The organism is Methylomonas sp. AM2-LC (assembly GCF_039904985.1).
Lineage (GTDB): Bacteria > Pseudomonadota > Gammaproteobacteria > Methylococcales > Methylomonadaceae > Methylomonas.
In genome coordinates this window covers 3,345,857-3,461,199 of the sequence record NZ_CP157005.1, presented here as the reverse complement: position 1 = coordinate 3,461,199, position 115,343 = coordinate 3,345,857, and the positions used below count along the sequence as shown (strand labels likewise).

General features: G+C 44.6%; 103 protein-coding genes and 1 tRNA gene (2 of these 104 running past the window's edge). 63 read left to right on the top strand and 41 right to left on the bottom strand.

What is annotated here, in order from left to right; translation table 11 throughout:
• The 13 genes from shc to smbP all read left to right on the top strand — a co-directional run.
• Window positions 1-463, top strand: the final stretch of a protein-coding gene (shc, locus tag ABH008_RS15485) for a squalene--hopene cyclase (RefSeq protein WP_347986516.1). 1,520 nt of this gene lie to the left of the window's left edge; 463 of the gene's 1,983 nt are visible here — the last part of the coding sequence; its start codon lies beyond the left edge, outside the window; the stop codon is at window positions 461-463.
• Between the two features lie 113 nt (window positions 464-576).
• Window positions 577-969 carry a DUF4398 domain-containing protein gene (locus ABH008_RS15480; RefSeq protein WP_347986515.1) on the top strand — a complete coding sequence of 131 codons (393 nt, stop codon included), beginning with the start codon at window positions 577-579 and terminating at the stop codon, window positions 967-969.
• A gap of 17 nt (window positions 970-986) precedes the next feature.
• The gene (locus ABH008_RS15475; RefSeq protein ID WP_347986514.1) at window positions 987-1,790 is read left to right on the top strand and encodes an OmpA family protein; all 804 of its coding nucleotides are present in this window, start codon (window positions 987-989) and stop codon (window positions 1,788-1,790) included.
• A 101-nt stretch (window positions 1,791-1,891) separates the two neighbouring features.
• Window positions 1,892-2,206, top strand: coding sequence for a coiled coil domain-containing protein (locus ABH008_RS15470; protein WP_347986513.1), 315 nt, complete (start codon window positions 1,892-1,894; stop codon window positions 2,204-2,206).
• A gap of 135 nt (window positions 2,207-2,341) precedes the next feature.
• Entirely contained in the window at window positions 2,342-2,497 is a 156-nt protein-coding gene (locus tag ABH008_RS15465) for a DUF3096 domain-containing protein (protein WP_347986512.1), read from the top strand.
• Between the two features lie 105 nt (window positions 2,498-2,602).
• Window positions 2,603-2,761: a DUF3309 family protein gene (locus ABH008_RS15460; RefSeq protein ID WP_347986511.1), complete on the top strand. Its 159-nt coding sequence runs from the start codon at window positions 2,603-2,605 to the stop codon at window positions 2,759-2,761.
• Window positions 2,762-2,933: 172 nt separating this feature from the next.
• Window positions 2,934-11,648, top strand: a complete 8,715-nt coding sequence (locus ABH008_RS15455; protein ID WP_347986510.1) for a glucoamylase family protein — start codon at window positions 2,934-2,936, stop codon at window positions 11,646-11,648.
• Between the two features lie 138 nt (window positions 11,649-11,786).
• Entirely contained in the window at window positions 11,787-11,972 is a 186-nt protein-coding gene (locus ABH008_RS15450) for a hypothetical protein (RefSeq protein ID WP_347986509.1), read from the top strand.
• 112 nt (window positions 11,973-12,084) lie between these two features.
• Entirely contained in the window at window positions 12,085-12,234 is a 150-nt protein-coding gene (locus ABH008_RS15445) for a lmo0937 family membrane protein (protein ID WP_347986508.1), read from the top strand.
• A gap of 131 nt (window positions 12,235-12,365) precedes the next feature.
• The gene (locus ABH008_RS15440; protein ID WP_347986507.1) at window positions 12,366-13,508 is read left to right on the top strand and encodes an ABC transporter permease; all 1,143 of its coding nucleotides are present in this window, start codon (window positions 12,366-12,368) and stop codon (window positions 13,506-13,508) included.
• A 2-nt stretch (window positions 13,509-13,510) separates the two neighbouring features.
• Window positions 13,511-14,299, top strand: a complete 789-nt coding sequence (locus ABH008_RS15435; RefSeq protein WP_347986506.1) for an ATP-binding cassette domain-containing protein — start codon at window positions 13,511-13,513, stop codon at window positions 14,297-14,299.
• A 3-nt stretch (window positions 14,300-14,302) separates the two neighbouring features.
• The gene (locus ABH008_RS15430; RefSeq protein ID WP_347986505.1) at window positions 14,303-15,268 is read left to right on the top strand and encodes an MlaD family protein; all 966 of its coding nucleotides are present in this window, start codon (window positions 14,303-14,305) and stop codon (window positions 15,266-15,268) included.
• 203 nt (window positions 15,269-15,471) lie between these two features.
• The gene (smbP, locus tag ABH008_RS15425; protein ID WP_347986504.1) at window positions 15,472-15,789 is read left to right on the top strand and encodes a small metal-binding protein SmbP; all 318 of its coding nucleotides are present in this window, start codon (window positions 15,472-15,474) and stop codon (window positions 15,787-15,789) included.
• A 99-nt stretch (window positions 15,790-15,888) separates the two neighbouring features.
• On the opposite strand, the gene hflC is transcribed toward smbP, so the two are convergent.
• The 10 genes from hflC to ABH008_RS15375 all read right to left on the bottom strand — a co-directional run bounded on the left by hflC (window position 15,889) and on the right by ABH008_RS15375 (window position 23,249).
• Complete coding sequence (gene hflC, locus ABH008_RS15420; protein WP_347986503.1) at window positions 15,889-16,857, bottom strand: protease modulator HflC; 969 nt, start codon at window positions 16,855-16,857, stop codon at window positions 15,889-15,891.
• Window positions 16,854-17,840, bottom strand: a complete 987-nt coding sequence (hflK, locus tag ABH008_RS15415) for an FtsH protease activity modulator HflK (protein WP_347986502.1) — start codon at window positions 17,838-17,840, stop codon at window positions 16,854-16,856. The genes hflC and hflK overlap by 4 nt, the downstream gene beginning before the upstream one ends.
• Window positions 17,841-18,113: 273 nt before the next feature.
• Window positions 18,114-18,521, bottom strand: a complete 408-nt coding sequence (locus tag ABH008_RS15410; RefSeq protein ID WP_347986501.1) for a J domain-containing protein — start codon at window positions 18,519-18,521, stop codon at window positions 18,114-18,116.
• A gap of 545 nt (window positions 18,522-19,066) precedes the next feature.
• A complete protein-coding gene (locus ABH008_RS15405; RefSeq protein WP_347986500.1) occupies window positions 19,067-19,297 on the bottom strand; it encodes a hypothetical protein in 231 nt (76 codons plus the stop codon).
• Window positions 19,298-19,761: 464 nt separating this feature from the next.
• Window positions 19,762-20,013: a DUF2171 domain-containing protein gene (locus tag ABH008_RS15400; RefSeq protein WP_347986499.1), complete on the bottom strand. Its 252-nt coding sequence runs from the start codon at window positions 20,011-20,013 to the stop codon at window positions 19,762-19,764.
• A 238-nt stretch (window positions 20,014-20,251) separates the two neighbouring features.
• Window positions 20,252-20,860, bottom strand: a complete 609-nt coding sequence (locus ABH008_RS15395) for a DUF502 domain-containing protein (RefSeq protein WP_347986498.1) — start codon at window positions 20,858-20,860, stop codon at window positions 20,252-20,254.
• A gap of 59 nt (window positions 20,861-20,919) precedes the next feature.
• Entirely contained in the window at window positions 20,920-21,966 is a 1,047-nt protein-coding gene (locus ABH008_RS15390; protein WP_347986497.1) for a catalase family protein, read from the bottom strand.
• Window positions 21,967-22,327: 361 nt separating this feature from the next.
• Window positions 22,328-22,480: a DUF3309 family protein gene (locus ABH008_RS15385; RefSeq protein WP_347989986.1), complete on the bottom strand. Its 153-nt coding sequence runs from the start codon at window positions 22,478-22,480 to the stop codon at window positions 22,328-22,330.
• A 129-nt stretch (window positions 22,481-22,609) separates the two neighbouring features.
• Window positions 22,610-22,876, bottom strand: a complete 267-nt coding sequence (locus ABH008_RS15380) for a CsbD family protein (protein ID WP_347986496.1) — start codon at window positions 22,874-22,876, stop codon at window positions 22,610-22,612.
• A 199-nt stretch (window positions 22,877-23,075) separates the two neighbouring features.
• On the bottom strand, window positions 23,076-23,249 hold the full coding sequence (locus ABH008_RS15375; RefSeq protein WP_347986495.1) for a CsbD family protein: 174 nt from the start codon (window positions 23,247-23,249) through the stop codon (window positions 23,076-23,078).
• Window positions 23,250-23,554: 305 nt separating this feature from the next.
• Here ABH008_RS15375 and ABH008_RS15370 point away from each other — a divergent pair, with 305 nt between their 5' ends.
• From ABH008_RS15370 to ABH008_RS15355, 4 genes are read left to right on the top strand one after another with little or no spacing between them, the layout of a single operon-like run.
• Window positions 23,555-23,716 (top strand): hypothetical protein, encoded by a 162-nt coding sequence (locus tag ABH008_RS15370; RefSeq protein ID WP_347986494.1) that lies wholly within the window; start codon window positions 23,555-23,557, stop codon window positions 23,714-23,716.
• Window positions 23,717-23,749: 33 nt separating this feature from the next.
• Entirely contained in the window at window positions 23,750-23,962 is a 213-nt protein-coding gene (locus ABH008_RS15365) for a BON domain-containing protein (protein WP_347989985.1), read from the top strand.
• A 17-nt stretch (window positions 23,963-23,979) separates the two neighbouring features.
• Window positions 23,980-24,501, top strand: a complete 522-nt coding sequence (locus tag ABH008_RS15360; protein ID WP_347986493.1) for a hypothetical protein — start codon at window positions 23,980-23,982, stop codon at window positions 24,499-24,501.
• Window positions 24,502-24,552: 51 nt separating this feature from the next.
• Window positions 24,553-24,996 (top strand): DUF2383 domain-containing protein, encoded by a 444-nt coding sequence (locus ABH008_RS15355; RefSeq protein ID WP_347986492.1) that lies wholly within the window; start codon window positions 24,553-24,555, stop codon window positions 24,994-24,996.
• A 286-nt stretch (window positions 24,997-25,282) separates the two neighbouring features.
• Here ABH008_RS15355 and ABH008_RS15350 read toward each other — a convergent pair whose 3' ends face one another.
• From ABH008_RS15350 to ABH008_RS15335, 4 genes are all read right to left on the bottom strand, one after another.
• Window positions 25,283-25,876: a chemotaxis protein CheB gene (locus ABH008_RS15350; RefSeq protein WP_347986491.1), complete on the bottom strand. Its 594-nt coding sequence runs from the start codon at window positions 25,874-25,876 to the stop codon at window positions 25,283-25,285.
• A 132-nt stretch (window positions 25,877-26,008) separates the two neighbouring features.
• Window positions 26,009-26,980, bottom strand: coding sequence for a hypothetical protein (locus ABH008_RS15345; RefSeq protein ID WP_347986490.1), 972 nt, complete (start codon window positions 26,978-26,980; stop codon window positions 26,009-26,011).
• 33 nt (window positions 26,981-27,013) lie between these two features.
• Window positions 27,014-27,382 carry a PRC-barrel domain-containing protein gene (locus ABH008_RS15340; protein ID WP_347986489.1) on the bottom strand — a complete coding sequence of 123 codons (369 nt, stop codon included), beginning with the start codon at window positions 27,380-27,382 and terminating at the stop codon, window positions 27,014-27,016.
• Between the two features lie 134 nt (window positions 27,383-27,516).
• The gene (locus tag ABH008_RS15335) at window positions 27,517-27,837 is read right to left on the bottom strand and encodes a hypothetical protein (RefSeq protein WP_347986488.1); all 321 of its coding nucleotides are present in this window, start codon (window positions 27,835-27,837) and stop codon (window positions 27,517-27,519) included.
• A 365-nt stretch (window positions 27,838-28,202) separates the two neighbouring features.
• On the opposite strand from ABH008_RS15335, the gene ABH008_RS15330 reads away from it, so the two are divergent.
• Window positions 28,203-28,646: a septal ring lytic transglycosylase RlpA family protein gene (locus ABH008_RS15330; RefSeq protein ID WP_347986487.1), complete on the top strand. Its 444-nt coding sequence runs from the start codon at window positions 28,203-28,205 to the stop codon at window positions 28,644-28,646.
• 251 nt (window positions 28,647-28,897) lie between these two features.
• On the opposite strand, the gene ABH008_RS15325 is transcribed toward ABH008_RS15330, so the two are convergent.
• From ABH008_RS15325 to ABH008_RS15300, 6 genes are all read right to left on the bottom strand, one after another.
• Window positions 28,898-29,647, bottom strand: coding sequence for an endonuclease/exonuclease/phosphatase family protein (locus tag ABH008_RS15325; protein WP_347986486.1), 750 nt, complete (start codon window positions 29,645-29,647; stop codon window positions 28,898-28,900).
• A 20-nt stretch (window positions 29,648-29,667) separates the two neighbouring features.
• Entirely contained in the window at window positions 29,668-31,029 is a 1,362-nt protein-coding gene (locus tag ABH008_RS15320) for a phospholipase D-like domain-containing protein (RefSeq protein ID WP_347986485.1), read from the bottom strand.
• A 459-nt stretch (window positions 31,030-31,488) separates the two neighbouring features.
• On the bottom strand, window positions 31,489-31,923 hold the full coding sequence (locus ABH008_RS15315) for a hypothetical protein (protein ID WP_347986484.1): 435 nt from the start codon (window positions 31,921-31,923) through the stop codon (window positions 31,489-31,491).
• A 2-nt stretch (window positions 31,924-31,925) separates the two neighbouring features.
• The gene (locus ABH008_RS15310; protein WP_347986483.1) at window positions 31,926-32,345 is read right to left on the bottom strand and encodes a phage holin family protein; all 420 of its coding nucleotides are present in this window, start codon (window positions 32,343-32,345) and stop codon (window positions 31,926-31,928) included.
• A gap of 12 nt (window positions 32,346-32,357) precedes the next feature.
• On the bottom strand, window positions 32,358-32,588 hold the full coding sequence (locus ABH008_RS15305; RefSeq protein ID WP_347986482.1) for a DUF883 domain-containing protein: 231 nt from the start codon (window positions 32,586-32,588) through the stop codon (window positions 32,358-32,360).
• Between the two features lie 14 nt (window positions 32,589-32,602).
• The gene (locus ABH008_RS15300) at window positions 32,603-33,061 is read right to left on the bottom strand and encodes a BON domain-containing protein (RefSeq protein ID WP_347986481.1); all 459 of its coding nucleotides are present in this window, start codon (window positions 33,059-33,061) and stop codon (window positions 32,603-32,605) included.
• Window positions 33,062-33,304: 243 nt separating this feature from the next.
• On the opposite strand from ABH008_RS15300, the gene ABH008_RS15295 reads away from it, so the two are divergent.
• Complete coding sequence (locus tag ABH008_RS15295) at window positions 33,305-34,324, top strand: class I fructose-bisphosphate aldolase (protein ID WP_347986480.1); 1,020 nt, start codon at window positions 33,305-33,307, stop codon at window positions 34,322-34,324.
• A gap of 60 nt (window positions 34,325-34,384) precedes the next feature.
• On the opposite strand, the gene ABH008_RS15290 is transcribed toward ABH008_RS15295, so the two are convergent.
• Window positions 34,385-34,624, bottom strand: coding sequence for a DUF2171 domain-containing protein (locus ABH008_RS15290; RefSeq protein ID WP_347986479.1), 240 nt, complete (start codon window positions 34,622-34,624; stop codon window positions 34,385-34,387).
• A gap of 422 nt (window positions 34,625-35,046) precedes the next feature.
• On the opposite strand from ABH008_RS15290, the gene ABH008_RS15285 reads away from it, so the two are divergent.
• The 6 genes from ABH008_RS15285 (at window position 35,047) to ABH008_RS15260 (ending at window position 42,180) form a co-directional block, all read left to right on the top strand.
• Entirely contained in the window at window positions 35,047-35,586 is a 540-nt protein-coding gene (locus tag ABH008_RS15285) for a general stress protein (RefSeq protein ID WP_347986478.1), read from the top strand.
• Window positions 35,587-35,691: 105 nt separating this feature from the next.
• A complete protein-coding gene (locus ABH008_RS15280) occupies window positions 35,692-38,064 on the top strand; it encodes a phosphoketolase family protein (protein ID WP_347986477.1) in 2,373 nt (790 codons plus the stop codon).
• Window positions 38,061-38,708, top strand: coding sequence for a histidine phosphatase family protein (locus tag ABH008_RS15275; protein WP_347986476.1), 648 nt, complete (start codon window positions 38,061-38,063; stop codon window positions 38,706-38,708). The genes ABH008_RS15280 and ABH008_RS15275 overlap by 4 nt, the downstream gene beginning before the upstream one ends.
• A gap of 30 nt (window positions 38,709-38,738) precedes the next feature.
• A complete protein-coding gene (gene pgi / locus ABH008_RS15270; protein WP_347986475.1) occupies window positions 38,739-40,448 on the top strand; it encodes a glucose-6-phosphate isomerase in 1,710 nt (569 codons plus the stop codon).
• Between the two features lie 88 nt (window positions 40,449-40,536).
• Window positions 40,537-41,463 carry a YfdX family protein gene (locus ABH008_RS15265; RefSeq protein WP_347986474.1) on the top strand — a complete coding sequence of 309 codons (927 nt, stop codon included), beginning with the start codon at window positions 40,537-40,539 and terminating at the stop codon, window positions 41,461-41,463.
• 279 nt (window positions 41,464-41,742) lie between these two features.
• The gene (locus ABH008_RS15260) at window positions 41,743-42,180 is read left to right on the top strand and encodes a hypothetical protein (protein WP_347986473.1); all 438 of its coding nucleotides are present in this window, start codon (window positions 41,743-41,745) and stop codon (window positions 42,178-42,180) included.
• 118 nt (window positions 42,181-42,298) lie between these two features.
• Here ABH008_RS15260 and ABH008_RS15255 read toward each other — a convergent pair whose 3' ends face one another.
• Entirely contained in the window at window positions 42,299-42,511 is a 213-nt protein-coding gene (locus ABH008_RS15255; RefSeq protein WP_347986472.1) for a hypothetical protein, read from the bottom strand.
• Window positions 42,512-42,739: 228 nt separating this feature from the next.
• On the opposite strand from ABH008_RS15255, the gene ABH008_RS15250 reads away from it, so the two are divergent.
• The 3 genes from ABH008_RS15250 to ABH008_RS15240 all read left to right on the top strand — a co-directional run bounded on the left by ABH008_RS15250 (window position 42,740) and on the right by ABH008_RS15240 (window position 45,897).
• The gene (locus tag ABH008_RS15250; protein WP_347986471.1) at window positions 42,740-42,931 is read left to right on the top strand and encodes a DUF2934 domain-containing protein; all 192 of its coding nucleotides are present in this window, start codon (window positions 42,740-42,742) and stop codon (window positions 42,929-42,931) included.
• 123 nt (window positions 42,932-43,054) lie between these two features.
• On the top strand, window positions 43,055-43,453 hold the full coding sequence (locus ABH008_RS15245) for a hypothetical protein (protein WP_347986470.1): 399 nt from the start codon (window positions 43,055-43,057) through the stop codon (window positions 43,451-43,453).
• 59 nt (window positions 43,454-43,512) lie between these two features.
• Window positions 43,513-45,897, top strand: a complete 2,385-nt coding sequence (locus ABH008_RS15240) for an EAL domain-containing protein (RefSeq protein WP_347986469.1) — start codon at window positions 43,513-43,515, stop codon at window positions 45,895-45,897.
• Between the two features lie 975 nt (window positions 45,898-46,872).
• Here the strand turns inward: ABH008_RS15240 and ABH008_RS15235 are convergent.
• Entirely contained in the window at window positions 46,873-47,115 is a 243-nt protein-coding gene (locus ABH008_RS15235) for a hypothetical protein (RefSeq protein ID WP_347986468.1), read from the bottom strand.
• Between the two features lie 318 nt (window positions 47,116-47,433).
• Here ABH008_RS15235 and ABH008_RS15230 point away from each other — a divergent pair, with 318 nt between their 5' ends.
• The 8 genes from ABH008_RS15230 (at window position 47,434) to ABH008_RS15195 (ending at window position 56,160) form a co-directional block, all read left to right on the top strand.
• Window positions 47,434-48,453 carry an OmpA family protein gene (locus ABH008_RS15230; protein ID WP_347986467.1) on the top strand — a complete coding sequence of 340 codons (1,020 nt, stop codon included), beginning with the start codon at window positions 47,434-47,436 and terminating at the stop codon, window positions 48,451-48,453.
• A gap of 369 nt (window positions 48,454-48,822) precedes the next feature.
• Window positions 48,823-49,254 carry a BON domain-containing protein gene (locus ABH008_RS15225; RefSeq protein ID WP_347986466.1) on the top strand — a complete coding sequence of 144 codons (432 nt, stop codon included), beginning with the start codon at window positions 48,823-48,825 and terminating at the stop codon, window positions 49,252-49,254.
• Window positions 49,255-49,256: 2 nt separating this feature from the next.
• Entirely contained in the window at window positions 49,257-50,393 is a 1,137-nt protein-coding gene (locus tag ABH008_RS15220) for a DUF1207 domain-containing protein (RefSeq protein WP_347986465.1), read from the top strand.
• A gap of 117 nt (window positions 50,394-50,510) precedes the next feature.
• Window positions 50,511-50,990 (top strand): Spy/CpxP family protein refolding chaperone, encoded by a 480-nt coding sequence (locus ABH008_RS15215; protein ID WP_347986464.1) that lies wholly within the window; start codon window positions 50,511-50,513, stop codon window positions 50,988-50,990.
• Window positions 50,987-51,385, top strand: a complete 399-nt coding sequence (locus ABH008_RS15210) for a hypothetical protein (protein ID WP_347986463.1) — start codon at window positions 50,987-50,989, stop codon at window positions 51,383-51,385. Before ABH008_RS15215 ends, ABH008_RS15210 begins: the two co-directional genes overlap by 4 nt.
• A 452-nt stretch (window positions 51,386-51,837) precedes the next feature.
• The gene (locus ABH008_RS15205) at window positions 51,838-52,209 is read left to right on the top strand and encodes a hypothetical protein (RefSeq protein WP_347986462.1); all 372 of its coding nucleotides are present in this window, start codon (window positions 51,838-51,840) and stop codon (window positions 52,207-52,209) included.
• 209 nt (window positions 52,210-52,418) lie between these two features.
• Entirely contained in the window at window positions 52,419-54,965 is a 2,547-nt protein-coding gene (glgP, locus tag ABH008_RS15200; RefSeq protein ID WP_347986461.1) for an alpha-glucan family phosphorylase, read from the top strand.
• Window positions 54,966-54,975: 10 nt separating this feature from the next.
• Window positions 54,976-56,160, top strand: a complete 1,185-nt coding sequence (locus ABH008_RS15195; RefSeq protein WP_347986460.1) for an acetate/propionate family kinase — start codon at window positions 54,976-54,978, stop codon at window positions 56,158-56,160.
• A 464-nt stretch (window positions 56,161-56,624) separates the two neighbouring features.
• Here ABH008_RS15195 and ABH008_RS15190 read toward each other — a convergent pair whose 3' ends face one another.
• A complete protein-coding gene (locus ABH008_RS15190) occupies window positions 56,625-57,071 on the bottom strand; it encodes a hypothetical protein (RefSeq protein ID WP_347986459.1) in 447 nt (148 codons plus the stop codon).
• A 353-nt stretch (window positions 57,072-57,424) separates the two neighbouring features.
• On the opposite strand from ABH008_RS15190, the gene ABH008_RS15185 reads away from it, so the two are divergent.
• Genes ABH008_RS15185 through ABH008_RS15160 form a run of 6 tightly spaced genes read left to right on the top strand, consistent with a single transcriptional unit; the run spans window position 57,425 to window position 65,690 of the window.
• Entirely contained in the window at window positions 57,425-58,168 is a 744-nt protein-coding gene (locus tag ABH008_RS15185; RefSeq protein WP_347986458.1) for a PRC-barrel domain-containing protein, read from the top strand.
• Window positions 58,169-58,207: 39 nt separating this feature from the next.
• The gene (locus ABH008_RS15180) at window positions 58,208-58,504 is read left to right on the top strand and encodes a DUF1840 domain-containing protein (protein ID WP_347986457.1); all 297 of its coding nucleotides are present in this window, start codon (window positions 58,208-58,210) and stop codon (window positions 58,502-58,504) included.
• Window positions 58,505-58,523: 19 nt separating this feature from the next.
• Window positions 58,524-60,452: a BamA/TamA family outer membrane protein gene (locus tag ABH008_RS15175; protein ID WP_347986456.1), complete on the top strand. Its 1,929-nt coding sequence runs from the start codon at window positions 58,524-58,526 to the stop codon at window positions 60,450-60,452.
• Window positions 60,452-62,734, top strand: a complete 2,283-nt coding sequence (locus tag ABH008_RS15170; protein ID WP_347986455.1) for a hypothetical protein — start codon at window positions 60,452-60,454, stop codon at window positions 62,732-62,734. Before ABH008_RS15175 ends, ABH008_RS15170 begins: the two co-directional genes overlap by 1 nt.
• 22 nt (window positions 62,735-62,756) lie before the next feature.
• Window positions 62,757-63,917, top strand: coding sequence for an IS30 family transposase (locus ABH008_RS15165; protein ID WP_347985983.1), 1,161 nt, complete (start codon window positions 62,757-62,759; stop codon window positions 63,915-63,917).
• 54 nt (window positions 63,918-63,971) lie between these two features.
• Window positions 63,972-65,690 carry a translocation/assembly module TamB domain-containing protein gene (locus tag ABH008_RS15160; protein ID WP_347986454.1) on the top strand — a complete coding sequence of 573 codons (1,719 nt, stop codon included), beginning with the start codon at window positions 63,972-63,974 and terminating at the stop codon, window positions 65,688-65,690.
• A gap of 121 nt (window positions 65,691-65,811) precedes the next feature.
• Here the strand turns inward: ABH008_RS15160 and ABH008_RS15155 are convergent, their stop codons facing one another.
• The 7 genes from ABH008_RS15155 to ABH008_RS15125 form a co-directional block, all read right to left on the bottom strand.
• Window positions 65,812-66,612, bottom strand: a complete 801-nt coding sequence (locus ABH008_RS15155) for a Crp/Fnr family transcriptional regulator (RefSeq protein ID WP_347986453.1) — start codon at window positions 66,610-66,612, stop codon at window positions 65,812-65,814.
• 313 nt (window positions 66,613-66,925) lie between these two features.
• Window positions 66,926-67,621 (bottom strand): VIT family protein, encoded by a 696-nt coding sequence (locus ABH008_RS15150; protein ID WP_347986452.1) that lies wholly within the window; start codon window positions 67,619-67,621, stop codon window positions 66,926-66,928.
• A complete protein-coding gene (locus tag ABH008_RS15145; RefSeq protein WP_347986451.1) occupies window positions 67,602-69,158 on the bottom strand; it encodes an efflux transporter outer membrane subunit in 1,557 nt (518 codons plus the stop codon). Before ABH008_RS15145 ends, ABH008_RS15150 begins: the two co-directional genes overlap by 20 nt.
• Before the next feature lie 17 nt (window positions 69,159-69,175).
• A complete protein-coding gene (locus ABH008_RS15140) occupies window positions 69,176-70,261 on the bottom strand; it encodes a biotin/lipoyl-binding protein (RefSeq protein WP_347986450.1) in 1,086 nt (361 codons plus the stop codon).
• On the bottom strand, window positions 70,258-70,959 hold the full coding sequence (locus ABH008_RS15135) for an ABC transporter ATP-binding protein (protein ID WP_347986449.1): 702 nt from the start codon (window positions 70,957-70,959) through the stop codon (window positions 70,258-70,260). The genes ABH008_RS15140 and ABH008_RS15135 overlap by 4 nt, the downstream gene beginning before the upstream one ends.
• 1 nt (window position 70,960) lies before the next feature.
• Window positions 70,961-72,097, bottom strand: coding sequence for an ABC transporter permease (locus ABH008_RS15130; RefSeq protein ID WP_347986448.1), 1,137 nt, complete (start codon window positions 72,095-72,097; stop codon window positions 70,961-70,963).
• A 213-nt stretch (window positions 72,098-72,310) separates the two neighbouring features.
• Complete coding sequence (locus tag ABH008_RS15125) at window positions 72,311-72,484, bottom strand: hypothetical protein (protein ID WP_347986447.1); 174 nt, start codon at window positions 72,482-72,484, stop codon at window positions 72,311-72,313.
• A 331-nt stretch (window positions 72,485-72,815) separates the two neighbouring features.
• On the opposite strand from ABH008_RS15125, the gene ABH008_RS15120 reads away from it, so the two are divergent.
• Window positions 72,816-76,400: an HAD-IC family P-type ATPase gene (locus tag ABH008_RS15120; RefSeq protein ID WP_347986446.1), complete on the top strand. Its 3,585-nt coding sequence runs from the start codon at window positions 72,816-72,818 to the stop codon at window positions 76,398-76,400.
• Window positions 76,401-76,642: 242 nt separating this feature from the next.
• Window positions 76,643-77,143 (top strand): DUF1269 domain-containing protein, encoded by a 501-nt coding sequence (locus ABH008_RS15115; protein ID WP_347986445.1) that lies wholly within the window; start codon window positions 76,643-76,645, stop codon window positions 77,141-77,143.
• 44 nt (window positions 77,144-77,187) lie between these two features.
• Here ABH008_RS15115 and ABH008_RS15110 read toward each other — a convergent pair whose 3' ends face one another.
• The 5 genes from ABH008_RS15110 to ABH008_RS15090 all read right to left on the bottom strand — a co-directional run bounded on the left by ABH008_RS15110 (window position 77,188) and on the right by ABH008_RS15090 (window position 83,084).
• Window positions 77,188-77,841, bottom strand: a complete 654-nt coding sequence (locus tag ABH008_RS15110) for a BON domain-containing protein (RefSeq protein ID WP_347986444.1) — start codon at window positions 77,839-77,841, stop codon at window positions 77,188-77,190.
• 266 nt (window positions 77,842-78,107) lie between these two features.
• Window positions 78,108-79,454, bottom strand: coding sequence for an anion transporter (locus tag ABH008_RS15105; RefSeq protein WP_347986443.1), 1,347 nt, complete (start codon window positions 79,452-79,454; stop codon window positions 78,108-78,110).
• Between the two features lie 251 nt (window positions 79,455-79,705).
• Complete coding sequence (locus ABH008_RS15100) at window positions 79,706-80,587, bottom strand: oxidoreductase (RefSeq protein ID WP_347986442.1); 882 nt, start codon at window positions 80,585-80,587, stop codon at window positions 79,706-79,708.
• 581 nt (window positions 80,588-81,168) lie between these two features.
• Window positions 81,169-82,836: a thiamine pyrophosphate-binding protein gene (locus ABH008_RS15095; RefSeq protein WP_347986441.1), complete on the bottom strand. Its 1,668-nt coding sequence runs from the start codon at window positions 82,834-82,836 to the stop codon at window positions 81,169-81,171.
• A gap of 71 nt (window positions 82,837-82,907) precedes the next feature.
• Window positions 82,908-83,084, bottom strand: coding sequence for a CsbD family protein (locus ABH008_RS15090; RefSeq protein ID WP_347986440.1), 177 nt, complete (start codon window positions 83,082-83,084; stop codon window positions 82,908-82,910).
• A 321-nt stretch (window positions 83,085-83,405) separates the two neighbouring features.
• Between ABH008_RS15090 and glgB the strand changes: the two genes are divergently transcribed.
• From glgB to ABH008_RS15025, 13 genes are all read left to right on the top strand, one after another.
• Window positions 83,406-85,346 (top strand): 1,4-alpha-glucan branching protein GlgB, encoded by a 1,941-nt coding sequence (glgB, locus tag ABH008_RS15085; protein WP_347986439.1) that lies wholly within the window; start codon window positions 83,406-83,408, stop codon window positions 85,344-85,346.
• Complete coding sequence (locus tag ABH008_RS15080; protein ID WP_347986438.1) at window positions 85,343-87,334, top strand: alpha-1,4-glucan--maltose-1-phosphate maltosyltransferase; 1,992 nt, start codon at window positions 85,343-85,345, stop codon at window positions 87,332-87,334. Before glgB ends, ABH008_RS15080 begins: the two co-directional genes overlap by 4 nt.
• 56 nt (window positions 87,335-87,390) lie before the next feature.
• A complete protein-coding gene (gene treS, locus ABH008_RS15075) occupies window positions 87,391-90,759 on the top strand; it encodes a maltose alpha-D-glucosyltransferase (protein ID WP_347986437.1) in 3,369 nt (1,122 codons plus the stop codon).
• A gap of 140 nt (window positions 90,760-90,899) precedes the next feature.
• On the top strand, window positions 90,900-93,032 hold the full coding sequence (gene glgX, locus ABH008_RS15070) for a glycogen debranching protein GlgX (protein ID WP_347986436.1): 2,133 nt from the start codon (window positions 90,900-90,902) through the stop codon (window positions 93,030-93,032).
• The gene (gene treZ, locus ABH008_RS15065) at window positions 93,029-94,855 is read left to right on the top strand and encodes a malto-oligosyltrehalose trehalohydrolase (RefSeq protein ID WP_347986435.1); all 1,827 of its coding nucleotides are present in this window, start codon (window positions 93,029-93,031) and stop codon (window positions 94,853-94,855) included. Before glgX ends, treZ begins: the two co-directional genes overlap by 4 nt.
• On the top strand, window positions 94,852-97,740 hold the full coding sequence (treY, locus tag ABH008_RS15060) for a malto-oligosyltrehalose synthase (protein WP_347986434.1): 2,889 nt from the start codon (window positions 94,852-94,854) through the stop codon (window positions 97,738-97,740). Before treZ ends, treY begins: the two co-directional genes overlap by 4 nt.
• Window positions 97,741-98,016: 276 nt before the next feature.
• Entirely contained in the window at window positions 98,017-99,432 is a 1,416-nt protein-coding gene (locus ABH008_RS15055) for a radical SAM protein (RefSeq protein WP_347986433.1), read from the top strand.
• A 383-nt stretch (window positions 99,433-99,815) separates the two neighbouring features.
• Window positions 99,816-100,061 (top strand): type II toxin-antitoxin system prevent-host-death family antitoxin, encoded by a 246-nt coding sequence (locus ABH008_RS15050; protein WP_347986432.1) that lies wholly within the window; start codon window positions 99,816-99,818, stop codon window positions 100,059-100,061.
• Between the two features lie 126 nt (window positions 100,062-100,187).
• A complete protein-coding gene (locus ABH008_RS15045) occupies window positions 100,188-100,445 on the top strand; it encodes a PIN domain-containing protein (protein ID WP_347986431.1) in 258 nt (85 codons plus the stop codon).
• A gap of 392 nt (window positions 100,446-100,837) precedes the next feature.
• Window positions 100,838-101,368, top strand: coding sequence for a peroxiredoxin (locus ABH008_RS15040; RefSeq protein WP_347986430.1), 531 nt, complete (start codon window positions 100,838-100,840; stop codon window positions 101,366-101,368).
• Between the two features lie 42 nt (window positions 101,369-101,410).
• On the top strand, window positions 101,411-102,757 hold the full coding sequence (gene gorA / locus ABH008_RS15035) for a glutathione-disulfide reductase (protein ID WP_347986429.1): 1,347 nt from the start codon (window positions 101,411-101,413) through the stop codon (window positions 102,755-102,757).
• A 104-nt stretch (window positions 102,758-102,861) separates the two neighbouring features.
• Window positions 102,862-104,244, top strand: a complete 1,383-nt coding sequence (locus ABH008_RS15030) for an NAD-dependent succinate-semialdehyde dehydrogenase (RefSeq protein ID WP_347986428.1) — start codon at window positions 102,862-102,864, stop codon at window positions 104,242-104,244.
• Window positions 104,245-104,918: 674 nt separating this feature from the next.
• Entirely contained in the window at window positions 104,919-106,928 is a 2,010-nt protein-coding gene (locus ABH008_RS15025) for a hypothetical protein (RefSeq protein ID WP_347986427.1), read from the top strand.
• A gap of 100 nt (window positions 106,929-107,028) precedes the next feature.
• On the opposite strand, the gene ABH008_RS15020 is transcribed toward ABH008_RS15025, so the two are convergent.
• The 4 genes from ABH008_RS15020 to ABH008_RS15005 form a co-directional block, all read right to left on the bottom strand.
• Window positions 107,029-107,208 (bottom strand): hypothetical protein, encoded by a 180-nt coding sequence (locus ABH008_RS15020; protein WP_347986426.1) that lies wholly within the window; start codon window positions 107,206-107,208, stop codon window positions 107,029-107,031.
• Window positions 107,209-107,604: 396 nt separating this feature from the next.
• The gene (locus tag ABH008_RS15015) at window positions 107,605-108,009 is read right to left on the bottom strand and encodes a type II toxin-antitoxin system VapC family toxin (protein WP_347986425.1); all 405 of its coding nucleotides are present in this window, start codon (window positions 108,007-108,009) and stop codon (window positions 107,605-107,607) included.
• Window positions 108,009-108,251, bottom strand: coding sequence for a DUF2281 domain-containing protein (locus ABH008_RS15010; RefSeq protein ID WP_347986424.1), 243 nt, complete (start codon window positions 108,249-108,251; stop codon window positions 108,009-108,011). Before ABH008_RS15010 ends, ABH008_RS15015 begins: the two co-directional genes overlap by 1 nt.
• Before the next feature lie 186 nt (window positions 108,252-108,437).
• Window positions 108,438-108,524: transfer RNA gene (locus tag ABH008_RS15005), tRNA-Leu, on the bottom strand.
• 715 nt (window positions 108,525-109,239) lie between these two features.
• On the opposite strand from ABH008_RS15005, the gene cysK reads away from it, so the two are divergent.
• From cysK to ABH008_RS14975, 6 genes are all read left to right on the top strand, one after another.
• Window positions 109,240-110,217, top strand: a complete 978-nt coding sequence (cysK, locus tag ABH008_RS15000) for a cysteine synthase A (protein ID WP_347986423.1) — start codon at window positions 109,240-109,242, stop codon at window positions 110,215-110,217.
• A complete protein-coding gene (gene epsC, locus ABH008_RS14995; protein WP_347986422.1) occupies window positions 110,214-111,140 on the top strand; it encodes a serine O-acetyltransferase EpsC in 927 nt (308 codons plus the stop codon). Before cysK ends, epsC begins: the two co-directional genes overlap by 4 nt.
• A gap of 184 nt (window positions 111,141-111,324) precedes the next feature.
• Window positions 111,325-112,242, top strand: coding sequence for a family 2A encapsulin nanocompartment shell protein (locus ABH008_RS14990; RefSeq protein WP_347986421.1), 918 nt, complete (start codon window positions 111,325-111,327; stop codon window positions 112,240-112,242).
• Window positions 112,229-113,908 carry a family 2A encapsulin nanocompartment cargo protein cysteine desulfurase gene (locus tag ABH008_RS14985; protein WP_347986420.1) on the top strand — a complete coding sequence of 560 codons (1,680 nt, stop codon included), beginning with the start codon at window positions 112,229-112,231 and terminating at the stop codon, window positions 113,906-113,908. Before ABH008_RS14990 ends, ABH008_RS14985 begins: the two co-directional genes overlap by 14 nt.
• 220 nt (window positions 113,909-114,128) lie before the next feature.
• Window positions 114,129-114,365: an AbrB/MazE/SpoVT family DNA-binding domain-containing protein gene (locus ABH008_RS14980; RefSeq protein ID WP_347986419.1), complete on the top strand. Its 237-nt coding sequence runs from the start codon at window positions 114,129-114,131 to the stop codon at window positions 114,363-114,365.
• Window positions 114,353-114,667: a type II toxin-antitoxin system PemK/MazF family toxin gene (locus tag ABH008_RS14975; protein ID WP_347986418.1), complete on the top strand. Its 315-nt coding sequence runs from the start codon at window positions 114,353-114,355 to the stop codon at window positions 114,665-114,667. Before ABH008_RS14980 ends, ABH008_RS14975 begins: the two co-directional genes overlap by 13 nt.
• A gap of 433 nt (window positions 114,668-115,100) precedes the next feature.
• On the opposite strand, the gene ABH008_RS14970 is transcribed toward ABH008_RS14975, so the two are convergent.
• A protein-coding gene (locus ABH008_RS14970) for a GNAT family N-acetyltransferase (RefSeq protein ID WP_347986417.1) crosses the window boundary here: on the bottom strand, window positions 115,101-115,343 show its final stretch. The gene runs 258 nt beyond the window's last position; the window shows 243 of its 501 coding nt (coding positions 259-501); the start codon falls outside the window, past its right edge; the stop codon is at window positions 115,101-115,103.

Sequence of the window (115,343 nt, the reverse complement as noted above, 5' to 3'; positions counted from 1 at the left end):
TGGACGCTGGGGTACCAATTATATTTATGGTACCTGGTCAGTACTGACAGGCTTAGTCAGTGCGGGTATCAATAATGATGATCCTTCTATACGCAAAGCAATAGTCTGGTTAAAAGCCAAACAACTGGGTGATGGTGGTTGGGGTGAAAGTAATGATAGCTATCACCATGCTCCTCATGTTGGAAAACCTGATAAAAGTACCCCATTCCATACCGCACTTGCTTTGCTGACTTTGCTTATCGTTGGCGAAAAAGAGTGTGCATCAGTCGAGAAAGGCGTGAGTTACTTGCTGAAAAATCAACAGGCAGATGGTTTTTGGCCCGATGAATACTTTAATGCTCCCGGTTTTCCCAAGTTTTTCTACCTCAAATATCATGGTTACCACAAGTTCTTTCCATTGTGGGCACTGGGCCGTTATCGCAATCAGCGCTACGCTGCTCAATATTCAAACAATGTACGTTAGCGCACTGTGTTAATACTGTTAAAGGAGTCTAATCGACCTTGACATAAAGTCTTGCAATCAAGCTGATCATAGCCGCGATTGTATACGCTGTTTAACTCAATGGATAAAACGCCATGAAAAAAATTAACCAACCCAAATCGATGCACAGGGTATATGGTATCAGCGCTAGTTTAGCCGCCGTACTTATACTCACTGCTTGTGCAAGCAATCCTCCTCCAACTTCACAGATAGCAGTATCCAAGGCCGCTGTTAATACCGCCAGTGCTGCTGGCGCTAATGAATTTGCGCCTTTAGCGTTACGATCTGCCATGGACAAAATGGAAGCCGCCGAACAGGCGATGGTGGCAGAGAATTTCGTCCTTGCTCGAGAATTATCTGAAGAAGCCGAAGTTGATGCCCAGTTATCATTAGTAACTGCTCGTGCAGTTAAAGCCCAAAAAGCGGTTACCCAGTTGCAGCTCGATAATACCGTGCTTCGCCAAGAAATCGACCGTAAAACTCAATAATATTAATGGAGTACATTATGAAAACTATTTATTATTTGCCCATGACACTGCTGGCTGTTGCAGTTGTTAGTGGTTGCAGTCCCGCTCTAAACAATCGCTCTGTCACTCAAGCGCATGACAACTATGTCGCCGCCAGAAGTAATCCAAGTGTCACTAATCAGGCACCACTGGAGTTGAAAGATGCAGGTGATTCACTACAAAAGGCCGAGTCTGCGTTTAATAACGATGACGATCAGACCGCTGTTGATCATTTAGCGTATATGGCCAATGATAGAGTCGCTATTGCCTGGGAAACTGCCAATCGAAAAATGGCAGAAATCGCTGTGGCGGATTCTCAAGCCAAACGTGATCAAGTTCGCTTGGATGCGAGAACATCGGAAGCCGATGCTGCAAATCGTCAGGTAGCCAGTGACAAAATACTCATCAACGAATTAAACGCCAAAAAAACCGAACGCGGCCTGATGATCACGTTAGGTGATGTGTTATTTCGAACCAATAAAGCGGAATTAGAACCCGGTGGTATGCACAACGTGGAAAAACTGGGTGAGTTTATGAACCAGTATCCGAATTATAAGGTGATGATTGAGGGTTATACCGATAGTACTGGCTCGCATAGCTACAATCAGGAATTATCAGACCGTCGCGCTTATTCAGTTCGTACTGCCCTGGTTGACATGGCTATTAATAGCAATCGCATCCAGACACATGGATATGCAGAAGACAATCCGGTTGCCAGTAATGCCACCGCGTCAAATCGCCAATTGAATCGGCGGGTGGAAGTGGTGCTTTCCGATAGTGAAGGCAATCTCTCACAGCGTTGAAAATGTAGCAGGTACATTTAGCAAATTAGAATTGAATAATTTTGTTTGTTAGATGTGGGGGCTGTTCTCGTTGTGCAATATACCTAAATAGAAATTATAATATGTCAAATAATCACACAGAACATTGTAGTAAAACTAAAGAAGAATACATTGATAGTCTATCGGCTGAACTCAAAGAGTGGAGTGCTGAAATTGATGTCCTAAGTGCCAAGGCGGAAACTGCGGAAGCAGATATGCAGGTAAAATACCATGAAGAGATTGAATCTTTAAGAGTACGTGAACGTGCCGCAGTTGAAAAAATTAAGGAGCTGCGTGCTGCCAGCGATGATGCCTGGGATGCGATTAAAGATACAGCCGAACATGTTTGGCATGATTTTAGAACGGGTCTCGCCAATGTGATATCCAAATTTAAATAATGGTTAACCAGCCAGCCTGCAATAATTTGCAAGATCGCAGGCCAGGCTGACAGTATTCGCTAGTGGTTAATGTGTTCGATAACGCACAGACCAACAATTTAAATAACTATAAACTGTATTTTATTATTTTGGAGGATGCAGATGTATCTGATAAATCAGGGGATTGAGCAGGTATTAGCTATAGTGGCTGGTATATTGATTTTGCTGATTCCACGTTTTTTAAATTATTTTGTAGCTGTCTATTTGATTGTCGTTGGCATTATTGGGCTTATGAATTTGCGTATTACCTGAGCATGAATTAGTCAATATGTAATCCAAATAGCGGATTGCTCAGTACATTACCACGGAAGGACTCGACGTTAAGTAGAGTGGTTTTTATAGAATTTGAGTATTTTCATGTCAACAGGCAACATTTTACTTTTAGTTATTGTATTGCTGCTGGTGGGTGTTAATCCGGTCTGGCCGCATAGTCGTACCTGGGGATATGCCCCCAGTAGCAGTATGGGAATTCTGCTGCTTTTAGTGCTGGTTCTGATCTTGATGGGCAGGGTTTAATTGTAAACAGCTTTCCCTATTAGTGTAAATCAGCACTAGGCAATGCCCTTCGGAGTTGCTTTGCATACTTGGTCACAAAACATCTCGTTTAATAAGCCATAGCTCTTCTGGATTTTAAAATCAAGTTGGGTTGTGCCTTATTAATTGATTATTCAAATATGGAGAGCATTACATGGTGAAGCGCAGGCAGCGTAGAAACAAAACTAGAGTCAGTCATCCTGGTGGTACGGAAACGCCCATCCGCTTTGAGCTATTTAGCACCGAGCGGCTGGAACAGCATGCCACCAGTTTGGCTCTGGCACAAAAAGTTTGTAATTTTAAAACCACCCAGCGTTTGATTCCCAGAGTGCGTGAGAACGCATTGGTATTATTCGAAGCTTATAAGTCGGTTGCCAACACCGTACGTCAACAGCATGCCATCACCCCTGCAGCAGAATGGTTACTTGATAATTTCCATATTATCGAAGAACAAGTTGGAAATATCCATGTTGATTTACCGGAAAGTTATTATCAGGAGTTGCCCAAGTTAAGCGAAGGCTTTCTAGCGGGTTTTCCCAGAGTCTATGGCATAGTTTGGGCTTTAGTCGCACATACGGACAGCCGCTTTTCACCGGAATTGTTGACCCAATTTATTACCGAATATCAGAAAACCACGCCACTTGGACTGGGTGAATTATGGGCTATACCTATTACCTTACGCGTATTATTAATTGAGAATCTGCGTCGTTTGGCAGTGAGTATCATGCGTTCGCAATCAGGCCGGCAATTGGCAGATGAATTTGTTAATGAAGTAGAGCAGATAGCCTCAGGTAACGATAGTGTCGATCCCGTCATACCGTTGGCAGTATTGCCGACTGCAGTCTTGCGTCAAGCCTATGCAGTACAGATTCTACTTCGTTCGCACGATCCGCATCCAGCTGTCATGCTGCCGTTGGATTTTATGAATGACTGGTTGCTCGAACAGGGCTTAAGCCGTGAAGAATTAGTGCATCTGGAACATGCCGAGCAAATAGCGGATAATCAGACGGTACGCAACATCATTACCAGTATGCGCGCCATTTCGGCTTTCGAATGGTCCGATTTTGTGGAAGAGGTTAGTCAGGTAGATGCGTGTCTACGCATGCATGCCGCATATTCGGGTATGGATTTTCTGACTAGAGACCGTTATCGACATGCCATTGAGGAACTTGCCAGACGCTCATTGCATTCGGAATTAGAAATTGCACAGCAGGTCATGCAAAAGTTACACAACTCACCATTACCTGTTGAGTATCGAAATCGGTTATTGGAACCCGGCTATTATTTGATCGGACCTGGCCGTTTTGCCTTCGAACACGATCTGGGATATCGACCTTCGATAAAACAAAGAGTGCTGCGCAGTTATGTTACAGATTCTGGTCTTGCCTATCTGGCCAGTCTGGCTGTATTGACCTCATTGTTGTTAGCCTGGCCTTTATTGGCAGGCAGTAGTGCACAGTTAAGTAGCATGCTGTTGTTTATGCTGGCTTTGTGCAGCATTATTCCCGTATCAGATATTACCATTGGTTTATTTAATCAGTTGATTATAGCTGGACTGCCACCTCGCCATCTGCCGCGACTTGAATTAAAAACGGGGGTACCGGTTGCTTTGAGCACCTTTGTGGTAGTACCCACTATGTTTGTGTACGCGGCTGAAGTTCTTAATCAGGTTAAACAGATGGAAATCCGCTATCTGTCAAATCCTGATGGTGCTGTGTATTTTGCGCTGTTATCAGACTGGCTGGATGCGGATGAAGAATCACTGCCAAATGATGCTGGTTTGCTACAGGTCGCTGTAACCGCAGTTGCAGCCCTGAATGTGAAATACGGCGTAGAACGGTTTTTTGTGTTTCAACGCAAGCGTTTATGGAATCCGAGCGAAGCCAAGTGGATGGGTTGGGAACGCAAACGTGGCAAACTCCACGAGTTTAATCGTTTGTTGCGTGGCGCTACCAATACTTCATTTTTGTCCGCTGTTGATGGTGTGCCAAGTACATTACCAACGGGTGTGTGTTACGTCATTACCCTGGATGCTGATACCAAACTACCCATGGGTGTCGTTCCACAATTGGTAGGTGTAGCTGCGCATCCTTTGAACACTCCGGTGTTCGATCCGGTTAAGCAGCGTATTGTCGATGGTTTTGGCATACTGCAGCCGCGTATTACCCCCACCTTGCCGTTGCGTCGTGAACACTCTATGTATCACCAGCTGTTTGCTGGCGCGGCTGGTGCCGATGCTTATGCCAGTGCGGTTTCCGAGCTTTATCAGGATTTATTCGGTCAGAGTACATACAGCGGTAAGGGTTTATATCATGTAGATAGTTTTGAAGCTGCGCTTGCAGGCAGAGTGCCAGACAATACGCAATTGAGTCATGATTTGTTCGAAAGTATTTATGCGCGTTGTGCATTAGTGAGTGATATCGAATTTTTTGATGAATTTCCTTCACATATAGAAGTGGCCGCTTCACGTGAACATCGTTGGACGCGCGGTGACTGGCAATTATTACCCTGGATATTTGGCGCTTACGGTTGTCAGTTGCCTCTCATCGGTCGTTGGAAGATGCTGGATAATTTACGGCGTTCTTTGTCGGCCCCCGCCGCTTTTATCGCACTGGTGTTCGCTTGGGTTGTGCCACAGTCACCACAGGCATTATTGGTTAGTCTAGTGCTGATCTCTTTAGCCATACCGGCCATTTTAGCCTGTACCAAAGGTTTTTCTTTGCCAAAACGCGGCGTTGCCATGTCTACGCATATGCGCAATATTGCCGATAATCTGTTGTGGGCAATGGCAAATAGTTTAGTGGCTCTCACCTTTTTGGTAGAGCATGCCTGGTTAATGACTGATGCTATTATCTGCACTCTGATAAGGCTATTGATTACCAGAAAACGATTATTAAAATGGGTGACTGCTTTACAAGCTAAGAACAATAGTGATCATGCCCTGAAAAAACTCATTCTGCCCATGGGGCGCTCTACTGCTGTGGTGTTAGTAGTTGCTTTTGCAATAGGGCTGTTTAATGCCGATGCCATAGTGAATGCCGCTCCGATTTTAATCTTATGGTTATTGGCACCCATCGTGGCGCGGATTTTGAGTCTGCCGCCCAGTCTGGATGGAACGGAAGAAATGCATGGGGATGATGAACAAAAACTGCGTTTGATCGGCAGACGTATATGGCGATTCTTCACCACCTTTGTCACGGCACAGGAACACTTTTTACCGCCGGATAATTATCAGGAAGATCCGCAAGGAGTGATAGCTCATCGCAGTTCCCCGACTAATTTCGGACTCTATTTGTTATCTGTAGTGGCTGCTCGCGATTTTGGCTGGATTGGCCTGCTTGACAGCGTGGAGCGTTTGGAAGCCACCTTGACTACTCTGCAGAGTTTACCAAGGCTCAATGGCCATTTTTACAATTGGTACGATACCAGTAATTTAAATATTCTTCAGCCCGCTTACATCTCAACCGTCGACAGCGGTAATCTGGCTGGGCATTTGCTCACCTTGATAGAAACGTGTCGGGAAACCTTGCGTAGTCCATTGACGCTTTCCCGAGCTTTGCCAGGTTTGATAGATGTGCATACTCTGCTTAGTAAACAATTGGCGCAAATCAGTGATAATCGCAGAACGCAGAATGTGACTCTCAAAGAGTTACGCCAAAAAACGCAGGTGTTGGGTGATTTGTTACAGACGCAGGCATTTGATGCGCAAAGTTGGAGTGAGTTATGGCGGCAACTGCCGATCGCTGCCGACAATTTGATGGATATGGCGACAGCCTATGCTGCCGAGCGTGGGGATAGCGAAGACAGTGAAGTGCTGATCTGGGCAGGCTTGCTATGCAAAGATGTGCGTTCACATGCGCGCGATATAGACAATCTGTTACCTTGGATAAATTGTACTCGTCAGTTTGACAATATACTACCACTCTCCAGTTCAGTCGATCCTGTTACAGCGTGGTGGAAACAAGCTACTTTGGATATACCGTTGCAAGAGTTAGCTAGCTTTTATTCACAAGCACAGGCAGTTATACAGTTGGCAAACCCAGCGCCATTGTCAGACCTGAAAGCACTGGCTAAATTGCGGCGTGCTGTCGAACAGGTGACAGGGCTTGTTAATCGTTTGCAGAATATGATCGTATTGTTGGAAGCGTTATTTCATGCCATGGATTTTCGCTTTCTTTATGATAGTGAACGCCACATGTTTTCTATTGGTTATCGTGTAATTGAAGGTATAATTGATCCTAGTTACTACGATCTTCTGGCTTCTGAAGCGCGACTTGCCAGCCTGATTGCCATTGCCAAGCGCGAGGTTCCAAGCAACCACTGGTTTCATTTGGGTCGCCGTGTTACCCGCGCTGCGCATGGTACCGTGTTACTGTCCTGGTCAGGTTCGATGTTCGAATATCTGATGCCGTCTTTGGTTACCTTTACACCCCGTTACAGTTTACTGGATCAAACTTGCCGATTGGTAATTAAACGCCAGATAGAATACGGTAAGGAATGTAATATTCCCTGGGGAGTTTCCGAATCCGCTTTCAATGGTCGCGATATCGCTCTTACTTATCAATATTCAGCTTTTGGCGTACCGGGTTTGGGTATGAAACGGGGGCTGGGCGAAGATCGAGTCATTGCACCCTATGCTACTGCCCTGGCGGCCATGTATTTACCACATGCTGCAGTCGAGAATTTTGAGCGTTTAGAAAAGCAGGGTGCTTTAGGTGCTTATGGTTTTTATGAAGCGCTGGACTATACCCCCATTCGTCTCGAAGAAGGTCAGACGGTAGCGATAGTGCGATGCTATATGGCCCATCATCAGGGAATGTCGTTAATTGCCTTTGCTAATACAGTTCATGACGGCTCCATGCGACATCGCTTTCATAACGCCGCTTTAATTCAGTCTGCAGACTTATTATTACAGGAGCGCGTACCGAGAACCGCTGACACCAATAGTTTACCTTTGTTCCAGGCCATGGCCGAAATTAAGGAAGTAGTACAAAGCCCCATTCGACGTGCTCCATCGCCAATGTCTGCTACCCCATCTACGCAACTACTGTCGAATGGCAATTATGCTGTCATGATCACCGGTTCAGGATCGGGTTACAGTCAGTGGCGAAATCTGGCAGTAACGCGTTGGCGGGAAGATGTAACCCGTGATGCCTGGGGTAGTTACCTTTATCTGAGAGATGTAGCCGATGGTCAGGTTTGGTCAGCCGGTTACCAGCCAACCTGTGCCATTCCAGACCGATACGAAGTCGATTTTGTTGAAGATCGCGCACGTATTGTACGTAGTGATCATGGTATTTTTACCCATCTGGAAATCGTGGTTTCACCAGAAGACGATGCAGAAATCCGGCGTTTGAGTTTGACTAATAATAGTTTGCATACACGGGAAATTGATATTACCTCATATGCGGAGATTGTGCTTACCACGCTATCCGCAGATACTGCTCATCCGGCCTTTTCCAATCTATTTATACAGACGGAATACAAACCACACATCCACGGTTTGCTAGCGCAACGCAGACAAAGAACGGCAACAGAGCCTGAGATTTGGGCTGCGCATATCCTGTCGGGTAGTCAAGCACATAACGGTATGCAATACGAAACCGACCGCGCCCGCTTTATTGGGCGCGGACAAAATCTGCGCGCACCTGTTGCCATTATGGATGGTCGGCCGCTGAGTAATACGGTTGGTGCAGTACTCGATCCCATCTTTAGTCTGCGCACCCGAGTGATTCTCGAACCGGGTGCAACGGAACATCTAAGCTTTACGACACTGGTTGCACCAACCCGGCAGGCAGTAGAAGAACTGGCGATTAAATATCACAATCCGGTCGCTTGGGAACGCGTTTCGGCTTTAGCCTGGACACATGCACAAGTACAACTGCATCATTTGCATGCAAAACCGGAAGAAGCGCAATTGTTTCAGTATTTGGCTAATCGTATGATTTATGCCGATCCTTCGTTACGCGCCATGAATAAATTGACGCTTAATAATGCCTTGAATGTTACCCGCTTATGGCGTTATGGTATTTCCGGTGATCGGCCAATCGTTTTGCTGCGTGTTAAAGAACTTGAAGATCGCCGTATTGTAGAGCAATTATTATGCGCCCATGAGTATTGGCGCATTAAAGGCCTTAGTGTCGATCTAGTGATATTAAACGAAAAAGAAATCTCCTATATTGAGGATTTACAGACCTTAATAGAAAATATGGTGCGTGAAAATCAGTCGCGGTCAACACCGCATGCACACGTAAGTCAAGGTACGATTTTCGTTCTGCGCTTGGATCAGCTCTCCGCTGATGAGCTGCAACTGTTAAAAACTGCCGCGCGAGCAGTGCTGGTCAGTAATCGTGGTAGCTTGGCTGAACAATTATTAAGACATCCGCGCCCGCAAGCGGCCTTTATCGTACCCAAACAGCGGGTTGCAGAAACTGAAAATTCACCATTAACTTTGCCGACACTGGAATTCTTTAATGGTCTGGGTGGCTTTACAGAAGAGGGAAATGAATACGTCATTATCCTTGATAAAGGGCAATGGACACCCATGCCCTGGATTAACGTCATCGCTAATCCAGATTTTGGTTTCATGGTTACTGAAACCGGGGCTACCTGTACATGGTCTGGGAACAGCCGTGAAAATCTATTGACTCCTTGGTCCAATGATCCGGTCAGTGATCCCTCGGGTGAAATATTTTATATTCGCGATGAACAGACTTTAGAAGTCTGGTGTCCCACCGCTTTGCCCATTCGTATCGATAACAGCAGTTATGTGATTAGTCATGGTCAGGGCTATAGTCGTTTCGAGCATGCATCGCACGGTATACACAGTGAGTTATTACAATTTGTTAGCCCGGTTGATCCGGTCAAAATTTCGCGCTTAACGCTAAAAAATATTAATGGTCATAGTCGAGAGTTAAGAATTACTGCGTATGTAGAATGGGTGTTAGGTAGCAACCGCACAGTGACAGCAACGCATATCCTTTCTGAGCGTGATGAGGAGACTGGTGCTCTACTTGCCAGTAATCCTTGGGATGCTGACTTTGGACAACGCGTCGCCTTTGCGGATTTGAATGGCATGCAAACTAGCTGGACTGCCAATCGGACCGAATTTATTGGTCGTAATGGTAGTCTCGACGCACCTGCTGGTTTGATGGGGGGCAAGACTCTAAAGAATCGGTTGAGTGCAGGCCAAGACCCGTGCGCTGCTTTGCAAACCGTAATTCATTTGGCGCCACATGCCGAGATTGAAATCGTTTTTCTGCTGGGGCAGGGCAAAGATCGTGAACAAGCAGTAGAACTGGTCAAGTATTATCGTCAAACCAAGTCAGTTACCGTTCTAACGCTGGTGCAGGACTCCTGGCAGGCTATATTGGGAAAAGTACAGGTTAAAACCCCGGATCGTGAGCTGGATCTGCTTTTAAACCGCTGGCTGCTCTACCAAACGTTAAGTTGTCGATTATGGGCCAGAGCGGGCTTTTATCAACTGGGAGGGGCTTTTGGATTTCGAGATCAATTGCAGGATTGTATGGCTTTGGCGGTTACTCGCCCTGATTTGATGCGTCAGCATCTACTGTATGCTGCACAACGGCAGTTTTTAGCTGGTGATGTTCAACATTGGTGGCATCCGCCCACCGGGCGCGGGGTAAGAACGCATTTCTCAGATGATAGACTGTGGTTGCCCTATGCTGTTACGCACTATATCAAAGTCACTGGCGATAGTAATATACTCAATACGCCTTTGCATTTTCTGGAGGGTCCTGAACTTGCGCCAGAACGGGAAGATCATTATTTTCAACCGGATCAGTCAGCTCAGCAAGCGACTCTATACGAACATTGTGTACGTGCTGTGAATATTAGTATGAGCATCGGCGAACATGGTTTGCCGTTAATAGGTAGTGGCGACTGGAATGATGGTATGAATCGTGTCGGCTACGAGGGTAAGGGAGAAAGTGTCTGGTTAGCGTGGTTTTTGATGACGACCATTGCTGAATTTATCGAACATGTTGATGCGCAGGGCGAATTAGAAACTGCCGAGCGCTGGCGTAAACATGTGGGTCTCATGCAGCTCGCTATCGAAACCGCCAGTTGGGATGGCGCCTGGTATCGGCGTGCCTTTTTTGATGATGGTACGCCCTTGGGTTCCGCGGCCAATGCTGAATGCCGGATCGATTCCATCGCGCAAAGTTGGGCGGTGATCTCAGGCGTTGCTAATTCCGAACACGCTGAACGTGCCATGCTGTCGGTGAAAGAATATTTGGTAAGGTATGGCGATGATTTAATTTTATTGTTTACGCCGCCTTTTAACAAGACAGAGCACGACCCCGGTTATATCAAAGGTTACCCACCTGGCGTTCGTGAGAACGGCGGGCAATATACGCATGCGGCTATCTGGTCGGTGATTGCGTTTGCCATGCTGGGCGAGGGTGATCAGGCTGTGGAACTGTTACGTATGTTAAATCCGATTAAACGCACCACTACGCGTACCGGAGTGTATGCCTATAAAGTAGAACCTTATGTGTTGGCGGCTGATATTTATGCTGAACCACCGCATGTACGCCGAGGCGGCTGGACTTGGTACACCGGTGCGGCCGGCTGGTTCTACCGTGCCGGATTGGAATTTGTACTTGGTTTTCAGGTGCGTGGCGAGCAACTGATTTTAAGTCCGTGTATTCCCAAAACTTGGACGGAATACAGTATTTGTTACCAGCACAAAACCAGCCGCTATGACATTAAGGTGGAAAATCCAAATGCTGTATCTCGCGGTATTGCCCGAATCGAACTGGATGGGCAGGAGGTTGCTGGACATAGTATAGCTTTGCAAGATGACGGTCAGGTACATCGGGTAAGGGTGGTGTTGGGTGACATATAAACAGCACAATATCGAGTGTTGCACTTGGCAGCAGCTAATGTGTGTTGTCGTACTGACTTAGGTCAAGCTTACCTGTATTGTTTTAAATGAGCGCGAACTCTCACTGGCTCTGGCAAATCACCACATTTGGGGAAGATCATGTACGAAGATCAAATAAAAGACCGCTACCAAGCCAATAAAGGCAAAACCAAGCTTAGGGCTGATATGTTGTTTGAAGATAATGCCATGGAGCAAAAAAGTAACCGCCAAAACCGTGCCAGTAAGGTAGCTACCAATTTTGCCGATCTCAAACATCATCTCAAGGATGTTAAAGAAGACATGTAAAGCTAACCCCGTTTGGTTTCGATGGATTAATATCAATTTTTATGCGTAGCCATGATATGAATAATTTGGAAAACCTTGCAATGTCATTAAGTATACGAATGGAAAAAATATCATGCTTGAAACAATTGCTACTGTTTTAATTATCCTCTGGTTGCTGGGTTTGGTTTCCGCATACACCCTTGGTGGTTTTATTCACATTTTGCTGGTAATTGCAGTCATCATGATTATTCTACGTATTATTCAAGGACGTCGTGTGCTCTAGTAGTCCCGATTAGCGAGAAGTAATCGGGGTAATGATGGGCCGCAACTTAGTCAGATTTAGCGTTGCTAATCATAGCTACGGCAGTTGGGCAACTGACTGATCAGGAGAGTTTAAGTGATCTGGAAAATGGCATGATTAATACAGCAACAGTTCCGTGTGTAATCCAGGTCAGCGTTAAAGAAAATAACTTGGAAGCCGCCTTTGTAGGTGACTGGGTGATGCGGGCACACATTCCGGCGTCACAAGCCGTCTATACACAGCTGGATAATGCTAGCGCCATTAAATGCTTAGTGTTCTCTACCGTAAAACTTGGCCAATGGGATAGTTTGTTAATGACAGAACTAATCCGTTTGATTAATCACTGTGCAAAACTGCACATAAGTGTGGATACCTCTACCTTGCCAGCAGGCATTCAAGGTTTGTTAAGTTTAGTGTATGCCGTTCCAGAACGGACAGATACAAAACATCAAAATGAACAGAAACAATTCTTGGTAAGCTTTGGTAATTTAGCTTTACGTGGTGCTAAAGACGCACAGTCAATCATGCTGTTTATGGGCGAGTTGGCTTTAAGTTTTTTAGCCTGGATACGTGGCAAAGCCCATTTTCGGCTGCAGGATTTTTGGTTGTATATCATGCAATGCGGCCCCGCTGCTTTGCCCATTATTACCTTGATTAGTGTCTTGATTGGCATGATTCTGGCTTTTGTGGGCGCAGTGCAACTGGCGTTGTTCGGCGCAGAAATTTATATAGCCGATATGGTGGGTTTGGGTATGTCGCGGGATATGGGGGGCTTAATGGCAGCAATTATTATGACCGGGCGCAGTAGTTCCACCTTTGCAGCAGAGTTGGGTTCCATGCAGGTGAATAGCGAAATTGATGCCTTAAAAACGATGGGTTTCCAACCGATGACTTTTTTGGTGTTACCACGCATGTTGGCACTAACGTTAATGTTACCCATGCTCTGTCTCTATGCCGATTTTATGGGGATAGCAGGGGGGGCGATGGTGACAATCAGCTTCTTCGATACTCCCTTGGTGCAATATCTGGATCGCACCATGGCCGCCGTGCATCTTAAAGATATTGCTATGGGGGTGGTCAAATGCTCGGTTTATGGCTTACTGATTGCAATGGCGGGTTGTCTGCGTGGCATGCAATGCGGACGCAGTGCTTCTGCGGTGGGAGAAACGACCACCTCTGCGGTTGTGACCGGTATTGTGTTTATTGTCATTGCTGATGCCATCATGACTATGCTTTCTAATCGGCTGGGCATTTAAAAATGACAAAGACTGCCTGCCTAACTATTAAAAATCTAAGCATGGTTTATGGCGAGGTGGTAATTCAGAAAAGTCTTAATTTCACCATTAATCGTGGCGATATTTTTATCATTATGGGCGGTAGTGGTTGTGGTAAAAGTACGTTATTAATGCATCTTATTGGTTTATTGCGTCCAGCCATAGGCGATGTGTTTTACGGAACAGAAAATCTGTGGTCTGTTACCCCAGAAGAGCGGCAACAGCTATTACGTCATACTGGGGTGTTATTTCAAAGTGGTGCTTTATTAAGTTCCATGACCCTAGCAGAAAACGTGGCTCTTCCGCTCACTGAACATACCAAACTGGATGCAGAAAGGATTCGTGACATTGTTGAGTATAAACTGGCTCTGGTTGGGTTGGCTGGCTTTGGCGACTATTATCCAGCGGAACTTAGTGGCGGCATGCTAAAGCGCGCTGGTTTATCCAGGGCTATGGCTTTGGATCCAGAAATGTTATTTTTTGATGAACCCTCAGCAGGTCTGGACCCGATTACAGCCAAATTGATGGATGACTTGATCCGTAATCTACGTGATCATTTAGGAGCCACCATTGTAATGGTCACACACGAATTAGACAGTATTCTCGCTATTGGCGATAACTCAATATTTCTGGACAGCGAAACTAAAACCATTATTGCTAGTGGACCACCGCAACAATTGTTGGCTGAGTCTAAGGACCCTAAAGTCCAACGCTTTTTGACCCGCGATCAAACAACTGGGAACTATAATCATGCGCATAACAGAGACGAGTAGCTGATGAGTAAACCCGTAAACCCCTACGTCATTGGCGCTTTTTTAACGGGCTCATTGCTACTGGCTATCGCCGCCGTTCTGATTTTTGGCGGTGGGCAGTTGCTTAAACAAAAAAATGAATACGTTATTTTTTTCGATTCAGCTTTAAATGGTCTAAAAATTGGTGCGCCTGTCACTTTGGAAGGTGTACAGATTGGTATGGTTTCAGAAATCGCTTTGGAATTTGATCAAAATGTATCGCATATCATTAAACCTGTTGTGATTCAGATTGATCAGGCCTTGATGCAGAATGCTATACAGCAGCCCTTACTAGAGACCAGCTCTAGTCATGATAGCCAGCAAACCATGCAATTGTTAATTGATGCAGGCTTGAAAGCACAATTGAAAACGCAAAGCTTACTCACTGGGTTGTTGTATGTGGAATTTAGTTTTCATCGACATGACGCGCTTAAATTATCAACATTCAAATACAAAAATCTGGTGGAACTCCCTGCGGTACAAACCACTGAGGATAAAATTTTAAATACAGCTGAAGAGCTGATGACCAAATTTCGGCAGTTACCCCTGGAAGCCATCGCTACCGATTTGTCAGCCACTTTAAAGGCATTTCGTGAGATAAGCACTTCGGAAGATGTTAAACAGGATCGTATTGCTTTGCAGAAAACCCTGCTCGAAACAGAAAAACTGGTTGCTAATTTAAATTTGACTGTGCTTGATACCCGGACCTTAGTGCGGCAATTTTCTCGTGATACAAGGCCCGTTTTGCTTTCCACCGAAAAGACCCTTGATACTGCCAACACTCTGTTGATTGAATCCAATCATTCCCTGAATGCATTTTCAGCCTTGGCTGCGCCGGAGGCTCCCTTGTGGCAATCGCTGGTGGCTTTACGTGATGCGGCACGCTCTACTAAAGAGTTATCTGATTACCTGCAACAACACCCCGACGCGATTATTTTTGGTAAAGACTAAAAAACAATGTGTTGTATCGCACCGATCTTACTCTGATATACGAGTATGGTATTTAGCTGAGGGCAAGCATCGTGAACACATTGCTGACCTTATAGTAAGTCTAAATTAGGCTGATTAATAGGTTTTAACTTGACTCTGTCGCCAATGCGAATGGAGTTAGGATATTGTAATACTTTAATTTACTCATAGAGATAAGGAAAAAAATGAACAATTCTAAAAAAATACAGATCGGATTTTTAGCGGGTATGGCTTTAACACTATGTACATTTAATGTGTTGGCCGCAGATAGTCACTTTGCGCAAGCACTCAAACATGCAGAAGAAGCGGCTAAAGCTGTTGATGCCAAATCGATAGTTGTGCATGCTGAAGCATCTAAGAGTCACGTTACTATAGCCGACGAACATCTTGATGCGGGTGCCAAAAGTCTGGCTGATGCCATTGAACACGGTAATCAAGGGCATACCGAATTAGCCAAAAAAGCCGCTGAAGAAGCAGTAACCCATTTGAAAGCAGCACAATAATAAGCATCAGCTTTATTTGTAACATGAATCAGCGGGTATTAACCCGCTGATTTTTTGCCTTAAATATTAATATTATTTGCAGTATCCAATCGCTAAAGCTCAATGGGTTTTAGGCTCAACTTGTTTAAGCAAGCTAAACAAATCACTATTCGTGGACATCACCAGTGTTGTTTCGCTATTAATCACTTTTTCATAGGTTTCCATATTTTTCAGAAACCAATAAAATTCGGCGGCCTGCGGTTGTTGTCCATAAGCTGCAGCATAAATGCCAGTGGCTTTTGCGTCCGCTTCGCCTTGAATATCCTGTACTTGTTTATAAGCGGTTGATTCTATCTGATTTATATCGCGCTCTTTGTTACCAATAATACGTGCGGCCGCTCCCTCGCCTTCGGAACGAAACCGTTCAGCAATCTGTTGGCGTTCACTAATCATACGTTGATAGATGCGTTCCAGAACTTGTTGATTATAATTAATGCGTTTGAAGCGTACATCCAGCAACTCGATGCCAAACTCAGCCAATTTAGGGCTGGCGTCTGCAATAACTTCTTTTTCAATGGCAAGGCGACCTGTATTGATAGGCGACAGTACGCCTAGCGCGCCATCACCACTGAAAGCATCTGACAGGCTGACATTCTTCTGTGGCTTACGGTCTTTATCGGAACGAACCACCTCGATCAGTTCATGGCGGGCAATTGCGGAGCGTGTTTCACTGCCTAAAATGTCTTCCAGTCGTGATTGGGCGCTACGTTCATCGTGTAAACGCAGGTAGTAGCGTAAGGGGTCATGAATGCGCCAACGGGCAAAGGTATCAACTTGCAGGTAGGTTCTATCTTTGGTGGACATTTCCACAAGCGGTCCATCCCAAGCCAGATAGCGTTTGTCAAAACTATTCACCTGTTGAATAAATGGCAGTTTAAAATGCAAGCCTGGTGTGACCACCGGATCGCCAACCGGACTGCCAAACTGGGTAAGAATCACTTGTTCGGTTTGATTAATGGTATAAGTTGATAGTAATAATAGAATAAACAAAAGTAGGCCGATAACCCCGTATTTAGTGGATGGATTCATTTTTGTTGCTCCAAAATCTTGGCAGGAAACGGTAGCATGGGCATGATTTGTTGCACACTATCATCAACGATAATTTGTTGTCTGGACTTGGGTAAAACTCTGCCCAGCGTTTCCAGATATAATCGGCTGCGGGTAATGGCGGGGGCTTTAAGATATTGCGCCAAAACCTGATTAAAGGCACTGACATCGCCCTCCGCCTCGTTAATACGTTTGAAACGATAACCTTCAGCGGCGCGAATTTTTTGGTCGGCCTCACCACGTGCGCGCGGTACGGCCTTATTGTATTCTCCATTGGCCAGGTTGATGGAGTTTTCCCTGTCTTGCTGTGCTCGATTAACTTCATTAAAAGACGGTTGCACTGGAAGTGGTGGATTGACATTTTTCAACTGCACCTGATTGATGCTAATTCCCAGTTGATAGCGGGTTGAAAGTTCACTGATTCTTAAAAGTACCGCTTCTTCAATCTCCTGACGGCCTATGGTGATGATCTCATCAATAGTACGGTCTCCAATCACTTCGCGCATTACCGCTTCCGATAAGTCTCTTAAGGTTTGCGCTGGCTGACGGACATCAAACAGATATTGTTCAGGGTTGGTAATCCGATATTGCACCACCCATTCCACCAGCGCTGCATTCAGATCGCCAGTGACCATAGACTTTTCCATTTCGGGTTCATCACTAACCTGATCTGGGTTAGTAAAGCCTGGTGTAACAAAACCAAATTCCAGTTTTTGTTGACGCTTGGTGGGTACGGTAATTACATGGTCTATGCCAAACGGTGCCTTGGCATGCAGGCCGGATGGTACTTTATCGATATATTTTCCAAAGCGCAGTACTACACCTTCGGATTCTGCCGGTATCGTATAGAATGCCATTAACACGCCAATAACGACAGTTAGTACTAAAATGCTTAACAGCACCGTAAGTGGCGAAACTGTAGTCGGGACCACTAGTCGCGGCAATATGTTGTTTGGGGTAGTCATGCACAAGCTCCTGATTAATCAATGCAAAACACGGAGTTAAAGCAATTAGCCGTGTAAAAACACATTGTTACCAATCGGCAATGCAGAGTCTGTTCGCCAGCGCACATGTTATGAGCGAAACTGACAAGCTATGCGTTCATTTATCGAATTATTATTGAAATGTTGAACGGAAGTGTTTTGTTAGCAGTTGATAAGACGTTTAAATTTAAGAATCGAATTGATAAAAGTTGATTAGAAAAATGTACTCGGTTTCGATATTTCTTACCCAGTCTTTTATGCAATCCAGTTATGATAATGGGTGTTAAATTGGCTTTTTGATAAATAAAATCTGCCGATATTTTTAGTATGCATAGAGTCACAGCTTGTGTCATTATTTACATAACTATTTTGATTTGATTCTTTTTGGACATTATCACGTTTAAATGTATTGCTGGCTTTAGACGATTTAAAACCATTTTTATTTTCGGAAATCCAGTGATCATGTTGCTGTCTTTTGATGGGATTGGATAAAACAACATATGCAGCATTGATACTCTGCATAAGCTGATGAGCTTGCGGATTTCCAATGTTTTTATCAGGATGATAGTTTTGACAAAGTGTCTTATAGGCTGATTTAATAACACTTATGGGCGCAGTTTCGCTAACATGCAAATTTTCGTAGTGATTTCTGAATTGAGTCATCTGCTTTATCCACCCTATCAATTTACATTAAAAATAGATTATTAATATATTTACATAATCTATGCTGTATGAATATCAAAATATTTTTATTTCGGTTTACATGCTAATTAATAGTAAATTATTTTTCAGTGCGTTAGCGAACTTTGTCATTAATTTTAGACTCTTCGGTTAATCAAAGTACAGCTACGAAAAATAGATTTTAGGCGCAGAATAAAATGCATTTAATAGATTATTATAAATAAGTTATAGGGATTGGATTTAATTAGAGCTTAATCAAACTTGACCAAGATAATACAGAAAGCCACCAGCATCCCGAAAATAACAGTTAATAATAGACCACTAATCAGTAAAGTTAGTTTTGAAAACACTATTGAGAATACCTGTCTCGGCAAAATGTATTTAGTGGTTGTCATGCATAAGCTCGTGGTTTTAGCGGTCTTTTGCAAGTTGTTTCCATGTGCGTTTTGCCGCACGGTGAATCACTATCTTTATAATATCAGGTTTGTAAAGGGGGGACACGCTTAGCATCGGTAGCGAAGGCTTGTTCATAGCCATCCATCATGTGTTCTAGCATATGGCAGTGATGACACCAGAGAGGTTTGAGCCGCTTGCTGCTGTGGCGAACGATAGGGCGAGCCGTAACAGATCATGTGCCGGATTGCCAATAAGCGTCTGATCAAAATCTCATATTTGTACGTCAACAAGGCCATCGGTATCGGCCAAAGGGCCCAAATTGCCAAGGTGGCAATCGCCACAAATTCAAATGGCGGGCCCATGAGGTAATGTGTGCCCATGCTGACTATGTAACTATTCGTAAAAGTGGGTCGTGTTGCCACGCACAAAGGCGTAAGGTGAACGGGCCATTTTTATATTTCGGCGGGCGATTAGTATTTAGTGACGTCGGTCAGGGGAGGGAGTTTTCATAAACCTGCTCCGGGTGCAATTATGAGTTGTGTATGACACACATAGTGTGTCCATAAGGGTAGCCAAATAGGTGTGATGGCCAGATTGTGGACAAAGCTCTAGCCAAAAGGTAAGGGCGGTGCGCAGTCGGTACCCGCATTTAACCGGAGATATCTGGAAGCATAAAGCACAAACACTTGCAGGTATTGGTCGGTATTTGGCACACGCCCCTGAAGTTTTGTGATGATCCATACGCGGTTGTTCAGCGCCTAATCATATTTTTCAGAAGTGTCCTCGCCTTGTTGAAAATGCTGATCTGGTTTGATAGTAAACCGTCTCAGGTATTCGATTCGGATAAAGGCGGAAATGTCAACCATTCCTGAATGGCTTTTTGTCTTGGGAACTTTACTTTAACCTTGCTCCCTTCAATTGAGCTTACCCAACTAAGGGGAATGTAGTGATGCTGACCCGTTTTATCTTTCTTCAACTTCAATGAATTCGTACCTTCCATATGGTCGACAGTCGCAAATTGGCTGTTTTCGGAACAATAAACAAGCATATCAGGTTTAATCAGTTCGGGATTAATCATAATTTTCTCTTTTTGGTTAAGATAGAATGATATTTGTTGCATTGTACTTGTTTGATTAGTTCAATTTTTTAGAAGCGACTAGGCTTAAGTAAATGCAGTAAAAAAACTATAGCAGCAAATGGGGTGATGGTCTGTTCGTTATCCTACAGAGGGTTAGGGTTTTTCTGGACGAGGTGTTGCCAGCATCAAAAGCCCGGTAGCTGGCCAACTGGGTGAGTAGTGACTGAAATTCAAATTTTCAATGATTATTTTTATCATCATTAACATAGCCAACAACACCCGCTGTGGCGATAAAACGCAGAGCATCCTCAATAGAGATATCTATTTCTACGACATTTTCCCGTGACAAAATGACCGTGTTGCCACCTATCGCATAACTGAATGGCAAATATACGGCAATCTGGTCATCGGCAATAAAAGTATGCGAAATTTCTTCAAAATCCGAAACAGTAACAAAACCTATTTGTTGACCATAGCCGGAAGGAATATTAACCAGAACTACTTGTTTAAGTTTGCCTTTCTGTTCGCTGGAAAAAAGAGAAATAAAATCGCGTATCGCAGTATAAATGCTTTTAAAAACTGGAATCCGGAGTACACCCCCTTCAAAGCGATTGAATAGTCTCAGGAAAGTTAGAGTCTCCAGAAATAGTCCAAAAAAATAGGCTACAGCCAGACCTAATACAACCCCAAATCCTTTTATGTACCAGCTATTAGGGAAGAAAAATTTAAAGATATTTGCTAACACCATTTCTCCAGTATCGGCAAGCCACAGGAGTAAATAGCAGGTTAGTATCAGCGGGATAATAGCGATTAACCCTTTGAAAAAAGTATTACTGATCCGCTTCATTTTTAATTTCCAATTTGTATAGTGGTTAACTACCTTCTCTCAGCATCTGGGTTTAGCGCTTAGAAGCCTGTCGGTTCAAGGTGCTTGTCGCCATTGATTTCATGACGAACACGGGCGATCGTGTCATAGACTGTTTTGCGCATGCGGTTGATCCCACCCAGGGGGCGATGTTCGGGGATCGCATGCCAAGGCGTGAAAGAAAGGTTCTCGCAGAACGCCAGTTGTTCAGGTGAATTGAACGTCTGAACTGGGATAGTGATCCGCGCCACGTGGATGAAGGGCGCGTCTTTTTCGCTCCATTCGATAGTGGGATCCTCAATGGGCATCTCCGTGGGGAGCTTACGTAGCTGGATTAAAAAGTCAACGCATGCTTCGCTCTGGGCGAGGTGCTTTTGCATATTTTCATGCAGAAAATTCGGGGCGGCGGTCTCCGTGAACGGAGAAGAAGTACTACAAGACTGCCCGGAGAACTTCATCTCGGTGTTGCCGAAACGATAAGGTGTGGTACTCCAATATCGGGCATACAACGGGTTACTCATCTTCGTTTCTCGAATTGCGTTGGCGATTCTGAATTCGTGCAGACGAAAATTAAACGGATTAAAACCTGGGAAAAAGAATTTGAAGGGGCTGTCTTCGGAAAACGCCTTCTGGAATTCCACGTAGTCTGTTGCGTTCCGTACGAAAAATGTTGGGTGGCTAATCATGAGAAAGTCTTGCGTGCTGGAGTCGCTGCGCTCAACGCCCATGAGCTTGATCGCCATCCCGCGGGCATCGCCGACTGAGTCGTCTTGCACTTTTCCGGAACCATTAGAATAGCGGATCCACGCAGGGTAGCTGCGTGCCTCCCCGAAAATTCCGACTCGAACCTTCTCTGGCAGATTGTCCAGAACGCGAAACTGTGCTTGTACACAACCATGAGTCTTGGCGTGGGCGTCGCGGCGAGCCAAACCTTTCTTGGCTTCGGCTCGAACGCTGTCCTCAATCATCCGCACGATCTGCTGGGTCGCTGCCACCTCGTTCGCTGGAATCTCTTCCTCATTACAGGAGGCCCCGGCAGGGAGGAGGAGGGCAGACATAACAACCAGAGGGAGAGTTTTATTTAACATTTATATGTGCTCATCAAAATCGCCGACAGACGATGCGGAATATTGTTGTTGCTGGCGACGAGCTTACGGTGAGGTTCATAACATACCTTGCGGTAATATGAAACAATGGAGCAACTGTAAGCTGCGCAAACCCCTGTTTGCACTCTATCAGATTAGTTGAGCCTACTTCTGTACGCTGACGTACAGTACCTCATCTTGTCAGTTCAGGTCGCGTTGAGACCACGAGCAAATAAATTGCCCATTTTACGATAACGTAATCACAATCAGATTAACGTGACTCGGTACGAGTTTCTATAACGGGCTAAACATAAAATGCCTAATGCATTGGTAATTGGTTTCTAAAAATGACCGTTAATTAATATCAAAATCTGCCAGTTAACACTAGTACCAGTAATATGATCAGGATAAGCCCTAACCCTCCACTGGGTCCATAGCCCCAAGCGCGACTATGTGGCCAAACAGGAATAACGCCGAGAAGCATCAAGACCAGCACCAAAAGTAATATTGTTCCAATTGACATGGAAATACTCCTAAATTGAAAAAGCAAATTACTGCTTTTGTAGGTAATAAAAATACGTCGATCAAGATTAACTAATTTAAAGCCTGTATAGTTTTTCGTCTCAACATATCAACAGAACTATCTTTATTTACCATCCTTTATATCTTGTTTGATGTCACCATACCCTTTTTGAACTTTGCCAAGGTTTTTTTGGTTCTTTCCTTCGGTCTCCAGTGCTTTGTCGTCGATTATCTTACCGGTAGTTTCTTTGACTTTGCCTTTAGTTTCTTCAGAGCGGCCTTCAACTTGATCTTTGTTAACTGGCGTATCCAATGCATGCACTGCAAATGAACAGAATGTCAAAATTATGCTTACAGATAAAATGCAAAGTTTATTATTGCTGATTTTCATGGTATATCCTTTAATTCTATAGTGTATTTATCCAGCCCCTCGGACTGGCTAGTAATATTTGGCAATGATTGTTGCCGTGATTTTGGCTAGTCTATGACCGCTACACTGCACCTGAAATGCAGGGTTAGACGGGCAAACCTTAGTATTCCGATAAAGCCCGTCTGGCCTTCAAAACAATATTGGTAAGAGCTTTATATTATTAAGATTTCTTGATATCTTCTTTAATATCACCGAAACCAGATTGCACCTTCCCCACGTTTTTTTGTAGATTCCCTTCATTCTCCATATCTTGGTCATTCATTACCTTACCGACGACTTCCTTAACTTTGCCTTTGGATTCTTCGACTCTACCTTTAACTTGATCATTGTTCATGATAATTCCTAATAATGGTTAATTAATCAAAGCGAACTGCAATGAAGTTACTTGTCATATCCGCTCACTTCATACATTAAATGGAAAATCAACTGTCGTCCGTACGCCAGCGAACATTAATTAAGTGATGGTTTTCTATTGCAAAATATTCAAACAGGCATCATTTAATGTGTGACAACGTACCGACAGGATCAACTGTTTTGAATAACATAATCAACAGAAATCAGGGTAATAATCACTGCATATTTATTATCGAAATATTCATATTATTTGATTTTTGTAACCAATAAAACCAAGGAGTTTTCATGCAAATTAAATTTCCATTAATAATATTTTCTTTATTAGTAGGTTTATTTACGTTTTCCGAACTTGTTCAAGCCGAACAAAGTTCCACAATTTACTTAACTGCTGATTCAACATTGGATAATACTCAGCAAAATACTCGCGATAAAAACGCCGCTACTTAAACCCCGGTTGATCAAAAGGAAACCAAATCAGATATTAAAATCACCGCGCATATCCGCGAAGCCGTTATTAAGGACAAGGCGTTATCCGTCGATGCGCATAACGCCAAAATCGTTACCATCAATGGCGTTGTGACTTTACGTGGACCAGTAGAAACTCAAGCAGAAAGTGAAAAACTACAAAAAATTTGTACTGAAACACCTAATGTTGTGCAGGTCGATAACCAACTTGAAATTAAAGCGCCCTAAGGGCCAAGGAGAATGTCATGAAAAAAGCAGTTTTTTGTATCGCTAAAGATATCAGTCAAACCGAGATCATTGTCAATCAGCTGAAATCAGCCGGGTTTTCAAGTAATGATATATCGGTGTTACTGCCTGATAAAAACACAAGCAAAGATTTTGCTTATGAAAAGCATACCAAAGCCCCCGAAGGTGCTTCTGTTGGCGGCACGTTAGGTTTAGGTGTTGGTGCTGTGCTCGGATGGCTAGTCGGGATTGGCAGTTTGGCTATTCCTGGCGTAGGCCCCTTTATTGCCGCTGGTCCGATTATGGCCGCATTAAGTGTTGCCGCAGTTGGCGCAGCGGCTGGTGGCTTAACAGGCGCACTAATTGGCGTGGGGATGCCAGAATTTGAAGCGAAACGCTATGAAGGAAAAATCAAAGGCGGCTGTGTATTAATTTCTGTTCACGCCGCAAACAGTGCAGCAATTGATCAGGCGAAAGAGATTTTTGAAGAAGCCCATGCCGAAGATATTTCCTCGACCGTGGAAGCAGCAGTCAGCGCGTAAATTCGAAAACACTCGTGCTGCCATCTATATATAACTACATTGGAATTTATTATGCATCAGATCGATACCATCAACAAATTGCTGAAAGATGAATTATCAGCAACAGAAACCTATCAACAAGCCATCGATAAACTGAAAGACGATGTGGGACTTGGTAATGCCGAAACCTTAATGCCCGTCTTTGAAGGCCATAAATTGGCGGCTTCCAGTTTAGAAGAGGAAATCCGCACACTAGGAGGAATACCGGCTGAAAACTCAGGCGCATGGGGTACTTGGGCAAAAATAGTCCAAGGCGGCGTAAATCTGTTTGGTAAAACAGCGGCACTTAAAATTTTACAAGAAGGTGAAAAAAACGGTACTGAAGATTACGAGAAAATATTGCTGGATCATGAATTGCCTGCAGCGGTGCGCACTTTGATTGAAACCAAATTGTTGCCTGCTCAACAATCACATCTTAATACTTTAAATGAGCTTTTGGACACTGCGGCGGCTTAGAACGATACCTGACCATCACGCTCAAGTAGCTCATTCCATGATGTCCGCCTTTAATTTGAGGTGGACATTTTTTGATACATGGGCTGCAACAATTTTAATTGATTTACCCATTGATAAGGTCTAGCTACGAAATGTTTTACGGTAAGGTAGGCAAGTAACTGATCGGACTCGATTTTGACTACTTGATGGCACTAGCCGAGGCGATCATCTATGCCTGGACGGTCACAATGACAGTGATAAGCCTATGTCTGAATTTAATTAATTAAGCCACTTGCAACATAGGTAGTTATGAACCTGTATGCTTTGTCGTTTCGACTTCATCACGCGCTATACGCAGAATTTCTTGAGCAATGTTTTCAGGCGACAAGACAAAATCGATACAGCCAGTGGCAATTGCACTTTCTGGCATATCAGGTTGTATCGCCGTACTAAGCTTTTGGGCAATGGTAATGCCACCTACCTCTTTTATGCCACATAGTGCTTCAGCACCATCACCATCATAACCGGAGACTATCACGGCAATCAGTTTGCCATCCCAGTAACGGGTCAGTGAACGGAGAAAAACAGTGATGACATCAGGCCAACCTCGAGGCTTTGAAATGGGCATTAAATGGAATTCGCCATTAACGACATGTAAATCCCTATTTTCAGGAATAATAAAAACACAGTTGGGTTTGATATTTAAACGCTCGGTAATGAGTTCAACCGGCATTTTCGTATGGTTAGGCAGAATTTCATGCAGATGGGTTGGCACCTTAGTGATGTGATTCACTATAACAATGGCTACCCCCATGTCAGCCGGGAGATTTTCTAATAGCCGGATATAAGCATCGAGCCCGCCCGCTGAGCCCCCAATGCATACAATAGGAAATTTCTTCATTTAGTGGCTAAGCAAGGCAATCACAATGATGATTGGAATCGGTACCCCAAGCAAGTAAAGTAATAATGAACGCATGGTTTTCTCCTAAAATTTAACAATCAAGCGATAAGCTCGCATTAATATCTGATGAACTTAAGCCAAACCAATATCAGACTTTTGGCTAACCCGATCACGCTGTTTACCGCCAAACGTAGCGGCAAGACTCGCCACAAAGGCACCTGACAATAATGCCACGAACATCCAAAGTGCTGAATAAGCGGCTGCTTTACGAGCATTTTCTGCCGTCTGTTTACTGGTTTGTTCTCTATTAACAAAAGCAGTATGTGCTTTATCGAAGACTTCACTGACGCGTTTTCCAGCATCTGTCGGAGTTATACCAAGATCATTGGCAATAACCTGTGTGAGATATTGTTGGTCTTCGATTGGTAAACCATTCATGCGAAGTCCATTGGCAAAAATCCGCCTTGCCTCAAGCAAAGTTGCGCTAAAGTCGCTAAAGCTATTGGGCGTTGTTTCAATTACTTGATGATCTGAACGAAACAGAGAGTCCACTCTGTAATCCAGTTCGGCATCTCCACTGAAAATACTCTCCATGTATAAGTTGGTCGGCATCGTCGGCGCAGTATGTTTTGCCCCGGTTGTTTCCTCAAGCATACTTTCCATTCCGACCATAGTTTTTTGTGAAGCAGCTGTAGCTACACCACTTGAAACTACATTGCCAACGACCGTACCCAGTAACGCTGCCGTCGCTAACGATGCAAGCGACCATACTAGAAATCCATGCGCCGTATCGCGAAAATAGACTTCGTCAGTATGCACTGTCGGCCATTTTATACGTAGCCGACCCGACAGATATCCACCGACAGCGGATGCCGCAATTTGGGTAAAGGTAAGCCACAGGATAGTGGCAACACCAAGGGTGGATGTGCTCACACCCGTATTTGCCCAAGGGGAGATGGCCGGAAAGCCCAGACCCACTCCTAAAATCAGCAATATGAGTGAAAGCGCAGCGGCAGCAGCGGCTCCTGCAAAAATTGAACTCCACGATATGCCGGATAAAGTTAGGTCGGATGATATATCCAATACATTAGGCTCTGTTGTCATGATTGATTCCTCCTAGGAATAGAATTAAATGGACTATTCCCAATAGGGCGAACGTTCGTAGTATTTGTATATGTCACGATTCCACTGTTCATCGTCCATGGTAGGCCAATGTTTAGTATCAAATCCGGGTGCCGATTCCATTCGTTCCTTGGAAACATTGAGAACATACTCGCTATTTTGTAGGCTGTAATCCAGTGCGCTGAATGGAATTGCGAACAGCTTTTCCCCTAAACTAAGAAAGCCGCCAAATGAGATGACGGCATAGGCGATCCTGCCAAGACGAGGGTCGATTACGATTTCCTTGATGTCTCCCAGGTTTTCGCCTTTGGAGTTAATGACTTTTGATCCGATGATGCTAGATGCTTTTACGGGGGTATTTGAAAAGGTATTTTGGTGACTCATTTTGGTTCTCCGCTTGCGAAAAGGATGGATGTAATGGTCAGGAAGCTGTAATTAAATGCTACAAATATCCGAATTTTGAACTCCCATTTTGGGAAGCCAAGCACGGAATTACAGCCATCATTCCTCGCTTTGAATTATTGTGAAGGTGGAACCACCACAAGCGTGCCGCCACCTGAACCAGTTTTACCTCTGGCACCTGACGCCCCCTGATTTCCTTGGTTTCCTGTGGCGCCTGTATCACCTGTATTTCCTTGATTGCCTTGCGCACCGGTATCGCCGGTACTACCTTGACTGCCAGTTGCACCTGTATATCCTGTATTACCTTGATTACCGGTTGCTCCCTGCTTACCCGTATATCCAGTATTGCCAGTATTACCTTGTGGTCCCGCCGGGCCAGTGCATGCACTTAGTCCAAGTACAGCGAGCATAAGAAATGATAGAATTGAAAATTTCATAATGTTTCCTCTTTGAGTATCCGCGACGAAGAAGGCCGCAAATTAAACAATAGCAGGATGCGCGCGTAATGACTGTTCGCTAACAAACACAATGTCACTATTTATAGCAGCTCAAGATCGTTCGGTAGGTTTAATAATCTTGATTCCACTAGGGAACTTGGGATGAGGGTCAGAGGCACTGGGGGGCAGACGTTTTGGTAACAAATTAGTGAATAACTGTCTGACTCAGTATGTAAATAACACCAGTCCCCCTGGCTGTGGTTAATCAAATACTCTATTGTCAATCGCACTCAGTTCACAAGCGTACAGACTAGATGACTTATTTGGCGTAATTTTTTTCTAAAGGGTAACTTTAGGAAAGCAGTATGCCACTCAATAAATTGATTTCAATGATAGCGTTAATCACCCTGATGACCAGTATAGCTATATATGGCTGTAGTTCCCAACATTTGGTCAATCAGGATGAGCAACAGCTGATAGTGAAAGAGAAAACTGTAGACACTACTAATCATCAAGAGGTCGGCAATGCATCCTGGTATGGTCCTGGGCTTCAAGGTCACGAAACCTCCAATGGTGAGAAATTTGACCAAAATGCGTTGACGGCCGCTCATCCGAATTTGCCGATGGGCACCAAAGCCCAAGTGACCAACCTTGCAAACGGCAAAACGGTTGATGTCACCATTAATGATCGTGGTCCTGATGTTAAGGGGCGAGTCATTGATCTCTCTAAAGGAGCTGCAAAAAAACTGGATATGAAAAAAACCGGCACCGCTCGGGTCAAAATTAAGACAATGCGCAATAAGAACTAGTGTATCGCTTTAACAGAGCAGATAGAGTCTTTAAATCACTTAATATCATAGATCTATGTCCGCTTTGCGTCTAATTCTTGGCACATGTCAATTGGGAATACCTAGGTCTGGTTTTTGTCGAAGCCCTTCGGCTAATATTGCAAGACATAGATTTGTTAGTGTTAAATTTTATATTTAGTATCTGTAACCCGTCTGTAAAGCTTGCTCTCTGTACCAGAATAATCCAACGGTCTTTCCACGATACTAACGCCTCACAAAACAAACGTAGCCATTAATGGCGTATGATCCGATAACAAATGCCAGGGTTTAAAGGCCAAACGTTCACAGCTTAAGGGTGTTAAGCCGCGATAATAAATACGATCCATGGCTAAAAACGGTAGCCAGGCGGGGAAACTGCGGGCGTGATTAGCTTGTAATACCTGAAACACTTCTTGTAGCTGCAAATGCTCATGAAACAGGCGCTGCGCCTGTCCGCGCCAATCATTAAAATCGCCTGCGACAATTAACACCGCATCGGGGGGGACATGGCTGTCTATGCGATCACATAAAGTGGCGATTTGTAATTGGCGTTCTTTTCCACTCAAGCCAAAATGGATGCAGAGTATATGCATGGCAGTATTGTTAGCGGGAAGATGGATGATTGCGTGTAATACACTGCGGCTGGCCCAGGCATAGGGCGATACATTCAGGTTTTCCCACTGTGAAAATGCATACTTGCTGAGGATGGCATTGCCGTGATCACCCTGATTATGCACCACATTTTTTCCATAAGCGTAAAATGGCCAACCGGCAGTGGCGATAAATTCAGCTTGTGAATGCGTTGGCCAGCCTTGAATCTTTTTTGCATTTTGCAAGTGAGAACCTTGAATCTCTTGCAAACACATCACATCAGCATCGGTGCTAACCAAAGCCTCTCGCATTTGATGCAGCATAAAGTGACGATTACCAGCGTTAAAACCCTTATGGATATTGTAAGTAAGGATTTTTAAGGATTGTTGCATTAGATTTTTTACTCCCTATTTTATAAATAAGGCGAAATCAGCCAGCAAAGACTGTTACGTATGCGCACCAGTGGGGCCGTATATTTGTTCTGACTCAGAGGATAAACTGGAGCAGCGTGTTGCGCTTTGCTAATATATTGCGCCAGTTCTGCACAAAGAGCCGCATCGAATACCTCTACAACTATCTCAAAGTTAAGGCGCAGACTGCGGGTGTCGAAATTGGCAGAACCAATCTGCGCGTATTCTTGATCAACAACAAACAATTTGGCATGCGAAAAAGGGGGCTGTTGCAGATGAATTTTCACACCACGTGCCAGCAGCGCGGGTAACCAGTGCAAAGTTGCCCAATCGACAAAGAGTAAGTTACTTTGTAAGGGCAGCACCAGCACCACATCTATTCCGCGCAAAGCTGCGGCCTGTAGGGCTGCAACCAGCTCCGGCGGTGGAATAAAGTAGGGGGTCATAATCAGTACTTGGCGTTGTGCAAGACTGATAGCGCCTAAAATTAATAATAACAGTTTATCTGCTGATTCGTCTGGACCGCAAGTAATGACACGGCATACCACGTTTTTGTTGGAAGATGCTGCGGGTAATCCTGTCAGTTTTTCCTTTGTCACTAGCTGCCAGTCTGTGGCAAAAACAGCAGCCAGTTGTTCTATGATGGGGCCATGCAAACAAAAATGGATATCCGTCAAGCGTCTGCCTTTAGTGCCAGCCAGTTCTCGGCCACCCAAATTCATACCGCCGACAAAAGCTTGCTTGCCATCAATTAATAACATCTTGCGATGATTACGACAGTTTAATGAAATATTGGGTGGAAATAGTCGCGGTGGCAGGAAGCGGGCGGCAGAGATGCCGGCTTGCTGTAAAAGGGGGATGACATGTGGCCAGTCATACCATTCACCAATGCCATCTACCAGCACTTTTACCTCAACACCGTTGGCTGCCGCTAGGCTTAAGGCGTCCACAAAACGAAGCCCCACTGTATCCGTCTGGAAAATATAGGTAGAAAGCCAAATGGAATGTTGTGCGGTAGAAATGGCTTGCAGCATGCTAGGAAATGCTTTTTCAGCGTTATAAAGTGTTTTAACGGAGTTTCCCGCCACGGGCCGGTTAGCACTCAAAGCATTGCCAATTTTAGATAGACTATGGTAGATAGGTACAGTAGCAGTATTAGTATTAGTTGCCACTTGCTGATCATATACTATCAAATGGGTTTGCGGACGTGAGCGAACACGATTAATACCAAACAGCCAATAGAGGATAGAGCCGCCTAAAGGAAATAGCCAGCACATGGCAATCCAACTCATGGCGCTACGTGGATCAGTTTTGCTAAGCATGGCATGCAGCGCTGCGGCTGTTGCGCTGCTTAAATACAGCAAAACAAATATGCTTTCCGCGTTGCTAGATAGTAGGGTATTTATATGATCACCTCTAATGTTATATAGGTGCAAGGTAAACTATGCTGCGCCGTTGCCCAAGTAGGAGGTTGGCGTTTCACTAGCAATAGATTAATAATGTTACTACTGCTCCAGTCAGAATTTTAGATGTGCAAAGATTAGGATATAAATAATTTTTTCTATCGTAGGTAAACACATTGCTCATGATTGATGAGCCGCCTGTTGTTTGGCACGACGCCTAAGAGCAAGCTAAATTATAATATTACCAGGTCTTAACAATAAATCAGCATATCAGCTATGTCCAAAGTTCAGCAAATAAACAGGGGCTTACCAACCGTACTTTAAAACGAACTGATCATGTCTATCGTATATTACGCGATGGTCAGATTCAGGTTAAGTCAAACTAGAGTACGGCATAATGACCGATACCGTTTATTCATATCACTCGTTATTTCGTCCGTCGGTTGTCGAACTTAGAGGTGCTTCTTTGCTGATTGTGGCAGGGTCATCATTTATGCTTTTTGTTGCAAAATAGGATTTGATGATCAAGATGAGGGGCAGGGCGGAATACATCTCGTGAAGCAAGGTCAGACAGTGTTGGGTTGTATTAATAACACTATTGAAACTATGTCCAGTTTTCTGTTGCTTGCCCGCTAGCATGCGCGTCTGACATTCTGTCATTTCTGCACAAATATAGCCTACAGCAATTGCCAAACTCAGAGTGGTGGGTGCCGTCATGCGCTGTCGCAGTTGCTGCAGCAAACTTGAGCTAACACTCATTACACTTTGTTTCTGCTGTACTAACTGGCGTTCTGCAACCTGGATTTGCTTGTTCAATGTGGGGCGCTTAGCTGCTTGCAGATATTGGGTTGCCATTTTCAGCTCTCCTCATTGCTACAGATATCCGGCCGGGATAGGGCGGGATATTTTAGATACTGACTATGGTGACGAATAACAGCAATTAGAATTAATATCAGTATTAAGCTGCAGGCTATGGCAAGCAGTATGGCATGACTGGTGGGTATTCCGATTTCAATCAGGACGAAAACCAGCACAGCCATCAATGCAAACCAAATGCCGTTCAATACCACTGCCAATAGCACTCCTGCCACTATTATCGTTACCAAACTCAAGCCGGCGCGTTGCGTTTCCAGCGCAGCGAGCCGAAAATGATCATGCCCAAGTTCGTATATCTCACCACACAGTTTTCCTGCCTGTTTAAGCCAAGCCGTTTCAGTGACGCATTGATCGTCTGTTGCGGTTTGCTCTGCTGACTTCTCTGCGGGAGGTTGTGTCATGCGAATTAAGGTTTATCGACTGCTCAGCAAGCGACTCAACAAAAAGCCTGTGGCGACTGCAATACCTAGTGTGGTTGCAGGATTGTCACGAATATAACCTTGACAATTCTTTAGCATTTGTCGCTCAGCATATTTTACATGCATGCCTTTTTCATCTAAGGCATCAACCGTGTTATTGGTTGCTCTTGCCAGTTTATCAATTGCCTCGTGAGCAAAGTGTGATGCTTTATCGATGGATTCCATAGAGTTCTCCTGGTTTATCTAAGACGCATTTCATTTCTAACCGATTTAACGCCGGTTGTTTGACGTGCAATCTCAACTGCTTTAGAAATATTGGCTGGCGAGGTAACAAAGCCGCTCAATAAAACTATGCCTTTATAAGATTCAACTGAGATTTGATTAGATTTCAAATCTGGCTCATTTAATAATTGTGCTTTAATTTTTGAGGTGATGACGCTGTCATCCAGGTATTCGCCAGTGCCTTCTGATTTAGGTGTTGATGCACAACCAGCGGTCATTAATAAAGTCAGTGCCAAAACAAAGGCCGGTATTACATTAAAAATTGGTTTCATAGCAGAATCTCCATTCATTAAAAAAAGTTTAAGCAGGTTTATCATCTTCAGCAGCTTGCATCCTTTGATACGACTGTGTTGGTGTCTCAACCTTGAAAACACTTTAAACGTGCTACTGATTGCTGTCGGTTCGCTGTCGTACATAAGCACAGACTTTCCTAAGGCAACGAATTTCTAAATTATTTTCAATCTGGATGTGTTTGCTATAAACAAAACTAACCGACTCTGATTTTTTGAGTTTGTGCGATGCCGTACTGAGTATTTACGGTTTTTTGGGTAAGCTTTTATTTTGGCAGTGCAAGCACATTTTCCTTGAAAGAATGACTGGGTAAGTTGCCTAATTCTTACGTTTTCCCGAATACCTAGTGGTTACTGGAGCCTGATTAAATGAATATGCATACACTGATAGAAACAGCCAACCAGTTGGTGGCTGACGATAAGGGCTTGCTAGCGATAGACGAAAGCAATCCAACCTGCAATAAACGCTTTTCTGCATTGGGTATTGCGCAAAATGAAGAAACACGTAGGCGCTGGCGAGAGCTGATAATAACCACGCCCGATTTGCAGCAATGTATTAGTGGCGTTATCCTGTTTGATGAAACCTTTTACCAAAAAAAACTGGATGGAACGCCGTTTATCAAACTGTTAACTGATGCCAATATCCTGCCTGGTATCAAAGTAGATACAGGTGCCAAGCCTTTGGCCGGGCATCAGGACGAAAGCGTCACCGAAGGGCTCGATCAGTTACGCGATCGTTTGCAACACTATGCTGAACTGGGCGCACGATTTGCAAAATGGCGGGCAGTGCTGGTGGTGGATGAGCAGCTTCCCAGTTCCGCTTGTGTGGATGCCAATGCTCATGCTTTGGCACGCTATGCAGCATTATGTCAGGAAGCCGGATTGGTACCCATTGTCGAGCCGGAAGTGTTGATGACAGGTACGCATAGCCTCGCTCAGTGCTTTCAGGTTACAGAAAGTGTGTTGCACGGTGTTTTCAATCAGCTTTATCGGCAAGGTGTTAACTTGGAAGCTTTAATTCTTAAACCCAATATGGTGCTGTCAGGCCAAGATTGCGTACAACAGGCAACGCTAACCGAGGTGGCAGAGGCAACTTTACGCTGTTTACTTAGAGTGGTTCCAGCCGCAATACCCGGCATTGCTTTTTTGTCAGGAGGGCAATCTGCTGTATTGGCTACTGCCCGTTTACAAGCCATGAATGCGGGGGCTAGCTTGCCTTGGGCATTAGCATTTTCGTTTGCCAGAGCTATTCAGCAACCGGCGTTGGAACTCTGGTTAGGTCAGGATGAAAATCGCCATACAGCGCAACGCGCACTATTAAAGCGCGCCAGATGTAATCAGGCTGCAAGACGGGGCAACTATACCAGCGCCATGGAGCAGGACGTATAATTTAGTCAAAGGTGTAAAATCACACTACCTTTTTTAGGCTTAGGCCGGGTGTTTACAGGCCTAAAAAGTGGGCGAAACGGACGACCAATCGCGTATCGCTTCTTCATCCGTACGATCAATTTTGATTCGATCGCCTTCAATGCTATTAACCCAGGTAAGCGGTATGTAATGGTGACGACCGTCTTGATCTTGCTTGAGCTTTATATAATTACTGCTTTCCATCTGCTCGACACTCGCAAACGTATGATCCTGTGAACAGACAACAGACATATCTGGTTTAATTTGGTCGGGATGGATCATAGTATTACTCCTGTTAGTGCCGCTTGCATCTATTTTGCTTCCATTGGCACTTTGAATTATTTGTAGGTTATTCAGCATAAAGTCATCAGCTCCGATTCACAGTCTGATAGCACACATAACTGGAATAAGATTTAGGGTTGCAGCGACTGAAGTGTGGCGGCTCAGCTTGAAATAATGCGTGAAGCATAATCATGTTAGTGAGAAAGCTGAGTGTGCGTTGGCGAACAGACTTACCGTAGCGAAGCGCTAATAATAAACATGCAGACAAATTCACTGCATTGTGGTTGCAGAGATTGTGCATGAAATCCCCCCCAAGGGTATATAGCCTGTCTATTTAACTTTGTTCAGTGACTTGCTGCACCCAATCCGCAACTGGGAAGCTTAACACCTTGTGTTTCATCCAAAATCTACGGAGTCATATTATGTCATTGAAAGAAAGCTCAGCAGTAGGTGTGTTTAATAGTCATTTAGATGCTGAAAATGCTGTCCGGGAACTGCAAAAATCCGGTTTCGATATGCAAAAACTATCGGTAGTCGGCAAAGATTATCATAGCGAAGAAAATGTGGTTGGTTATTACAACACAGGGGATCGTGTTGCTACCTGGGGAAAATTCGGTTTGTTTTGGGGCTGGATCTGGGGCTTATTGTTTGGTTCTGCTTTTTTCCTGATTCCTGGCATAGGTCCAATTATGGTGGGTGGGCCAATGGTGAGCTGGATCATTGGTGCCCTGGAAATGTCAATCGCAACCGGTGGTTTAACGGCTGTTGGTGGTGCTTTGGCTAGTATTGGTATTCCTAAAGACAGTGTTATTCAATACGAAACCGCACTGAAAGCGGATAAATTTGTGTTGATTGTGCATGGTACCCAGCAGGAATTAGAAAAAGCTAAAAACATTCTGGTGGGCAACAAAGCTGAACATACTGATATACATAACATGTCGGTTGCCCATTATCCGATGTAATTCCGGTTTCATAGTAGGCTATAAATACGGGCATATTAAGCGTATGCCGTATTTGTTTTCTGCCCATAAATAACCGCATCACACTGCAATTCAGGAGCGCATGGCATGAAAAGCAATACGCTAACGGCCGAGCAACTTCATCATATTGATGCCTATTGGCGAGCAGCCAATTATGTGTCGGTCGGGCAAATTTATCTTTACGACAATCCACTGCTAAAAAGGCCACTGCAGATAGCGGATGTAAAGCATATGCTATTAGGACATTGGGGAACCACACCCGGTCAAAACTTTATTTACGCACATTTAAATCGTGTTATTAAAAAGTACGATTTGGACATGATTTATGTTTCCGGCCCGGGTCACGGTGGACCGGCAGTAGTCGGTAATACCTATCTTGAAGGTAGTTATAGTGAAATTTATCCGAATATTACGCAGGATGAAGCGGGTTTACAAAAATTGTTTTTACAGTTTTCTTTTCCCGGTGGTATACCCAGTCATGCCTCTCCAGAATGTCCGGGGTCAATTCACGAAGGGGGAGAGCTAGGGTATTCACTTAGTCATTCATTCGGTGCTGTATTTGATAATCCAGATTTGCTGGTCGCTTGTGTGGTGGGTGATGGTGAGGCCGAGACAGGCCCATTAGCCACTGCCTGGCATTCCAATAAATTTCTTAATCCGGTAACGGATGGTGCGGTCTTACCTATATTACATTTAAACGGATATAAAATTTCCAATCCCACCCTGTTAGCGCGGATTACACGTGTAGAATTAGAACAATTATTACGTGGTTATGGTTGGACACCTTATTTTGTCGAAGGATATGAGCCGGAGCTGATGCATGAGGCGATGGCGACAACCCTTGATATAGTCATTGAACAAATTAAAGCGATTCAGCAGCAGGCCCGCCAGCATGGCGATGCCAACAGACCTCGTTGGCCAATGATCGTATTGGCCTCTCCCAAAGGTTGGACTGGCCCCAAAATGGTTGACGGCTTGCAGATTGAAGGCACGTTTCGCGCACATCAAGTCCCTATTTCCTCACCGACAGCTCATCCGGAACATTTGCAATTATTGGAAGACTGGTTAAAGAGTTACCATCCAGAACAGCTTTTCGATGCAAAAGGACGACTAAATCCAGAGTTGGCAGCATTGGCACCCACAGGTTTACACCGGATGGGCGCTAATCCGCATGCCAATGGGGGGATGTTACTCCGTGACTTGATAATGCCGGATTTTCGTAACTATGCGGAAACTGTATCTGAACCGGGTATGCAGGGTAAAGGCGATATGCATGTCCTGGGACCCTTTCTGCGTGATGTAACCAAACTGAACGCGCAGCAACGAAATTTTCGAGTATTTGGACCGGACGAAACTTTGTCCAACGGACTGGAAGCACTGTTTCAAGTGACGCAACGTCAATGGGATGCCGTTATATTTCCAAATGATGAAGCATTGGCACCCGCAGGATTAGTATTAGATTCCATGCTTAGTGAACACCAATGTGAAGGTTGGTTGGAAGGTTATTTACTTACAGGACGGCATGGCGTCTTTAATTGTTATGAGGCCTTTATTCATATTATTGATTCAATGTTCAACCAGCATGCCAAATGGTTGAAGATTACTGCGCATCTGCCATGGCGGCGCAAAATCGCTTCATTAAATTATGTACTGGCTTCCCATGTTTGGCGTCAGGATCATAATGGATTTACTCATCAAGATCCGGGATTTATTGACCATGTGGTTAATAAAAAAGCTGAAATAGTGCGTGTTTATCTGCCGCCAGATGCCAATTGTTTGTTATCGGTTATGGATCACTGCCTGCGCAGTCGCCATTATGTCAATCTGGTAATCGCTGGCAAGCACCCAGCCCCGCAATGGCTGACCATGGAAGCTGCTGTCCTGCATTGCACGCAGGGTATTGGTATTTGGGAATGGGCAGGCAATGATCAGGAAGTGGAGGCAGATGTGGTGATGGCTTGTTGTGGCGATGTGCCTACGTTGGAAACACTCGCTGCGGTATCCATACTCCGTGAACATTTACCTGAATTGAGAATTCGGGTAGTCAATGTGGTCGATCTGATGAAGTTACAACCCCCTAGTGAGCATCCACATGGTTTGTCGGATAAAGAATTCGATGACTTGTTTACCACCGAAAAGCCAGTGATTTTTGCTTTCCACGCCTATCCGTGGTTAATTCATCGCCTGACTTACCGACGCCATAATCACGCCAACATCCATGTGCGTGGCTATAAGGAGGAGGGTACTATTACCACGCCATTCGATATGACCGTACTCAACGATCTGGATCGCTTTCACTTGGCTATGGATGCCATCGACCGCCTGCCGCAGACTGCTGGTAAGGGCGTTACTCTTAAACAGCAACTGCAAAACAAGCTGGTTGAGCACAAACAATATATTGCCAAGCACGGGGAAGATATGCCGGAAATTCGTGATTGGCGTTGGAGTAGTAGTCTATGACAAGCCCAGAAATGATAGAAGCAAAGCCTTTACGTGTGTATTTAATTCGACATGGTGAAACAGAATGGTCGCTTTCCGGCAGGCATACCGGACTGACCGATTTACTGTTAACAGTGAATGGTCAACAAGAGGCTTTGCAGCTTAAAACCTTGCTGCAAGGTCTGCATTTCTCAAGGGTACTGAGTAGCCCTTTACAACGCGCCCGGCAAACTTGCGACTTGCTTGAATTGGATACGGCTGCCGAAATAGAAATGGATTTGTTGGAATGGAACTATGGCGATTACGATGGTTTGACCACTGCTGATATACATAAACAAAGACCCTATTGGAATGTGTTTCTGGATGGTTGTCCAAATGGAGAAATGCCGGAACAAATGACAGAACGTGTTGATCGACTTATCACGCGTTTGCGCTTACTCAAAGGCAATGTTGCATTGTTTTCGCATGGTCAAATAGGTGGCGTAATAGCTGCACGCTGGATAGGCTTGCCTTTGCTAGACGCTCAACATTTTCCATTGGGTACTGCTTCTCTCAGTGTACTCGGTTATGACCTACATCATCCTGAGATTTCTGTAATTGATTTGTGGAATGCCAAGCAGCCTTACCTGGCTGGTCAGGAGCAAAAATCCACACTTAATACTTAGTTTAAATTGCATTGATGGAGAGCCTAAATTATGAACCAGACTTTACACAGGAAGTTAACCGGCATCTGTGCAGATGTTGATACAACCCAACCCATTGCGCCGTTTCCCCAACGCCACATACAGAAAGCGTTGATGGCGCATTTCAAAAAAATACAGTATTCACATTTGTATACCTTGTTTGCGGATGACCCGCAGCGGGGTGAGCGTATGCTATTGGAAGCGGAGGGTATTTATTTAGATTATTCCAAACAGCGGGTTACCGAAGAAACTATTCAACTGTTATTACAATTAGCCGAAGAATCGGGTTTACGACAATGTATTAATAGTATGTTTCACGGTGATAAGATTAATGTTAGTGAGCAAAGGTCGGTATTACATATTGCCTTGCGAGCACCTAAACAGCATGTTATTTGTGTGGATGGCGAAAATGTCGTACCTCTGGTACAAGCGGAGCTTGACAAAATGACCGGCATAGCCAATCAGGTGCGAAGTGGCTCTTGGTTAGGATATACCGGTAAGCCTATTTGTAATATTGTCAATATTGGCATTGGTGGTTCAGATTTGGGGCCAGTCATGGCTTACCAGGCTCTGCGTTTTTATAGCCAGCGACAGCTGACTTTTCGCTTTGTATCCAATATTGATGGAACAGATTTTTTAGAATCGACTCGTGATCTAGATCCTGAGCAGACTTTGTTTATTGTTGCTTCCAAGAGTTTTAAAACGGTGGAGACTATGAGCAATGCCCAGGCGGCACGCGACTGGTTGTTAAACAGTTTACAAGCGCCAGCTGCCATAGCCAGACATTTTATTGCTGTTTCCGCTAATGCTGCTGAAGTAGCTAAGTTTGGGATTGATGAAGCTAATCATTTACACATTTGGGATTGGGTTGGCGGACGCTATTCCTTATGTTCAGCCGTGGGTTTATCCACCATGATTGCCATAGGGCCTACAAATTTTAGAGCCATGTTAGACGGTTTTCAGCAGATGGATCAGCATTTTCTTACGGCACCTTTGGATTGTAATCTGCCGGTATTTATGGGATTACTGGCTGTATGGAATACTAATTTTTTGGCGACGCAAACAATTGCAGTTTTACCCTACGAACAATATTTACAATGTTTCCCTGCCTATTTGCAGCAGTTAACCATGGAAAGCAATGGTAAGCATGAGACGTCTGACGGTGTAAAGGTCAACTACCAAACCGGCCCAATCTATTGGGGAGCCGTAGGCAGTAATGGACAGCATTCGTTCTACCAAATGTTACACCAGGGTACTCATTTAATTCCTTGCGACTTTATTGGCTTTATCGAAGCACTTAATCCGCTGGGTCAACAGCATGAATTGTTACTGGCAAATATGTTTGCCCAATCAGAGGCTCTGGCCTTTGGTGATAATGTGCAACAGGTGCTGGATAATACAGCGCCAACTAGGCCTACATCAGCACAAACCTTTACAGGCGATCAACCCTCCAGCACTTTGTTAATGCAGCAATTGACTCCGCATACACTAGGTAAGTTGATCGCACTTTACGAACACAGCGTTTTTACGCAAGGGATAATCTGGGGCATAAACTCCTTTGATCAAGGTGGCGTCGAACTAGGCAAAACCCTGGCTATACAAATTGCAACGCAAATGCAGGCAGTACAGGCCGATACCCGGAAATTCGATAGCTCAACCCGGCAGTTAATTGGCTTATGCTTGAAAGCAAAGCAAGGGTTGAAATCTGAGCAGAGTTTATAAATCCGCATACTTCACTGTGTGCGCAGGCGAACAGAACGCAGACCTTACATCAGCTATGCTTTTCCCACTTATACACAAAGAGCAATACATGAAAAATTCTATTCAAACCTTAACCCGCAGCAGTGCATTATTGTTGCTTGCCACTCTGTCAATTTGCACAGATGTGTCTGCGGCTGAGGATAAAAATCAAAATCAAAACAAGGTTTCCAGCATGACGCCAGAAACGAATGAAAAATTGAACAAGCGTAAACTGTTAGCTGAGCAAAACCAAAAGATTATTGATGAAGCCAAAGAATCTTTATTGGCAACACAACAGGCATTACTGGATTTAGAGAAAAACGATGCACCATCCGCGCTAGCCATTTTACAGGATGTTACAAAAAAGCTGGATAAGCTAAAGCTCGACAACCCAACTTTGGTTCTGGTCGTTGCCGGTGTTGAAATTGATGTTATCGATTTTAAGGGCAATGCCAAAGTAGTGGAACAAAAAGTCAAGCAGGCGAGTGAGTTACTTAAACATGGTAAATTACAAGCAGGGCGCATGGTAGTCGACGAATTGGCGAGTGAGATTGACATAACCACTATTAACATTCCGTTAGATACCTACCCGTTAGCCATTAAAAAAACGATAGAGCTGGTTAATGCCAATAAATTGAAAGATGCCGCACAGGTTTTAGAAGATACGCTGAATACCTTGGTGGAACGTACCGAAATTATTCCTTTACCTTTGTTACAGGCAGATGCCTTTTTGTTTAAAGCCTCGGAACTGGAAAACCAAACTGACCTCTCCAAGGAAAATAATCGCGATGCAGTGCTTAAATTAGTGGATTCTGCAAAAGAGAAATTGAAAGTTTCGCAATTGTTAGGTTATGGCGACAAAGAAGATTATCTACCTCTGTATAAAGCCATAGAAGACATTAAAAACACGCTACATACCGAAAAATCTGCCACAACCTGGGCAAAAGTCAAACAAGCTTTCAGTGATTTTAAAACTAAAATCATGCCAGCAAAATAATAAAGGTAGGGAACTTCGAAAAACCTAGCTTTTGTGCTTCGACGGGCTCAGCACGAACGGTAAATTATTGATATATAAATACCACCGTTCGCCCTGAGCCCTTCGATACAACTCAGGAGAGCCTTGTCGATGGTGGTTTTTCGAAGTTCCCGGTAGTCTGCATCAAACTCTAGCCTCGGTGTGTTTTGTTTATTTAGTAGGGTGAGCAATTAAGCTCATCATGACTACTTGTTTGCCACCAGACCATCATATATTAACCATAAAATGGAGTTAACTAGCATGCCAAACACTTTCAAAAAAATGAGATACCCTGTTTTAAATGTACTTAGTCTGTTTGCATGCATTGGACTTTTAGGTGCTTGTGCTGAGATTGAAGAAAAAGAACAGCTTTTAGCTGCGGCTGGCTTCAGCATGAAATATGCAGATACTCCGGAAAAACTGGAACATTTAAAATTACAAGTGCAACATACCCTTATTCCTTATACTAAAGAGGGAAAAAATTACTTCGTTTTTGCAGATACCGATACCTGTAAATGTATGTTTGTGGGGGATGATAAAGCCTATCAGCAATATAATATCTTAGAGGTGCAAGAAAATATTGCCTACCAACAACGTATGACCGCTGAGATGAATCGCGATTGGGAGCTTGATGGTGGTCGCTGGGGACAGCCATGGGGTAACGGCCCTTGGAATGGATATGGGGCCAATTATTATTGAGCCAGCTATTTAGGCTTACCAACTAGAAAAGTCTAAGTTATCCGCTATCTGTTTTTATACAATCTGTCGAAACAGGCAAATCAATGGCGACAGATGCGCTGAAATTTGTATTGCTCGCCTAAATAGCGAAGTTGCTTTCTAATTGCAGTTTATGAGTGGCCCATGCGTTGTTCAGCACCTTGAGTTGCTCAAAATTTGCTGGTATCAGGTGTTCGCATTTTGCACAGATCAAGTTACCTGTGGGACTTCCATATGCATATTCAGTTATTAAAGTGGAATGCTGACAATTTTCCAATTTGTAATTTGATGCGGCATTGGTTTTAGTGATCATCGTGTTTTCCTGATTGTTTTGTGCAACTGCAATTGAGTTGCGATTAGCTTAATAGTATCCACAAATTCTCACGCCATTTCTGTACGTTGACACACCTAAAGTTTAAGCAGATCACAATGTTAGTTAGCGTACAGACTGTATAAAGCTAATGTCATATTTTGGCACTGTAAGCTAATGACAGGCTTGCAGTATTTTATAACCATTTGCATCTTTGTTAAGGAGAAAGCTATGAAAACGCAGGAAATGAATATCAAACACACAGATCAAAATCAAGAGCATAGTCAACCATCTGCACAGGCAGAATCGTTTCAAACGGACGTGGCCGAAATGGCCTATTACAAAGCAGAAAGCAGAGGTTTTACACCAGGATATGAATTGGAAGACTGGCTCGAGGCAGAGTCGGTATTTAAAGCGTACTGAGATGCTCGATAAGTAAGGTTGTTTTCTGCCGGTTAAGCGGCAGAAGCACCACAAATAGGTAATGAATACACACAAATTTGCGAAAACAGTATCGGGTTGATGCTGATTAATCAGGAAACTGTTATGAAAAATAAAGTAGGGATTTGGATTGACCACCAGCATGCGTTTCTGGTGTTTATCCAGGCAGGCGTAGAATCCAGTCAACACATAGAATCCGGTATGGATAAAGATGTGCGTTATACGGGACGTACTATTGAGGAAGATGGAAAAGCTGACGATCAACGCGATAGCCACTATGCCAGTCACCTAAATCAATATTACGATCAGGTGATAGCAAATCTGCATGATGCCGAAGCCATTTTGTTATTTGGACCAGGCGAAGCAAAAATCGAATTTAAGAAACGGCTGATGATTAAAGATAAAAATGCTCACGTTGTCGGTGTCGATACCGTCGATAAAATGACCGAACCACAGGTTTTGGCTAAAGTTCGAGAGTTTTATGTTAAGGATTTAGCAATATAACATGGAGATTCAATATGGTTAATGCCACTTGCCATTGTTCAAATACAGGAACCCGCACTATGAATAAGCGTGATTTTCCCCCTGTTCAGCAAGGTAAGATTTTACCAGAAAATTCAGATTTGCAGATTGAAGAGACTGATGCTACTCAGCTTTCAATCCGAGACGCTTTGCGCGTATCCGAAAGCCGTTACCGACGCCTGTTTGAAACCGCACAGGATGGCATACTATTATTGAATGCCGTGTCAGCCCAGATTGAAGACGTTAATCCTTTTCTGATTAATATGCTGGGTTATTCACATCAGGAATTTCTAGGTAAAAAACTCTGGGAAGTAGGTGCTTTTGCCGACATTGCGCAAAGTAAAGAAATGTTCGCGGCCTTGCAAAATGAAGGGTATGTCCGTTATGACAATTTACCCTTGAAAACCCGCGCTGGAAAGCGCATGCAAGTTGAATTCGTTTCTAATAGTTATGATTGTGATGGTATCAAAGTGATACAGTGTAATATTCGTGATATTAGTGAGCGAAGTGAATTGGATGGTAAAGTCCAGAGGCACACACAACTTTATGCCGCCTTAAGTCAATGTAATAAAGCGATTGTGCATTGTAAAAACAAGGAAGACTTGTTTCTGCAAATATGTCAGGCTGCAGTTGATTTTGGTGGCATGCATATGGCTTTTATTGGTCTGTTAGATGAGCAAACCACTTGTCTGCATAGCGTGGTTAGTATCAGTGACAGTGCCGCTAATCTGTCTGCTATAGAAACCAGTTTGGTAACCGACAGTCAATACGGGCATGCGCCTATCAATACTGCCGTTCAAGAAAAACGTCCGGTTTGGTGTCAGGATTTTGCGCATGATCCGCTTATGCTGCCGTGGCGAGAACTCAGTGAACAGCGGAAATGGGCAGCTTCTGCGTCATTACCCTTATTTAATAATCAGATCGTGATCGGTGCTTTCGTACTGTTTTCGTCTGAAGTTAACGCCTTTGATGAGGCTGCCCGTAATCTGCTGATTGAAATGTCGGGAGATATCGGCTTTGCGCTGGATAATTTGAACCGTGAAATTCAGCGCAAGCAGGCTGAAGATGAGATAGAACATCTGGCTTATTATGACGCACTGACATCGCTACCCAATCGTCGTTTACTGCACAATCGCTTGCAGCAGCGCTTGCTTAACCTTGCTTTACATGAGCATTATGGCGCTGTTTTGATGCTGGATCTGGATAATTTCAAGAATCTGAACGATACCATGGGGCATAATTTTGGCGATCTATTATTGATAGAAGTAGCTCTGCGCTTAAAGGCATGTGTAAGCGCTATTGATACAGTCGCACGTTTAGGTGGTGACGAATTTATTGTAGTTTTAACCGAATTGCATGCAATTTCGGCGCAAGCCGCTAATGAGTCCGAAGTCATTGCTAACCGGATTTTAGCCGCACTGAGCGAACCTTACTGGCTGAATGGCTACCAATACCATGGCTCTGCCAGTATTGGTATCACTCTTTTTATCAACCATGATGCTATTGAGGCCGAACTACTTAAGCGTACCGATACCGCTATGTACCAAGCGAAAGGCAGTGGTGGCAATGCCTGGCGATTTTACGATCCAGCCATGCAGGCAGCGCTGGAAGCACGTACCGTTTTAACACGCGACTTACGTTGTGCTTTGGCAGAAAATCAATTCAGTCTTTATTATCAGATGCAGGTTGATCAACATCAGACTATATTTGCGGCAGAAGCCTTGTTACGTTGGCAGCATCCGCTCCGTGGTTTAGTGTTGCCGGGTGATTTTATTCCCTTGGCTGAAGAAATGGGCTTAATAAAACAGATCGGACACTGGGTATTGGAAACAGCCTGTATGCAGTTGAAGTGTTGGGAAACAAATCCACTATTATGCGATTTAAAACTGGCAGTCAATGTCAGCACTCGTCAGTTTTACCAGCCAGATTTTGTTGAACAAGTGAAATCTGTACTTGAAAAAATCAGCATTGATCCAAAAATGCTCAAGCTGGAAGTGACCGAGAGCGTGGTTATGGATGATATAGATGACACCATATTTAAAATGCATGCACTTAGAGAGTGTGGTGTTCATTTCTCTCTAGATGACTTTGGTACTGGCTATTCATCGCTATCTTATCTTACCCAGTTACCGTTGGATCAGTTTAAAATTGACCGATCTTTCGTACACAATATTGGTTTGCGCCAAGAGGATGCTGTCATAGTTCAAACCATCATTGGTATGGCACATAATTTAGGTATGGATGTGATTGCGGAAGGGGTTGAGACGGAAGCACAACGCTCTTTTCTAGAGCTACATGGTTGCTGGCGCTATCAAGGCTATTTGTTTAGTAGGCCAGTGCCAATTTCAGAGTTTGAAAAATCAGTTAATCTTTCAGGATGCAAACATATTCACAACAGAATTGACATACTGGCAGAGTTTAACTAGCGATGAGCTTTGCTAAGCTTTAAGTTTAAATTTACGTCTTATTGTATATAGACAGCCCAATAAAATCATCAGTATTAACCATGTAGTGATAGCTGGAAGATAAGTGTTTGAATTTACTGTGGCGATGTCTGGGGACGACGGTATAGCGGCTATGTAATAGGTCTGTGAAAGTTGTAGGGGATTAGTATATTGGGGAAATAAGCCAGACCCATGCGTATGGGTGTTTATCAAGTTGGTTGACTGCTTAGATCCAATTTCATTGCTGTTAAGCCAGTAACTCTGCGAATTATTGAGTTCAGAAAAAGCAGAGGTAGAGCTTGCCGTATGATAAGTAGTATTTAGGTTTATAGGCGCAAACCTGCCAGTCTGATTCAGTACAGAATCAAATGAAACAAGGTTAATCGCAGTCGATAGCGATTTATCAGGCATCTGCGTAGTAAACACATGCCAGGCTTATCAGCCAAACAATCGCTAATGCATTGAGTAAAAATGGTATTTTCATGGCTTGGTTTAATGTTGAATTATAAATCGACATGATTGTTAAGCGCTTAGCTGCTATTCAGGTCGTAGTTAGAAACTATCAAAACTATGGAGTATCGAGCGCCTGGTTTTAAGCATAACGAGTGCCGGTAAAAAACATTGAAAGTCGGTAAAAAAAATACCTTCCGATTTACTGAAAGGTATTTCACTTATTGAACGACTTGCCTGGTGCTCAGGTAGATTGGAGTCGTTCCGACAGCTTAAACACGCACACTGCCAGTGTAATAATTCTCTAGCATCGAGTTTACTTACCTTGAGTTTATTTAATTACGAATAAATCCGTACCTACAGCTTTACCCCGATAGTCATTCTTAGCAGGCTAATTGCTTAGCGGGTAGCGGAAACTTCATGAGGACAATTTGAGTTACGCCGCATAATTTATCTATGCCTATAAATGCTATGTGGATTTAAATGCAAGTATTGATCTTTAATTAATTACTTTTGATTATGCGTTTTCGCATAATCTTTGCAACATTCTGCTGCATGTTCTTCTGCTTGTGCGGAATGACCCGCTGCTATTTGAGCATGGTGTGCAGCTGTTTTGTGGTCACCAGCGCCGTGTTGTTTGGCCGCTTCTACATGTTGTTTTGCTGCATGGGTATGGTGTTCTGCCGCTTTTTCATGGTGTTCTTGTAATGCAACTTTACCTGCTTCTTCTTTCAATTGTGCCTGTGACATAGTCTTTCCTTATTAAATAATTAGAAACGTTTGTGAATACTGAATTCACGCTTGCATGATAAGGACGTGTAGAGTGTTTTACCGTTCGTTGTCGAACATAGTCGTGCATACCTCATAATGATGCCATACCCAGATTGGGTAGATTTTGATTTAGCAGCCAAATTTTTAAATGATGACCTATGTTCGGTAACGCACAGAAAAGTGAATATTATTGCGGGTATGGTGCATGTAAGATTCATTTAACTTGCCAATGTTTGCATGAGCAATCAATTAGCAAGTAGGGGAATCACATTTTAATAACCAGGAAGGAAATACATTATGCTGAAACAAACGCTCACTATTGCCTCATTTCTCAGTGTGGGTTTTATACCGTTAGCGCATGCTGTCGATCAAACCCCAGATGACCGCTGGTATATTGCGCCCTTTGCCAGCTTTGTGCAAACTGGTGGCGACCGCAGAGCTGATCAGGGTTGGGGCGGCGGTATGGGCATTGGTAAAATTATTGATAGACATTTTAATGTTGAATTGAAAGGTTTTTACGATGGTTTTAATGGTCATAACGGAACTTGGAGTTTGACCGGTGGTACCGCTGACTTACAATATTATTTCGTTCGCGATACTTTCTCTCCATATGCGGTTGTGGCTGCGGGTGGAATGAATAGCTGTGTCGGAGGCAATTGCGGTGCAGGGGTTATAGGCGAAGCCGGATTGGGTTTTACCTATGAACTGAATGATAACTTTTTATTGCGCAGTGATGTCCGTTATCGTTATAACAATAATCTGAATAACCATGTGCAAGCGGGCACTGACCAATTTAACGATATGACAGTTAATGTTGGTTTTGTCATTCCGTTTGGCGAAAAACCAAAACAAGTTGCCAAGGCTGTAGTTCGTCCTGAACCAGTGGTTACGGCACCTGTACCCGTAGCGAAACCTGTTGATCCATGTCACGGTAGACATTATAAAAGCAGTAAAGTGGATGCCAATGGATGTCCTCTAAAAATTGTGCTGAAAGGTGAGCATTTCAAATATGATTCTGCCGAGTTATTGCCTCCTGCCAAGGAAATTTTGGATAGTTTGGCCACTGATCTGGTGAACGATCCACAGAAAACCGAAATTGAAGCACGTGGTTATGCCAGTAGCGAAGGTGGTGCAGCCTACAATGTGCGATTGTCGGAAAGGCGTGCAAGTTCGGTGATTAGTTATCTCAAATCAAAAGGCGTTACCAATAAATTGATTGCAAAAGGCTTTGGTATTGAAAATCCGATTGCTGATAATAGCACCGAAGCAGGTCGTTCTGAAAATCGTCGTGTTGAATTAATCTGGATCGAAAACTGATACGCAACGACTTAATATACTAGCTTGCCGCTAATAAAGTAAGTTAATGTCGGATGGGCAGAAAAATACTTCACTTAGGCTAAAAAAGTGCTTAGCGTCTAATCAACTATCTAAAAATCCTCTATAGCCCCTTTGTTTAAAAGGGGTTTTCAACCCCGCTTTTTTCTTAATTTTTTTACACAGGCTATTATTTGTCAAGGCATTTAAACGCCTGCGTCAACTTATGTACGATGCCGTACAGAACAGCGTCTGGCGAATGACTAAACTCTATTCCCAGTAGATAAAACTGTGCCGATCAATGCGTCTTTATCAACGCGTTGTACCCGTTTTTTACAACACCTTTCATTCCACCTAATTTAGGAAAATATCATGAATACGTTTAAAGCCAATTATTTCAGAAGACTACTGGCTATTACCTTTTTAAGCGCCTTAGTTGCTATGACAGCTTGTGATCAAAAAGGCCCAGCGGAAAAGGCGGGTCAGAAAATTGATCAAGTGACCGAAAAAGCAGGTAAAGATCTGGAAAACGCAAAAACGTCAGTCGCTAAAGATGCCACAACTGCCGGTAACTATATGGATGATGCCATGATTACCGCTAAAGTGAAAGAGACCTTGGTTGCTGACGATTTATTGAAAGCAACGCAAATTGAAGTAACGACTGTAGATGGCGTGGTTAAATTAAACGGTATTTTGAGTTCAGAGCAACTGATCGGCAGAGCAATCACTCTGGTGACTAGTCAGAAGTATGTGAAATCAGTCGTCAATGAACTGCAGTTCAGTGCTGGCGAAGTGGCTAAATAAATATGCAAACTTTTCAATTAAGTCTGCTAACCAGCATGATGCTAATTTACAGTGGTTTAGCAAATGCCATCTCAACTGATGATGCTTATCTTGCTGGTTATGCCAATGCGGTTTTGCATCATGAGCTAAAACAGGAACTACCCCCCGTAGAGGTTAAAGATGGGGTGATATCTATGCCTGTTACTGCCTTGAATACAGATGATCAAAATAAAGCGGCAAAATTATTGTCAGCAATACCGGGTGTTAAGGCTGTCAACATTTACCAGACTAGTGGCGGACCAGCAGGAACATCTGGCGCTGCAGCCGTTCAGACGTTTGATAATGCTGCTACCGTTAAGACACAACAAATTTTGCCAACCGGTATATTGCCCGTAGGCTTATTATTTAAACCCTTTCTGGCAGACCCGCGCTGGTCACATTTTTCGGTAGCCTATCGCAGTTATCAGCCTAAAAACTTTGCTGGTGGAAATAATGCTTCGGTAAGTTTTGGTGAAACCATGCCGTTTTATCGCGCTAACTTGGGTAATTCCGGTGCGCAATGGGAAACAGGAATGCAGGCCGGGGTATTTAGTGATTTTAATTTGGATACCCAATCAAAAAATCTGGTCAATTCTGATTTTACGGTGGCTGGTTATGGCAGTATACGCAATGGGGCATTTTCAGCTTTTGGTCGCTTTTATCATCAGAGTTCGCATGTGGGTGATGAGTTTTTAATTGCGCAATTTCTGCGAAATACGCATTTTCAGCGGGTAAATCTGAGTTATGAAGGACTAGATTTAAAATTGTCTTACGCTTTACCTTATGGGCTGCGCGTTTATGGTGGTGGCACTGGTCTGATTGATAAAGACCCCAGCACTCTCAAAACCTGGGCGACAGAATATGGGTTGGAGTTTAGAAGCCCCTGGATTATGGACCTAGCTGCCATGCGCCCCATTTTTGCCGCTGATGTTAAAAATTTCGAGCAGAACCATTGGGGCTCGGATATATCAGTCAGAGCTGGTGTTGAGTTTGATAATACTCAGGTGTGGGGGCGTAAATTACAGATTCTGGCAGAATATTTTGATGGCAACTCTCCCATAGGCCAGTTTTATCAAACTAAAGTGCAGTATGTGGGCTTAGGCATGCATTTTCATTTTTAGTGTCACTATGTCGCTTAACGAACTGAACTTGGCTCTATCAGTGTTGATAATGACACTATGAATTTTCCATACTGTCAAAGTCATGGGGATAAAAGTACTAATTATACGGAGTATAAAATGATAACAAATGTTAATCGACACACTATCGCTAATAAACGATTGCTGATGGCAATTGCTTTGCTGTTTGGTTTGAGTCTATCTGCGGGTTTTGCAATAGCTGATGAAAAGCATCAAGAGGAACGGCTTACGACTCGTATCAAAAATATGCATGCCAAACTAAATATTACACCAGATCAGGAAGAAAAATGGTCTAGGGTCGATACCAGTATGCGTGAAGATGCAAAAATCATGGATACTCTTACACAAGCAAGGCATGATCATGCTAAGCAAATGACGGCTATTGATGATTTAAATTCCTATGCGGAAATTACCACTGCACATGCGGATGGAATCAAGAAGCTGATACCGCTATTTACAGCACTATATGACAGTATGTCAGATGCACAGAAAAAAAGTGCTGATGCTTTGTTTCAACATGGCGATCATCATTTTCACCAACATAAGCAGGGTGAAAAGAAACAGGATGATCAGTCATGATCAAAAGTGCCCGCTCGGTATTCTTTATTCCAAACTCGATTTACTTAATGCTTGCCCTATTTTTAAAGAGTGCATTTTCTATTAATAGCCGCTCAAAACTGTCGAGACAGCCGCTATCAATAACAACCAAGCAACTGACGATAATCACCATTGTCATAACGGTAAGTTGTTTATCCATACCGGCTGCGTTTGCAGAACATGGTCACGAACATGGACATGAGCGCGGTGAAGAACACGGCAATTGGAACGGTAGAGGCCGAGGTGGTAATGCCTATGGATACGGTAACGGTTATGGCTATGGTTATGCTCAACCCGTTTATGCTCCGCCTCCTGTTTACATGGTGCCTCCACAATCGCCGGGTATTAATTTGATTTTACCATTGAATTTCCGATAGTTTTTATGAAATCAATAGTTTAATTCTCGATAGGGTGCGTTGTCTCCAAGTACTTAGAGTAAATTGTTATTTATAAATTCGCCAAGTTTAAACGCGCGTAGGCAATATTACGCTCACGCGTTAAGGTCTTTTCATTCGTGTTGTTACGAAAAACATAAGTCCATACTCATTCCCCTATATCTAATCATGAAATTGATTTGGCCAGCTTATCTAGCTAAATCAGTAGCGGTTTTATCCAAATGATTAAGCGGTGATGAGTTTGATAGTTTGTGTATCCGTTTCAAATGAATGGTTAAGCAATTGTTCTGTAGCTGTCGAAAAATGAGCGGGTAGAAGTCACTTCCAAAAGCTAATTTTTCGAGAATATTCAAAATTAAATTATGTCTAATATTCACATGCCTCTCAATTTACTAGAAACCGAATTAGCTGTTATAAACATTTATCAGCAGGTTATGAAAAAAACATCTTCCAATGTCAACAAGGGCGAATCAGAATCCTTAATGTGCATTTATTTAGGCCATAAAGCGGCTGCCGTTAGCTTAGAAGCCGAAATAGGTGAGCAAGGTTCGACACTCTGCGCAAACAAGACTAAGACTGATGCTTTGGCGTCAGTAGTTTCGGGTACCCGCTGCCGTATTAGCAGGAAAAAGGCTTTAAGGCAATTACTGACAGGTGAAGAAAGCGTCACCGCACAATATAACAAAATGCTGCTAAGTAACCGATTGCCGTTATATATGCGCTGCTTGATAGAATGGAAATTACTTTTAGTTCAGCAATCGCATCAGCGTATTGTTGGTCAGTTACTAGATGCGGCTATTGCTTGATTTCTAAGTTTTTTTATTACCCACGATTGCAATCCAACCTAAGTACGTTGCCGAACAGACCTATTGAGCTATTGCGTTTACTGTGAGGCTATAGGCTTTTGGGCTATAAATCCGGGGTTTACATTATCTTGTATAAACAACCCATTTTTGACGATGATCCCCGCTTACACGCGTAGTGCTGGCAATAATATTAAAGGTAAGCTTAAATCATGTTGAATCAAACCCGTGTTAGTCACCCTATCTATAATCTTTTGCCGGTAGAAATCGAGGGTTTTGATTGTTTGGCCGAGTTGGCATTAAACATGCGTTGGGCTTGGAATCACTCAACTGACGGTGTATGGCGGCAATTAGATCATGAATTATGGGAAATTACGCATAACCCTTGGGTAGTGCTGCAAACCGTATCGCGTGATCGTATCGAGTGCTTACTGGCTGATCCAGTGTTTCGCCACAAAGTCGACGATCTTCTCAAAACTAGACGTTTGGCTCTGGCCGCCCCGGCCTGGTTTCAAGAGCAACATGCCGATAGTACTTTAGGCTGTATTGCCTATTTCAGCATGGAATTTATGCTGAGCGAATCGCTGCCCATTTATTCGGGTGGTTTAGGCAATGTAGCTGGTGACCAGTTAAAAGCGGCCAGTGATCTGGGGGTACCGATAGTCGGTGTCGGCTTACTCTATCAACAAGGCTATTTTCGGCAATTGATAGATAAACAGGGTGAGCAGCAGGCGTTGTTTCCGTATAACGATCCAGGACAATTACCCATTACGCCAGTTAGACATGCCAACGGTGAATGGTTACGTCTGGAAATTAGTTTCCATGGTTATAAAGTATGGTTAAGGACCTGGCAAGTTGAGGTGGGTAGGGTAAAACTCTATTTGCTGGATAGTAATGATGCCGCTAATTTTCCTGAACATAGAGGCATTACCAGTGAGTTGTATGGTGGTGATATTGAGCTGCGTCTTAAACAAGAATTGTTGTTAGGTATAGGTGGCTGGCGATTGCTGGCCGCGCTGGGTATTAAACCCGATGTCTGTCACCTGAACGAAGGGCATGCCGCGTTTGCGGTATTGGAACGTGCCTATTGCTATATGCAACAGACTGGTCATGCATTTGCTGTAGCACTTGCCGCAACGCGAGCTGGTAACCTGTTTACAACGCATACCGCAGTGGCTGCGGGCTTTGATCGTTTTGAACCAGCACTGATAGCGCAATACCTGGCGGGCTATGCCGAGCATAAACTGGGTATTAGTTTGCACCAGTTGCTAGCCTTGGGGCGACAAAACCCTGATGATGAGTCCGAGCCATTTAATATGGCGTACTTGGCCATTCGTGGTAGCGGGGCGGTCAATGCAGTCAGTCAGTTACACGGTAAAGTCAGTCGTCATTTATTTAACAATTTGTTTCCACATTGGCCGCCGGAAGAAGTACCGGTTGGCTATGTCACCAATGGTGTACATATGCCAACCTGGGATTCAGTTGCGGCCGATGAACTTTGGACGGAAGCCTGCGGTAAAGAACGCTGGTTAGGTACTACGGTTAATCTGGAGCAAGATATTCGTAAGCTTTCTGATCAGCGGCTTTGGGAGTTTCGTATTGCCGCCAGCGAATCATTTGTATCCTTAGTACGTAAACAACTTAGCCGGCAACGTGCCTTAGCGGGTACTTCGGTTGAAGTCCTGGTCGAAGCAAAGCATATTTTTGATCCTAATGTGTTGACGTTGGGTTTTGCACGACGTTTTGCCACTTACAAAAGACCTAATTTATTGCTACAAGACCCAGAGCGTTTGCTGAGACTGCTAACTAATGCCCAAAGACCGGTACAACTGATTTTGGCTGGAAAAGCGCATCCGGCCGATAAAGCCGGCTGCGCTTTAATTAAGGAATGGAATCAGTTTATTCAGCGCCCCGAAGTGAGCAGACATGTTGTTTTTCTGGCAGATTACGATATGCATTTGACCAGCCATCTGGTACAGGGGGTTGATGTGTGGCTGAATACACCGCTCAGACCTTGGGAAGCCTGTGGAACGAGCGGTATGAAAGTGTTGGTTAATGGTGGACTAAATCTATCTGAACTGGATGGCTGGTGGGCAGAAGCTTATTCCCCCGCAGTTGGTTGGGCGTTGGGAGATCGGCGTGAGCACACTGGTGATACAGGACTGGATGCTTACGAGGCGAATTGTCTTTACGAATTATTAGAACGTGAAGTCATTCCAGAGTTTTATGATCGTGATGAGAACAATATACCTAACCGCTGGGTGAATCGCATGCGGGAAAGTATGGCACAGCTAACCCCACGTTTCTCTGCCAGCCGCGCCGTTTGTGAATATACAACCCAACATTATCTGCCAGCTGCCAATGCCTATCACGAGCGTTGTGAGAATAATAGTGTCAACGCGCTGAAAATGGTCGATTGGCAACAAAGCCTGACACAAAACTGGCAGCATTTACGTTTTGTTGACTTGACTGTCACCAGTGATGAAACACAGTATGAGTTTAGTTTACAGTTGTTTCTGGGAGAGATTGATCCCAGCGCTATCAGCGTAGAACTGTTTGCTGATGGTAGCGATGCGGATACTATCGAACGTCATACTATGCAGAGAGTTAGAGCTGACACCTTCGTAAACAGTAGCGCGTTTTATAAGGCGGTTATAGCGCGAAATCGTTCGCTGACTGATTATACACCTAGAGTTATACCTTGCTGTGCGGGTGTATCAATACCGTTGGAATGTCAGCACATTTTATGGAAACCATAGGGAGTAAATTATGAACAATATTCATTCTGACATCTTAGCCTTGAATGGAGGCGCTAGCAGTATCAAGTTTGCGCTATTTGCGTCTTCGGACTTTGGATTGGAACGTAAATTATCGGGAAAAATTGAGCGTATGGGCATGAACGGCACGCATTTAAGCTTTATTGACAGTACCGCAGAACAACCGCAAACACTCAGTATCAGCGTGACTGATTATCAATCGGCCGCACGTTTTTTGTTTGATTGGTTTGAGAAACAGCAACTATTTGCAACGCTGGGTGCCATTGGTCATCGAGTCATTCAGGGGATGCAGCATGCCGAGTCCGAATTGGTAACCCCAGATTTGCTGGATGAATTAAGACTGATGCTACCCTTTGGGCAGGAGCAACTGCGTAACGAGATTGAAATGATAGTGACACTACGTGATCGCTATCCGCATCTGCGGCAAGTAGCCTGTTTTGATACGGCTTTCCATCATGAAATGCCCTTAATAGCTAAATGGTTGCCTATTCCACGTCGTTATTTGGCAAAGGGTGTGCAACGTTATGGGTTTTACGGTTTAGCTTATATCTCATTATTGGCAGAATTGCGGCAGCTGGGTGATCCTGCGGCTATTGAAGGACGTGTAATTTTAGCCCATCTTGGCGCAGGCTCTAGTTTGGCCGCGGTACTGAATGGCAAAAGTATTGATACCAGCATGGGGTTTACACCGACATCGGGTTTGCCCATGAGTACCCGTTCCGGCGACTTGGATCCAGAGTTGAGTGCTTATCTGGCGCATATAGAGAAAATGACTCCCGCTCAATTTTCACATATGGTCAACCACGAATCCGGCCTGCTAGGTGTGTCGGAATTGAGTGCCGATATGTGCGATTTACTGGCCGCAGAACCTGATGACACGCGCGCGGCCGAAGCCGTTGCACTGTACTGTTATCAGGTGAAAAAATGGATAGGCGGTTTTGCCGCAGCATTGGGTGGTATAGATACGCTGGTCTTCTCTGGTGGTATTGGCGAAAATGCACCCTTGATACGTACTCACATTTGCGAGGGCCTGGAGTTTCTAGGTATTGAGCTAGACGCTAACCGCAATCAGGCTGCATCTGGGTTAATATCGAAAGATAACAGTAAGGTATCTGTGCGCGTTATCCGCACCGATGAAGAATTAACCATTGCCCATGCTACCTTACGTTTTGCGTGAAACAAGGCCATATTCGCACTCAATAAATCGTTGGTTTTTCATAGGGTGGAATAGGTGCAAACCGTATTCCACCGATTGAAGTCAATCGCCGTATAATTAAGGTAATGCTGTCATAATATCCCTTAGAATATGATTGCGAAACAGATTGCTTATCAAGTATTTAAGAAAATGCCGCCATGATTATAATAGCGATTCATGCGCTAAAAGTATTCGTAAACAAAAGATGCCTACCATATACGCAATACGCTTCGCTATTGACGCCCTATGAGGCAACCGCTTTGATAATTGCGGCTTATGGCCTTAATAAAAAATGCTTTCATTTATTGAATCCGATTTTTACCACACCTCCAAATTTGATACGATCTGCGTATTTGTGTTCTTGTCCATAGCGAGTAAACATACTTTTGGTAAGAAAGTTGGCCATTTGAAGATGTGTAGGAAAAGTGAATTGCCCCCAATTAGGATCAAAGAAAATTGCATACCGCTTCCCTAAAATCCATAGCCATAGCATGAGGGTATTTACCAAAAATGTTGATGCTACGCAGTTTTCCCATTCCCACTTTGTCACTAGACAAGGTAAACCAAGGTCCAACACTGAACACGTTGGCACTTGGCAATGTTTCCAAATGTGCCCCGGTGCATTCAAGTCCTGCCCCGACCAATTGAGCTTTGATGTAGCTGACCTGTGTACCAATGTCCTGCTCACCCAGTGATTTATATTCATCGGCCATCGCTTTAACAATGGAGGTATTCACTTGCTGACCAGGCAAGATTAACTCCGACAAAAAGTTTTTACCATTTGCTCGCCCCTTGATCCACCTAATACTCATAGAGCGGCAAAGACCACCACTTTCTCCGGCGTCACTCAGCGCTTCTTTGAGGACCCCTGTAGCTTGAGAAAACAATGTCATAGATGAACAACCCAGCAGCCATCGCCTCTCGTCTAATCTGGCCAGAAGCGTCCCATTGTGATTTGAATTCCCGTGGCATTGCAAGCTTCTCCGATTATTATAAAATCCACATTTAGTCTAATTATACCAAACTAGACTAATTTTAAATTATCAAGAAATCACAACGCTTTTTTTGAATGCAGTCAAAATATCAATGTGGTTAGACTCGGTTGAGTGTGACCCCATTGGTTTTCGATGAAAATACCCACTTCCAATTCTGGCTCAGTTATCTAGCTTTGTACGCTGTCGAACAGACTGCCTGACGGCAAAGGCGGAATAATCAGGTTACTAGTAATTGCCACGGGAGTACTCTTATGTTATACAAAGCCAAAACTCTAAAAGGTTATCAATTAAACAGTCTGGATGGCGACATAGGGAAGATAGAGGAATTCTATTTTGATGATCGATTCTGGACAATACGTTATCTGGTTGCTAATGCAGGCAGCTGGCTAACTGGCAGGCAGGTGTTGATTTCACCGTATGCTTTGGTTGCTGTCAATCGTGAGCGCGAAGATATTGCCATTCATTTGACACAAAAGCAGATAGAAGAAAGTCCATCCTTAAGTAGCCATAAACCGGTATCCAAGCAATTCGAGGAAGATTACTATCAGTATTATGGTTGGCCTTTGTATTGGGATGGGCCTTATATGTGGGGTTATTATCCTCGTATTGAACGTGACGCTAACAAATGGCAAACGCCTGAACATGCTGAAAAAGGCTGGGATCCGCATTTACGCAGCACTCAAGCTGTCAGTGGTTATCGCGTCCATGCCTTAGATGGTGAAATTGGCCACATTGACGATTTTATCATTGATGATGAAACCTGGACGATACGCTATCTGGTGCTGGCTACCCATAACTGGTGGCCAGGCGAAAATGTGCTGATTTCTGCTGAATGGATAGAACGCATCAGCTGGGATGAATCGACAATTTATATCAATCTTTACAAAGCTAACATTATAGAATCTCCTGAATATTCGCCTGAGATACTGCTGGATAGAGCGTATGAGGTCAGATTGCATCGACATTACGAGCGCGAAGGTTATTGGGATAATTGATAGCTTAAGCAACCACTGCAACTGAGATAGAGAACAGCTATGATAGTGACTTTTACCACCAAAGCTTATGCCGATACCATCATGTTTGGCGATATTGCACTTAAGATGTTAACAATGATGGGGCACAGTGCAACCGTACCCGGTGCAATCCTGGCAGCCGATATTCCTGCTTACCTGCAGCGTTTAAAAGCAGCCATTAATACGGAAAATACAGTGCCAACCGATGTTAATAAAAAAGCAGCTGAATCTTCGGTTAGTTTGGCTCAACGTGCATTTCCTTTACTGGAACTACTTGCTGCAGCCGCAAAGGCGGAAGCCGACGTTATGTGGAAATGAACATTAGGCTTTAATCAAGGTGTTATTTCAATTTGTAACATTTAACTTAAAGAAACGGCTGTTTCCAGCTACCGTCAGTATTGCTTTTTCTGCTTTTGAAATTAAACCACAAATTTTAAGTAATATATTCTTGTTAGGACTGTTAGGCTTTGTACTATTGATGTTTGCCATTGCCAAGGTCTGTTACGCTGCCGATCCTCAGCCTTATATTGTCACTCTTGAGAGTACAACCAATACCCAACTGGATAAATTGCTAGCCGATGCGTCGACATTAATCAGTTTGCAAAAAAGCGCCGAGGTTGGGCCTTTTGCGTTGCTGGCGCGTGCCAAGCAGGATCAGGAGCGCTTTGTTATGGCTATGCAAAGTCTGGGTTATTATCAGGGAAAAGCGGTGCTGCATATTGCCAGCCATACCTTGGATGATCCAGAGCTATTTGATTACTTAAGCAGCTCTGCTGCTGATCCTCCTGTGCCGGTAACCGCATCTTTCCAACTGGGGCCGCAATTTCATTTGCGACAAATCAGAATAGCAGGAGAGGTAGAGCAGTCAATTGTCGATGTCATCAAGTTAAAAACCGGCGACAAAGCCATAGCCGAGGAAGTGTTGGCAGTACGCACCCGTCTATTAAATGCCTTGCTCGAACAAGGTTATGCCTTGGCAAAAGTGGATGAGCCTGTTGCTACCTTATCACTAGAAAGCGCTGAGCTAGATATCTTGTTTAAAGTTGACAGCGGACCCAAAGTTAAATTGGGCCATATTGCTATTGTAGGCTTAAAGAATACCGATGAGAGTTTTGTGCGTGAGCGTTTGTTGGTTTCTACCGGGCAAGCATTTAAGTCTAGTGATATTGAAACTGCACGTAAGGATTTGAACGAGCTGGGCATTTTCTCTGCAGTGCGAGTCAGTAGCGGTCAACAACTGGATCAGCAGGGTCAGGTGCCACTCAATTTTGATGTTGCCGAACGTCCGCTGCACTCTGCCAATATGGGCGCAGCTTATTCCACCGATTTGGGCGGTAGTCTTTCCAGTGCCTGGTTACGCCGCAACCTGTTCGGTCATGCCGAACAGCTCAGTTTAAGCGCGGCTTTAACCCAGTTGGGCGGTAATAGTACCACCGGTTTAGGTTATAAAGTGGGAGCAGCCTTTAGCAAACCCGATTTTCTGGTACGTGATCAAGCTTTACAAATCGGATTAGACGCTCTACAGCAGAATTTTACAGCTTATAACGAGACCGCGCTATTGGCACATACTATGCTGAATCGTAAACTTTCCCAACATTGGCAGGGTGGTTACGGTATAGCGGCCGAACAGGCACAAATAAGTCAGGAAAACATCCAGCGTGATTATACTTTACTCAGTCTGCCCTTAACATTGAAATATGATAGCAGTAATAACCTGCTCGATCCGACCCAAGGTAGTATTGCAAGTGCTGCATTAACACCTACTTATTCAATGGGCGGCAGCCATCAGCCCTTTGTTTTGCTACAAGTTTCCGCATCAACCTATCTAGAGCTTGGTGAGCCGGGACGTCGAGTACTGGCCTTACGCGGTTTGCTAGGCGATAGTGCTGGAGCAAGTCAGTTCGATTTACCACCGGATAAACGTTTTTATGCGGGTGGCAGTGCCACAGTGCGTGGTTATAAATATCAATCAGTTGGTCCCAAATTTGCTGATTCGGTGCCGCAGGGCGGAACCGCAATTGCTGCCGCTAGTGTAGAATTGCGGCAACGTATTATGGACGACTATGGTGTCGTGGTGTTTGCCGATGCCGGTCAGGTTAGCGTGAATGCCTTGCCATTTTCGAATCGCTGGCAAATGGGTGCCGGGGTAGGTGCGCGTTATTACACTTCATTTGGGCCAATACGCCTGGATGTGGCGGTGCCTGTTAACCCAGTGCCTGGCAGTGGTTCGTTCGAAGTTTATATTGGCCTAGGTCAGGCATTCTGATGCATAAAATTTTCCGCTACCTGATATGGAGTTTTGGCAGTTTATCGGCGTTGCTGGCGCTGGCGCTGCTATTGCTGATATTGGCTTCTGTCACGCCGGGCGGACGCGCGGTAATCGAAACGTCTGTATTAAAATTAAGTGCCGGAAAAATTTTGCTGAGCGGATTAAGCGCCGATTTTCCTGATCAAGTAAGTATCGGTCAAATCTCAATGCAAGATGCTGAGGGTGTCTGGCTTCGAATAGATGATCTGCTGCTGGATTGGCAACCCGCTAAACTATTGGTGGGGGAGCTTAACATCACGCAGCTTCAGGCCCGATTTATCAGTCTTGAACGCTTGCCTGTGGCTGGGCAAGAATCGAGTTCGTCCGTCACCTCATCATTACCATTGACTCTAGTTTTAAACAGTTTGTTTATAGAGCGCTTCGAAATGGCAGCATCTTTAGCGGGTGATGCTGCCAATTTTCAAGTATCTGGACGGACAGCGCTGGTCTCAATCAAGCGTGCTGAAGTAGAGCTGCGCATACAAAACTTGGAAAAACAGGGCACCTATAGCTTATTCGCCAGCCTGATTGATGAAACGCTGGACACGCATATGACCTTACAAGAAGCCTCGGCTGGGCCTTTAGCAACCTTAGCCGGTTTGTCCAGTCAGACAGGATTAAATGTAAATGTCAGTTTGGCAGGGCCGTTGGCAGCTTTACAAACTCATATAGCGCTTAAGCTGGATAGCTTAACAGCCTTGTTGGATGGCAATATCAACTGGATACAAAACAGTGTCGATCTGATGTTGACAGCAAACGCACCCGCCATGCATGTGCGTTCAGATTTAGCTTGGCAAACGCTGGCGCTTAAGTTGCAGTTACAGGGGGAGTTAAGCAGGCTCAATGTTAATGGCGACTGTTCACTGCAAAAACTCATGGTCGGCCAAGTTGTTATTGACAAGCTAATTAGCAACTTACTGGGCAAGGATGGACAGATAAAACTAAACGGTGAACTAAGCGGTGTTAGGTTAGCGACAGACGAACCGGATGTGCTATTAGCCGAGCCTTTGCTGTTTGAGGCCCATGTGGCTACCGATCAGGCTAATTTTCCGGTTAGCTTGGCACTAAAACATAGCCTGATAGATGTCAGTGGACAAACCACTATGCTTACAGATAACTCCAGCGCTAGCTTAATGTTGTCATTACCCAGGCTGCAACCCCTAGCTGCTCTATTTGGTTTACAGATGACAGGTAGCGCTGATATGCAGTTAAATTATGCTCAGCAAAATACAAATAAACAGTTGGCGTTACACGGTAGTTTAAGCCTCAATTCGGATGATAGTGTTTGGGTAAAATTATTGGGCGAAGTCGCAAACTTCAATCTCAGCATGAGCGCACAAGATAAAGATATTGCCTTATCAAGTCTGCATGTAGACGGTAAGAACTTGAGCTTAGCTGCAGTTGGTGACGTAATAAATGGTGACGCCGATTTCAACTGGCAGCTGCATCTCAATAAACTGACCGATATTATTATTGATAAGTCAGGGCAACTGACTGCGCAGGGGCAACTGCATGGTTCACTGCATGATTTAACTGTGTCTTCAGACCTGATTGCTGAGTTGGCAAACAAGGCTTACGCTAGTGAGTCGCTGCATGCGCATCTGCAATTACAGCATTTGCCGAATCGTGCGGAGGGTCAACTAACATTGGTTGGTGAATTTTTGCAAGCACCGCTTGAAATAATAGCGACAGTTAACAGTCCCGATCTTAAAAGCGTAAACATTGTCATAGACAAAGCCGACTGGAAAAGCCTGCAGGCACAGGGAGGATTACAGTTTACGGAAAACAATGCAATGCCTAAGGGTAAGATTGATATAAAGGTCGAACATTTAAGCGATTTTCAAGCCTTGCTTAAGGAGCCTCTGTCGGGCAGAGCCACTGCCAGCCTGGAAACAAACATACACAATAGCCAAGCACTGGCCAAATTTAAACTGGCAGCCATGCATCTCAATTTGCCGGGTAGGGCTACGATAACCCAAACTAATTTAGAACTGAATATTAGCGATGCGCTTGGTCAACCGCAGGTGCAGGGTATAGTGGATGTGCAGGGTGTCACTATAGGCAAGCTGGCAGGTAGTGCGCAACTAAAGCTGGAGGGTGGATTACAGGATTTGAATTTGCAAATGTCCGCCACTATGCCGGATCTGTCCGGCAGCACTGCGCAATTAAGTCTAGCAGCCATGCTAAATAAAAATAACAGTGGTGAGTTCAACTGGTCATTGCAACACTATCTGATTTAATATTATTAACAGAGGTGAATCAATGGCACAGAAAGGTCGACCCGGTTTATCCGCAGCTCAAAAGGTTGAGTTGTGGCAAAGATGGAAATTAGGACAATCACTCAGTGAGATAGGTCGTGCCCTTGGTAAGCATGCTGGATCCGTGCATACTGTTTTATCCGCTCATGGTGGAATTATTCCTGCAACTCGCTCAAGATCGGCTAGGTCACTGAGTCTAGTTGAGCGCGAAGAAATATCGCGAGGACTGGCGGCTGGTGAATCAATGCGACAGATTGCATCAAAACTAGCAAGATCACCCTCTACTATCTGCCGTGAAATTGCCCGTAATGGTAATAAAGATCAATATCGAGCAATCGAAGCTGATTCAAAAGCATGGGATCAAGCACAGCGACCTAAGCCCTGTCGACTGGCTACACATTCTCAACTACAAATCATGGTGGCAACTAAACTCGGTTTCGATTGGTCTCCTGAGCAAATTGCTGGCTGGCTTAAACATGAATATCCAAACGATATCAATATGCATGTCTCACATGAAACAATCTATAAAAGCCTGTATATTCAAGCACGCGGCGTTTTGAAAAAGGAATTAATCGGACATCTACGATCGAAACGAATGATGCGGCGAGGTAAGGCATCAACAACTGAAGGCCAGCCAAGAGGGCAAATTATTGATGCGGTATCGATAAAAGATCGACCTGCAGAGGTTGAGGATCGTGCAATACCTGGGCATTGGGAAGGTGATCTGATTACGGGGTCTAAAAACAGCCATATTGCTACTCTAGTTGAACGTCGGTCACGATTTGTGTTGCTGGTTCAAGTTGATGGCAAAGATACGACGAATGTTGTGAATGCATTAATTCGTCAGGTACAGCAACTTCCTTCCGGCTTAATGGCTTCGTTGACATGGGATCGTGGTACTGAATTAGCTCAACATAAAAGATTTACTGTAGCCACCGATGTGGCAATGTATTTTTGCGATCCAAGAAGCCCTTGGCAGCGAGGAACCAATGAAAATACAAACCGATTATTAAGACAATATTTTCCCAAAGGGACCGATTTAAGCGGTTATAGTCAGCAAGACCTAGATGAGATTGCTTTAAAGCTTAATACGAGACCTAGAAAAACACTGGGCTACATGATGCCTGGTGATAAACTAAACGAATGCGTTGCAATGACCAGTTGAACTCACCGTTCTTTATTGTGCAATTCACTGCAAGCCACTTGGCATCAGCAAACTATGCAACTGCTGGCTCCAACAAATATCAGTTTTAAGGACGGATTAAGTGTTGATCGCTTGCGTTTGGGTATACAGCAAGCTGAGTTAGCGGTCTCCGGACGCATCTTGCCCAATTTGGCACTGACAGTTGAATTGCAGCAGGCTCCAGTCGAATTATTTAGCTTGTTTACCCCTATGCCAGCCATCACGGGTACCCTGAGTGCCGATGCCAATTTACACGGTAGCCTGTTACAACCCACTGGTTTGTTGCACATTACAGCAAAGCAGCTGCAGCTTAAGAATCGTCTGCGTCAGGCATTGCCACCCGCAGGATTTAGTGCAAATGCAATATTAAATGCGGGTAATGTTGTTGTGGATGCCAACCTTAAGGCTGGCAATATGATAAACATACAAATCAGTGGGCAAACTCCCATGACCAATACTGGCGTGTTTGCATTGCAAAGTGCGGCCACGCTAGACTTAAAAGTGTTGGATCCGTTATTGAATGCCACTGGGCAACAGTTACACGGGCAATTGCTGGCGAATGCAACGCTTGCTGGCACTTGGTCGGCACCTTTACTGACAGGTACGGCGCAACTTGAACAGGGTACTTGGCAGGATTTTAGTACTGGGATTGGCATTAACGACATCAGTGGAACATTGGCAGTTGTAGAAGGTAGTTTACCCATGCTCAAATTAAAGGCCCGCGCTGGGCCTGGAACCTTGAATGCAACCGGTAGTATTGATTTGTTGACTACAGACATGCCTATCGATTTGACTATCATCGCCCGTAACGCCAGGCCATTGGCAAGTGATCAACTAACAGTCAATCTGGATGCCGATGTGCTGCTCAGCGGTTTGCTTATGACGGGTATGACAGCCAGTGGAGGTATCCATCTTAATCGTGCAGATATCCAAATTCCGGAACGCTTGCCAACAAGTATTGCCGTACTAAAACTAAGCAGCCTCAAACCATCTGCTGCACCTGCTGCGGCTGAGTCGAATAGCAATTTGGCACTGAATGTGATCATAGATGCACCGCGCGAAATTTTCGTCCGTGGCCGAGGCATAGATGCTGAACTGGGCGGCAGTATAAAGGTGACTGGCGATCTAAACCAGCTGTATCCAGATGGAAAATTTACCTTGCGCCGAGGTCAATTCACGCTGGCAGGTCAAGTACTGGTTTTTAATCAGGGGGAGGTCGGGTTCGCTGACAATAGCTTAACCAATCCGTCTTTAAATTTCGTTGCCACTTCCACTCGCAACAATATTGCAGCCACCATAACGATAAGCGGCACTGCTCAACAGCCGAAAATTGCACTGAGTAGTTCGCCAGTGTTGCCAGCAGACGAGATTTTAGCAAACTTGTTATTCGGCAGCGGCGCAGCCAGCTTAAGTCCACTGGAAATGGTGCAGATCGCTGCTGCGTTGGGGTCACTAACGGGAGTAACTTCCGGAGTAGGTGATCCGCTGGAAAGTGCGCGTAAGCTACTGGGATTGGATCGTTTATCGGCTGGGGGTGTCAATCCCAGTCTGGAAGCGGGTCGATATATTGCGCCTGGTGTTTATCTGGGGGCTAAACAAGGCATTTCAGGTGGAGTTCCGCAGCCAGTCATCCAAATCGATATCAGTAAACATCTTAAGTTTGAGGGTGGGGTGGGTAGCGGTGCCGCCACTAGTTCCACAGCAGGGAGTTCCGCAACCAACAGCGTGGGTGTTATATACCAAATTGAATATTAATTGCTGGGTAATAACGTGCGCATCGCTGTTGGTATTATAGAAATAATGGTTTTGCAAATGACCGGTTCGTTATCGTTTGACTTCGATTTAATAAACAAGGGAGATGGTATAGGTCTATCTTTTAATCAGACTTCATTAATTTTAATTTAAGTGTTTTTGCTGGAATTGTTGTAACACATTCTATTGAATCACAAGGGTTACAGAGTGGTAGTAAGCGTGCAAATTCAGTTTTGACAACCTGATAGCATTCGCAGACGCGTAGTTCCAATCCTGGTCTATCTATTACGGTAATATGGCCACGAACATAATTTATCAAACCTGCTCGTTGTAATTTGCCTGCGGCTTCCGTAACCCCTTCGCGGCGTACGCCCAGCATATTTGAAATGAGTTCTTGGGTCATGATCAATTCGTTTGAAGTAAGTCGGTCAATACTTAAAAGTAGCCAGCGACACAGTTGTTGGTCTACAGTATGATGTCGGTTGCAGGCGGCGGTTTGCGTCATTTGCGTAATCAGTGCTTGCGTATAGCGAAGCAGCAAATCATGCAGCAAGCCTTTACGCCGACCACCACAGCGCTTAAATTCATTCAAAAGTAAATGTGCTTTCAAACGGTAGGCAATGCCAGCGCTTTGCACGACTGCGCGATTAGGCATCGTTTTGCCTCCCATAAAGGTTGCTACGCCGAGTATGCCATCGTTACCTACTACTGCAATTTCTGCTGAAGCACCATTTTCCATGACGTAAAGCAAAGAGACTATGCAAGTAGTAGGGAAATACACATAGCGCAACTCATCGCCTGATTCGTAAAGCACTTGACCCAGTTGCAAGTCAATAGGCTCCAGATTGACAGAAAGCTGCTCAAATTCAGCGGGTGGAAGTATGGCCAAAAGCTGATTTTTACCAAGTTTACATGGGTTTGTCATGTGAGAAGTGTATTCAGCTAGGAAAGGAAAAGAAAAGATGATTCTATCAGTAGGTCTGATAAAGTTATCAATAAATATCTATTCTATCTGTACGCTAGCCCACATAGCAAAAATAAGCCGCAAGTTTTTAAATAAGACATAATTCTTATGTCTTATTTTATCTTGTTGAAATTAAATAACTATTATATTGATGTTACAGGTTATTTAATTCTTATTGGGTTTTGTTATCTATGTATCACGCTGTATTTGAAATTACCTTTGCGCATACAAGCCCACGATTACGTTGACGCTAAGTGTAGGTATGCGGCTGTGTTTAGATTTTAGTAGTGAATAAACGCCCCACAGCAGCTGTAATCGCCATGGCAATAGCACCCCACAATATCACTCTCCAAGCTCCGCGCAGTTTACTGGCATTGCCAATTTGCGCGGCAATTGCTCCTAATATGCCCAAAAAAATCAGCGTTGTGCCTGTCAACCAGGGCAGCAACACTGGGGCTGGAGTAAACAGCGTAACCATTAGCGGTAGGCTGGCACCAATGGTAAAACTGGCGGCAGAAGCCAGCGCAGCTTGAAGTGGGCGGGCGGTTAAAACACTGGAAATGCCAAGTTCATCTCGGGCATGTGCGCCCAGCGCATCATGCTGCATGAGTTGTTTGGCTATTTGTAGGGCAAGTTTACGGGTGACGCCGCGTTTGACATAAATATCCGCCAGCTCACGTAGTTCTGCAGCCGGAAAGTTTTGCTGTTCTAGACGTTCTTTACGCAAATCGGCGCTTTCTATGTCTGCTTGCGAATACACAGACACATATTCACCGGCGGCCATGGACATAGCACCTGCCGCTAATCCGGCGATGCCAGTCATCAACACCTGCTCTAAACCGGCAGTGGAAACACCTACCAATAGGCTAGCGGTGGAAATAATACCATCGTTAGCGCCCAGCACCACGGCGCGTAGCCAGCCGCTGCGATTAATGCGGTGAGTTTCAGGCTTAGGGCGCGGCAGTATCATCGTTGCTCAACTGTTTGTTATCTGGGTTGTTTTCCAATGCCGACGGGGTAGTCGTATTCCATTCACCACCTAATGCAATAAACAGCGCCACGCTATCTTGAAAGCGTTGCGCTAAAATTTGCAAATAGGCAATTCTGGCTTGTTGATATTGACTGTTTACTGTAAGCACCTGCAAATAATTGACCAATCCAGCTTGATAATTGGCGTTGATCAATGCTAATGAAGCATTGCTGCTCTGCAACGCATCCCATTGCGCTGCCTGAGTTGCAGCGTCATGTTCCAAGGCTTTAAGGGTATCCGCAACTTGTTGGAAAGCGCTGATGACTGTTTGCCGATAATTGGCCAGAGAGCTTTCATAAGTCTCTATGGCCGCTTTACGGTTAAACCAGATAGTGCCACCGTGAAACAAAGGTTGCGCAAAGTTGCCAGCCATGGCCCAGATGTTACCGTGACTGATGAATAGGTCGGCCAGGGAAGTGTTATTGTAGCCATACGATGCACTTAGGCTGATGGTTGGAAATAATGAGGCCGTGGCTACGCCGATTTTAGCACTGTCACTGTGCAGTTGTGCTGCGGCAGACAGTATATCCGGGCGCTGATTTATCAGATCGGAAGGTAAGGTCACTGGCATTTTGGCTGGTAGCTTCAATTCTTCCAATTTTATGGGTGGTGCTTGCCATTCTGCGGGTACCTTACCCATCAGGCTGGCTTGTAAATGTGCGCTTTGATCAAGTTTTTGCTGTAGCGGTGGCAGTGTAGCTGCCAGCGCGGCTAATTGACTGCGTAAACTGAGCAGGGTCAGATAAGGAACAGTACCGGTTTGCACTTGAATGACTGTGATGTCTATCTGCTTATGAATATTGTCGATTAATTGCTGGGTAGCATCGATTTCTGCACTGTATGCTGCACTGGTAATTATGCTGTTGATCACATTACCCGTCAGGGTCAGATAGGTAGCATGTGCTGTATAACCCTGCAATTCCTGTTGCGCCTTTAGGCTTTCAATCCTGCGGCGTTCGCCGCCAAATACATCCAGCGTATAACTCACGGTGGAGCTAATGGTGTACAAATTAAAAATCGTCGGTTTAGAGGTTTGACCAAATTGGGCTGCTGAAAAGCGTTTTCTGCTTGGGGTAAACCCCATATCAATTTGCGGAAAGAAGATGCCATAGCCTGCTTGTAATGTCGCCTGACTTTGACGTAAATTAGCCTGAGCGGCCTGCAAGCCTAAATTATTGGCAATGGCTGCTTTTACGATACTGTTTAAGGGGGTGGAGTTAAACAGCTGCCACCAGTCTGCGCTGATTTTGTCACCCAACGCAAAATGTTGGCTAATCCCGCCAGCCTCAGCGGTGGTAACCGGGTCAGATGTATAGTTATAGCTTGTAACTTTAGGTGGATCAGGTTGTACAAAATCAGGGCCTAGCGTACAACCTGTCAATACTGCCAGCAAAACAATAGTGAGCTTAATAATGCCTAAATGCTGCATTGGAAACTTGTCTGAGCCTGCTGCTCGGCTGGCTAATCGTATATTCATAGGAACGCTGCCATTGGTCATTTTTCACCAATATAAACATCAACCAGCTGTCCCGGATACAGGTTTAGCTCTGCGGTGTTAGCAAAGTTGAACAGGATGGTTAATACGCGTACATCAACCCGCTCAGTTTTTTGATTGGACAATTCGATTTTAGGTGAAATATAGGGTTGGATGCGCACAAATTGCAACGGAATACTAGTGTTAGTGCCGCGAATAAACATTTTACCCTGCATTTTAGAGGTGGCGGGTAATTTGGGGACCAGTATTTCGTCTATAAAACATCTGACAGCCAATTGATTTTGCGCGCTACCCAGCACCAGTACCGGGTTCATATCCTGCGTATAGGAACCATAAATACCTTGTGGCGACACATAGCTACCAACTGCAGCCATAATACTCAATACTCTGCCATCCTCTTTTGCTTTGATGCTATATTTCGATAACAAAGCATTGGCCGCCAGGTAGCTGTTGTAAAGGTTCTGATAGAGTTTTTCCTGATTTTTGATGTCATAACTCCAGGCACCTGCCTTAGTTAGTTCATACTGTTTTTTTAACAATTCAAAATTGGCTTCAGCTACTTTGACGGCGTTGCTGTCGTTATCCAAAGTATCCTTGCTCACAGACTGTGGATTAAGAGTAAACGACTGCATTTGTTTGTCCAATACCACCTGAGCACTGTATAAACTGGCTTTAGCCACAGCTAACTGGGCTTTGGCAACAGCCAGTACTTCTTGGCGGGGTTGATGCTTTAGTTCTTCCAACATGATCAGACCCGCATCAGCTTGCGCCTTCAACTGCGCCGTAGTGGCTTTTTGTACAGCATCATCCAGCATTATGAGCGGTGTACCTTTCTGGATATTTTGACCTTCTGTGACGCCTATTTTTGTCACGACGCCGGATACTTCAGGAAAAATATTGATGTTTTCACCACTGGGCAGATTGCTCTCAATCAGACCGTTAGCGTATATTCCCTGCGGGAACGGGTTTGGTGCTGGATTGAATACTGGTTGAAGCGGACTGTTGACCACCCCTGAAAAATACGCAGCAGCCAAACCAATGACCACACCAATACCTGAAACGATGAATATAACCTTGTTGTTCATTTTGCTAATCCCTGTTTTTCAATCGCGGTGACTTGACCGTCTTCCATTTTCATAATGCGATCCGCAAATTCGAAAATACGGTTATCGTGACTGACTACCAATACACAACGCTTTTCGTTAAGAATGTCGCTTTTAACGAATGCCATGATTTTTTTGCCACTTTCACCATCCAGAGAAGCGGTAGGTTCATCAAAAATTAGAATATCGGGCTGGCTGACCATCGCTCTGGCGATGGCAACCCGTTGTTGCTCGCCGCCGCTCAACTTAACTGGTGGCAATTGTGCGCGATCTTTTAGCCCGACAATATCCAGAAACTTTAAGGCTTCTTGAATGGCCTCATCCCAGTTGCGGCGTTTAAGAATAAGCGGAATGGCCACATTTTCTACCGTGCTCAAGCGAGGGAATAAATGATAATCCTGAAATACAAAGCCGATGCGATTCAGGCGAAAATCGGCCAAGGCATCGTTGTCCAGGCTCCAGATATCGGTGTTGTCAATTAACACACTGCCCGAATTGGGTCTGAGAATACCGGACATCATGCTCAGCAGTGTAGTTTTACCGCTGCCAGAGGGGCCGACCAGAAAAAATGCTTCGCCATATCTAATCTCGAAACTAACCTCTTTTACCGCGTTAGTTCGGGCTTCACCCTCACCAAACCATTTAACCAACTGTTTGGCGGTAATGGCGATGTTTGGCATCTCAACCCCTAAACACGTCGAATGGTTCTATCTTTAACACTTTTCTGACACCGATATAACTGGAAAATATGGCAATGATTAGTACCATTACAAAGGCCAAGCCTAAATCGGTGTAGGTCACTATGCTGGCATAATTAGGTAAACGCATTTTGGCTAATATAATCATTAAGGTACATAGACCGACGCCTAATCCATAACCTGTAAGCGCGGTAAATCCGGCCTGGAAAACAATCATGATGATCAATTCACGACTTTTGGCACCTATGGCTTTTAACGCGCCAAATTTATCTAGGTTCTCTAGAATAAAGGTGTAGAAAGTTTGTCCAGAAATAGACAGTCCGACCACAAAACTGATAATAGTCATTAACAGGATATTGGTACCTATCCCGGTTTTGTACTTGTAAAATGCGGCAATATTGTCGCAAAACTCCTCATTGGTCAGTGCCAGATAACCCATTTTTGCAACTTCATTTTTGATAGATGCAATATCACTTTCAGCCTTGGGTTCCACCAAAATATAAGAAGAGGTAAAGCGGGCAGAGGGGATGTACTGTATGGCGCGGTTGTAGGTTGTATAGAGTGATGGAATGCCAAACAAACCGTTATTGGTCACTTTAGCAATACCGACAATAACGCCACGGTGATCATTCAGTTCAAATTCCGTACCGATTACCGGATTCTCCAGTTTTTCGATTTCCGAATCTTTGATCACTATAAAACCGTTTTCTGCGTAGATGTCTTCTATATGTCCTTCCAGCAATTCAGGTCTGCCTAGTAAAGAGGTATCATCCAAACCCATAACCGTCACCGACTGGTAGTTGCCGCTGCGTAACTTTAGTGTTGCCCCTCCAGAGTATAAGGGCACTGCATATTTGACACCGGGTATGCTGCGCACTGCATCTTGCACGTAATCCGGCATGGGAATACTATTGGCTACTGTCGTCACAGAAGGGTCCATAATCCAGATTTTTGCACCAATATTGGTGACTACCGCAGAGGCCTTTTGCAATATTCCGGCGAAAATGGAAGTCATTTGCACCATTAAAAATACAGCAAAGGTAATACCTATCAGTAAGGCGGCAAATTTACCTTTGTCATTTACCAGTAATTTGAATGCTATCTTCAATAGTCCCATCATAGTCTGGCAGCCTCTTTATTTGCAGCCAGAAATCTATATTTTAATTTGTGGCTGCTAAAGTTTTGTCTAGTTAATGTTTGCGTCTGGGTGGGAGTGATTTTCGCTTCCTTAATGATTTTAGTCTTTGGTAACAAATAGGTTTTGATCACGTATGTTGCGATTGATAGCTTTCAATACAACTCAAAATGGACATAAAATTACAAATACCAATAGTTAGCAATCTTGAAAATCTTCGCTAAAATCAATACTATTATCAATGGCTTTGTTACCTATTCGATATGCATTTCCTGCTGTATCAACCTCCCAGTCTGTCGTTATATTTCCGACAAATGCTTCACATTCATCTAACGACTCTGAGTTTAAATCTTTGATTTGTTCTTTATCCATGCTGTGTTCCCAATTAATGATTACGAAAATAATGAGATTAATTTGTAACTACTTTGCGAAAAGGTCAGTTTTTATAGGATGAACCAACCGGCAGCGTATCAATCGCGACAGATACACTTCACTTTGTACATCCTATAGCCTTAAAGTATGTTTAGTTTTATCAGATAGAATGCGCAAATTCAGTACGTTTGCGTACATAAATTCATCATTTAATATTCGGAGTGATTGTCACTGGAAATTAATGTCTACAAGGTACGTTAGCCAACAGACGGATTTCAGCACATGTTTTAACTTAATTTGTAAAACCACTAGTCGCTTTTCCGCACACTATATGACGAAGTTAACGCTCATCCCACTCGAAATAACTGAATGCTGGCATAGTTTGTCCAGTCATGAGGTATTGGTAAAGCTAGGTGTAAGTGCCTTAGGGCTTTCTACGCAGGCAGCAGCAACTCGCTTGGCGAACAATGGTTTAAACGAATTACAGGAAGGTAAAACGATCAATCCATGGCTAATGTTTTTTAGCCAGTTCAATAGTCTTGTTATTTGGATATTAATAGTGGCAGGCATTATTTCGTCTGTGATGGGGGAAACTTTAGACGCTATTGCCATCCTGACTATTGTTATTCTTAACGCTATTATTGGTTTCTATCAGGAATATACGGCAGAAAAGTCTATTCTGGCACTAAAAAAAATGACCGCTCCACAGGCTAAGGTGCGGCGTGATGGGCAACTCATTTCAATTCCAGCTGCGTTTGTGGTGGTGGGTGACATACTGGAGCTAGAAGCTGGTGATTTAATCGCTGCGGATGCCCGATTATTGGAAACAGCGTCTCTTCGCTGCATGGAAGCTGCATTAACTGGCGAATCTGATCCCATCCTAAAACAAACTGCAGTATTAAGTGCTGGTGTAATCCCGCTTGCCGAGCGTAAAAATATGTTGTTTATGGGCGGGAGTATTGCGTCAGGCACAGGGCTGGCGGTTGTCGTCGCCACTGCAATGCATACCGAACTTGGCCTTATCGCGGGATTGATTAAAGCGGCCGCCGATGATCAGAGTACTCCGTTACAACGCAGGCTAGATGCCTTTGGTCGAATTTTAGTGTGGGTGGCACTCGTTATCGTGGTGTTATTGTTTTGCCTGGGTTTATTACGTGGAACGCCGGTTTTTGAATTGACTATGACTGCCATCAGTTTGGCGGTGGCGGCTGTTCCAGAAGGTTTGCCGGCTGTGGTAACGGTGGCGTTATCGGTTGGCGTGTTGCGTATGGCAAGGCGCGGTGCATTGGTGCGGAAATTGCCTGCAGTTGAAACGCTTGGTTCAACTAGCGTAATTTGCACAGATAAGACTGGCACCTTGACCCTGGGACAGATGACGGTTAGAGCATTCTATGTAGATGGTCAAAACTATGCCGTCAGCGGCGAAGGCTATGGGCCAGTAGGTGAGGTTAGGCGCCAAGACCAAGTAGTCACGGTGCTTAACTGTCCCGCTATGCAGGCATTAACATCTATTATATTAGGGTGTAATAATGCTCATTTGCTACAGGAGGAGGGCGTTTGGAAAACCTTAGGTGATCCAACCGAAGGTGCGTTATTGGCTGCGGCAGGTAAAGTGGGTGGCGACCGGGTAAGTATAGAGTTGGAATGTCCTAAGCAGTTGGAAATGCCCTTCGATTCAGATCGGAAGCGCAGTTCGGTGGTGCGGCTAATGCCAGATGGGAAGCTACGCGCTTTTACTAATGGCGCTCCGGGTGCATTGTTGAGTTTATGCACGCATCTCTATACTGAAGCCGGGATTCGCCCGCTAACAATACAGGATAGCGAACACATTTTGGCACAAACCACGCTGATGGCAAATAAAGCCTTAAGGGTGCTAGCGTCAGCCTATCGTGATCTTGAGGATGATATTGCTAATCTGACTGCTGTTAATGTTGAGCGTAAACTGGTGTTTGTCGGTCTGTCGGGTATGTATGATCCGCCGCGCCCGGAAGCCAAATCGGCCGTTGAAAAATGTCATACTGCCGGTATTCGTGTGGTGATGATTACCGGCGACCATCCGCATACCGCCATGGCTATAGCCAAAGAAATTGGTATTGCCTCTGATAAAGAAATTGCCATTACCGGATTGGAACTTGATCAGTTATCCGATACTCAATTACAAGCCCAGGTTGCGGGTATTGCTGTTTTTGCCAGGGTAACCGCTGCAAACAAACTTCGCATAATTCGGGCCTGGAAAGCCAATGATGCCGTAGTGGCAATGGCGGGAGATGGGGTTAACGATGCACCTGCTATCAGAGGTGCCGATATTGGTATTACCATGGGGAAGTCGGGGACGGAAGTGACCAAACAAGCGGCGGATATGATACTCACGGATGATAATTTTGCCACGATAGTCGCCGCTGTAGAAGAAGGTCGTGGTATCTATGAGAATATCCGCAAAACCCTGCTATATCTGCTGGCCGGTGGCAGTGGCGAATTGTTGTTGATGACAATCTGTGTTCTGGCAGGGTTACCCGCACCACTGTTACCTATACATCTGTTGTGGATCAATTTAGTTACGGATGGTTTACCTGCGTTGTGTTTAGCTACCGAACCTATTGATGCGGATCTGATGAAATATACACCGCGCCGCCGTTCGGAGCGGATGACCAATCCCAGGTTTTTCCAAACCATGTTATTGACGGGTATGTTGACTGCAGGGATAGTGTTTGCGGTTTATGTTTATGCTTTACAGTCAGGAAATACCGAATCGGCACGTTCATATGCTTTTGCCGGATTAGTGTTTGCCGAATTGTTGCGTTCCTTTGGCGCTCGCCATGAACGCAAACCAGTTTGGCGACTGTCGCTATTTACCAATATAAATCTGGTTATGGTTGTGGTGGTATCTTTAGGATTGCAAGTATTAAGTCAACATTATGCGCCGATGGAAAGGATACTAAAAACAACAGAAATGTCGTTGCAAGATTGTTTGTTGTTATTAGTGGTTTCGGCCATTCCGCTGTTAGTACTGGAATTATTAAAACAATATCGGCATGCAAAATCGTATCAACCCAAAGTGACGACTAGTTATTTATCTGGATTTACTTCTTGGCTAGGCAATATTGGGTTGCTAGTTACACATGCTGTGAAAAAATTTGTGCAGATTAATGCCAGTCAGTCTGCGGCAGCCTTTGCCTATTTCGCGTTTTTCTCGCTCTTTCCAATGATTTTGTTATTTGTAACCTTTGCTGCGCTGTTTATTGATCGAGAACAGGCAGGAATGGTTGTTATCACTTATATTAAAACTTATATCCCAATCGGCGCAGATATGCAGGGTTATTTATTCAATTCGCTGACGCAAGTAGTCAAAACTAGCGGACCTGTCAGCGTTGTGGCACTGGTAACACTGTTATGGTCAGCCATACAGTTTTTTACAAATCTGATCACGGCAACCAATCAGGCTTGGGGTGATGTTAGTGGCAAATGGTGGCAACTACCGTTGCAAAGTTTGCTGTTTCTTGCTCTGATGCTGTGCGTATTAATGATGGGCATTACCGCGCCGGTGCTGGTTGGAATGATGGAGAGGTTTCTATTACCTATAATGGATTTCGGTGTCTGGTTTAATCCGCTAATGAGTACTGTTATTTCTTCGCTGCTGGTGTTCTTCAGTCTCAGTCTGTTTTATAGAATTGTGCCTGTTCAGCCTACCCCATTTTCACAAGTCTGGGCTTCAGCATTATGTACCACGCTACTACTACAGGTGACTGGAGGCGTTTTTGCCCTTTATCTGGCGTACTTTACCAACTTAAATGCCATCTATGGCGCGTTTGGTGGCATCATGGCTTTATTGCTGTGGTTATATGTCTCCGGTTGTATTTTTATCTTCGGTGCCTGCTTATCTTCTGGGCAAGCTTTAAAAAATACTATGAATCAATAAGCAAAATCTTTGATCAGTTAACCCAATATCGGGCAATAGGCGTTATTTTCTTATAGTCATGCTAAGCATAACTTTTTTGTTAATGGTAAGCATTCGCCCCAATGTTCGTTTACGTACAGATGAATTTGCCACAAAGACACATAATGTGCCAGCGACTGTTCCACATTCAAATTTTAGTAAACGTATTTTTCGTGTTGGACATCAGTTAAAACTAGCGGACATTTATTTCTGGAGTCACTGTTATGAAACGAATATATTTTTTAGCGCCAGACATCAATATTACCCAAAACATCGTGAATGATTTATTGAGTGCTGATATCGAAGAACGCCATATTCATGTTATCGGCAAACCAGGTTCACATCTGGAAGCTTTACCTGAAGCAACCTTTCTACAAAAGTCTGATTTTATTCCGGCTTTGGAGCAAGGCCTGTTGTTGGGTGCGGCTACTGGCTTGTTTTGTGGTTTGGTGGCTTTGATATTGCCGATGGGGTTGGTGTTGGGTGGTGGAGCGGTATTGGCAATCTCTACGGTAGGTGCTGGTCTGGGAAGCTTTTCAGCGACTTTGGTGGGCATTAGTGCCGATAGTCGTCGCCTAAAACAATTTGATGATGCGATAAAAAATGGCGAGTTTCTAGTTATGATAGATATGGAAGAGGATCAAATAGAAAAAATAAAAACCATTATAGTAATGCATCATCCTGAAGTAGATTTTGAAGGCGTTGAACCGCATTTTTTCGCTTAACGCTAAAGAGAATCCGTTTGTAACGGATTCTCGCCGCATTTTAGTTAGTTAATAAAACTCATTTTGTCTTTTACGTTTTTAACGCCAGGTGTACACCATGCAGAATGGGTTGCCAGATCGCGTTCGTTCCAACTGTGAACTTTTCCAGTCAGAGTAACATCCTCGCCATGCACTTCCACAGAGATATTTTGTGCGTCAGCTATGGCGCGTCGTTTTAAGGCAGTTTCGATATCGGCTTTGATTGAACTTGAGGTAATTGCTGGTTTAATAGTAATATCGTTACTAACGCCTCTTACGCCCATTAAATACAGCACTGCATTAGCTGCTGTTACTCTTTGGTAACCCCAGTCAACTTGACCCGAAAGTGTAATCCAGCCGTTTTCTACCATCACCCTGACAGAATTTTTCGGCAAATATGTCGTCCACTGTAAAACGTTTTCTACGGTACGGGCTATATCAGCATCTGTGCGATTGCTGACACCTGGCAGGGTAACATCAATTTCAACAGCCAAAGCTTTTACACCTGCAACCCGTTGTGCTGATTGTTCTGCATTCAGTTTTTCTCCGTAACTGTTGACATGTCCAGATAAAGTGACGATGCCATCTTTAACTTCAACGCCGATGTTGGTTGGGTTAATGGAAGGTTCCCAGTTTAGCTCGGCAATGACGTCTTTTTGTATTTGCATATCGTTTTTCATGACTGTATTTCCTTGTAGAATTAGGGGAATTAAGTATGCACTGAAAGTGTAATCCGATCTGTGCGGCTGCCCACTTACAAGTAATGATTGACGACAATTGTCATCACGCAATTTCTTGCCTTTTCCTATTATTCTTATTTATGCCTGAGACTCGCGAAAACGGTATTTCTTTGAGGGTATCTTTGAAAGCACAACTTATAATCCATTTAATCCCCCGTCCGTTGTTATTAATAGAATGTCAGCAAGCATTGCTGATATTCAAATTATTACAGGGATAACCAAAGAGTACCTATCATCAACGTGATTAAAGTCAGTGGCGCACCTACCTTAAAGTAGTCCCAGAAGGAAATCAAAACTCCGCGTTCGGCGGCTTTCTGCACCACAATCAGGTTTGCAATCGACCCTAAAATTGTGAAGTTGCCTGCCAAGGTAGAAGCCATAGCAATCACCAACCATGCACTATCATGATTCTGCAAAACCGTTACAAACGGCTTCATCATCAGCACGGCAGGGACATTGCTGACCAGATTGGATAGCACGGCAGTTACTGCACTCAGGACAGGCACTTGATCGAGATGCAGATGACCTACTGCAGCCATTATATTGGCTGTAAGCAATGATTTTTGTGCTCCAGCCACAATGATGAACAATCCTGCAAACATAAGTAACAATGACCAATCTATTTCTGCATAGATGCGTTTGCTCTTGATTCGTCGTGTTAACAACAACCAGCTACTAATGATAATGGCAACTTTGGCTGGCGGCTGACCGGCAAAAAATAGTGTAATCATTGCCGCAGTCGCCAATAAGGCGCGGAACACCAGAACGCGATTTATACGTAAATTTGGCTTGTCAATTTGCATGTGGATAATGGTGGTGAATTCTTTTCGATGAAAGACACCCACCATTACAGCAGTAATAATTAGCCCGATTATTGCCACTGGTGCAAGTGTAAGAGCAAACGAAGTATAAGAAATATGCGAGAAACTGGCTATTAGAATGTTTTGTGGATTTCCGGTAATGGTTGCCGTAGAGCCCACATTAGAAGCCAGCGCTACTGCAAGCAAATACGGTACTGGTTTACGCCCCAGGCGAAGTGTCAGTTCCAGTACCAGTGGTGCTAGAACTAGGCAAATGGCATCATTCACTAGAAAAGCTGAAAATATTCCTGACGTGGCGGTGATAGTGCAAAGCAGGAACAGTGGATTTTTTGCCTTCGCAACAATCAAGTTTGTCACCATCACAAAAAAACCAGACAGACGTAAACTGGCTACAAGTATCATCATTCCGAGTAACAAAGTAATCGTGTCGAGGTCAATTGCCTTATAGGCATCTTCTAGTGACAGAGCGCCGGATACGACCATTAACCCTGCACCCACCAAAGCAATACCGGCTCGATCAATGCTCAGACCTGGTATCTTGCCAAACGCAAGCGCCAGATAGCTGCTTACAAAGATGATTGCGACTGTAATTTTGTGGATGCTGATATCAGCTTCAGGGCTTACCCATAGCCAGTTGGGGATTGCGGTAGAAATAAGGGCGTTAAGTATCACGCAGATAACCAGCACTATGCTGACTATATTTGGCCAATGTCGTTGCCAGTTTTTTTTCATTGACGACACTTTCAAGACATTAGGGAATATTTATTACAAATAATGATGTGCATTTTAAGGTTCGCTTATAAATTAAGTCGATTTTACGTGATATTTCCGTGTTTGGTAACGGCAAACACCAAACGGCCTTGCAAAATAAGTCAGGCGGCTATTCTGGCGGATTTTCGGCAATCAAACCATAACAAAATGCTGCTGTTATCTGCAAAAGGTATAACCCTTGAACAAAAGGCAGCAGCCTGATTCTTTAAATATTAAGCCGCTAACCCCCGATTATCTTTTGGGAAGTCTGCTGCACGTGCCACCAATTCACCGGCTAAAAACTCTTTGTGTAATTCATCCAACTTGCTGGTAGCGCCCACAAAGGCATCTTTACCTAGTAGCAGATGATGAGGTGGGTTAGTGGTTTCAATAGCCTGAATAATCGCATGCATGCCACGTATGGGATCGCCGGGTTGATGTCCAGAAATGGCGCGCACTTGGCTACGCCAAACACCTGCAGTGGCTGCATAATCCGCAATTTGCTGTTGGCTTTCATCGGCAGAGCGTCCGGCCCAATCGGTGCGAAAACCACTAGGTTCGACTAGCATAACCTTGATTCCCAATGGTTCTACCTCTTGCCAGAGTGCTTCGGACAATCCTTCCACAGCAAACTTGGTCGCATTATAGTAACCAAGTGCGGGGAATGAACGTAATCCAGCTAAGGATGAAAAGTTGACAATGTAGCCGCTTTTTCGTTGACGCATTGCCGGCAGAACCGCATGTATCATACGACTTAAACCAAAGAAATTAATCTCGAACATTTTACGTATCTCGGCTTCTTCGCTTTCTTCAACAGCTGCAAAATAACCAATTCCTGCATTGTTTACTAGTACATCAATGCTGCCAAACCTTTGTGTTGCTGCCAATATGGCCGCATCAATTTGATCTTGATCAGTCACATCCAGTTTTAGTACTAGTGCTTCACCTAAGGCTGCTAAGCTATTGAGTGTTTCTGGATCACGAGCTGTGATGACAGTTCGGTAACCACGTTCTAGTAATTGTTTGGCAAGCTCTCGACCAAAGCCAGTCGAGCAGCCCGTGATAAACCATACCGGTTTTTGAACTAATGGCAATTGATTGTTGGTTTGTGTCATAAAAGGTACTCCAAAAATTTACTGTTAAGATTAATATGGGTAAAGTCTCAATTCAGCTATCTAACCCAAACATTGAAACCGTAATCTATTGCAAAGCGAATATATTGGCTTATGGCTTGCACTTAACCCATATTTGTTTACAAGCCTGTATATGCCAATACTGAATTTAAGCGTAATGGGATAAGCGTAAGTCATGACGCAAGTTAATTATTAATGTTTTGCTTTAGACGGTCTGTTCGGCAGCAAACAGATTACGAGTTAAGGTGTTTTGCTTCTTAACGTCTAATAACGCACCGACACAAAATTAATTGCGCAGTCATTTTGAAATGAAATCAATTAGTATTGGGGTAAGCACACACAGTATCGGTGAGTTCTATTCATGGATGATCGTTGAAACGTTACTAGCCAAGTTAACAAGGGGTTTTCTGACTTCAATCCATTAACTTATCTACAATTGCTAGAAACTTTGGGTTAGGCGAGATTTCATGTCTACTATTGAAGAACATCATTAATGTGCTAATGATTAAGGGGATAGTGAATAGATAGTGGTTAACAATCAGACAATTTGATTTTATTGTTTGTTAATCAAGGTGATTTGTCGTTGCCATGCTGCGACCAGCGCTGCGTAACGACTCTGGACAGTCCAGACGGTCAGTATGAATTTCGATGAATACCAGCTCATCTGCCGCCGTAGCTTTAGCCAGTGCTGCTTCAAGTTCGCCTTCTGTACGTACATCAATACCTAGCCCACCACCAAATACTTCTACTAATTTATGATATTTCCAGGGTTGCAGGTCATTGTAGGCATGATCGCTGATCACGCGTTCTATGGTATACCCCTCATTATTAAGCAAAAATATGATCGGCTTGAGATGATTGCGGATCATGGTCGACAGATCCTGTCCAGTAACTTGGAATGAACCGTCTCCCACAAACAGCACAACCTGCCTGTGTTTGGCGGCCATGCTGGCACCCAAGGTAGCGCCGATGGTATAGCCAATTGAGCCGTAAAAAGTCTGACCAATAAAGGTCGCACCGTTGGGCATCAGCATTTCGGCTGCACTGAATAAGGCTACACCTGTTTCAGCAACGACTATGGCATCGTCGGCTATAAAATGACTCATGCGGTCGAAAAATCGTTGGATAGTCAGTACTTTCTGTGGATCAGGAATATATAGCTCCGCACAACGATGCACGCAGCCATCTTTCGCACTTTGGATATTCAGTGTTACAGGGTCTCGTCGGCTAATTTTTTCTGTTAGTCCTGCGATAAAGTCATGTAGAGATACATTCTCGTAATAATGATGTTTGATTCTTACTGAACGGATGTTAGCGTTTATAGTTTTGGTTTCGTCAAGGTTAGCAGTAAAACCACCCGTGTTAAAATCGGTGAGTACTGCCCCCAATTGCAGAATACAATCAGCAGAGTTAACTCGATTTTTCACATAGTCACGACTTCGTTCACCTTCAAACAACCCAATGAATTGTGGATGCTGCTCTGACAGGACGCTCTTGCCCAACATCATGGTCGCATAGGGAAAGCCAGTTTTATCAAGCAAGTTGGCAAAATCTTGTTGCAGCTTGAAGCGTATCAATTCCACATCGCCAATGATAACGGGTTGCCGAGCATTATTCAGCATTTGCAATGCTTCGTTGATCGCCTCGCCCAGCGTATCAGGATCGCTGCCGAGAGTTGTAGGGAAACGAAAAGGCTTAGGAGGTTGGCAAGGCATCATCACCACATCAGCAGGAATACTAATGTAAACGGGTTGTTGATGAGAAACACAGATTGTTAACACCCGATCTATTTCGGCAGCTGCCGTATCTGCAGAAACCAGTTCGGTTGAGGCGGCTGTAATTTTCTCGTACATTCGCAAGGGGATTTGATAATCTCCCATGGTGTGATGCAAAAGTGGCCGATTGCGAAAGTTAATTGTTGATGGAGAACCCGTAATCACTACCAACGGCACGCGTTCGGCGAAAGCGCCAGCCACGCCATTGATCGCGCTTAATTCTCCAACACCATAAGTCGAGCAAAATGCGCCAATACCGCGAATGCGTGCATAGCCATCAGCGGCGTAGGCTGCATTAAGTTCATTACAGGTGCCTATATATTTTAAATCGCTCTTTAGTACCTGATTTAAAAAACCCAGCACAAAATCCCCCGGCACACCAAACAAATGATCTACGCCAATCTCCTGCAGTCGGGAAATTAGGTAATTTGCAACCGTAAATTGAGAAGTATTCATTGTGATTGAGTCCTTTGTTTGCAGATACAACGCTGCTAAGTTTCAATTAAACATTTGCTACCTGACAGGTATTATTTTGATTTCTTGATCTGTTCTTTAAGGTCGCCAAATCCTGACTGTAACTTTCCTACGTTTTTATCTAAATTACCTTCATTTTCCATATCCTCATTGTCCAGTATCTTACCAGCCACTTCCTTAACGTTACCTTTGGATTCTTCGATTCTGCCTTTTACTTGATCTTTGTTCATGATAGTTCCTGAGAATAAATTAAATTGATTTAAGCAAATTGCGATGAGATTTTTCGCTTTATCCGCTCGATTTATACCTTAATAGGAATAACTAAGGCAGTCAGTTCGGCAACGAACATTGATACGCAAAAGCGAACTTTATGCTAGTTTCAAAAGCTGCGGCACAGTTTGAACTTTAAATCTTGTCAATTGGGTAATTTTAAAAGCGGGTAAGTGTGTGCGATAGCGTACGGACATAAAATGCTGTTTAAACCATGCTGAGTTTAATTTTCTCCGTTTCTTACGTTCCTATTTGGAATCATCCTAATTGAGGGTCAGTAAATGCCCATGGTCACGACACTTTCCCTAGCGGCGGGCAATGATGCTTGTCAGCTTACGGAACTCGATATTTATATGTTCAAACAGGGCAATCATTTTCGCCTGTATGAAAAAATTGGCTCACATCTCATCACTGTCGATGGCGTAATAGGTTGCCATTTTGCGGTTTGGGCACCTAATGCGGCTGTTGTGTCGGTCATCGGCGACTTTAATGCTTGGCATGCAGATTCTAATCCACTTCAGATGCGTAATGACGACTCGGGGATTTGGGAAGGCTTTATTGCGGGGGTGACCACTGGTGAGCGCTATAAATACAGGATAGTTTCCAGCGACGGAAAAATAGCAGATAAAGGAGATCCCTTTGCCTTTAGTTGCGAAGTGCCGCCCCTGACTGCCTCCCTGGTCTGCGAACTGGATTATATTTGGCATGATACGGATTGGATGGCAAAACGTGGTGAGAAAAATCAACTTAACGCCCCTTGTTCCATTTACGAAGTCCATTTCGGTTCCTGGCGTAGAGTTCCAGAAGAAGGCAATCGTTTTTTAACTTATCGCGAGATGGCGCAATGGCTACCTCCTTACCTGAATGAGATGGGTTTTACCCATGTCGAGTTCTTGCCGTTAACCGAGCATCCTTTTTATGGCTCCTGGGGCTATGAAACCACCGGTTATTTTGCGGCCACCTCGCGTTACGGTGATCCGCAAGATTTGATGTTTTTGCTGGATACTTTGCATCAGCATGGCATCGGTGTGATCATGGATTGGGCGCCGGCGCATTTTCCATGCGATGCCCATGGTCTTGGACATTTCGATGGCACCTATCTCTATGAACATGCGGATCCTCGACAGGGTTATCAACCGGAGTGGCATAGTTCACTGTTTAATTACGGTCGCTACGAAGTGCGGGCATTCTTGACCAGCAGCGCACTATTCTGGCTGGATAAATATCATATCGATGGTTTGCGCCTGGACGCGGTGTCTTCGATGCTCTATCTGGATTATGGCCGTAAGGAAGGCGAGTGGATTCCAAATCGTAATGGCGGTCGGGAGAATCTGGATGCAGTCACATTCCTGCGCAATCTGAATGAGGCGGTTTATCGTGAATACCCGAGTACGCAAACTTTCGCGGAAGAATCGACTGCTTGGCCTATGGTTTCACGACAGGTTTCGTCTGGTGGATTGGGCTTCGGTCTGAAATGGAATATGGGGTGGATGCACGATACTTTGCAGTATTTTGCCGAGGATCCAATTAACCGCAAATATCACCACGCACAATTGATTTTTAGCATCTGGTATGCCTTTTCCGAAAATTTCGTATTGCCTTTTTCACACGATGAAGTGGTACAGGGCAAGGGGTCGCTGATCGCTAAAATGCCGGGCGACGAATGGCAAAAGTTTGCCAATTTACGCTTATTGTATGGCTATATGTGGGGGCATCCAGGTAAAAAACTGTTATTTATGGGCTGCGAATTCGGACAGAAACACGAATGGCAGCACGATGAAAGTCTGGATTGGGACGAATTGCAATATCCGCATCAACAGGGCTTGCGGCGCTGGATAGCCGATCTCAATGGTTTTTATCGTAGTCACGCGGCGCTCTATCAGCAAGACTTTAGTCGTGATGGCTTTCAATGGATGGACTGCAACTACGCCGAAAAAAGCGTAATTAGCTTTGTGCGCCGTGGCGTTAATTCGAACGATACTCTATTGATCGTTTGTAACTTTACCCCGCTGGTTCGCGAAAATTATCTAGTCGGTGCGCCTGTCGGCGGTGTGTGGCAGGAAGTGCTGAACAGCGATGCCAAGCTATACGGCGGCAATGGCGTCGGGAATTTTGGCGGTGTAGAAGCCGCTCCGGTTCGGTGTGGCGAAATGTATCACTCACTCATGTTGCGCTTGCCGCCGCTTGCCGTGCTTTTCTTCAGATCAGGAAGTGGACTATGACAGACATATTAATCATTGATGGCAGGCGGCGGGTAGTGATTGAAAATGTACAGCCGATAATTGATGGCGGGCGGTTTCCGATCAAGCGTGTTATCGGTCAGAGCGTAGAAGTGAAAGCCGATGCCTTCACAGACAGCCAGGATGCACTGGTTTGCTTGTTGCGCTACCGGCATGAAGCGGAAACGGGTTGGCATGAACTTAGTATGACACCGCTGGCCGTTGACCGTTGGTGCGCTTCGTTTCCGATTACCAAACTGGGTCGCTATTTCTACACGTTGACTGCCTGGAGTGATGTTTTTTTTTCCTGGCGGCAGGAATTTGCACGACGGATTGAATTAGAAGATATCGGCTTGGCGCTGCTGGCAGGTGCACTATTGGTCGCTGAGGCGGCAGTGCGTGCTGACGGAAATAATCAGTTGCAACTTGAAGAATTTGCCAAAGCATTAGGTTCGGTGAAACCAGAGGCTGGTTATGCACAGGCCATGTCAGAAACACTGGCAAGTCTAATGCGAACACATCCTGAGCGTAGTCTGGCTACGGATTATCCCGTCACCTTATGCGTATGGGCGGAGCCTGTACAAGCCCAATACAGTACTTGGTATGAGTTTTTCCCGCGATCCTGCATGGCTGATGGCATGCTGCACGGCAGCTTTGCCGAGTGTGAAAAACGCTTGCCTTATGTCGCGTTCATGGGTTTCGATGTGGTGTATTTGCCGCCTATACATCCAATAGGTCTGAGTCAACGCAAGGGCGCGAATAATACACTGTCAACCAGCAATGAGGATGTCGGCAGTCCCTGGGCTATCGGTGCAGCGGATGGAGGCCATAAAGCAATACATGCGCAATTGGGTACCTTGGCAGACTTTCAGCATCTGCTGCAGAAGGCACAAGAGCTGGATATAGGGATTGCTTTAGATATTGCGTTCCAATGTTCTCTGGATCATCCATACGTGCACGAGCATCCTGAATGGTTTCGTCATCGCGCGGACGGTAGCATCCAGTTTGCCGAGAATCCACCCAAGAAATACGAAGACATTTATCCTTTTAATTTTGAAACCGAAGCCTGGCGTGAGCTCTGGCAGGAACTGCTGGATGTGGTTTTGTTTTGGGTAGAGCAGGGGGTGAGTATTTTCAGGGTCGATAATCCGCACACCAAGCCATTCCAATTTTGGGAATGGCTGATAGCGGAGGTTAAGCGCGAGCATCCCGAGACTATTTTTCTGGCGGAAGCCTTTACCCGGCCGAAAGTTATCTATCAGCTCTCCAAGCTGGGTTTCAGTCAATCTTACAATTATTTTCCGTGGCGCAATACTAAAAGCGAAATCGAGAGCTATTTCACTGAGCTGACCTGTACGCAAGTGCGCGAATATTTTCGATCTAATCTATGGCCGAATACACCGGATATTCTGTCAGAGTATCTGCAATTCGGCGGCCGCTCGGCGTTCATGTTGCGTTTGGTACTGGCGGCTACACTGGGAGCGAGTTACGGAATTTACGGACCGGCTTATGAGTTGCTGGAGGCAACGCCTCGAGAAGTGGGTGGTGAAGAATACCTGAACTCCGAGAAATATCAGCTGCGCAGCTGGGATATCGAACGTGCGGACAGTCTAAAAGATTTTATTGCGCGAGTGAACCGGATACGCCGTGAGAACCCGGCATTGCAGCAAAATCAGCGTTTACATTTTATGACTGTGGACAATGAGAGTCTGCTGTGTTTTGCAAAAATCGCTGAAGATGAGACCAATATCATTTTGGTAGTAGCCAATCTCGATCCTCATCATACCCAGTCAGGTTGGGTGAGCTTGGATTTAGAACTACTTGGTCTAGATACAAGACCTTTCCAGATGCACGATCTATTAACAAACGCCCGTTTTTTGTGGAACGGTACCCGAAACTACGTTGAACTCAATCCGCAAGTTACGCCGGTACACATTTTTAAACTGCGTCGACGGGTGCGGACTGAGCATGACTTCGACTATTTTCTATAGCTGGGTTTTCTAATGGCGAACAGCCGCTAAACCAGGATGAAAGATCGATGATAAAGATGAAACCCAAGACAATAAAAACTGCGCTTACGGACAATGCGCAATGGATGGCCGATCCGCTTTGGTATAAAGACGCGGTTATTTACGAATTGCACGTCAAGGCATTTTTCGATAGCGACAATAATGGCGTTGGTGATTTCTCTGGCATGATGCAGAAGCTGGATTATTTACAGGATTTAGGGGTGAACACGCTTTGGTTGTTACCCTTTTATCCTTCGCCAATGCGCGACGATGGTTATGATATCTCCGATTATCGTAACATTTATCCCGAATATGGCGATATGGCTGATTTTAGGTTGTTCGTGAAAGAAGCGCACCGCCGCAATCTGAAGATTATCAGCGAACTGGTTATCAATCACACCTCCGATCAGCACCCCTGGTTTCAGGCAGCGCGTCGGGCTCCACCCGGTTCCAGCAAGCGTAATTATTATGTTTGGAGCGATAACGACCATCAGTTTCCAGAAACGCGCATTATCTTCAGCGATACCGAAAAATCGAACTGGGCCTGGGATGAAGTCGCCCACGCTTATTATTGGCATCGATTCTTCAGTCATCAACCCGATCTTAATTTCAATCATCCTCAAGTAGTTAAAGCGGTTATCAGAATCATGCGTTTCTGGATGGATCATGGTGTTGACGGTGTCCGGCTAGATGCCATTCCTTATCTGTGTGTACGAGAGGGAACTCAAAACGAAAACTTGCCGGAAACCCATGCCGTTATCAAGCAAATGCGCGCGGTGCTGGATAAGTATTACCAAAATCGGGTGTTTTTGGCCGAAGTCAATCAGTGGCCGGAGGATGTGCGGGATTATTTTAGCGATGGCGATGAATGTCACATGGCTTATAACTTCCCACTGATGCCGCGTATGTATATGGCCATAGCCCAGGAAGATCGTCATCCCATTGTCGACATCATACGCCAGACTCCAGAAATCCCTGAATCCTGTCAATGGGCGACTTTTCTGCGTAATCACGACGAGCTTACCCTCGAGATGGTTACTGATAAAGAACGCGATTATATGTATCAAATGTATGCCGATGATGCGCGGGCGCGTCTTAACTTCGGCATTCGCCGCCGATTGGCGCCACTTATGGACAATGAAAGCAATAAAATTCGGTTGATGAACAGTTTGTTGCTGTCTTTGCCGGGCTCACCCATTATTTATTACGGTGATGAAATCGGTATGGGAGACAATTTATTTCTCGGTGACCGCAATGGTGTGCGCACCCCGATGCAGTGGAGTCCAGATCGCAATGCGGGTTTCTCGCGTGCCGATCCTCAGAATCTGTATCTTCCGCCTGTCATGGATGCAGTGTATGGCTATGGAGCAGTGAATGTGGAGGCGCAGCAACGTGAACATGCTTCATTGTTGAACTGGATGCAAAGTGTGTTGGCCGTGCGTAAAAAACATCAGGCCTTTGGTCGCGGAAAAACGGTTTTTTTGCATCCAGGAAATCGCAAAATACTCGCCTATTTCAGGACTTATGCACAAGACATTATTCTGTGCGTAAGTAATTTGTCACGTGCCGCACAGGCGGTGGAACTCGATCTTCACGAATATAAGGGCTATGTTCCTGTGGAGTTGATGGGATGTTCGGCTTTTCCTCCCATAGGCGATTTGCCCTATCTGCTGACATTGCCGGGTCATAACTTTTATTGGTTTCGTTTGTCCAGTGGCAAAGAGGTGCAAGATTGGCACGAGGAACATCTAACACCAGAAGAATTGCCAATGTTGGTACTGTTCGACGGTTGGCGCAGTTTCTTTCGGGAAAAAGTTGAGCCTTGGCGTAGAACTATGGCTGATCGGGTTCGTAACCAGCTAGAAACAGATGCATTACCGAATTTTGTCTCGACGCAACGATGGTATGGCGCCAAGGGCGATCCAGTGCGGCGAGCGGTTATCAGCGATTACGTAGTGTGGGGGAACGAGTCATATAAATGGCTGGTGGCGCTGGTGAACATCGAAACAGATCAGGCGGAACCATTCAGCTATTTCATACCTCTGGGATTGGCGTGGGAGACAAGCGATACGGAGCGCCTGCATGCCATGTTGCCTACTAGTCTGGCCAGAGTACGTCAACAAGCGCATATCGGTATTCTGGCTGATGCCTTTACAGACGAGGCGTTTTGTCGGGCTCTGGTGTTGTGCATAGGCACCAACCAAACCTTTTCCAGTCAAAATGGCGTTATCCGATTTACACCTACCAGTGTTTATGCAGAGCTCGCAGGGGAGGCGATTGCCGATCTGCCGGTACAAGCAGTCGCCATACAGGGCAGTAATACGGCTGTGTTACTGGGTGAACGTTTATTTCTGAAAGGCTATCGGCATATACAAATCGGGATAAATCCTGAGTTAGAGATAGGACGTTTTCTAACTGAAGGCGGTAAATTTTCGCATTTGGCACCAGTGGCTGGTGCTGTTGAATATGAAGCGGCCGACGGAAGCCGCATGACCTTGGCTTTACTGCAAGGCCAGATAGAAAATCAGGGTGATTTTTGGTGTTACACCTTGGATTACCTTAAACGCTTTCTGGAAGAATCCCGCCTGATAGTGCCGCCATCCGAAGCCCAGGCACCAGCACATGTCGCCTATCTGTTACTCATACAGACTTTGGGAAAGCGTACCGGTGAATTACACAATGCCTTGAGCGCAGCTACCAGCAATCCCGCTTTCAGTCCAGAGCCAGTTAGCGACGCGGATGTTTCGGCTTGGGTGGCACATGTAAAAGCAGAGGCTACCACTACTTTGAATCAACTTGAACATAGGCTAATGGGTTTCGCCGAAAAGGATAAGGAGCTAGCGCAAAGCCTTCTTACGCAACGCACCGCGATTGCGGACATGCTTGAGCATTGTATTTCCAGACCGATCAACACCGTCAAGACCCGCTACCATGGTGATTACCATCTAGGGCAGGTATTACTTGTACAGAATGATTTCGTGATTATCGATTTTGAAGGAGAGCCGACCCGTGCACTGGCCGAACGTCGTTGCAAACACTCGCCATTGCGGGATGTGGCTGGCATGTTACTGTCATTTAACTACGCCGCCGTTACGGCTATTGCTAAAGAGCTGGTGGAATCGCCCGAAGTTGCGGCGAAATTAGAATCTCTGCTGCGCGACTGGGAAGCAGAGGTTGGACGTGTGTTTCTGGCCGCCTACGCTGAAACCTTAGCATATTCAGGAATAATTGCCGCACCGATGCCGCTACGAGGCTTACTCGATTTGTTTTTGCTGGAAAAATTACTGTACGAGGTGCGCTATGAACTTGACAATCGTCCGGATTGGGTAGCGATTCCGTTACGAGGTATTCTGGAGATAATGAATAAGTTAAGCCTGGTAATGGATGCTGGACAGCAAAAGAATTAGCCATAAATGGGCGCTTACTGTTTTAGATAATGCATAAAAGCTTAGCTATTGATGAGGCTGATTAAGGTTAAACCTTGGACATGTTCAGGCTTAAGTGAGTAGCCAATGCTAACTATCATGCAGACAGAGGAGGATTAAACATGACTACAATAATAACGGCTGTTTGGCCGGGAAGACCCTATCCACGCGGTGCCTATTGGGATGGTGAAGGCGTGAATTTCGCTGTTTTTTCTGAGCATGCCGAAAAAGTTGAATTATGCGTATTTGACGCCAAAGGGCATAGCGAAGTGCAGCGTATCGAATTGAAAGAGCGTACTAGTCTGGTCTGGCACTGTTATTTGCCCGAGGCCCGTCCTGGCTTGCTTTATGGTCTTAGAGTACACGGGCCTTACCGTCCGCAGGAGGGACATCGCTTCAATCCGCACAAGTTGCTGATAGAACCTTATGCGAAAGATATAGTGGGAACGCCTCGCTGGAGCGATGCTCATTTCGGATATAGCATAGGCAGCAAGGATGCCGATTTGTCATTTAATCGTCGTGACAATGCCAACTACATGCCGAAATGCCGGGTGGTCGATCAGGCCTTTAATTGGGGAAATGATCGATCACCCGATATTCACTGGCAAGATATGGTGATCTATGAAGTGCATGTTAAAGGCTTTACCATGCAACATCCTGAAATACCGTCTCAATTTCGCGGCACCTACGCAGGATTGGCGATGGATCCCGTTATCGAACATCTCAAACGACTAGGTATAACCACGGTGGAACTGATGCCGGTGCATGCATTCATCGATGATCGTCACCTGGTTGAACGCAGTTTGCGCAATTATTGGGGCTATAACTCGATAGGCTTTTTTGCGCCCGATTCCCGCTATTCGGCCAGTGGCCAGATCAGCGAGTTTAAAACCATGGTCAAAACTCTGCACAAGGCGGGTATAGAGGTCATTCTGGATGTGGTGTACAACCACACTGCCGAGGGAAATCAGCTGGGTCCAACTTTCTCTTTTCGCGGTCTGGATAATGCGTCTTATTATCGTCTGGCGGATGATGATAAACGTTATTACAAGGATTACACCGGCTGTGGCAATACGCTCGATATGCAGCATTTCTGTGTATTGCAATTGATTATGGATAGCCTGCGCTATTGGGTGCTGGACATGCATGTGGACGGCTTCCGTTTCGATTTGGCTTCTGCGTTGGCCAGAGAGTTGCACGAAGTCAATCAACTGGGTACCTTTTTCGATACCATCCATCAAGATCCGGTGTTGAGCACCATTAAGCTGATTGCCGAACCTTGGGATTTGGGTGAAGGTGGCTATCAAGTTGGAAATTTTCCATTGGGCTGGTCGGAATGGAATGATAAATATCGCGATAGTATTCGTGCTTATTGGAAGGGTGATGGCGGTTCGCTTGGCGAGATGGCGCAACGCTTGACTGGTTCTAGCGATCTATATGAACACACTGGCCGCAAGCCACATTCCAGCATTAATTTTATCTGCGCTCATGACGGTTTTACCTTGCATGACCTGGTCAGTTACGACGTTAAGCATAACGAGGCTAATCAGGAAGAAAACCGTGATGGGAACGATAATAATCTTTCCTGGAATTGCGGTGCAGAAGGAGAAAGCGATGATCCGGCAATTAATGTGCTGCGCGCCCGTCAGAAACGTAATTTGCTTGCGACCCTGTTATTATCGCAGGGAGCGCCGATGCTAGTGGCCGGAGATGAAATGGGGCGTAGCCAGCAGGGTAATAACAACGCTTATTGTCAGGACAACCCTATCAGTTGGTTGACATGGGAACTCAAGCAACAGGATAGAGAATCTTTGGAGTTTACCCAGCGTGTCATCGGCTTGCGCAAAGCCCATCCTTTGTTCCACCGAAACTATTTTTTTAAGGGACGCCCCATACGTGGCGGCGAAGTCAAAGATATTATTTGGCTGAATGCAGATGGAGCTGAAATTAGCGATGAAGATTGGAATCAGGCGTTTTCACGTTGTTTGGGTGTTTACTTCGCAGGCGGCAAAATGATCGAAACCGACGAACGAGGAAAGCGTTTAAAGGACGATAATCTATTATTACTGCTCAATGCGGATCATGAAGATGTCGCTTTCAGGTTGCCGGAATACGAGGCACATCATAACTGGGACGTGCTGCTCGACACCAAAAACGCCAACGGTGCTGCAGAAATTACACGTTATCAGGCCGGGCAAACTTATCCATTGAGCGGTCGGGCACTGGTGCTGTTAAAACAGGCGCAGCCAATATGAAACGCATACATGACATGCCATTTGGAGCCGTAATACTTGTTGACGGTAGGGTGCGTTTCCGGTTGTGGGCACCTGCGGCACTTAATGTAGATTTGTGTCTGGAAAATCTGGGACATGAAGACATTCAATTGCCGATGCAGCCGCTGGCGGAAGGTTGGTTTCAGCTCGAAACTTCACAGGCAACGCCGGGTATGCTTTATCGCTATTGCATAGATGGCAACTTGCGTGTGCCGGATCCGGCTTCGCGCGCTAACCCTTATGATGTGCAAGGCGCCAGTCAAGTAATCGACCCCGCCAATTTTAATTGGCTGGATACTGACTGGCGTGGTCGCCCCTGGGCTGAAGCGGTCATCTATGAGTTGCATTTGGGTGCTTTCACTGCCGAAGGTAGTTTTACAGCCGCTTTACAGCGTCTCGATTATCTGGTCGATTTAGGTGTAACTGCTATTGAACTGATGCCGGTAGCGGATTTTTCGGGTAAATGCAATTGGGGTTATGACGGTGTATTACTGTTTGCTCCGGACAGTAGTTACGGTTCGCCGGACGAATTGAAGATGCTGGTGCAAGCGGCTCATGAGCGCGGCTTAATGGTGTTATTGGATGTGGTTTACAACCACTTTGGGCCAGAAGGCAATTATCTGCATCATTATGCACCGCAATTTTTTAACGAACAGCATCATACGCCTTGGGGAGCTGCTATCAATTTTGATGGTGATGGCAGCAGCATAGTACGTAATTTTTACATACATAATGCGCTGTATTGGCTTGAAGAATATCATTTCGACGGCCTACGCTTTGATGCAGTACATGCCATAGTTGATGATAGTCGCCCTAATATTCTGGAGGAGTTGGCGGCTGCAATACAGGTCGAGCTGGGCCGCAACCGGCAAATACATTTGATACTAGAGAACGATAACAACGAAGTGCATTATTTGCAGACCGGCGGTTTTAGCGCACAGTGGAACGATGATATTCATCATGCCTTGCATCTACTGCTGAGTGGCGAAGACGACGGCTATTACGCCGATTACGCTGATCATCCCATTTTGCATCTGGCGCGATGTCTGGCCCAAGGCTTTGCTTTTCAGGGGCAGCCCTCGGCTTTTCGCAATGGCCGGTTGCGGGGCGAACCTAGCCGAGGCCAAACATTGGGCGCTTTCATCAATTTTAGTCAGACACACGATCAGATAGGCAACCGCGCATTGGGCGAACGTATCGGTATGTTGGCACCACAACAACGGCTGCAAGCCGGGTTGGCGATGCTGCTGTTAGCGCCTTCGCCACCCTTACTGTTTATGGGGGAGGAATTTGCCGCAATCACGCCCTTCCAGTTTTTCTGCGATTTTCATGGCGAACTGGCTGTCGCAGTTACCGAAGGGCGACGTCGAGAATTTGCCGGTTTCGCTGCTTTTGCAGACCCTGCTGCGCAGGCTAACATTCCAGACCCCAACGATCCGGCAACATTTTTACATAGCAAGTTGCATTGGTCTTGCCTGGAATTACCGCAGCATCAGGCTAGCCTGGATTACTATCGGCGTTTGCTGGCGCTACGTCACGCCTATATTACACCCCGATTGCCGGAGCAGGGTGGAAGTGGCGAATTCGAATTGCTGGGACAAGCGGGTATGCGAGTGTGCTGGCGTTTAAGCGATGGTAGTCGCTTGATCTTGCTGGCAAATATGGGTAATGACCCTGTTATAACCAATTTTCTTGTTGTAGGTAGTGCCTTTTATATTAGTCAGGCGGATTTACTGGAATCGTTGACCACGGGTTGCATGCCGGCTTGGTGTGTGGCATGGTTCCTTGATGAACTTCAGTTATGAAGCAAATGCCAAAAATGCGTATTCCCTTGTGCACTTATCGTCTGCAGTTTAACAGCGACTTTACTTTCAATCAGGCATGTGAAATTGTAGACTACTTGAGCGCACTTGGTATCTCGCACTTGTACGCCTCACCTTATCTCAAGGCGCGACCCGGCAGTCGGCACGGTTATGACATTATCGATCACAATGCATTGAATCCCGAAATCGGCACAGACCAGGACTTCGAGTTGTTATGCAAAACCTTGGCGCAACATAACCTGGGGCAGGTTTTGGATATAGTACCCAACCATATGGGTGTGCAGGCCGGAGATAATGCATGGTGGTTGGATGTGCTGGAAAACGGTCAGACAGCCGTACATGCGGAGTTTTTCGATATCGATTGGGCGCCGATTAAGGCAAAATTGTTTGGCAAGGTGCTGTTGCCAGTGTTGGCTAACCATTATGGAGCTGTGCTGGAAAATGCTGAATTGCAATTGCGTTTTAATGCAGAACTCGGTGAACTCGCCATCTATTACTATGAGCATCATTTCCCGCTAGACCCTCGCGAGTATCCTCAAATTTTACAGCATCGCATGGCTGACTTTAGTAGACAATTGGGTGAGGACAATCCATTACTGATGGAATACCAGAGTTTGGTTACCGGTTTCCAAAATCTGCCTTCTCGCGATGATACCTCGCCAGAACGTCAGCTGGAGCGGCGACGCGACAAGGAAGTACATAAGCGGCATCTGGCTGGTCTGGTCGTCAATTCTGTCGAAATAGCCGGGTTTATTAATGAGAACCTGGCTATTTTTAATGGACAAGTCGGTAAAGCGGCCAGTTTCGATCTGTTACATCAGTTAATTGAGAACCAAGCCTACCGACTGGCTTTTTGGCGAGTCGCCTCAGACGAGATTAATTATCGGCGCTTTTTCGATATTAACGATCTAGCCGGGTTGCGCATGGAGAACGACGCAGTTTTCGACGCAACCCATCAATTAGTGTTGCGGTTGGTTAAGGAAGGTAAATTAGATGGCCTGCGTCTGGATCATCCGGATGGTTTGTACGACCCTGAAGCCTATTTTTGCAAGCTGGTCGAGCAATGTCGCCTGGTAGGACATGCACCGTATTTGATAGTAGAAAAAATCTTAGGGATACACGAAGACTTACGCCGCAGCTGGCCAGTGCAGGGTACTACGGGCTACGAATTCACAAATCAACTTAATGGTTTGTTTGTGGATACCGGTGCTGCCAAACATATGCAGCGGCTATATTATAGTTTTATCGGAGAGCATATCGATTTTGACGATCTTCTCTATCGTTCCAAAAAACTGATTATGAAGACAGCGCTGTCGGCAGAATTGAATGTATTGGCAAACCAATTATCCCGAATTGCCGAAGCCAACCGCAATACTTGCGATTATACCCTGAACGGTTTGCGTTCGGCCTTGATGGAATTAGTTGCCTGCTTTCCAGTTTATCGGAGTTACATTAGCACACAAGAAATAGTGGCGGAAGACCGAAGTAATATTAAAAAAGCGGTCGCAGCAGCTAAACGCTATAGCACGACGGCGGATACTAGTATTTTTGATTTTCTGTTTCAGGTATTGACGCTGGCCGCAGCAAACGGGCAAGCATCCGCTTATACTGAGCAGGTAATGGTTTTCGCCATGAAATTCCAGCAATTAACCAGTCCGGTGATGGCAAAAGGTCTGGAAGATACTAGCGACTATATCTACCACCGATTGCTTTCGCTGAATGAGGTTGGTGGCGATCCGCGTCGTTTCGGAGTAATCCGCCGCGCATTTCATCACGCCAATCAAGTTCGAGCAGAGCTTAGTCCGCATTCTATGTTGGCGACTTCCACGCACGATACCAAACGTGGAGAGGATGTCCGCGCCCGCCTGAATGTGTTGTCGGAACTACCTGCTGTGTGGCGCTTGGCGCTAAGGCATTGGAGCCGGGCCAACCAAAATCTTAAACAGCTAGTCGATGGATTGCTGACACCCACCCGCAACGATGAGTATTTCGTCTATCAGACGTTGTTGGGTATATGGCCATTGACTGAGCCGGACAGTAATGCATTGGCAGAGCTTAGTTCTCGGCTGCGAGAATATCTGATTAAGGCGTTACGCGAAGCCAAGGTGCATACCAGTTGGGTTAATCCTAATACGGCTTATGAACAGGCGGTGACTGCTTTCAGCGATGCCCTGATCAATGCGCCGAGCGAAAGCGCTTTTATGACGGATTTTAAACCATTTCAACGGCGGATTGCTGGGTTGGGTTTGTTGAACAGCTTGTCACAGACTTTGATCAAACTGACTGCGCCTGGGGTGCCGGATATTTATCAAGGTTGCGAACTGTGGAATTTCTGTTTGGTGGATCCGGACAATCGACGACCAGTAGATTTTGATTGTCGACGCAACATGCTGATGGCATTACAGACCCTCACTGCACAGAACTCGAAACAACGCATGATAGGCGTAAGAGCATTATGCGATACTTTGGAGGATGGCTGGGCGAAAATGCTGCTAGTGAGTTCCGCCTTAGGCTTGCGGAAAAAATGGCCGGAAGTGTTTCAGCAAGGAAGTTATTTGCCCTTGGCTGTCAGGGGCGAGCAATCCACGCATCTGTTCGCTTATGCTCGTATAGCTGGCAAACGCATGGTCATCACCATTGCGCCACGCTTCTTCGTTGCACTACTGGGAAAAACCGAACAGTTGCCGCTAGGGGAAAAGATTTGGGGAAATACGCTAGTGGAACTGCCATTTCATCAGCTCGATCAGCACTATAGCTGCGTTTTTACCGGGAAAGTGCTGGAGCTTAATAAACAATCGTCAGGCTGGCGACTGTCGATTTCACAAGTGTTGGCAGAATTTCCGGTAGGGCTGATTGTTGTTGAGTAATGAATATCAACTCATTGCTCATATGTGTTGTAGCGTACAGACCCGCTTTGGGGTAATGGATAAGCTTAACAATCGCAGATCAAAACAGATATGAAATTGATAAAAAGGTTTTAGTTAACTGTAAAAATTCAATTCCTCAGCCATTCGCTTGGTTTTAAAAAAAGTGATGCGAGATCATGAGCTAACTTTGTTTGGTTACGCGCAACATTAAATAAGGTTGTTGAACGTGACCGGAGGCGCGGAGTTGCAGGATTTTAATATATAAAAGGTGTATCCATGGCTAGAACCCGACGCATCCATTTAATTAACCCAAAAGCCGACACGTTTGCAACTCGGCCTTTATTTTTCGGTAAGGCGCTGTATTCCCCGGTCGCTGGGCTACTTGCCGTGGCTGCGCTGATTCCGGAGGATGACTATGAAATTATTCTCACAGATGAAAACATAGAACCCATTGATTTCGACTTAAATGTTGATATGGTCGGCATTTCGGCTATGACCTCCTATGTGCAACGCGGTTATGAGGTTGCTGATGCTTTTCGAGCTCGTGGCGTTCCTGTCATTATGGGCGGCGTGCATGTCAGCTACTTGCCGCAGGAGGCGTTAAAGCATGCAGATGCGGTGCTGGTTGGTGAAGCCGAACTGGTCATGGACAAAGTGCTTGACGATCTGAGTCATGGTCGATTACAGGGTATTTATAAGGCCGAAAACCTGCATTCAATGATCGACCTGCCGATACCAAGGCAAGGGTTATTGAAGAGTAATCGTTATATCAATAAAGGCTTTGTACAAACTTCGCGCGGTTGCCATCACGGTTGTACCTTTTGCGCCGAACCTACCATGTATGGCCTGCGTTTTCGCTATCGGCCCATCGAAGATATCATTAGAGAGATTGAACACATTGAGGAGCGCGTGATCTTGCTCAACGATGCAGATTTTTTCGGAACCCCTAAACGGGCCATGGAAGTCATGCAAGCTTTTAAGGGGCGCGGGTTGAAATGGCAGGCAGCGGTTAACAGTCGAGATGCGCATGATGAGCGATTGTTGGAATTGGCGGCTGAAAGTGGCTGTTTTATGCTGTCCATAGGTTTTGAGTCTATCTCTAAACAAACGCTACGTAATGTCCATAAGTGTCAGAACGATCCGGATACATACGGCAATTTGGTCGAAAAGCTGCACCGATACGGCATTATGGTGCTAGGTTTGTTTATGTTCGGCTTTGAAGGGGACGAGCCGTCCGTTTTCGACGATACATTGAAATTCAACATAGAGGCCAAGTTCGATATGTGTGGCTATTCTTTGTTAACACCCTATCCCGGTACCATCAACTGGTTCGAGATGTTGCAACGCAAACAGATTGTCTCTTTCGACTGGGATAAATACGATCAATCGCATATCGTTTTTAAACCTGCGGGGTTATCAGCTGATGAGTTTTATCGTGGTTATTTGAATACTTATGATGGGTTTTATTCAGCGTCATCAATGTTACGCCGTTTTCCTTGGGATGGTTCCCGCAACCCGGCAAACTGGACTATCTACAACGCATTTTTCCGCAAAGGTGGTGTAGTAACCCGTGATCGCGAGCAACTCATCGCCAAACCGACGCCCGAACCCGAATTTGTCGCCATTCCGCCGCTGATCCCGCAAAAGGCAGCATGGCGGGAATTAGTGATGTCAGCCACTGAGATTGGGTAGTTCAGAGAAAATTCTTTATAAACTCTGAGTCAATACCACGAAGCGGTCGATGTGCAATCTAGTTGAATGGTCTTCCAGTTTAATGACTTAAATTGGTGGGTTGGTGCGATTCGAGCGACCATCGCATTAAAAGTGCGGTAGTGAATTTGTAACAAATTGTTTTTATTTAACTATTTTATCCGTGATCTTGCCGTTGCTATCTGTATTGATCCATATTGAGTTACCCAGAAATTACCACAAGGATTTTCATCAGTTGTGTAGGAGATAAATCAAAATTTGTTGTGCTATAAATTTTTAGCCATCAATATTTCAAAAATATAGTCTGCACGATTTAAGACGAAAGCCTAAAATGTACATAACTTATGTACATTTCTGGAATCAACATGAACTCTGTTAATGTCACAGAATTACGCCAACATTTGCCCGATTATCTAAAGCAAGTTCAACAAGGCGAAGAAATCGCTATTACCCTGCACGGAAAAACTATTGCCCGCATTGTGCCCGATAATAATGAAACAGAGCGTGATGCAGCCCTCAAACGATTGGCAGCACTACGTGGAAAAATGATCATTGGCGACATCCTTGCTTCTTGCAACGAAGAATGGACGGGCGATGCTAACAATCTGTGATACCCATATTGTATTGTTTTGGGCAGATGAACCGAGTCGGCTTTCACCTAAAGCTAACGTTGCGCTTAATTTAGGAATTGAAACAGGATCACTTGCCGTTCAGACATCAGCCTTTGGGAAATAGCCATGCTTTATTCGCGAGGAAGAATCAACAACTATGCAGGCATTTCGTCCAGTGCATATCTTAACGATATTTTAACTGCCATGAGCATTACCGTTTTACCCATTACATCAGAAATTGCAGAGATATCGCAAAGCTCAATTTTTGTTCATGGAGACCCAGCAGACCGAATTATTGCCGCCACTACATTAGCTCATCGTACCCAGTTGATCACTGCTGATGAAAAGCTTCGGAGCACACCTGGATTACAATGTATTTGGTAATGCTCTTTTATCGTTAGCTAAACCTGCTAAAGTAGTTTGGCTGGTTTAGCTCCGGCGTTTAAAAAAATAGCGCAAACGCAAACCATAATCTCTAAACACAACGCATAGCAAAGCAACACACGTTAGGGGACTTCGAAAAACCACCCTTCGACAAGCTCAGGGCGAACGGTGGTATTTATATATCAATAATTTACCATTTGTGCTGAGCCCGTCGAAGCGCAAAAGCCAGGTTTTTCCAAGTTACCGTTAGTGTTTGTCTACCAAATTGTTATAGCTAATGTGTGACAACGTACCGACCAGACTCAATGTTTTCAATACTATAAACAAACAATCAGTTATCTGATTTAAAAGATAATTCAGCGTTGTTCGTTTATATATTAAGGAGTTGCATTATGCTATCCACTATCCCTGATGTCATTTTTAAAACCCGCGTTCGTGACGAAAGTATCGGTGGTGAAAACCCCTTTCGTTGGCAGGATGTCAGCAGCGATGATATTTTTAAACATAAAAAAATCATCGTACTAGGTCTTCCCGGTGCTTATACACCTACCTGTTCAAGCAAACATTTGCCGGGCTTTGTAAGTAAATATCGAGAACTAATCGAGTTAGGCATCGATGAAGTGTATTGCCTGAGTGTTAATGATGCCTTTGTTATGTATCAGTGGGGTAAGCATTTGAGCATTACTAATGTAAAAATGTTGCCAGATGGTAATGCCGACTTTACGCGTGCGTTAGGCATGTTGGTAAAAAAAGAAAATGTGGGTTTTGGTAGTCGATCTTGGCGTTATTCAATGCTTGTGGAGAATAAAGTCATCATTAAATTATTTAGCGAACCCGGCAAAGTAGATAACTGCCCGGATGATCCCTTTACCGTCAGCGATGCGGATACTATGCTAAATTACTTGAAACAAAACAAAAAGTAAGCAGTTTTTGCTTGATCACTATTATTTTTAAGAGATATGCAAATGACTCAATATGATTATGATTTGTTTATAGTGGGTGCAGGATCAGGTGGTGTACGCGTAGCCAATCAGGCCGCAACGCAAGGCGTTAGGGTAGCCATCGCAGAAGAACGTAATTTAGGTGGCACTTGTGTCAATCTGGGTTGTGTGCCTAAAAAGCTGTTGGTATATGCCTCCCAGTTCAGTGATGAATTTGAGGCGGCTAAGGGTTTTGGCTGGACGGTTGGCGAATCAACTTTCAACTGGCCACGTTTGATCGCCAACAAAAATGCTGAAGTAGAGCATTTACACGCCGTTTATCGTACTCGATTGCAAAAATCGGGCGCGAATGTTATTAGTGGTAAGGCAACATTGCTTAATGAGCACACAGTCATGGTCGCTGGTTCTCAATACAGTGCAGAGCGTATATTGATTGCCACTGGCGGCTGGCCGTTTGTTCCTGACATACCCGGCAATCAACATATCGTTACCTCCAACGATATGTTTTTTCTTGAGGAATTGCCCAAGCGTATCATTATTGTAGGTGGCGGCTACATTGCTATGGAATTTGCCAGCATTCTAAATGGCTTGGGTGTGGAAGTTACCCTTTGTGTTCGCAGACACAAAGTGTTGGAAGGTTTTGATGAGGATATTCGAGATTTTTTGGCAGAAGAAATGCTCAAAAAAGGTATTAACATTCGCTTTAATACCGAAATTGTTGGCATAGAAACTTCACCACGCGATGGCTTTTCGGTTAGATTGTTCGATAGCAGCAAAATAGAAACCGATTTGGTGATGTATGCCACAGGCAGAACGCCAAATTCCAGCGGTTTAGGTTTGGAATTACTAAATGTTGCATTGAATAGCGAGGGTGCTATTAAGGTTAACAGTGACTATCAAACCAATATTCCCTCAATTTATGCGCTAGGCGATGTCACTGATCGGGTTAATCTCACGCCAGTTGCAATTGCAGAAGGCGTTGCTCTGGTCAATAACTTATACAGCAAACCGCCAAGAGCAATGGATTACGACAATATTCCGACTGCTATTTTTTGTGACCCCAATATTAGTTGTGTTGGTTTAACCGAAGCGCGAGCGCGTGAACTATACAACGACATTGACATTTATCAAACCCGATTTACCCCACTTAAAAATACGCTATCAGGTTTGGATGAAAAAACCCTGATGAAAATGATTGTGGTGCGCAGTACTGACCGGGTAGTCGGCATACACATGGTCGGTGCCAATGCCGCTGAAATCATCCAAGGTATGGCCGTTGCCATACGTGCAGGTGCAACTAAGGCAATTTTCGATTCGACTATCGGCATACACCCTACCTCTGCGGAAGAATTTGTTACTCTGCATAAATAATTACAGAGTAAAAGCAATGTTCATATTGTCAACATTGAAACCCAACAACCCAGGATGAGTAAATTATACCGCATCCGCAAACCTTTTTATCCAGGAGCATAGCTATGACCTATCAGAGTATTAATCCCTATGATGGTAAACTAATGATGACGTTTGCAGAACTAAGCGACAAGCAACTGGATACTGCGCTAGAAATCGCTACGCACTGTTATAAGACTTGGAAAGACACTAGTTTCGCAGAACGATCTGCCATTGCTGGCAAAGCTGCTGCCATAATGCGCGAGCGTAGCGACGAATTGGCCCGTCTGGTCACCTTGGAGATGGGTAAGCTTATCGACGAAGCCCGTGGAGAAGTAGCGCTGAGTGCGGATATTATCGATTACTACGCCCAAAACGCCGAAACTTTTCTTGCACCTCAACATTTAGAGGAGGTAATGGGGGAGGCTATGATCGAAAGCAGTCCGTTAGGTGTGCTGTTCGGTGTGCAACCTTGGAACTTTCCCTATTATCAACTGGCCCGTTTTGCTGCGCCGAATTTAATGGCGGGTAATGTGGTTATGGTAAAACACGCGGGATGCGTACCACAATGTGCTATCGCCTTTGAAAAATTATGGATCGAAGCGGGAGCGCCAGTGGGTGCCTATACCAATCTACTTATTTCACACGACCAGGTCAATCGTGTTATCGATGATCCGCGTATAAAGGGTGTAGCGTTGACCGGCAGTGCCGGTGCAGGAAAAAGCGTTGCTGCTAGAGCAGGCCAAAACCTGAAAAAAACCACCATGGAGTTAGGGGGTAGTGATGCCTTTATCGTGCTTGAAGATGCCGACCTCGACAAAACCGTCACTTGGGCAGTTTGGGCCAAGATGAATAATACTGGCCAATGTTGTATCGCGGCTAAGCGTTTTATCGTCGTCGAAGCTTTGGCGGATCAATTTTTAGAGAAATTTACGAATGCGCTAGCGGTTCTTAAAGCGGGCGATCCATTAGATATGTCAACAACCCTAGCGCCTTTATCTACTGAAGATGCTCTAATATTACTGCTAGAACAGATCAAAAATGCCGTCAACAAAGGCGCTAAAGTTATTTTGGGTGGTAACCGCATGGATAGGCCGGGCTCATTCATGCAACCAACCATTATTACTGATATTAAATCTGACAATCCTGCCTACCGCGAGGAATTTTTTGGACCCGTTGCGTTGTTCTTTGTGGTTAAGGATGAAGATGCGGCGGTGGCACTGGCCAATGATTCTGATTTTGGCTTGGGGGGGTCTGTTTTTACGCGTGATGTTGCTCGCGGCAAACGCGTGGCCTCGCGTGTTGAAACTGGCATGATGTTTATCAATCAGCCCACCTGGACAACGCCGGACTTACCTTTTGGCGGTATCAAAAATTCCGGCTACGGGCGCGAACTATCAAGTGTAGGTATTCAGGAGTTTGTAAACAAAAAGCTGGTGCGTGTTGCTTCGATTGATGCTCAGATATGATGGACTATTCTGATATGAATACTACAAACTCTGACAGTGCAGTTTGACAATTAACCGATACGCAAAAAATACTAGAGCTGGGTTGAACAACGTGCAACCCAGCGAAGGCTTTGAAATAACCACGTTTCTTAGCAGTCAAACCATTTCCTGAGTCATAAAGACGATTTATATAACTCATATTATAGATATTTATGATGCATAAACTGTTATTTTATGCATCTAAACACGAAAGTGGCATAAATCTGTCTTTAAAAGTGTCCCGCTTTATTAGACCATTCCAATAATCTGGAAACGGGATGGTGAGTTTCGATTTTTATGGCGTTAATCTTTAGCGGCATTCGTTGATACACCTCTATTTGAGTGGATAACCATTAGTCGATAGTTCCGACACTAACACCACTACTTCTTACCGCGCAAGTTGGCGATTTACCAGTGAAGCATGAAATGTGACTTTACTTATTATTTTATCTTACCTATCATTAAGCCTGAGTGTCTGTTTAAATTATTGCAATTAAGCGATACGGAAAAAATACTAGTCATATTACTTTGCCTAAATCCGCAATCAGCAAAATAAAGCCCCACCATGCTGTTACCTAAGGTTATGTTTTTGTTCCTTTGTCCTTAGAGGTAAACAATCAGGGTTTTGGTAAAAAGGTAATTTTAAGGGGATACACATGATAACTTCTATTTTGGCAGGCCCTATATTACGGCGTACCACACAAAACCGTATTTGCGTTTGGTTGGCAATGGATAGTGAACAAGAACTGGTTTTGGAGATTCTAGAGGCAAACAATCAAAATAAACGGTTAGGTGTTAGTCAAGCTGATGAGCTGTTAGTCAGCCGATTCAAGCTCGGTCAGCGTCTTTATGTTTACTTATTGCAAGCCTACCCTAGTAATGGGAATAACGTTTTTCCCATCAATACGCTATGCCACTATCGCATATTGGATAGTCAGGGCAAAGAGCTAGACTTTAAAGCCGCAAAACTAACTTACGAGGGACTTGAATATCCTATTTTTCATGTTCCCTCAACTTTGCATTCGATACTACACGGCAGTTGCCGTAAACCGCATGGTGACGCTGGTGAAGATGCCTTGGCGATTGCTGACGGGCTGTTAGAACAGCATCATTCCGATCTTACCCAACGACCAGATTTGCTATTGTTAACGGGCGATCAAATCTATGCCGATGATGTGGAAGCCTCTTTATTGGACGTGTTACGTGAAAAAGCGCTTTATTTAACCGGTTCCAGCGAAATTTTGCCTTCTGATTATACGCAACCGCCTCTCAACCCGATTAACGAAATAAAATTAGGCGGACGTGCCGAAGTTTTAAAACAACATCAATCGGGTTTAAGCTCTGATGAAGCAGGCAATCATTTGCTGACTTTTGGCGAATTTGCCGCCATGTATTTGTTTGTATTCGGCAACGCACAAACCTGGCAAACACCGCCGAATTGGGAAGCCATTAAAGACAAACATATTCAGATTCCAGAAGACAAAATTCAGGATTACCAGAATTATACTAAATCGGTGGTTAAATTCGGTGAAACCTTATGGAAAATACGCCGTCTATTAGCCAACATACCAACCTATATGATCTTCGACGATCACGATGTGACCGACGACTGGAATATAACGGGTCACTGGTATGATAAAGTTCGTACTTCGCAGCTGGGCCGACGCATGGTATCCAATGCTTTAGCCTCTTACTGGGCTTTCCAAGGATGGGGTAACGATCCAGATAATTTCGATGCCGATATGATCCAAGCCGTAACTTCGCATTTTAATCGAATCAGTTCCGATCCGGTTGATGAAGAACGCTACGACTTAATGACTTGGAAACACCGCGGTTGGGGATTTTCTATTGCGACAATACCGCCGATTATTGCCATGGATTCCAGAACGCAACGACAACCCGACAACCCTTATTATCCGGTACACTTGTTAGATCGGTACGCACTTGACTGGCTACGTGTCGAATGGTCAAAGCTGAAGAATACTGCCAGCGAAGCGGGTACTAATATCGATTATCCAATATTGATTGCTACAACACCTGTAATGGGGTTTTCGCCACTAGAACGTTTAGTTCAAGTAATCTTACTAATTATAGGTTATGTCGAAAATTTACCATGGATTCGTGCTTTAGAAACAGCCTTTAACAAACAGGGGCTGGTTATGGAGTGGGCAGTGGATTTTCTGGATGCTGAAGCCTGGACGGCAAACCTGGCAGGCTTTACTGATTTTATGGATACCTTGTTGCATAAAATGCATGTTGAAAAATGCGTGTTTCTGTCTGGGGATGTGCATTATTCATTCACTACCTCCGGTTTTTATTCCAGCAGCAATGGTTATACCGGCAATAAAAAGAGATTAGATTGTTATCAATTAACCAGTTCTTCGTTACGCAATGAGCCCAGTGTATCGCAGCGAAAAATTTTAAATACTATTCAAAAAAAGATCAATCCCAAAACCTCAATAAGTAATTGGTGGCGTTTTTATGCCAGTCAGTGGCGATTGGAACATTCGCTTCTGCCCAGCATAGGTAGGAAGCAAAGGGTATTCGAAGATTGCAATCTTGGCCAGTTGCAGTTTGAACAAGGACAGCCAATAAAGCATACTTTACTGATAGCGGGTAATAATGTGGAATATCAGCTGCCTCCACTTATCAATCGACCAACTTAGTAAACCTAGGTTGAGGAAGGTAGTGTTAAGAAACTGTCAGGTTGCAAACAATATTAGGAATAAACGCCTATTTGTATAGTACATAAGTTTTGATGTCGGCTTAATACGCCGATTTATCAACAAAAATCTCAACTGCGGTTTCCACAAACTTGTTATCGATTTTGTGTAAGACAGGCAGGATACTAATAGGCGTAACGTTTTGCGATGGAACCGTTATGCGCAGTTGAATAAATTTCCCGAAAAGCTTCAACTTAACATTGCCAATGGAGTCTTTTTTCATAACTACTGGCTAAAAAGCTTCTTTGTTTTATGGTGTTGTATTTTTGACGTGCGACAAAATTACGATATTTTTTTAACAGAAATAAAAAAGGGCTGAGGTTAAAAATCTAAGCCATTGATTTTAATGGTTCTCAGACCGGAATCGAACCGGTACGCCCTTTCAGCCCGCGTAGCCACGATTAGTGAAGCGTAATCGCGGGAATAAGTGTAGTCTAACCTTGCGGCTAAACGTAATAGATGTAAATTATCTAGGTAATGCAATGTTGCCATTTGGAAAAGCTTTTGAATATACCCTATTAAACATTTCCACTATTACTTTGCGCTAATCGCAACTACGCTTGCTAATCATAGCAAATGCAAGAATACAGAGTTTTCGCGTTTATACGAGACTACTCTCTTATGTTGGTGTGATCCAATTCTCCAATTTTAAGCCAGGTACTCGTTCAAATTCTCGGGTGTTATTCGTGACAAGAGTATAGCCATTGGCTATAGCAATGGCTGCAATCTGCAAATCATATGGTCCGATCGGTGTACCTTGGCTGGCCAAATAGGCTCTTATTTCACCAAAATGTTGTGTTGCTGGGCCAGCAAAGGGTAGGCATGGTATCCATTCCAACAAGGTGCATAGACGTATCCTATTCTGTTCTTGTAGAGTGCTTTTTGCTACTCCGTACCACAATTCGGCTTCGACTGGCGCACAGATGTGTAATTTCGTAATGCCGACGCGACGGATATGTTTTAGTAACTGGGGATTTTCTTTCAACAACGCAATGGCAGCATTGGTGTCGAGTAAATATGTCATCAGTCAAGTGTCTCGCGACATGCATCAGATCCTAGGTCATTATCGCTAATGACATCAGGAAAATCTTCACTTAACCCGCCAGCCAATTTTGCCAAAAACATTTCGGTGGCGTTTTGCTGTTTCAAAAGTGGCTGAACATTTGAATAACGTTGTTCCAGAAATTCTATAAAGTCCAGAGCCTCGCGAGCAGCAGATTCTGAGAGATTTAGGCTGTGTTGATAAATAGTTATAGGCAAGTTCATAATTATTTCCTCAGCTAATTAAGAATTAGTGCATAAGAACTAAATAAGTTAGTAAGCTTATTGAAGTCCAAAACAGTATAGACAAATAGATATGTTGGTGCCAGTGTGAATTTAATCATCAATGCCACATAAAGCCCTCGGGCAAAAAAAAGGGCTAAGATTAAAAACCTTAGCCCTTGATTTTAATGGTGCCTCAGACCGGAATCGAACCGGTACGCCCTTTCAGGCGCGGGATTTTAAGTCCCGTGCGTCTACCTATTTCGCCACCGAGGCAATCTATCGAAGTAGATAAACCGTGTATTCTATAAAGTTTCAGAAATTTGTCAATGTGATTTTTTGTTTCTGGTGTTTAAGTGCCGACAAAATGTCAGTATACAGACAGTTTTCTTAATCAATTTAGTCGTTTATGAATTGACTGAATTTACCTGTAAAGGGCTTTAAAATGCTGCGCCGTGTGATGTTTTTCTAAAAGACGTCGAAGACATTGGTAGTGGTAAGTCAATCACGGCAGAATAATTCTCATATTATTTTTAATGTTTTTACAAATAATCAGGTGGCAATTGAGTAAAAAATAGCGATTTTGAGAGCTTTGTACAATAAAAATACCTAATAATAAGATTATGTTAGATTCGTGTATAACTATATGAAAAACAAATAAAAATTAATTATTATGATAATAATTAAAGAGAATATCTGTAAATATCATATGATGAATATAACAAACTTAATATGTATTGTAAATCAATGTTATACATATAGTCGGCTTAGTTTAAATGTTAAAAAACAACATTAGTTATCATATTTTTAGATTTAATTATCTAATTATGTAATAAATGCTTGGTTTATTTAAATTCTTAATCTTGACAGTTTTTAAACAAGCAAGTACCTTAACACCAGCAACATAGTTTGCCATAATGCTGACCGGACTGCCGGAGGCCAATTATGCCCTCGAGGCAGGTTTTTGGCTTTTTTTTGAAGGAATATGCACATGGCTCATTGGTTCCCAGATAATTCACAATCGATAGGTAATACTCCACTAGTTCGCCTTAATCGCATTACAGAAGGCGCACCTGTCACCTTACTGGCAAAAGTGGAAGGTAGAAATCCAGCCTATTCGGTAAAGTGCCGCATTGGTGCGGCTATGATTAACGATGCTCAACAGCGTGGTTTGTTGGGCGAGGGTAAAGAAATTATAGAGCCCACCAGTGGCAATACCGGTATTGCCTTGGCGTTTGTGGCGGCGGCGCGTGGAATACCGTTAACCTTAACCATGCCCGATACGATGAGTGTGGAACGACGTAAGTTGTTAGTGGCATATGGTGCCAAGCTGGTGTTGACAGAAGGTGCAAAAGGCATGAAAGGCGCTATTGCTAAGGCCGAAGAAATTGCCGCTTCTGATCCAAACCGCTATGTATTATTACAACAGTTTAAAAATCCGGCTAATCCACTCATCCATTTTCAAACCACTGGGCCAGAAATTTGGAATGATACCGATGGTGCCATAGATATTCTGGTATCGGGAGTAGGTACGGGCGGTACTATTACGGGTATTTCGCGCTATATCAAGCAAACGCAAGGCAAAGCCATTGTTTCCATCGCTGTGGAGCCAGAATCCAGCCCTGTGTTGACACAAGCACGTGCGGGTGAGGAATTGAAGCCAGCTCCGCATAAAATACAGGGGATTGGTGCCGGGTTTGTACCCGATGTTTTGGATTTATCGCTGGTGGATCAGATAGAGCTGGTAAGCAATGACGAGGCAATTAGTTATGCCCGGCGTCTGGCTAAGGAAGAGGGCATCTTGGCTGGTATTTCCTGTGGAGCGGCTGTGTCAGTGGCGATACGGGTTGCCAAGCGCCCAGAGAATGAGGGTAAAACCATCGTGGTTATCTTGCCCGATTCTGGCGAACGCTATTTAAGCTCTGCATTGTTCGAAGGCTTGTTTGACTTGCAAGGCGTAGCTGTATGAGTTTGAGTGAAACAAAGCATTGGGGGTTAGATGCTTTAGTGGCTGAGTTGCGTAATTTACGCAATAAATCCCTGGAAAATAGGCAGCGGCAAGAACAGCCTCCCAAACTGCCGTCTAGCAAGGTATTAAGTAATATTGTTGATAATCTGGGCGCGGCATTATTTCCAAACCGCTTGGGTTTACCCGATCTAAATGCAGAGGGCATTGATTATTTTGTTGGTCAAACCCTGGATGGTGTGTTACGCCAGCTTGATAAGCAAATTGGTTTGGAATTGAAGTTTATTGCCGAACAGCAGGGCAGGGTAGCTGATACGCGTGTTGAAGCTGCTCAGATTACCCGCGACTTTGCTAGGCGTTTGCCCGCTATCAGAATTTTGATAGAGAGTGATATTCAAGCAGCATTTGAAGGCGATCCAGCGGCTAGCAGCCCCGATGAAGTGCTGATTTGTTATCCAGGCATTATCGCAATATTTCACCATCGTATTGCTCATCAGTTGTATTTGTTGGGTGCGCCTTTGGTGGCTAGAGTAATTGCCGAAATAGCACATTCCGTTACCGGTATAGATATACATCCTGGGGCGCAAATAGCCGATAGCTTCTTTATCGATCATGGTACTGGAGTGGTAATAGGGCAAACAGCGGTCATTGGTAGCCGGGTACGGTTGTATCAGGCCGTGACACTGGGTGCCAAACGTTTTGCTAAAGATGAAAATGGGATGCTAGTAAAGGGTAATGCCCGACATCCCATTGTAGAAGATGATGTGGTTATCTACGCCGGAGCCACTATATTGGGGCGAATTACCATTGGTTGTGGTTCTACCATCGGTGGTAATGTCTGGTTGACCCATAGCGTACCGCCCGGTAGCCATATTAGCCAGGCACAGGTGCGAAATGAAATGTTTGAAAGTGGTGGCGGCATTTAGTTTTTCTATGTTTTTTTGGGCAATGGCAAGTTGTTTGCCAAACCCAGCAGACTACGAAAGGCAAAAAGCTGCTTCCACAGGTTTATCAGGCAATGGATTCGCACTTATGAGATTTTTGTATGACTAAAAACGCCGCTTTGCGGCAACTAATTAAATCCCATCAACACTAGAAAAGGAAAATAAAATGTCTGATATACATGATGCCCATACAGCTTTAGGCGATGTCGCCGCACGTACCTTATCGAACGCGACCAAAACCGTGCCCATGATGGGCAGTATTACTCCGCGTTGGCTGGTACACCTGTTACCATGGGTGCCAGTCGAAGCGGGTATTTATCGCGTTAACAAAGTTAAAAGCGAAACCAGCATTACTGTTGATTGTTCCAGCCTGGACGAAAAAGTATTGCCACAAACTTTTGTGGATTACGAAGAATGGGGCCGTGAATATCGTTTGAATGCGGTTAATACCGTATTAGATGTGCATACCCGCGTTGCCGACTTGTACAGCAGCCCACACAATCAAATCCACGAGCAATTACGTCTGACCATCGAAACAGTTAAAGAGCGTCAGGAAAGTGAATTACTCAATAATGCTGAATATGGCTTGTTGAACAATGTGGTGGCGTCTCAAAAAGTACAACCGCGCACAGGTGCGCCAACACCGGATGATCTGGACGAGTTAATTGCCAGAGTTTGGAAAGAGCCTGGTTTTTTCCTGGCACATCCGCGTGCTATCGCTGCTTTTGGTCGCGAAGCTACTCGCCGTGGTACACCACCACCAACCGTTTCTTTATTCGGTTCTCAGTTTTTAACCTGGCGCGGATTACCTTTAATACCTACCGACAAGCTGAAAATTGTCGATGGCAAAACCAATATACTGTTACTGCGCACGGGTGAAAACCGTCAAGGCGTAGTGGGTTTGTATCAGCCAAACTTAACTGACGAATTGAGCATGGGCTTGTCGGTGCGTTTCATGGGTATTAATCACAAAGCTATTGCCTCATATCTGGTATCACTGTATTGCTCATTGGCGATTTTGACCGACGACGCGCTGGGTGTACTCGAGAACGTCGAAGTAGGCAAGTATCATGAGTACAAATAATCTGGATTTGTCGGGATTAGTGCACCAGGCTTTGGCTGGCGATGCACCATCCGGCTTGCCGGATGTTCAAGAGCTGACCAAACTGGCCAATGCGTATTTTTCGGCACTGCCTAATCAGAGTGCCGGAGTGGAAAGTTTGCCTACGAGTATCGAGAGTTTGCCGACAAGTCAGCTAACCTCTGCGCAGGTACCAAACTTTACGCCAGCGGGTGTGGGCGATGTATCCGCCATTAACGAATCAGCATTGTCGGCTTTAGTACAGCAAAGCTTTGCTTTGCCGGGTAAAGCAGATTTGGTGTCCTCGATAAAGTCGCCTGCTGATTTTAATCAATACAGTGCGCTGAGCTTGCCATCGGCTTCATCATTTTATTTTTTAAATGATGTAACAGAGCAAGGCCGCGACCCCATTTTGTCTGGCCTGGGTGCGGCGCACCCGGCGTTTGATGTTAATTTGGTACGTCGTGATTTCCCTATTCTGCAAGAACGGGTTAATGGCTATCCCTTAGCATGGCTGGATAATGCGGCGACCACGCAAAAACCACAAGTGGTAATAGATCGTATTTCTGAGTTTTATAAGCATGAAAACTCCAACATTCATCGCGCTGCGCACGAATTGGCAGCACGGGCTACGGATGCTTACGAAGAAGCCAGAAATATAGTGGCCAAGTTTATTAATGCAGGTTCAGTCAACGAAATTGTGTTTGTACGCGGTTCAACAGAAGCCATTAATCTGGTGGCAAAAAGTTGGGGCAAGCAAAATATCAGTGCCGGTGACGAAATCATCATTAGCTGGTTAGAGCATCACGCCAATATTGTACCCTGGCAGCAGTTGTGTGCAGAAACAGGCGCGTTATTACGGGTTATTCCGGTGGATGATCAAGGTCAGGTTATTTTGTCCGAGTATCAAAAACTACTTAATCCACGTACCAAACTGGTGTCGTTTACGCATGTGTCTAATGCGCTGGGTACAGTAACACCTGCTCAGGAAATGATCGCCATGGCCCATGCCGTAGGCGCTCGGGTATTGTTGGATGGTGCGCAATCGGTGTCACATATTCGTGTCGATGTAAAAACACTGGATTGTGATTGGCTGGTATTTTCCGGGCATAAAATTTTTGGCCCAACCGGTATTGGTGTGGTTTACGGTAAACAAGAAGTATTGGATGCTACCCAGCCCTGGCAAGGTGGCGGCAATATGATAGAAGATGTCACTTTCGAAAAAACCGTCTACCAACCCGCACCTGCCAAGTTTGAAGCCGGAACCGGTAATATTGCTGATGCAGTGGGCTTGGGTGCTGCCTTACAGTACCTAAGTAAAATTGGTCTGGAAAATGTGGCTCGCTACGAACACGAACTGCTGGTGTATGGTATGCAAGCATTACAACGCATACCCGGCGTTACACTGATAGGGACTGCACCGGATAAAACCAGTGTGTTATCGTTCGTGTTAGCAGGGCATAGCACTATGGATGTCGGTAAGGCTCTCAATGAAAAAGGCATAGCTGTGCGTGCCGGTCATCATTGCGCTCAACCCATCCTACGCCGTTTTGGTCTGGAAAGCACCGTTAGACCCTCGCTGGCGTTTTACAACACCTACGAAGAAATTGATCGTATGGTGGGTGTGGTTAAACATTTGCAGTGCAGAAAGGTTAGTTTTTCGCATTAACATTTTCCACCCGCAAAAAACATATCTCGGTAGGTTGGGTTAGCTCGACAGAGCTAACCCAATAATCGAAGCTGTCATCGACTAAAAAGCTGACATATTGGGTTATGGCTTGCGCCTAACCCAATTTTTCGTAGCGTAATTTAGCTAAAGTTAAAATTTGCTATTGGCTTTTTCTGTTAAAAGTAATAACATTGTTATAACTTACTTTTTGGAAAAGCCAATGCATAGCCAATTAAGAAAAATAGGTAACTCACGCGGTATCATTATTCCGTCTGCATTTTTGGAAGCATGCGAATTGGGTGAAGAAGTTAATTTGCGTGTTGAAGGTAAAACCTTGGTCATAGAAGCAATAAAAGCGCCGCGAAGTAATTGGTTTGACCAATATCAACCCGAAAACGATGTCGATGAGTTTGCTTCGTTACCGCTAGCAGATGCTGATGACGAATGGCAATGGTAAAACGCGGCGAAGTATATTGGGTTAATCTTGACCCAACTGTTGGCACAGAAATACAAAAAACGCGTCCTGCTTTAATTGTTTCACCAGATGATATGAATAAAGCCTTACCAAGGGTAATCATCGCACCAATCACCAGTAAAGGCCAAGTACTTGGTTGCCGTCCTCAAATCAAATTTGATAACCGTGATGCCCGTATTTTATTGGATCAAATCCGTGCAGTTGATAAATGTCGGTTGTTAAGCAAGATGGGGGCAATTGAAGAAAGCCTATGGCATCCGGTATTATTGGAAATGCTGGCATAAGGCTTTAGGTTGGATTAAGGTAACGAAATCCAGCTTCGAAGCGCATAACAACCCAATACACAATTTCACTATATGGCTAAAGTAGCCATTGCCGTTATGCTTCTCAATGACGTATTTAAAGGAGCGCTATACACAGCCAATTGCCGTGTATTCTCTAATGTGCGTAATCAAAAACTGGAATTAAATAAGCCTATCTAAATAATTGTAAAGTAAAACTGTAGGATGCCAACCAACAGGCGGCGCATCGCTTTGACCTATGTTGATGAAAGGGTTTATCCAAAAACTGGGGTAATAGTATCCCGCCTGATATTGATCGTGTTTATCTCAAATGATACGCCGCCCTTTGGTTTGCACATCTAAGGCTATTGTAGAATGGTAGTTTAAAAGCACGTGAATTGGTATTTTCTGCCTAGGCGTACAAGTCATGCACATTTCATGTGTTAAGGCGATAGCTTGATAGCGGTAAGATTAACTGGCGAGGTAGGTTGCCAAACAACAGAAAATCATGGTGCCGATAAAAACTTTCCGCTTGCTCGTTTTTAGCAATAACGACAATGGCGGCAACAGCAACCTCAGAGCGAAGTGAACGCTGTATCGCATTACCCAGTAAGGCTGCGCCCAGATTTTTACCCTGAAAAGTTTTGTCAACCGCCAAGCGACCCAGTAGTGCAACGGG

Excerpts from the sequence above, each read along its gene's own strand:
- ABH008_RS15470 (WP_347986513.1), top strand. The coding sequence starts at position 1,892 with ATGTCAAATAATCACACAGAACATTGTAGTAAAACTAAAGAAGAATAC.
- ABH008_RS15250 (WP_347986471.1), top strand. The coding sequence starts at position 42,740 with ATGAAAACGCAGGAAATGAATATCAAACACACAGATCAAAATCAAGAG.
- glgB (WP_347986439.1), top strand. The coding sequence starts at position 83,406 with ATGCCCATGGTCACGACACTTTCCCTAGCGGCGGGCAATGATGCTTGT.
- ABH008_RS15080 (WP_347986438.1), top strand. The coding sequence starts at position 85,343 with ATGACAGACATATTAATCATTGATGGCAGGCGGCGGGTAGTGATTGAA.
- ABH008_RS15145 (WP_347986451.1), bottom strand. The coding sequence starts at position 69,158 with ATGAATATACGATTAGCCAGCCGAGCAGCAGGCTCAGACAAGTTTCCA.
- ABH008_RS15305 (WP_347986482.1), bottom strand. The coding sequence starts at position 32,588 with ATGGAATCCATCGATAAAGCATCACACTTTGCTCACGAGGCAATTGAT.
- ABH008_RS15445 (WP_347986508.1), top strand. The coding sequence starts at position 12,085 with ATGCTTGAAACAATTGCTACTGTTTTAATTATCCTCTGGTTGCTGGGT.
- ABH008_RS15105 (WP_347986443.1), bottom strand. The coding sequence starts at position 79,454 with ATGAAAAAAAACTGGCAACGACATTGGCCAAATATAGTCAGCATAGTG.
- ABH008_RS15285 (WP_347986478.1), top strand. The coding sequence starts at position 35,047 with ATGTCATTGAAAGAAAGCTCAGCAGTAGGTGTGTTTAATAGTCATTTA.
- ABH008_RS15135 (WP_347986449.1), bottom strand. The coding sequence starts at position 70,959 with ATGCCAAACATCGCCATTACCGCCAAACAGTTGGTTAAATGGTTTGGT.
- ABH008_RS15025 (WP_347986427.1), top strand. The coding sequence starts at position 104,919 with ATGATAACTTCTATTTTGGCAGGCCCTATATTACGGCGTACCACACAA.
- ABH008_RS15350 (WP_347986491.1), bottom strand. The coding sequence starts at position 25,876 with ATGAAGAAATTTCCTATTGTATGCATTGGGGGCTCAGCGGGCGGGCTC.
- ABH008_RS15260 (WP_347986473.1), top strand. The coding sequence starts at position 41,743 with ATGCCAAACACTTTCAAAAAAATGAGATACCCTGTTTTAAATGTACTT.
- hflC (WP_347986503.1), bottom strand. The coding sequence starts at position 16,857 with ATGAATCCATCCACTAAATACGGGGTTATCGGCCTACTTTTGTTTATT.
- ABH008_RS15360 (WP_347986493.1), top strand. The coding sequence starts at position 23,980 with ATGAAAAAAGCAGTTTTTTGTATCGCTAAAGATATCAGTCAAACCGAG.
- ABH008_RS14975 (WP_347986418.1), top strand. The coding sequence starts at position 114,353 with ATGGCAATGGTAAAACGCGGCGAAGTATATTGGGTTAATCTTGACCCA.
- ABH008_RS15330 (WP_347986487.1), top strand. The coding sequence starts at position 28,203 with ATGCCACTCAATAAATTGATTTCAATGATAGCGTTAATCACCCTGATG.
- ABH008_RS15295 (WP_347986480.1), top strand. The coding sequence starts at position 33,305 with ATGAATATGCATACACTGATAGAAACAGCCAACCAGTTGGTGGCTGAC.
- ABH008_RS15400 (WP_347986499.1), bottom strand. The coding sequence starts at position 20,013 with ATGATTAATCCCGAACTGATTAAACCTGATATGCTTGTTTATTGTTCC.
- ABH008_RS15215 (WP_347986464.1), top strand. The coding sequence starts at position 50,511 with ATGATAACAAATGTTAATCGACACACTATCGCTAATAAACGATTGCTG.
- ABH008_RS15030 (WP_347986428.1), top strand. The coding sequence starts at position 102,862 with ATGACCTATCAGAGTATTAATCCCTATGATGGTAAACTAATGATGACG.
- glgX (WP_347986436.1), top strand. The coding sequence starts at position 90,900 with ATGACTACAATAATAACGGCTGTTTGGCCGGGAAGACCCTATCCACGC.
- ABH008_RS15160 (WP_347986454.1), top strand. The coding sequence starts at position 63,972 with ATGCAACTGCTGGCTCCAACAAATATCAGTTTTAAGGACGGATTAAGT.
- ABH008_RS15310 (WP_347986483.1), bottom strand. The coding sequence starts at position 32,345 with ATGACACAACCTCCCGCAGAGAAGTCAGCAGAGCAAACCGCAACAGAC.
- ABH008_RS15325 (WP_347986486.1), bottom strand. The coding sequence starts at position 29,647 with ATGCAACAATCCTTAAAAATCCTTACTTACAATATCCATAAGGGTTTT.
- ABH008_RS15340 (WP_347986489.1), bottom strand. The coding sequence starts at position 27,382 with ATGAGTCACCAAAATACCTTTTCAAATACCCCCGTAAAAGCATCTAGC.
- ABH008_RS15190 (WP_347986459.1), bottom strand. The coding sequence starts at position 57,071 with ATGACATTGTTTTCTCAAGCTACAGGGGTCCTCAAAGAAGCGCTGAGT.
- ABH008_RS15455 (WP_347986510.1), top strand. The coding sequence starts at position 2,934 with ATGGTGAAGCGCAGGCAGCGTAGAAACAAAACTAGAGTCAGTCATCCT.
- ABH008_RS15220 (WP_347986465.1), top strand. The coding sequence starts at position 49,257 with ATGCAAACTTTTCAATTAAGTCTGCTAACCAGCATGATGCTAATTTAC.
- ABH008_RS15040 (WP_347986430.1), top strand. The coding sequence starts at position 100,838 with ATGCTATCCACTATCCCTGATGTCATTTTTAAAACCCGCGTTCGTGAC.
- ABH008_RS15010 (WP_347986424.1), bottom strand. The coding sequence starts at position 108,251 with ATGAACTTGCCTATAACTATTTATCAACACAGCCTAAATCTCTCAGAA.
- ABH008_RS15180 (WP_347986457.1), top strand. The coding sequence starts at position 58,208 with ATGATAGTGACTTTTACCACCAAAGCTTATGCCGATACCATCATGTTT.
- ABH008_RS15185 (WP_347986458.1), top strand. The coding sequence starts at position 57,425 with ATGTTATACAAAGCCAAAACTCTAAAAGGTTATCAATTAAACAGTCTG.
- ABH008_RS15205 (WP_347986462.1), top strand. The coding sequence starts at position 51,838 with ATGAAAAAAACATCTTCCAATGTCAACAAGGGCGAATCAGAATCCTTA.
- hflK (WP_347986502.1), bottom strand. The coding sequence starts at position 17,840 with ATGACTACCCCAAACAACATATTGCCGCGACTAGTGGTCCCGACTACA.
- ABH008_RS15450 (WP_347986509.1), top strand. The coding sequence starts at position 11,787 with ATGTACGAAGATCAAATAAAAGACCGCTACCAAGCCAATAAAGGCAAA.
- ABH008_RS15265 (WP_347986474.1), top strand. The coding sequence starts at position 40,537 with ATGAAAAATTCTATTCAAACCTTAACCCGCAGCAGTGCATTATTGTTG.
- ABH008_RS15140 (WP_347986450.1), bottom strand. The coding sequence starts at position 70,261 with ATGAACAACAAGGTTATATTCATCGTTTCAGGTATTGGTGTGGTCATT.
- ABH008_RS15280 (WP_347986477.1), top strand. The coding sequence starts at position 35,692 with ATGAAAAGCAATACGCTAACGGCCGAGCAACTTCATCATATTGATGCC.
- ABH008_RS15315 (WP_347986484.1), bottom strand. The coding sequence starts at position 31,923 with ATGGCAACCCAATATCTGCAAGCAGCTAAGCGCCCCACATTGAACAAG.
- ABH008_RS15355 (WP_347986492.1), top strand. The coding sequence starts at position 24,553 with ATGCATCAGATCGATACCATCAACAAATTGCTGAAAGATGAATTATCA.
- ABH008_RS15090 (WP_347986440.1), bottom strand. The coding sequence starts at position 83,084 with ATGAACAAAGATCAAGTAAAAGGCAGAATCGAAGAATCCAAAGGTAAC.
- cysK (WP_347986423.1), top strand. The coding sequence starts at position 109,240 with ATGGCTCATTGGTTCCCAGATAATTCACAATCGATAGGTAATACTCCA.
- ABH008_RS15435 (WP_347986506.1), top strand. The coding sequence starts at position 13,511 with ATGACAAAGACTGCCTGCCTAACTATTAAAAATCTAAGCATGGTTTAT.
- ABH008_RS15050 (WP_347986432.1), top strand. The coding sequence starts at position 99,816 with ATGAACTCTGTTAATGTCACAGAATTACGCCAACATTTGCCCGATTAT.
- ABH008_RS14985 (WP_347986420.1), top strand. The coding sequence starts at position 112,229 with ATGAGTACAAATAATCTGGATTTGTCGGGATTAGTGCACCAGGCTTTG.
- ABH008_RS15130 (WP_347986448.1), bottom strand. The coding sequence starts at position 72,097 with ATGATGGGACTATTGAAGATAGCATTCAAATTACTGGTAAATGACAAA.
- gorA (WP_347986429.1), top strand. The coding sequence starts at position 101,411 with ATGACTCAATATGATTATGATTTGTTTATAGTGGGTGCAGGATCAGGT.
- ABH008_RS15410 (WP_347986501.1), bottom strand. The coding sequence starts at position 18,521 with ATGACTCAATTCAGAAATCACTACGAAAATTTGCATGTTAGCGAAACT.
- ABH008_RS15045 (WP_347986431.1), top strand. The coding sequence starts at position 100,188 with ATGCTTTATTCGCGAGGAAGAATCAACAACTATGCAGGCATTTCGTCC.
- ABH008_RS15480 (WP_347986515.1), top strand. The coding sequence starts at position 577 with ATGAAAAAAATTAACCAACCCAAATCGATGCACAGGGTATATGGTATC.
- ABH008_RS15275 (WP_347986476.1), top strand. The coding sequence starts at position 38,061 with ATGACAAGCCCAGAAATGATAGAAGCAAAGCCTTTACGTGTGTATTTA.
- ABH008_RS15395 (WP_347986498.1), bottom strand. The coding sequence starts at position 20,860 with ATGAAGCGGATCAGTAATACTTTTTTCAAAGGGTTAATCGCTATTATC.
- treY (WP_347986434.1), top strand. The coding sequence starts at position 94,852 with ATGAAGCAAATGCCAAAAATGCGTATTCCCTTGTGCACTTATCGTCTG.
- ABH008_RS15290 (WP_347986479.1), bottom strand. The coding sequence starts at position 34,624 with ATGATCCATCCCGACCAAATTAAACCAGATATGTCTGTTGTCTGTTCA.
- ABH008_RS15460 (WP_347986511.1), top strand. The coding sequence starts at position 2,603 with ATGTCAACAGGCAACATTTTACTTTTAGTTATTGTATTGCTGCTGGTG.
- ABH008_RS15370 (WP_347986494.1), top strand. The coding sequence starts at position 23,555 with ATGCAAATTAAATTTCCATTAATAATATTTTCTTTATTAGTAGGTTTA.
- ABH008_RS15210 (WP_347986463.1), top strand. The coding sequence starts at position 50,987 with ATGATCAAAAGTGCCCGCTCGGTATTCTTTATTCCAAACTCGATTTAC.
- smbP (WP_347986504.1), top strand. The coding sequence starts at position 15,472 with ATGAACAATTCTAAAAAAATACAGATCGGATTTTTAGCGGGTATGGCT.
- ABH008_RS15155 (WP_347986453.1), bottom strand. The coding sequence starts at position 66,612 with ATGACAAACCCATGTAAACTTGGTAAAAATCAGCTTTTGGCCATACTT.
- ABH008_RS15345 (WP_347986490.1), bottom strand. The coding sequence starts at position 26,980 with ATGACAACAGAGCCTAATGTATTGGATATATCATCCGACCTAACTTTA.
- treS (WP_347986437.1), top strand. The coding sequence starts at position 87,391 with ATGAAACCCAAGACAATAAAAACTGCGCTTACGGACAATGCGCAATGG.
- ABH008_RS15095 (WP_347986441.1), bottom strand. The coding sequence starts at position 82,836 with ATGAATACTTCTCAATTTACGGTTGCAAATTACCTAATTTCCCGACTG.
- ABH008_RS15240 (WP_347986469.1), top strand. The coding sequence starts at position 43,513 with ATGAATAAGCGTGATTTTCCCCCTGTTCAGCAAGGTAAGATTTTACCA.
- ABH008_RS15245 (WP_347986470.1), top strand. The coding sequence starts at position 43,055 with ATGAAAAATAAAGTAGGGATTTGGATTGACCACCAGCATGCGTTTCTG.
- ABH008_RS15475 (WP_347986514.1), top strand. The coding sequence starts at position 987 with ATGAAAACTATTTATTATTTGCCCATGACACTGCTGGCTGTTGCAGTT.
- epsC (WP_347986422.1), top strand. The coding sequence starts at position 110,214 with ATGAGTTTGAGTGAAACAAAGCATTGGGGGTTAGATGCTTTAGTGGCT.
- ABH008_RS15015 (WP_347986425.1), bottom strand. The coding sequence starts at position 108,009 with ATGACATATTTACTCGACACCAATGCTGCCATTGCGTTGTTGAAAGAA.
- ABH008_RS15335 (WP_347986488.1), bottom strand. The coding sequence starts at position 27,837 with ATGAAATTTTCAATTCTATCATTTCTTATGCTCGCTGTACTTGGACTA.
- ABH008_RS15125 (WP_347986447.1), bottom strand. The coding sequence starts at position 72,484 with ATGGATAAAGAACAAATCAAAGATTTAAACTCAGAGTCGTTAGATGAA.
- ABH008_RS15120 (WP_347986446.1), top strand. The coding sequence starts at position 72,816 with ATGACGAAGTTAACGCTCATCCCACTCGAAATAACTGAATGCTGGCAT.
- ABH008_RS15440 (WP_347986507.1), top strand. The coding sequence starts at position 12,366 with ATGATTAATACAGCAACAGTTCCGTGTGTAATCCAGGTCAGCGTTAAA.
- ABH008_RS15390 (WP_347986497.1), bottom strand. The coding sequence starts at position 21,966 with ATGTTAAATAAAACTCTCCCTCTGGTTGTTATGTCTGCCCTCCTCCTC.
- ABH008_RS15020 (WP_347986426.1), bottom strand. The coding sequence starts at position 107,208 with ATGAAAAAAGACTCCATTGGCAATGTTAAGTTGAAGCTTTTCGGGAAA.
- ABH008_RS15150 (WP_347986452.1), bottom strand. The coding sequence starts at position 67,621 with ATGATACTGCCGCGCCCTAAGCCTGAAACTCACCGCATTAATCGCAGC.
- pgi (WP_347986475.1), top strand. The coding sequence starts at position 38,739 with ATGAACCAGACTTTACACAGGAAGTTAACCGGCATCTGTGCAGATGTT.
- ABH008_RS14980 (WP_347986419.1), top strand. The coding sequence starts at position 114,129 with ATGCATAGCCAATTAAGAAAAATAGGTAACTCACGCGGTATCATTATT.
- ABH008_RS15430 (WP_347986505.1), top strand. The coding sequence starts at position 14,303 with ATGAGTAAACCCGTAAACCCCTACGTCATTGGCGCTTTTTTAACGGGC.
- ABH008_RS14990 (WP_347986421.1), top strand. The coding sequence starts at position 111,325 with ATGTCTGATATACATGATGCCCATACAGCTTTAGGCGATGTCGCCGCA.
- ABH008_RS15300 (WP_347986481.1), bottom strand. The coding sequence starts at position 33,061 with ATGTACGACAGCGAACCGACAGCAATCAGTAGCACGTTTAAAGTGTTT.
- ABH008_RS15255 (WP_347986472.1), bottom strand. The coding sequence starts at position 42,511 with ATGATCACTAAAACCAATGCCGCATCAAATTACAAATTGGAAAATTGT.
- ABH008_RS15170 (WP_347986455.1), top strand. The coding sequence starts at position 60,452 with ATGCATAAAATTTTCCGCTACCTGATATGGAGTTTTGGCAGTTTATCG.
- ABH008_RS15465 (WP_347986512.1), top strand. The coding sequence starts at position 2,342 with ATGCAGATGTATCTGATAAATCAGGGGATTGAGCAGGTATTAGCTATA.
- ABH008_RS15405 (WP_347986500.1), bottom strand. The coding sequence starts at position 19,297 with ATGGGCCCGCCATTTGAATTTGTGGCGATTGCCACCTTGGCAATTTGG.
- ABH008_RS15165 (WP_347985983.1), top strand. The coding sequence starts at position 62,757 with ATGGCACAGAAAGGTCGACCCGGTTTATCCGCAGCTCAAAAGGTTGAG.
- ABH008_RS15375 (WP_347986495.1), bottom strand. The coding sequence starts at position 23,249 with ATGAACAATGATCAAGTTAAAGGTAGAGTCGAAGAATCCAAAGGCAAA.
- ABH008_RS15380 (WP_347986496.1), bottom strand. The coding sequence starts at position 22,876 with ATGAAAATCAGCAATAATAAACTTTGCATTTTATCTGTAAGCATAATT.
- glgP (WP_347986461.1), top strand. The coding sequence starts at position 52,419 with ATGTTGAATCAAACCCGTGTTAGTCACCCTATCTATAATCTTTTGCCG.
- ABH008_RS15110 (WP_347986444.1), bottom strand. The coding sequence starts at position 77,841 with ATGAAAAACGATATGCAAATACAAAAAGACGTCATTGCCGAGCTAAAC.
- ABH008_RS15230 (WP_347986467.1), top strand. The coding sequence starts at position 47,434 with ATGCTGAAACAAACGCTCACTATTGCCTCATTTCTCAGTGTGGGTTTT.
- ABH008_RS15100 (WP_347986442.1), bottom strand. The coding sequence starts at position 80,587 with ATGACACAAACCAACAATCAATTGCCATTAGTTCAAAAACCGGTATGG.
- ABH008_RS15235 (WP_347986468.1), bottom strand. The coding sequence starts at position 47,115 with ATGTCACAGGCACAATTGAAAGAAGAAGCAGGTAAAGTTGCATTACAA.
- ABH008_RS15115 (WP_347986445.1), top strand. The coding sequence starts at position 76,643 with ATGAAACGAATATATTTTTTAGCGCCAGACATCAATATTACCCAAAAC.
- treZ (WP_347986435.1), top strand. The coding sequence starts at position 93,029 with ATGAAACGCATACATGACATGCCATTTGGAGCCGTAATACTTGTTGAC.
- ABH008_RS15055 (WP_347986433.1), top strand. The coding sequence starts at position 98,017 with ATGGCTAGAACCCGACGCATCCATTTAATTAACCCAAAAGCCGACACG.
- ABH008_RS15225 (WP_347986466.1), top strand. The coding sequence starts at position 48,823 with ATGAATACGTTTAAAGCCAATTATTTCAGAAGACTACTGGCTATTACC.
- ABH008_RS15195 (WP_347986460.1), top strand. The coding sequence starts at position 54,976 with ATGAACAATATTCATTCTGACATCTTAGCCTTGAATGGAGGCGCTAGC.